The following is a 114,204-nucleotide window of genomic DNA, read 5'->3' as shown; positions in this document are numbered from 1 at the left end:
GCGGCGCCGGGCGGAACTTCGGATCGCCGGTGCCCTCGAACAGCACGCGCGTGATCTCCAGGCAGGTGTCGAGGCCGATGAAGTCGGCGAGGGTCAGCGGTCCCATCGGATGGTTGAGGCCGAGCTGGCAGGCGAGATCGATGTCGGGAATGGTCGCAACACCCTCGCCCAGCGCGAAGCAGGCTTCGTTGAGCATCGGCATCAACACGCGGTTGACGATGAAGCCTGGCGCGTCATTGGCGCGGACCACCTTCTTGCCCAATGCCTTCGCATAATCCTCGACCAGCTTCACCGTCTCGTCCGACGTGGCGAGGCCACGGATCAGCTCGATCAGGCCCATCACCGGGACGGGATTGAAGAAATGCACCCCGACGAAGCGCTTCGGATCGGGCGAGGCCTGGGCAAGGCGGGTGATCGGGATCGACGATGTGTTCGAGGCGAGCACTGCCTGATGGCCGAGCACCTTGCCGACCTCGGCGAAGATCGAGCGCTTGATCTCCTCGCGCTCGGTCGCTGCTTCGATGACGAGGCCGCAGGACGACATGCCGTGCACGCCGTCTATCGGCTCGATTCGCGCGAGCGCCTGATCGCGGGCGGCCGCCTCGATCTTCTCCTTGGCCACCAGCCGGTCGAGTGCCTTGGCGATGCCCGCCTTGCCCGCTTCGGCGCGTTCCTTCGACACGTCCGTGAGCAGGACATGGAAGCCCGCCTGGGCCGAAACCTGTGCGATGCCCGCACCCATCTGCCCCGCCCCGATCACGCCTATGGTCTGCATCTCTGTCTCTTTCGAATAACGATGTTGCGCTGCTCCTATCGATTCACGCGCCGCGCCGCTAGGATGGCGGCATGATCGGATCGCTCCTCCTGTTCGCCGCGGCCGAAGCCGCAGTACCTCGTCCGGCCCTCGGGCCAATCAAGACCTTCGGTGACTGGGTCGTCGCGTGCGACAATGTCCAGGTCTGCGAGATGACGTCGCTGATCGCCGAGAATGACGCGGGCGACGGCGGCGATTCGGGTGCCTCTTTCTCGGTCGCGCGCGCGGCAGGGCCGGATGGCGGATTCTTCTTCGAGCTATCGTCCAACGGCGGAATCGACGGGCCGGTATCGGTACGGATCGACGGCAAAAGGATCGCCGACGGCACGGTCGAGAAGGACGGGATGACGCTGTCCGGTGACGCTGCCGACCGAATCGTCGCAGCGATGGCCAATGGCAGGAGGCTGACCCTGAACAAGAAGGCGGGCAAGGAAGTTGCGCACGCCTCGCTGTCGGGGTCTTCCGCCGCACTGCGTTTCATCGATGCGGGGCAGCATCGCGTGGGAACGGTGACGGCTGCGATCGCCAGGGGCAAGAAACCGGCCAGCGCCGTGCCGGCTTCGCCGCCCCTGCCTGAGGTCCGCTCCATCGCGCCTTCGGGCGTGCCTGCACGAATCAGCCCGGCGCTCCGCAACGCGATGGTCGCCGCCTCGGCCTGTGAGACGGAAGATGTGAACACCAAGGATCCGCTGACCGGCTATGCGCTCGGCGATGGCAAGACGCTGGTGCTGCTGCCCTGCGGGGCGGGCGCTTATAATTTCTCCAGCGTGCCGTTCGTCGTGGCGGGCGGGAAACCGGTCATCGCCCGCTTCGATTCGCCGGGCGGTTTCTCGGAAGGCGATGGACCACCTACCCTGGTCAATGCCGATTGGGACGCGAAGACAGGCAAGCTCGGCAGTTTCGCCAAGGGTCGGGGGCTCGGCGACTGCGGCTCTGCCGAAACCTATGTGTGGGACGGCTCGATGTTCCGTCTGGTCGAGGCGACCCAGATGGGCGAATGCCGCGGATCGGTGAACTGGCTGACTATCTGGCGTGCGACGCCGGTACACTAATTCCCCTCCCGCAAGCGGGGGAGGAGTAGTTACGGCGCGAAGCGTGCCGGCTGGGCCTCCGCCAGGATCACGGCGAACAATCCTTCCGCGTCGGTCCACTCAGCGATCGGCGTCCAGCCACCGGCACGAAGCAGGATTCGGCCGTCGCGCTGGCCATATTTATGGCTGTTCTCGGTATGGATCGTCTCGCCCGCCGCCATGGTGAAGGGACGACCCTCGATGGTGAAGGCTATATCCTGCGTCGCCTCGAGATGCATCTCGATCCGGGCCCGGTCGTCGTTCCAGATCGCGCGGTGGCGGAAAATGTGCGGCGGGATCGTGCCGTCGAGCTCGCGGTTGATCCGCTCGATCAGGTTCATGTTGAACGCCGCCGTCACCCCCTGGGCATCGTCATAGGCGGAGACCAGGACCTTCTCGTCCTTGATCCGGTCCATGCCGATCAGCAGCATCGATCCGGTGCCGAGCGACGCTTTCATCGCGCGGAGCAGATCGACCGAGCTGTGCGGAATCATGTTGCCGATGGTCGAGCCGGGGAAAAAGCCCAGCTTGGGCAGGTCGGCGACCGCGGCCGGCAACGCGATCGGGCGGAGGAAATCGGCCTCGACCGGCAGCACCGGCAGGCCCGGAAAGGCGTCGGCAAGCCCGGCCGAGGACTCGCGCAGGAAATCGCCCGAAATGTCGATCGGCACATAGGCGGCGGGGTTCACACTGCGCAGCAGGATCGGCGTCTTGGTCGAGGAGCCCGAGCCGAATTCGACCACGGCCCGGCCTTCGCCGGCGATCGCCGCGACCTCGGGGCAGGCGCGGCGAAGGATTTCCGTCTCGGTGCGCGTCGGATAATATTCGGGCAGCTCGGTGATCGCCTCGAACAATTCCGAACCGCGCCGGTCATAGAACCAGCGCGCCGGGATGGCGCGGGGACGCGTCTCGAAACCGCGCAGCACATCGGCGCGGAAGGCGGGGTCGGCGAGGGTGACGTCGCCATCCTCGATTTCGGGTTTGAGCATGTCAGAGATCCTTGGCCAGGCGCACGCCGGTGAACTGCCAGCGCTGGTGCGGATAGAAGAAGTTGCGATAGCTCGGGCGGGCATGGCCGCGCGGCGTGGCGCAGGAGCCACCGCGCAGGACGAACTGCCCGCTCATGAACTTGCCATTATATTCGCCGACCGCGCCCTCGGCCGGTTTGAAGCCGGGATAGGGGCGATAAGCGCTGCCGGTCCACTGCCAGACATCGCCGAAAAAGGCCGGGCCTGCCGCAGCAGGGCGCGGCTCGACCGGGCCGGCGGTGTCGAGCTGGTTGCCGCTGGCCGGGTCGAACGCGGCCGCGGCCGCTTCCCATTCGAACTCGGTCGGCAGGCGGGCGCCCGCCCAACTCGCATAGGCATCGGCCTCGTAGAAGCTGACATGCGTGACGGGCGCGGCCGGGTCGATCGGGCGGCGGCCATCGAGGCCAAGCCGTGTCCACGCATCCTGCTGCCGTTCCCAGTAAAGCGGCGCGGCGATGCCCTGGCCCTTCACCCACGCCCAGCCGTCCGACAGCCAGTGCCGCGGGTCGGCATAGCCGCCATCGGCGATGAACGCGGCCCATTCGCCATTGGTGACGGTGCGGTCGGCAATGGCGTGCGGCGTTAGCAGGGTCTCGTGTCGCGGCCCTTCGCAATCGAACGCGAAGCCACGCCCGTCATGGCCGACCGTGACGATGCCACCCCCGTTCTCGATCCAGCCGACCGGGCCGGGCATGGCGACAGGCACTTTGCGCGCCGCCGGCCAGATCGCCGGTTCGAGCGGGTTCTGCGACATCAGGTGAAGCATGTCGGTGACGAGCAGCTCTTGATGCTGCTCCTCATGATGGCAGCCGAGGAGGACCAGCTCGATCGCGTCATCGGGCAGGTCGGGGAGCGCCGTGACGATCGCTGCATCCACATGGGTTCGGTATGCCAGCACCTCGGACAGGCTCGGCCGGGTGATCATGCCGCGGCGCGCGCGGCTATGGCGTTGCCCTTCGGCTTCGTAATAGCTGTTGAACAGGAAGGGAAAACGATCGTCGTGCAGCGTATAGCCCGCCACGAAATCGCGCAGGATGAAGGTTTCAAGGAACCAGGTGGTGTGGGCCAGATGCCATTTGGCGGGGGAGGCATCCTCCATCGACTGGACCGTGGCATCGGCATCGGAAAGAGGGGCGACCAGTGCCACGGTGAGCGCGCGGACAGCTGCGAAGCGCGCCGCCAGCATGTCCGTTCCGGGCCGGAGATCCGAGTTTGTTCGCATTCTGTTCCCTTTTTCCAGAACGCGTCGGCCAAAGTCAAGCCTGGCTACGGCCCTGTCTGGTCGCGGGACGCGCCCGGAATCCACAGAACGTCGCCACCCGCGTCTTTGTTCACCCGCCTCGCCGCGACGAAGAGGTAATCAGACAGGCGATTGAGATAGGAAAGCGCGAGCGGATTCAAAGGGACGATCTGCGCGGCGGCGACGGCGGTACGTTCGGCGCGCCGGGTAATGGCGCGGGCGAGGTGGAGCGCCGCGGCACCGGTGGCCCCCGCCGGCAGGATGAAACTGGTCAGCGGCGCAAGATCCGCGTTCATCGCATCGATCTCGTCCTCCAATCGGGCCACCTGTGCGGCGACGATCCGCAGCGTCATTTCCGATGGCGCGAAATCCTCGCCCGGCGTGGCCAGATCGGCACCAAGATCGAACAGGTCGTTCTGGATGCGCGTGAGCGCATCTGCATATCGGCCAGACCCTAGCGCACCGATCGCCACGCCGATGGCGCTGTTCGCCTCGTCGACATCGCCGATCGCCGCCATGCGCGGATCATTCTTGGCGACGCGCGATCCATCGACCAGCCCGGTGGTGCCGTTGTCGCCCGTGCGCGTGTAGATCTTGTTGAGCTTGACCATGGCCGGCCGACCGGACGGTCAGGTCTTGCTGGCGAGGAACAGGATCAGCACGACGATCACGATCGCGATCGCCTGGAAGAAGATGCGGTACTGCATCATCTTGTTCGACTTGAGCGCCGACGCGCTCGGCCCACTGCCTTCACCCTTCACCTCGTTGCTGGCGTTGAGCAGGAAGACCGCGAGGCCACGGATCAACATGGCGACGGTCGCGAGCATCGCCGCGATCAGCAGGATGAAGAGGAAGGTGCTCATCGGACGTATCTAGGCCTCGGACATCCGAAAGCCAATGGGCAGGCGTCCGGCGCGCAGGTCGTCGGCAAGGGCCCGCCCGTCGATGCCGGCGGCCCGCATTGCCTCGAGCGTCGGTGCCTCGTTGCGCTTGGCGAGTCGCTCGCCGCTGTCGTCCGCCAGCAGGGCATGGTGGCGATAGGCGGGCGTTGGCAGGCCGAGCAGCGCCTGGAGCAGCCGGTGCACATGGGTGGCGGCGAACAGGTCGCGGCCGCGCACCACATGGGTGACCCCTTGCGCCGCGTCATCGATGGTGACGGCGAGATGATAGCTGGCCGGTGCGTCCTTGCGGGCGAGGATGATGTCGCCGTGCATCTCGGGAATCGCGACGACGTCGCCTGCGATCTCGTCATGCCAGATCAGGCGCCCGTCATGACGGAACTGATCCGGCATCTCCTCCGCAGCCGGAGAGAGCAGATCGAGCGCGCGGGCAAGATCCAGCCGCCATGCATGCTGCTCGCCCGCCTGACGCCGCGCGCGAACATCCTCGGCGAGGTGGCGGCAGGTGCCGGGATAGACCGGCCCGGCATCGCCATGCGGGGCGGACAGGCTCGCGGCGATTTCGGCGCGAGTACAGAAACAGGGATAGAGCAGCCCCAGGCCTTTCAGCCGATCGATCGCCGCGCCGTAAAGATCGAGCCGTTCCGACTGGCGCAGCACCGGCCCGTCCCATTCGAGGCCCAGCCAGGCGAGATCGCGCTCGATGGCGTCGATATAGCCGGGCCGGCTGCGGGTGCCGTCGATATCTTCGATGCGCAGCAGGAAGCGCCCACCTGCCCCTTTTGCGCGGTCGTGCGAAAGGATTGCCGACCATGCGTGGCCGATATGCAACAGCCCGGTAGGGCTGGGCGCGAATCGGGCGGTAACGGAAGTCACCTTCTCATCGAAACCGGCTCTTGACCGCGAGTCGCGGGCTGTGCTGTCATCATGGCGTCATCCTAGTCGGCGATTGCCGCGCAGGAAGCAAAAGGGGGGCGTTCGCGTGTACCATCCCGATCTGATCCGACATCCGGACAGCTGCCCGGCATTGGTGTTGAACGCCGATTATACGCCGCTCAGCTATTACCCTCTCAGTGTGTGGCCGTGGCAGACCGCGATCAAGGCGGTATTTCTCGACAGGGTCGATATCGTCGCCGAATATGAGCGGGAGGTGCGCAGCCCGAACCACAAGGTTAAGCTGCCCTCGGTCATCGCGCTGAAATCCTATGTCCGGCCGAGCGCCTTTCCGGCCTTCACCCGGTTCAACCTGTTCCTGCGCGACAAGTTCGAATGCCAATATTGCGGGTCGGGCCATGACCTGACGTTCGACCATGTCGTGCCGCGCGCGCAGGGCGGGCGCACGACCTGGGAGAATGTCGTCACCGCCTGCGCACCCTGCAATTTGAAGAAGGGTGGGCGCACCCCGAAACAGGCGGGCATGCCGCTGCACATCGGCGCGATCCGGCCGACCAACTGGCACCTGCAGGAACATGGCCGGCGCTTCCCGCCCAATTATCTGCACGAGACCTGGCACGACTGGCTCTATTGGGACGTCGAACTGGAGGCTTGAGGTGGTCTTGCCCAAGCTGCCGTTTGCCTGAACGTCATGCCGGACTTGTTCCGGCATCCATGGTTCCACAAGCGCTGCCGTTGCGTTTGCGGAAGCGGGGACCCCGGAACAAGTCCAGGGTGACGGGGTATGCCCAAGTCCGGGGTGACGGGGTATGCCGATGTTTTGGACCCCTGCCTCCTCTCCGGTTGACCCGGGCTCTGCCGCAATGCAGCATCGCATCATGGCCGATCTTCCTTCCATCGCGAACAACCCCGACATCCGCTTCCTGGGCAAGCTGCTCGGCGACGTGATCCGCTCCTATGGCGGGGAAACGCTGTTCAGGCGCACCGAATATATTCGCGCCGCCTCGGTCGACCGGCATCGCGGCGTTGCCGGCAAGGATTCGGTCGATCTCGGGCTCGACCAGCTGAGCCTGGACGAGACGCTCGATTTCGTGCGCGGCTTCATGCTGTTCTCGATGCTCGCCAACCTTGCCGAGGACCGGCAGGGCGTTGCGTCCGAAAAGGGCGCTGATGTCGAATCTGCGCTGAAGCGGCTGGCGGACGAAGGCATCGATCATGATGCGGTGATGGCGCTGCTCGATCATGCGCTCATCGCCCCGGTCCTGACCGCGCATCCGACCGAGGTGCGGCGCAAGAGCATGATCGACCATCGCAACCGCATCTCCGAACTGATGACGCTCAAGGATGCCGGGCTGGCCGAAACACCGGAGGGTGACGCGGTGGAGGAGGCGATCCTGCGCCAGATCGCGCTGCTGTGGCAGACCCGGGTGCTGCGCAAGGAGCGGCTGTTCGTCGCCGACGAGGTGGAGACGGCGCTCAGCTATCTGCGCGACATATTCCTGCCGGCGCTGCCGGCACTCTATCAGCGCTGGGACCGGGCCCTGGGCGCCCGCGCGCCGAGCTTCCTGCGGCCGGGGAGCTGGATCGGCGGGGACCGCGACGGGAACCCCTTCGTTACCGCCGAATCGCTGAAGATCGCGCTGGCCAAGGCCTGCGAGGCGGTGCTCGGCCATTATCTCGACGCGGTGAACGCGTTGGGGGCCGAGCTGTCGATCTCGACCGGCATCACCCAGGCCGACGACGGCGTACAGGCGCTCGCCGAGGCGAGTGGCGACACTGCGCCGAGCCGGGCCGACGAGCCTTATCGTCGCGCGTTGTCGGGCATCTACGCCCGGTTGGCGGCGACTCATCTGGCGCTGACCGGCAAGCCTGCACCGCGTCCGGGCCCGCTTCACGGTGAGCCCTATGCCGATCCGCAAAGCTTCCGCGCCGATCTGGTCACCATTGCCCGCGCCCTGCGCGGCGGCGGCGGGGCGCTGTCCTCCGGCGGCGCGCTCGGGCGGCTGATTCGCGCGGTCGAAACCTTCGGTTTCCATCTCGCCACGCTCGACCTGCGCCAGAACAGCGCCGTGCTGGAACGCGTGGTGGCGGAACTGCTCGAGGTTGCCGGTGTCGAGGGCGATTATCTCGCGCTCGACGAGTCGCAGCGCGTATCGCTGCTCCGGCACGAACTCTCCAACGCCCGGCCGCTGTCGAGCCCCTTCGCGACCTATTCGGACGAGACGGCGTCGGAGCTGGCGATCGTCCGCGCCGCGGCCGACGCTCATGCCAAATATGGTCCGGCCTGCATCACCCAGCATATCGTTTCGATGGCGCAGTCGGTGTCCGACCTGCTCGAGGTGAATGTGATGCTGAAAGAGGTCGGGCTGTACCGGCCAGGCGAGACGCCGAGCGCCGCGATCATGGCGGTGCCGCTGTTCGAGACGATCGGCGATCTGGAGGCGGCGCCGGGCATCATGACCGAATGGTTCGCCCTGCCCGAGGCTGGGGCGATCACCCGCGCGCGCGGATTCCAGGAAGTGATGATCGGCTATTCGGATTCGAACAAGGACGGGGGTTATATCACCTCGACCTGGTCGCTCTCCAAGGCGTCGACCGCGCTGAAGCCCGTGTTCGACAAGGCAGGCGTGGGGATGCAGCTGTTCCACGGTCGCGGCGGCGCGGTCGGGCGTGGCGGCGGCTCGGCCTTCGCGGCGATTCGCGCGCAGCCGACCGGCACGGTGCAGGGCCGAATCCGCATCACCGAACAGGGCGAAGTGATCGCCGGTAAATACGGCACGCGCGAGAGCGCGATGACCAATCTGGAGGCGATGGCGTCCGCCACGCTGCTCGCCAGCCTCGAACCGGATGCGCTCTCGCCCGCTGAGGCGGCGCGGTTCGGGGCGGCGATGGATGCGCTCTCCGGGAGTGCGTTCAAGGCCTATCGCGATCTCGTTTACGGTACCGAAGGTTTCCGTACCTTCTTCCGCCAGATGACGCCGATCGCCGAAATCTCCGGCCTGAAGATCGGATCGCGCCCGGCAAGCCGCACCAAGTCGGACCGGATCGAGGATCTGCGCGCCATCCCTTGGGTGTTCAGCTGGGCGCAGGCGCGCGTCATGCTGCCGGGCTGGTACGGCGTCGGCCAGGCGATCGCCGGATTCGAGGACAAGGGGCTGCTCGCGGAGATGGCGCAGGGCTGGCCCTTCTTCGCGGCGACGCTCGACAATATGGAGCAGGTGATCGCCAAGTCCGACATGGACATCGCCGAACGCTATGCGGCGCTGGTCGAGGATCGGGCGCTGGCGGATACGGTGTTCGGCGCGATCCGTAGTGGCTGGCAGCAGACGCATGACGGATTGCTGGAGATCACCGGCCAGTCGCGCCTGCTGCAGAAGCATCCGGCGCTGGACGCGTCGATCCGGCTGCGCCTGCCCTATATCGAGCCGCTCAACCTGTTGCAGATCGAGCTGATGAAACGCCACCGCGCGGGCGAGACGGACGAGCGGATCGGTGAGGGTATCCTGCTGTCGATCAACGCGATCGCGACGGCGCTGCGGAATTCGGGCTGATCAATTCCTCCCCGAGCTTGCTCGGGGAGGGGGACCGCCCGCTTCTTCAGCGGGTGGTGGAGGGGCTTGGAGCGCGGAACGTCTGCCCCGCGCTCAAGCCCCTCCACCAGCTTCGCTGGTCCCCCTCTCCGTTACGGGGAGGAATTAAGAAAGAAAAGGCGCCGCCAGCTCGGGTCTCACCCTGAGCAATCTGCCCGTCGCCCGATCAAGCAGAGCCCAGGTCGACACTGCCTCAACCTTCACCTTGCCGTCGGCGCCGGTGAACCGCACATGCCGGTCGAACCGCGCACCCCTTGGCGGTTCCGGAACCCAGGTCTCGCCCGTCACCGTCTCGCCCGGGCCGACATTGCCGCGATAATCGATCTCATGTCGGGTCACGACCCAGATATAGGCGTCCTGCTGTTCCGCGGTCGCGATCGCCGCCCAATGCGCGACCGCGATGTCCTGAATCCACTTCACCCACACCGCATTGTTGACGTGGCCGAGTTCGTCGATGTCGGCGTCGGTCGCGGTCCTGGGGAGGGTGAAGGCCATTACCCCTCCACGCCCATCTGCCACAGCACGAACGCATGCTCCTCCGCCGCTTCGCGCAAACTCTCGAACCGCCCGGACTTGCCGCCATGGCCGGCACCCATATTGGTCTTGAGCAGCAACAGATTGTCGTCGGTCTTGGTCGCGCGAAGCTTCGCGGCCCATTTGGCCGGCTCCCAATAGGTCACGCGCGGATCGTTGAGACCGCCCGAGATGAACATCGGCGGATAGGCGTGCGCCGCGACCTGGTCATAGGGCGAATAGGATCGGATCAGCTCGAACGCTGCCTTGTCGTCGATCGGATTGCCCCATTCGGGCCATTCGCCCGGCGTCAGCGGTAGCGATTCGTCGAGCATGGTGTTGAGCACATCGACAAATGGCACGTCCGCGATCACCGCACCCCACAGCTCGGGATCGGAATTGACCACCGCGCCCATCAGCTCGCCCCCGGCCGACCGGCCGGCAATCGCGATCTTGCCGGCACTGGTCCAGCCCTGAGCGATCAGCCCCTTCGCCACATCGACGAAATCGTTGAAGGTGTTTTCCCGCTTCTCCAGCTTGCCGTCGAGATACCATTGCTGGCCGAGATCGTCCCCGCCGCGGATATGCGCGATGGCATAAGCGAAGCCGCGATCGAGCAGGCTCAGCCGCCCGGTCGAGAAGCCCGGCGGGATGGCGTAGCCATAGGCGCCATAGGCGTAGAGGAAGAGCGGCGCTGAACCGTCTTTCGGGAAATCCTTGGGATAGACGATCGACACCGGCACCTCGGTGCCGTCGCGGGCAGTGATCTTCAGTCGCTCGGTGCGATATTTCTCCGCGTCATAGCCCGACGGGATTTCCTGCACCTTGAGCGTCGTCAGCGTGCCGGTGGCGACGTCGTAATCATATTCGGTGCCGGGCGTGACCATGGATTCATAGCCGACGCGCAGCACGTCCATCGCATATTCGGGATTGTTGCCGAGACCCGCATCATAGCTCGCTTCGGGAAAGACGATACGCTGCGGCGCGATCGACGAATCGTAGCGGTGGATCTCGATCTGATCGAGCCCGTCCTCGCGTCCGTCGACGATGAAGAAGTCGCGGAAACAATCGACCCCGGTCATGTAGAAATGCTTCGACGGGCCGATCAGCTCTTTCCACTCACCCGGAGCGTCGATCGACGCGGTGCAGAGGCGGAAGTTCGGATCCACGTCGTTGGTGTGGATGAACAGCGTGCCGTCATGCTCGTCGACATCATACTCGCGGCCGACCTTCCGGGGCGAGACGCAGATCGGCGTGGCGAGGACATTGTCGGCCGGGAGGAGATACACCTCGCTCGTCACATGATCGCCGCTGGCGATGACGATCCACTTGCGCGAGCTGGTCTCGCTGACGCCGACCCGGAACCCTTCGTCGGCTTCCTTGAACAGCTCGATATCGTCGGCGATCGGCGTGCCGAGCTTGTGCAGGCGCGCATTGTCGGTGCGCCACTGCTCGTTCGCCAGGCCGTAGAGGAAGCTGCTGTCGTCGGCGGTCCACACGATCTCGGAGAGCATGCCCGGGATCACGTCGGGCAGATGCTCGCCGGTCTCCAGATCCTTGACCCGAACCTCGAACCGCTCCGATCCATTGTCGTCGATCGCATAAGCGAGCAGCTTTGCATTGTTGCTGATCGAGAATGCGCCGAGGCGGAAATATTCCTTGCCCTCGGCCAGCGCCGGCTCGTCGAGAATCAGCTCGTCGGGGCCGCCCGCGACCGGCTTGCGCCACCATTTGCGATACTGCCCGCCGGTCTCGAACGCCGTCCAGTAGAACCAGTCGCCGTCCTTCTGCGGGACCGAGCTGTCGTCTTCCTTGATGCGGCCCTTCATCTCTTCATAGAGCCGGTCGGTCAGCGGCTTGTGCGGTGCCATCACCGCCTCGAAATAGGCGTTCTCCGCTTCGAGATAGGCAAGCACGTCCTTGTCGGTCACCTCGGGGTAACCCGGGTCCTTGATCCAGGCATAGGGGTCTTCGATCGTGATGCCGTGCGTGGTGAAGCTGTGCGGGCGCTGCTCGGCGACGGGGGGTGTGGGCGTATCGGTCAAGTCAAACTCCGTTCGGGCTGAGCTTGTCGAAGCCCTGCACTTTCTTCTAACCGTCTAAAGAGGAAGAACAGCCCTTCGACAAGCTCGGGGCGAACGGAGATCGTTCCAATGTCCACCTATCAGGACCGCCTCGCCGCATTACGCGACCAGCTCAAGCGCGACCGGCTCGACGGATTCGTCGTGCCGCTGACCGACGAGCATATGAGCGAATATGTCGGCGCCTATGCGCAGCGTCTGGCCTGGCTGACCGGCTTCCAGGGATCGGCCGGGAGCGCGGTGGTACTGCCGGAGGAAGCGGCGATCTTCACCGACGGGCGCTACACCTTGCAGGTGCGCGAGCAGGTCGATGGCGCGAACTGGGAGTATGTCTCGGTGCCTGCCACCAGCATCGCGACGTGGCTCGGCGCGCATGCCGCGGCGGGCGCGCGTGTCGGTTATGATCCGTGGCTGCACACGCGCGGCTGGGTCGAGGAAGCGCGCAAGGCGCTGGCTGAGCGCGGAGCCGAGCTGGTGGAGGTCGACACCAACCCGATCGACGCCGTGTGGCCCGACCGGCCCCAGCCTTCGGACGCCAGGCTGGCGGTGCAGGATGACGACCGCGCCGGCAAATCCTCGGCGGAGAAACGCGCGGCGATCGCCGACTGGCTGGCCGAGCGCAAGGCCGATGCAGTGGTGCTCTCGGCGCTCGATTCGATCGCCTGGGCCCTGAACGTGCGCGGGCAGGACGTGGCGCACACGCCGGTCGCGCTGGCCTATGTGATCGTCGATGCGGACGGCACCGCCGACCTGTTCGTTGCGCCGGAAAAGATGGGCGACGAGGTGCACCAGCATCTCGGCAACGCAGTGCGCGTCCGGGATCGCTACGAGTTCGCCGACGCGCTCGGTGCCTATGCCGGCAAGCGTGTCGCCGCCGATCCGGAACGCGCGGTGTCGGCGATCTTCTCCCGGCTCGAGGCGGGCGGCGCGACGGTACTGAGCTTCCGCGATCCCGTGGTGCTGGCCAAGGCGATGAAGAACCCGGTCGAGATCGCCGGACACCGTGCCGCCTCGGTGCGCGATGGCGCGGCCTTGGCGCGGTTCCTGAAATGGGTCGAGGAGGAAGCGCCGAAGGGCGGGCAGACCGAACTCTCCTGCGTCGCGAAGCTGCAGGCGTTCCGCGAGGCGACAGGCGTGCTGCGCGATACGTCGTTCGACACGATATCGGCGACTGGCGCGCATGGCGCGAGCCCGCACTACCACTCGACTCCCGAATCGAACGCGCCGCTCGAGCCGGGGCAGCTCTATCTGGTCGATTCGGGCGGCCAATATGCCGACGGCACGACCGACGTGACCCGCGTCCTCCCCATCGGCGCGCCGACGGAGGAGATGCGCGACCGCTTCACCCGCGTGCTCAAGGGACATATCGGCCTCGCCACCGCGATCTTCCCGCAGGGCACCAATGGCGGGCAGCTCGATTCGTTCGCGCGTCGGCCGCTCTGGGAGGCGGGCCTCGATTTCGCGCATGGCACCGGCCACGGCGTCGGCGCCTATCTGGCGGTGCATGAAGGGCCGCAGCGAATCGCCAAGCCCAATTATCCGGGCGGCGGCCCGTCCGAGCCGCTGCGCGCCGGCATGATCATCTCGAACGAGCCTGGCTATTACAAGGCCGGAGAATACGGCATCCGAATCGAGAATCTGATTCTGGTCGAGGAACGAATCATCCCAGGCGGCGACGAGCCGATGCTGGGATTCGAAACGCTGACCTTCTGCCCGATCGAGCGCTCGCTGATCGTCGCCGATCTGCTGACGCTGGCCGAACGCGATTGGCTGAACGCCTATCACGCCCGGGTATTGGCGATTCTCGGACCGGAGATGACGGGCGACGAGCTGGAATGGCTGACGGCCAAGTGCGCGCCTATCGGCTAGAATCGTCGATACCGGGGCCTGGGTCCTGGGCGGGCGGCGAATCGCTCGCCCGTGCCTGGGCCTTTCGTTTCCGCAGATTCTCGCGCAACGCGGCGGCAAGGCGCGCCGCTTTCTTGTCCTTATCGGCCATGCCGCCTTATCCTGTGCCAGCTCTGCCTTGACAATCCCGCCGCCCTCGTCTCTTAGGCGCGCTCCGCCGATGGCCGTGAGGCTCCCGGACCGGTAATGCTGCCGTAGCTCAGTGGTAGAGCGCATCCTTGGTAAGGCTGAGGTCGTGAGTTCAATCCTCACCGGCAGCACCATTTTCCCGATACGATCGTGACCTCCCCCTAAAGGGGCCCTCGCCGATTCTGCCCGGAATCTCCGGGGTAACGCTGTGCGGGCCGTCCGAATAATCCGGCACTGCATGGTGGTGTTTCGCCATGATGGTCGCCCGACCCTGGTCGAACTAAACGCCTTCACCGCGATCACGCGCCATGACAGCTTCCGCGTCGCCGCCGACGACCTCGGCGTTTCTCCCTGGTTCGCCCGGTCAAGCAGGTCGCCCCCTGACATCCGACAGGGCATACCCGCCATTGTTGCGAGCGAATCGCAAATAAGATAACGGCAAGGAACGGGTTCTGCGCGGTCGGCGTGAAGGTCCGGTTCGAAGGATCGACAATGACCGACACCCTGGCCGCGCCACGCTCGAAACGGCTGAAAGCCGCGACCGGCGATACGCATGAGCGGCTCGATTCGCGGATCATGGCCGCCGCGCCGTTCGCCAGCCGCACCAGTTACGGCCGGTTCCTCGCCGTCCAATATGCGTTCCATCGCGAGCTGACGCCACTGTACCAGGATCCGGCGCTGGCGGCGCTGCTGCCCGACCTGGCAGACCGTGACCGCATCGGAAAGATCGGTGACGATTTGTCCGACCTCGATCTGGCGCCGCCTCCGGTCGATGCACCGTCCCGCTTCGTATTGGGTTCGATCGACCGGTCGACCGCCCTGGGCTGGCTCTACGTCGCCGAAGGATCGAACCTTGGCGCCGCCTTTCTCTACAAGGCGGCCGCCGCTCTGGGGCTGGACGGCGATTTCGGCGCACGGCACCTTGCCGGGCATCCGGACGGACGCGCGCGGCACTGGCGTGACTTCACCGGGGCGCTCGACGGGCTCGATCTAGGGGCCGAAGAGGAACGGCGTGTGGTCGAGGGCGGCCGGAACGCCTTCATCCGCGTGCATGAACTGGTGGACAGACATTTTGAGTGAGCAGGATCCCCCGCGGCAGCGTTCCCGCGCCCTGCGCGTCGGCTGGCTGTTGCTCGGGTTTCTGTTCGTCGGACTGGGCATCATCGGCGCGCTGCTGCCGTTGATGCCGACCACCATCTTCCTGATCCTGGCGGCCGGCTGTTTCGCGCGCTCCTCGCCGCGGCTCGAGGCGAAGCTGCTCGATCATCCGCGCTTCGGACCGAGCCTGCGCGCCTGGCGCGCGGAACGGGCGATTCCCAGGCGCGGCAAGATCGCTGCCTGTGCTGGCATGGCCTTGGGGCTCGCTCTCTTCGTGATCGGCGTTCATCCGGGGCTTGTGGTGCTGGCGCTGGTCTCGGTCGCGCTGATGCTCTGCGCGACATGGATCGCGACGCGTCCGTCGCCTCGGCAATGCCCCTGAGCCACTTCTGAGGGACGATATCCGATGCGATGATCTCCACCGATTATTTCGTGCTGCTGGAGGTGGATGGCGCCTGGAAGATCGAGAACAAGATCTATTACGGGCAGGCAAGGAACGCCAAAAGCTGCGCAGGCCCCCTCCATCGCCTGCCAGAGAAAGGTGCGGGCTGGCCTAGTCAGGCTTTCGGACGGGCAATCGCTCGACGTGGAACCAGTCGGCATCGATCCAGCCTCGTGCCGAACCCGGCGCAGCGCGCGTGAAGCTGAACAGCGCGGGCCGCGACCCCTTCCACCAGGAAAAGCGGGCGAGGGGGATCGCATCGCCCATCGGGATGAACGCCTTGCCGTTCAGGCTGTAGCTGTAGCGAACGGTCTGCTCGATCCCGACCTCGGCGCGGAGTTCGATCGCCTGTGCCGTGACGCTCGGGCCGGGCGTCTCGTCGCCTTCGGAGGCGAACGTCACGCGTGCCGCACCCTTGTCTCGCACCACCCCGATCCAGCTTGGGCGCACGCCGAACAGGGCAAGGCCGGCGCGCTGTCCGTCCTTCATGCCGGTGATGTCGATCCGCGTCGTGAACCGGCTCGGGCCTTGGAGAATCTGGGTCAGTGTGTTGCGCGCGGTGACGAGATGCTCGGCCGGCCCGGCGGTCAGCCGTAGAAAACCAGGGCGTTCGGTCAGGCTCCACGCGGTATTGTCCGGATTATGGTTCCACTCCCATTGCAGGCCGAGCTTCGCGCTCGCGAATTCGTCCGAATCCTGCAACCGGTCTTTGGTAGACGGGCTGCCTGTATCGGGCATGGCATGGGTCGCGACCGGTTGCCCGCTGGTCTTGCCGGGGATCGGGTCGCCCATCACCGGCCAGTCGTCGACCCATTTCACCGGCTCGAGATGCACGATGCGTCCGAAGGCACCGGTCGAGTTGAAATGCGCGAACCAGCCCTGGCCCGACGGCGTCTCGACCCAGCCACCCTGGTGCGGGCCCTCGAGCTTCGTGCTGCCCTGTTCGAGCACGACCCGCCATTCATACGGGCCCCGGATGTTGCGCGCACGCAGCGCGACCTGCGCGCCTTTCTCCACCCCGCCAAACGGCGCGAAGATGTAGTAATATCCGTTCCTTTTGTAGAATTTGGGGCCTTCGAGGATCGGCAGGTTGACCTTGTCCTCGACGATCACCGTGCCGGCATCGAGCACGCGGGTCCCGTCGGGGCTCATCTTGTGGAGGATCAGCGGCCCCGCGCCGTGGCGTGAATGGACCAGCCAGGCCTGGCCGTCGTCATCCCAGAAGGGGCAGGGGTCCTCCAGCATCGGCTGGTCGATCACCTTGACCGGCTTTGCCCATGGCCCTTCCGCGCGCGTCGCGGTGGACATGAAGATGCCCTCGTCCGGCGTCGCCCAATAGACGTAGAATTTTTCGTTGTGGTGCCTGATCGACGGCGCCCATACGCCGCCGGCATAGCGCGTGCCGCCGATCGGCTTGGAGATCTTGTCGGTCAGCGTATGCGGGCCGGGCATGTCGTATTCGGGCGCGAAATCGAGCTTCGGCAGGACATGCCCGATGATCGTCCAGTGGACGAGGTCGCGCGACTTCAGGATCGGAATGCCGGGCGAGAAGTGGAAGCTGGACGCCACGAGATAATAGTCGCGGCCCACCCGGATCATGTCCGGGTCGGAATAATCGGCGAACAGGATCGGGTTGCTGTAGGTCGCCTTTTCGGGCGCCGCCGCACCGGCCAGCGGTGCGATCAGGCCGAATGCGGCGAGGGAAAGCAACACAGCCTTCATAGCGCGACGCTGTTGCCATAGCCGATGACGATGGTGGCGAGCACCAGCAGCCCCACGCCGCTCCAGACTGTGGCGCGCACCCGTGGTGCTGCATCCTTCCACTCGCGGAAGGCAAAGCCCCAGAGCGTGCCGAAGATGATGATCGACGCCATGTGCAAGGTCCAGGACGAGAAGCCGAAGCGCCCCATCTGGCTCTCGCCCATGGTGTAGAAGAAGAACTGGAAATACCAGGCCGTACCCGCGACCGCGCAGAGCAGGAAATTGGCAAGCAGGGGCGCACCGACCGCCTCGCCGCCGCCGACCCATTGGCCTGCGCTGCGGTTCTTCACGATCAGATACGCGCACCACAGGGCGTTGGTGATCAGGCCGCCGAACATCACCAGACACAGGATCGGCAGGCCGGTCCAGAGCGGTCCGGTGCCGGCGGCCGCCGACAGCGCCTTGATCGGCTCGCCCGCGGCAAGGCCGAAGGCGAAGCAGGAGGACATGATGCCGGAAAAGACCGCGACCGCGATGCCCTTGCGGAAATCGAATTCGGCGACGGCAGCGGCCTTTTGCTCAGGCGAAAGAGCGGCATCCTTGCGCGCGCCGGCCATGGCGACGACGATGATACCCGCCATGGTGATGACCAGGCCGAGCAGGATGATGTTGCCGCTCGGCGTGTCGAGCAGCTTCGCGGCGAAATCGCCCTGGAACAGCGGCGGGATCAGGGTGCCGAACACCGTGCACAGCCCCAGCACCACCGCCATGCCGAGCGAAAGCCCGAGATAGCGCATGGTCAGGCCATAGGTCAGGCCGCCGAATCCCCAGAGCATGCCGAAGACGATCGGCCAGACGATCACCGGCGTGGGCGCCGCGCCGAGCACGCCGAGCAGGTCGTTGGTCTGGATCGAGGCGAAGAACCAGGGCGCGAGCAGCCAGGAGAAGATGCCGCCGGTCAGCCAGTAAATCTCCCACGACCAGCGCTTCACGGATCGATAGGGAACGTAGAAGCTGGCGGAGGACAGCCCGCCCAGCCAGTGGAAGAAGACGCCGAGCAGCGGATTCGCGTTCATGTGTTTCTCCCGGTGGCCTGGCTGGCCAACTTGTAGGTCGTCACGCCGGATTTGTTCCGGCGTCCATTCCGCGGCGAGGCGCAGCGCATCTTTGGAGAGAGCAGCGCCCGCACCTCGATGGACCCCGAAACAAGTCCGGGGTGACGCAGATGGGTGCGTGGGGGGAACCCGGCTCTAAACATCCAGCCCGAGCCGATAAATCCGGTTGGCGTTCCGCGCGAACAGCGCCCGCTGCTCGTCCTCGCTGAAATCGGCGACAGCCTCGGCCAGCGCCCCAAGCGTCGTATCGAAATCGGCAAACAGCCGGTCGGTCGGGAAATTGCTCGCGATCATCGCCCGGTCGGTGCCGAAGATATCGATCGCCTCGCGCACCCGGTCGCGCACCGCGCCCGCCGTGAACGGCCGATAGACAAAACCAAGACCGGAGATCTTGATCGATACATGCGGCAGCGCCGCGACCGTCTTCATCGCCGCGCGCCAGCTTTCGTCACCATCGACGCCCATGCCGCCATGGTTGATGATCACCGGCGTGTCGGGATGCCGCTCGATCAGCCGGGCAAGACCGGCGAATTGGTCGGGATAGGCCTGCAGGTCGAACGACAGGCCATATTTCGCCAGCATCCCGAACCCCCGCGCCCAGGCCGCGTCCCCAGTCACGTCCCGCGGCGTATAGGTGCGGTTCGGGTCGCTGTGCCAGTTCACGATTTGGCGAATGCCACGCACATTGCGCCGTCGGGCGTGGTCCGCCAGCAGCGCCTCGACGCTCGGGTCGTCTAAGGCCGCGTTGGCGACGATACCGTTCGGCATGCCGCGCATATCCGCCATGTCCTGAAGCCAGTCGGTCTCGGCGAGCGGATGGGCCGCGCCCGCATCGAGATGGACCATGCCGACGACATTCCAGTGCGCCGCCTCGGCCAGGTAATCGTCGAGCAGCTGGTCGCATGCGATGTCCTGCGTATTGCCGTTCGGCCCGCTATCGCCGAACGGCGGCGACAGCCAGGCATAGCGGTCCCGGGACAGGTCCCAGAGATGCACATGCGGATCGATGAACGGCAGGTCGCGCAAGTTTCTCTCCCGGTTCCGCCCCGGCCCTTGCCGGTGGCGGATGCTCAAAAGCCGTCGGTCAGAAGGTGGTCCGCCCACCCGAGGTGTCGAAGGTCGATGCGGTGGTGAAGCTGCATTCCTCGGACGCCATGAAGCAGACCATCGCCGCGGTCTCCTTCACGTCGCCGAGCCGGCCCATCGGGATCTTCGACAGCATATACTCGACCTGGCTCTTCGGGAGCTGTTCGAGGATCGGGCTGTCGAAGGTCGCCGGCGTCACCGCATTGGCGATCACGCCGCGCGTCGCCAGTTCCTTGCCCAGCGACTTGGTCAGGCCGATCACCCCCGCCTTGGACGCGGAATAGGCCGAGGCGTTGGGATTGCCTTCCTTGCCCGCGACCGAGGCCACGTTGACGATCCGGCCATAACCGTTCGCCACCATGTGCGGCACGACCGCCCGGCAGCAATAGAACAGGCCGTTCAGGTTCACGCCGATCACGCTCAGCCAGCTGTCGATCGGATAGGCATCGACCGGGGCGGTCGCCCCGGTGATGCCCGCCGAGTTAACCAATATGTCGATATGGCCGAGCAGCGCGACGCTTTCCTCGGTCGCCCGCACCACCGCGTCATTGTCGGCCACGTTGAAGGCGATGGCGGCAACCGCGCCGACATCCTCCTTCGCCTCATTCGCCCAATCCGCCTGCAGGTCCCACAGCACCACGCGCCCGCCCTCGGCGACGATCCGGCGCGCGACCTCGCGGCCCAGCCCCGATGCGCCGCCGGTGACGATCGCTGTGCGTCCTTCGAATCGACCCGAGTAGAGTGTCACGCAGCCGCTCCGTTCGGGTTCCAGGCCACCACGTCCTGGCGCTGCTGCCCCAGCTTCTCGATGCCGAGCTCGATCACATCGCCCGCCTTCAGGAACCAGGGATCGGGCTTCTGCCCCATGCCGACGCCCTTGGGCGTGCCGGTGGTGATGATGTCGCCCGGCTCGAGCGTCATGAACTCGCTGACATAGGAGACGAGCCTGGCCACGCCGAAGATCATCGTGCTGCTGCTGCCGTCCTGGACGCGCTTGCCGTTGACCTCCAGCCACATGCCGAGATTCTGCACGTCGCCGACTTCGTCCTTCGTCACCAGCCAGGGGCCGACCGGACCGAAGGTGTCGCAGCCCTTGCCCTTGTCCCAGGTGCCGCCGCGCTCCAGCTGATAGGCGCGCTCCGACACGTCGTTGATCGTGCAATAGCCGGCGACATGGTCGAGCGCCTCGTCCTCGGTGACATAGGAGGCGCGCGCGCCGATCACGACGCCCAGCTCGACTTCCCAGTCGGTCTTTTCGGAACCGCGCGGGATCATCACCGGATCGTTCGGCCCCTGCAGGCAGGAGATCGCCTTGGTGAAGAAGATCGGCTCGGCCGGCTCGGGCAGGTTGGATTCGGCGGCATGTTCGGCGAAGTTCAGGCCGATCGCGATGAATTTCCGCGTGCCGGCGACGGGCGTGCCGTAGCGCGGCGATCCCTCGACCAGCGGCAGCGACGCCGGGTCGATCGCAGCGAGCTTCTCCAGACCGGCGGGCGAGATCTCGACGCCGCCGAGATCGGCGACATGGCTAGAAAGGTCGCGAATATTCCCGTCGCTATCGATCAGACCGGGCTTTTCCTGGCCGACGGGGCCGTAACGCAGCAATTTCATGGGGAGGATTCCTCAGTGAGTATAAGGGCGGTGGAGCGGGATATCGCGATTGAGCTCGACACCAAAGCCTGGCTTGTCGAGCGCGGACGCACGCATCCGCCCTTTTTCGGGGATCGGTTCGCCTAGCAGCTGCGGCGCGAACATCGGCACCACCTCGGTCGGGCCGGGGTGCATCATCAGGAATTCGGCGAACGGGCTGTTATGCCGGGTGATGACGAAGTGGTAGGAATAGACCGACGATCCGTGCGGCACGACCATCTTGCCTGCCGCATCGGCCAGCGCGGAGATCTTGAGCAACTCGGTCACGCCGCCGCACCAGCCGACATCGGGCTGGATGATGTCGCAGCAATCCATCTCCAGCAGCATGCGGAAACCCCAGCGGGTCGCTTCATGCTCGCCGGTGGTGACCAGCATGCCCTTCGGCACGTTGCGCTTCAGCTCTGCATAGCCCCAATAATCATCGGGGCTGATCGCCTCCTCGATCCATTTCAGGCCATGCTCATGGGCACGGATGGCGAGGCGGGTCGCGTAATTGACGTCGAGCGCCATCCAGCAATCGAGCATCAGCCAGAAATCCGGCCCGCATTTCGCACGCATGTCGGCAAGCGCAGCGATGTTCTTGTCCAGCCCCTCGTCACCCTCGGCCGGGCCGTGGTGCAATGGCAGCTTGCCGCCGATGAACCCCATCTCCTTCGCCAGGTCGGGCCGGGCGCCGGTTGCGTAGAATTGCAGCTCGTCGCGCACCGCGCCGCCGAGCAGGTGATAGACCGGCTCCTGCCGCAACTTGCCGAGCAGATCCCACAAGGCGAGATCGACGCCGGAGATGGCGTTCACCACCAGCCCCTTGCGGCCATAATATTGGGTCGAGAAGTACATCTGGTCCCAGATCTTCTCATAGTCGGTCGGGTTGCGACCCTCGAGGAAGCGCGCGAGATGCTTCTCGACGATGAAGGCCGCCGGCTCGCCGCCGGTGGTCACGGCAAAGCCGATCGTGCCGTCGTCAGCCTCGATCTCGACCACCAAAGTGCCGAGCACGTTGATGCCGAAGCTGCGCCGCGACTGGCGATATTCGGGGTAGCGGCTCATCGGGGTCGCGATGTGATCGTCGATCCAATGGCCGTCGCTCTGGTCGTGATAATCGGCGCCGCCGCCGCGCAGCACGAAGGCGCGGACATGCCTGATGCGGGGCAGGGTCATGCGCGCACCGCCGGCACACCGGGACGGACAGACATAGCTATAGGCACGGCATACCAGCATTTGGTACGCAACCGTGCCGCCTTTGGCGGATCAGATTGCACGCGTTCCGCATCCCTCTTTTCGCGTTTTACCGCTTGATAAGTTCCAGAATATGGGAAAGAATATTATTAGATGAGAAACGCTCCGTCAAATGCTGATTTGGCCGAAAAGGCATCGGACCCGGCCGGCGACGCAAAATCCCAGCCGGGTAGCCAGACGCTGCTCCGTGGCCTGGACGTGATCGATGCGGTGATCGACGGGCCGATCACGCTCGCCGATCTCGCGGCGAAGCTCGGCCTGACCCGTTCGACCACGCACCGGCTGGCGACGGCGCTGATCGATCGGCGCTACCTCACCTTCGTGCCACGGCTGGGCTATCATTTCGGCCCCAAGCTGCTCGAACTCGGCTTCCATGCGCAGCAGCAGACCGATCTGGTGCAGGTCGCCCGGCCGCATCTCGAGGATCTCGCCGCCGCGACCGAGGATACCGTCCATCTCGGCGTGCTCGATAGCGAACGCGCGCTGTATCTGGACAAGATCCCCGGCCGCCGCCGGGTCGAGATCAGCAGCCGCGTCGGCGATCGTCAGCCTTTGACCTCGACCGGCCTGGGCAAGGCGCTGCTGCTGGACGACGACGTACGCCACTGGCGCAAGCTGTTCGACGAGGATCAGGCCGCCGGCTCGCCCGCCGCCGACTATGCGGTCTGGGAGCAGCGCATGCGCGATTATGTCGCGGTCGGCCGCGCCTTCGATCTCGAAGAGAATGAGGATCTGATCCGCTGCGTGTCCGCACCGATCCGCGGCGTCAGCGGGCAGATCGTCGCGGCGATCAGCGTGTCGAGTGCCGCGCAATATATGGCTGACGACCGGATGCAGGCACTGTCGGACGATGTCCGGGCGACGGCGATGGCGGTGAGCAGGGATCTCGGCTGGTCCGAAGGCGCCGTTCGCCGCACCCCGCCGCGGTCGCGTCGATAAGGAGGTTTCGTGCTACTTAAAGGCAAGACAATGCTCGTCACCGGGGCATCGGCCGGCATCGGCCGCGCTGCGGCGATCGGCGCAGCGCGACACGGCGCCGACGTGGCGATTAACTATCTGCACGACGATGAAGGTGCCGCGAGCTGCGTCGCCGAGATCGAGGCGCTCGGCCGTCGCGCCTTCGCGCTTCACGGCGACGTCGCCGATCCCGGGACGGCGAAGGCCTTTGTCGATGGCGCGGTGGCCGCGCTCGGCAAGGTCGACATCTTCGTCAACAATGCCGGCATCTGCCCGTTCCACGCCTTTCTCGACATGCCGGTCGAGACCTTCGAGCGGACCATGAAGGTCAATCTCCACGGCGCCTATTTCATGGTCCAGGCCGCGGCGAACCAGATGGTCGCGCAGGGCCATGGCGGGGCGATCGTCGCCGTCTCGTCGATCTCGGCGCTGGTCGGGGGCGAGTATCAGACCCATTACACGCCGACCAAGGCGGGGGTTCATTCGCTGATGCAGTCGGCCGCCATCGCGCTCGGCCGTCACGGCATCCGATGCAATTCGGTGCTGCCCGGCACGATCCTCACCGACATCAACAAGGACGATCTCGCCGATCCCGCCAAGCGCGCCTATATGGAAGGGCGTATCCCGCTGGGCCGGCTCGGCCAGCCCGACGATCTAGCCGGGCCGATCATCTTCCTCGCTTCCGATCTCGCGACCTATGTGACCGGGGCGGCGCTGCTGGTCGACGGCGGCGCGTTCGTGAACCTGCAATAAGGCCTTACCCATGACGTTGTCGCTGTTCCGCATCGATCCCGAAGACAGTGTCGCGACGGCGCTCCACGATCTGCGCGCCGGCACCGTCGCGACCATCGGCGATCGCGACCTTACCTTGAACCAGGCGATCGGGCGTGGCCACAAGGTGGCGGTGCGGGAAATCCACACTGGCGATCCGGTGCTGAAATTCGGTTTCCCGATCGGCGTCGCCACGGCGGAGATCGCGCCGGGCGAGCATGTCCACACCCATAATGTCTCGACCGCGCTGGCGACGAGCGGCGACTATGTCTGGCGTCCGCATGTCCATGAGGCGGAGACGATCGTGCCGGCCACCGGCTTTGCCGGCTATCGCCGCGCCGATGGCCGGGTCGGTACCCGCAACGAGATCTGGATCATTCCCACGGTCGGCTGTGTCGGGCGCACCGCGCAGAAGATCGCCGAGATTGCCGGCCGCCGCCATGCCGATCGCGTCGATGGCGTGCTGGCGCTGGCGCATCCGTTCGGCTGCTCGCAGCTCGGCGGCGATCTCGATGGCACGCGCTCGATCCTGGCAGCGCTTGCCGCGCACCCCAATGCCGGCGGCGTGCTGCTGGTCGGGCTCGGCTGCGAATCCAATCAGCTGAGTCAGTTGCTCGCCGAGATCGACCCTTCGCTGCACGGCAAGATCCGCAACGTGGCCGCCCAGTTCGCCGGCGACGAGATCGAGGAGGGCGTCGCGCTGGTCGACGAGCTTGTCGAGCAGGCGGCGCAGGTCGAGCGGACCCAGGTGCCGCTCTCGGATCTGGTGCTTGGCGTGAAGTGCGGCGGATCGGACGGCTTTTCCGGCCTGACCGCCAACCCGTTGGTCGGCCGCATGAGCGATGCGGTGACGCGCGCCGGCGGCACCGCGATCCTGACCGAAATCCCCGAGATCTTCGGCGCCGAGCAGCTGCTGATGGACCGCGCGGCCGATGAGCAGGTGTTCGACGGCATCGGCGGGCTGGTCAACGACTTCAAACGCTATTTCACCGAACATGGTGAGCCGGTCTCGGAGAACCCGTCGCCCGGCAACATCGCCGGTGGCATCACTACGCTCGAAGAGAAGTCGCTCGGCGCGGTGCAGAAGGCGGGGCATGCGACCGTCACCGACGTGCGCCATTATGGCGAGCAGGTGCGCCGTACCGGCCTGACCCTGCTCGAAGCGCCCGGCAACGATGCTGTCTCCTCCACCGCGCTGACCGCGGCGGGGGCGACGATCATCCTGTTCACCACCGGCCGCGGCACGCCGCTCGGCTTCCCTGCCCCGACGATCAAGATCGCATCGAACACCCCGCTGGCCGAGCGCAAGCCGAACTGGATCGATTTCGACGCTGGCCAGGTGCTCGAAAAGGGCATGGACGACGCAGCCGATGCGCTGCTCGACACGATCCGCGCCATCGCCTCGGGCAAGCAGACCGCGTCGGAGCGTAACGGCGAGCGCGAGATCGCGATCTGGAAGCGGGGCGTTACCTTGTGAGATTGCTGCGCGTCGCGGTCGCCCTGTTGCTGGCCGCCGGGACTGCCGCCGCCGCGCAGCCGATCGACCGGCTTGCCCTGGTCAGGCGCCACGACGTGACGCTGACCAAGGTCGATCCCCATGCCCCGCTGATGCTCGGCAATGGCAGTATCGGCTTTACCGCCGACATCACCGGGCTGCAGACCTTTCCGGAGCAATATTCAAAGATCGCGCCGTTGCTTACCATGGCGCAATGGGCCTGGCACAGCTTCCCCAACCCGCATGGCTATACCGAAGCGAACGGGCTGGTGCAGGTGCCCGTGCCCGGCGGCGGCACGCAGCCCTATTCCTACATGCGCGATTTCGACTCGCTGAAGACCAACCCGTCGCTGGTGTGGCTACGCGAGAATCCGCACCGCTTCTCGCTCGGCCGGGTCGCGCTGGCGCTGAAGGGCAGGGACGGCAAGCCTGCCCGGTTCGAGGCACTGTCGGCGACGAAACAGCATCTCGATCTCTGGACCGGCACGCTCGCCAGCAGCTTCCGTTTCGACGGTCAGCCGGTGACGGTGACGACCCGGGTCCATCCCGACCGCGACATGCTGATGGTCGAGATTCGCTCGCCGCTGGTCGCGAGCGGCCGGATCGGCGTGGACGTCGCCTATCCGGGCATCTCGAAGAATCTCAATCCCGACCCGTCCGACTATGGCGATGCCGCAATCCGGCAGACCATTGTGCTCGCGCGCAGCCCCGGCTCGCTGCTGCTGAGCAACCGGATCGACGACACGGTCTATTATTCGGCGATTGCCGCCACCCGTGCGACCGTCACCCGGGCAAGCCCGCACACCGCCCATGTCGCCGCACGGAAGGGCGACCGGCTGGTGGTGTTCGTCAGCTTCGACCGCACCCGCAAGCCTGCGCCACGTACCGACTATGCCGCCGCGACCGCCGCCGTCTCGACGCACTGGCGCGATTACTGGTCGAAGGGCGGCATGATCGACTTCACCGGCAGCACCGATCCGCGCGCCCCGGAACTCGAACGGCGCATCGTGCTGTCGCAATATCTGGCGGCGATCAACCAGGCGGGCGACGTGCCGCCGCAGGAGGAAGGGCTGTTCTCCAACAGCTGGAACGGCAAGTTCCACCTCGAAATGCATCCCTGGCATGCCGGGCATTTCGCGCTCTGGGGCCGCCCGGCGCTGCTCGAAAAATCCATGGCCTGGTATGTCGACCGCCTGCCCCGGGCGAAGGCCGAGGCGGCACGTCACGGCGTTCAGGGCGCCTGGTGGAGCAAGATGTCGGGGCCGGAAGGACGCAACAGCCCAAGCCCGATCAACCCCTTCATCATGTGGCAGCAGCCGCACCCGATCTACATGGCCGAGTTGCTGTATCGCGCGCATCCCGACGCGACGACCCTGGCGCGCTACGGCGAGGTGGTCGATCAGACGGCACGTCTGCTCGCCACCTGGCCGCGCTGGGACGAGGCGGGCAAGCGCTATGTGCTCGGCCCGCCGATCGTCCCCGTGCAGGAAAATCACGATCCGATGACGACGGTGAACCCGGCCTATGAGGTCGAATATTTTCGCTGGGGGCTGAAGACGGCACAGGCCTGGCGCGAGCGGCGCGGGCTGAAGCGCGAGGCGAGCTGGGACAGGGTGATCGACCTGCTCGGCCCGGTGCCGCAGCGTGACGGCCTCTATCTGCCGGTCGAGACCGAACCCGATTTCTGGAAGACCGTGTCGTCGCCCGAATGCCGGCGCAATGCAGTGGCGCATGCGTGCCTCAACCGCGACCACCCGTCCTTCCTGATGGCCTATGGCGTGATCGGCGGCGACCGTGTCGACCGCGAGACGATGCGCCGCACGCTCCGCGCGGTCGAGGCCGACTGGGACCTTCGCCAGACCTGGGGCTGGGACTATCCGATGATCGCGATGACCGCGGCTCGGCTCGGCGAGCCCGAGAAGGCCATCGACTGGCTGTTCCGTGATACCGCCAACAATCGCTGGGGCGTGAGTGGTATGACGCCGCGTGCCGGCTTCGATCCGGCGGTGGAAAGTGGCCTCGACGGGCCAGGCTATACCCGCGTGGCCGAGACCTATTTCCCGTCCAATGGCGGCCTGTTGCTGGCCACTGCGATAATGGCCGCCGGTTGGGACGGTTCGAGCGGCACGGCCCCCGGATTCCCCAAAAAGGGCTGGACTGTAAGGGCCGAAGGAATCCGCCCGCTTCCCTGAACGCCCGTCGCCCTGCTCATGGCATTGGGCTGTGTCCTGCGGGACACGCAATCCCATCTTCTGAACGCGCGTCCCACAGGATAGCGAATCATGATTGACGCTCCACTTCTCATTCTGTAATATGCAATCCCACAATATGAGAAATTACGACGCTCATAAATGGTAGCGCTACCTCCAGGGCAGGCCTCGGAGGTCGAAACACAGCAGCACGTCGTCGCGGATCGAACGGACGAACAAGACCGGTAATCGGCGAGCGACAGGACCGCGCAGGCGGCCCGCAACAACGGAGCGCCTCCCGTGGGGGAGGCCGCAAGAGGGGATGAACCTATGAAAGACGCCCAGATCATCAGTAGCCGCGCGCGCTTCCTGTGCGGATCGGCGCTCGTCGCCGCCGGCCTGAGCCTCGCCTCGGTCGCGTCGGCCCAGACCGCGGCGCCGATCGCCGACCAGGCAGCGCCGGCCCAGGCCGATGACACTGCGGATGCGCCGGAAATCGTCGTCACCGGATCGCGCATCAAGCGCGCGGAGTTCGACGCCTCGACCCCGGTCAGCGTCATCAATGCCGAGGACGTGAAGCTCGCCGGCACGGTCAATATCGAGAAGCTGCTGAGCGATTCGCCGCAGTTCGTCGGCTCGCAAAATGGCGGCGCGACCGACAATACGGCGCCCGGCGGCGTCGCCAACGTCAACCTTCGCGGCTTCGGCCCGACGCGCAACCTGGTGCTGGTCAATGGCCGCCGCTTCGCGATCTATGGCCCGGACCAGATCACCGATCTCAACACCATCCCGACCTCGCTGATCGCGCGGACCGAAGTGGTGACCGGGGGCTCTTCCGCCGTGTACGGCTCGGACGCGATCACCGGTGTGGTCAACTTCGTCATGCGCGACGATTTCGAAGGGCTGGAGGCAAAGGCCCAGCTCAATTATGCGGCGCCCACCGGCACGCCGACCTATAATTTCGACGTCACGCTCGGCGGCAATTTCGCCGATGGCCGCGGCAACCTCGTCGTCTCGGGCAATTATCTGCGCCGCCAGGCGATCACCCGCGGCGAGCGTGGCGATTTCGCCTATGATTCGCTGTCGGACGGCTGCGTCGTCGCGGGCAGCGGCAACGCCAATCGCGCCGGCACCCCGCTCGCCGTTCCGGCCGGCCAGACCTGCACCTCGGCCGGCGGCCAGCTCGGCTTCATCGCCGGTGGCAGCGGCGACATCCCCAATGGCCGCTTCTCCGGCATCCCGGCATTCGGCGGCACCAACGCGGCGCTGAATTCGGCCTATACCGCGGCCGGTCTCGGCGCGCTTGGCTCACGTGGCTTCACCTTCAACCAAGGCGGCACCGCCGCTCGTCCCGCGCTCACCCCGCAGGACGATTTCAACCTCGGTCCCGACAATTACCTGATCGTCCCGCAGGAGCGCTGGATGATCAACAGCTTCGGCCATTACGACTTCAACGACAACATCACCGGCTATATGGAGCTTCATTACTCCAACAACCTGGTGAGCGCCCAGCTCGCGCCGAGCAATGTCGGCGTGCCGACGCTGTTCAACGTCAACAATCCTTATCTCACGCCGCAGTTGCAGGAGGTGTTCCGCCAGCTCGACCTCGCCGAGGTCGGCACTACGACGGTGACCAGCGGCTCGGCGACGCGGACCACCACGCCCGGCGACGGCCTGGCCGTGATTACCGCGGGCCGGCGTTATCTCGAGCTCGGCCAGCGCCGCTCCGACTCCCGCCGCAACACTTTCCGTGGCGCCTGGGGTTTGCGTGGCAATCTGGGCAGCCTGTCGGACAGCTTCCTGACCGACCTGTCCTATGACGTCTATTACTCCTACGCTCGCACCGAGGAGACGACGAAGCTCAGCAACGCCATCTCGCGCAGCCGCCTGCAGGCGTCCCTGCTCTCGGTCGGCGGTGCGGCACCCGTCTGCAACATCTTCGGCCAGAACATCACCGCCGCCTGCGCGCAGGCGATCTCGATCGGCGCGACCAACTCGACCAATGCTCAGCTTCAGGTCGCGTCGGCCAACATCACCGGCAACCTGTTCTCGCTGCCGGCCGGCCCGATCGGCTTCTCGACCGGTGTCGAATGGCGTGAATCGAGCGCGACGTTCAGCCCGGATACCTTCCTGTCCTCGGGCGACGTGGTCGGCTTCAACGCCGGCCTGCCGACCAGCGGCAAGGTCTCTGCCAAGGAGGTCTTCGGCGAAGTCCGCGTGCCGCTGATCCACAACACGCCGTTCATCGATAATCTGACCGCCAATGCCGCGTTCCGCTATTCCGATTACAGCCTGAACGGCATCGGCGGCGTGTGGACCTATCTTGGCGGGCTCGACTGGCGCGTGAACAAGGACATCGCCTTCCGCGGCCAGTATCAGCGCGCGATCCGTGCGCCGAACGTCAACGAGCTGTTCGGCGGCAACAGCCGCACCGTCCAGACCGCGACCGATCCGTGCTCCAACCGGGCACCGGCCGCGCAGCAGACGGACGCGGTCCGTGCGGTCTGCATCGCCAATGGCGTACCGGCTGGTGCCGTGTTCACCGCGGCGGTTCAGCCTGAGCCGATCATCCCGGTCGATTCCGGCGGCAACCCGAATCTGGGTGCGGAAAAGTCGGATACCTTCACCGCCGGCGTGGTGCTCACGCCCAGCGTCGTGAAGGGGCTCTACATCAGCGTCGACTATTTCAACATCAAGCTGGACGGCGCGATCTCGCAGCTTGGCGGCGGTCTCGCGAACACGTTGAACCTCTGCTACAATATCCTGCAGGACGCGAGCAGCGCCTATTGCCAGGCGATCAAGCGCAATCCGAATTCGGGCGCGATCCAGGATCCGTACGTTGCCCAGATTCGCAATGCGAACACCGGCTCGTTGCAGACCTCGGGTATCGATTTCGCCGCGCGCTATCATCTTAATGCCGGCTTCGGCTTCCCGGGCCTGGCCGAGACGAGCTCGTTCGACTTCAGCACCAACTATACCTGGCTGAACGATTTCACCTCGACCCCGGTCGCCGCCTTCCCGAACATCAAGAACCATTGCGATGGTTCGTTCGGCACGGTCTGCGGCCAGCCGCTCCCGACCTGGCGCGGTACGTCGCGCGTGACCTGGAACCTGGACAAGCTCAGCCTCAGCGTGCGGCATCGTTATATCGGCTCGGTGACCACCGACCGCTATCTCGTGCCGCTGCGGTCCGGTGCCGCCAACGCGCCTGCGCTCAACAGCTTCGCCTATCCGAAGCTCGGCGCGCAGAATTATTTCGACCTCTCGTTCAACCTGGACGTGATGAAGAAGGTGAGCTTCTACGGCGGCGCGAACAACGTGTTCGGCAAGCAGCCCCCGGTCTCGACCCAGGGCCCCGGCGCGAATACCTTCGCCGCGACCTATGACGTGATCGGCACCGAGCTGTTCATCGGCGCCACCGTGAAGTTCTAAGTCACAAAGGGGCGGCCGTTCCGGCGGCTGCCCCTCGTTACGATTTCAGGGGGCTCCCGATGACGCTCGATCGCCGTTCGATACTCTTGGGCGGCTCGGTCGCCCTGACCGCGGCGGCGGGCGCCAGCCCCGCGCTCGCCGCCGACCGTGAGGGCGCGCCGCCCATCCCCGGCGCAGGCGGCTGGGTCGATGTCCGCCAGTTCGGCGCAAAGGGCGACGGCTCGACGATCGATTCGATCGCGGTCAACAAGGCGATCGATTTTGCCGCGGCACGCGGCGGCGGCACGGTGTTTTTCCCGGCCGGCACCTATGCCTGCTACACCATCCGCCTGAAGAGCAGCATCAGGCTCCACCTCGATCACGGCGCGACCATTCTCGCCGCCCCCGCGCCGACCAGCGGCAGTGGCGGCTACGACCATGCCGAGCCGATCGGCGATCACGGCGCCTATCAGGATTTCGGCCATGGCCATTGGCGCAACAGCCTGATCTGGGGCGAGGGTCTTCACGACATCGCCATCACCGGATCCGGGCTGATCTGGGGCAAGGGCCTCGGCCGCGGCGACGGCAAGGACAATTATCTCAGCGACCCGAATGGCCCCGGCACGGGCAACAAGGCGATCGCGCTGAAATTGTGCCGCAACGTGCTGCTGCGCGATTTCCAGGTGCTCGAAGGCGGCTGGTTCGCGCTGCTCGCGACCGGCGTCGACAACATGACGATCGACAATCTGCTGGTCGACACCAACCGCGACGGCTTCGACATCGATTGCTGCCGGGGCGTGCGCGTCACCAACTGCACGATCAACTCGCCCTGGGACGATGCGATCTGCCCGAAGAGTAGCTTCGCGCTCGGCTATCGCCGCGATACCGAGGATCTGATGATCGCCAATTGCCTGGTCACCGGCAATTATGTGATCGGATCGGTGCTAGATGGCAGCTGGAAGAAGATGCCGGCCTCCTTCGCCACCACGGTTCATGGCCGGATCAAGTTCGGCACCGAATCGAATGGCGGCTTCAAGAAGATCACCATCACCAATTGCGTGTTCGACGACAGCCAGGGCCTTGCGCTGGAGACGGTCGACGGCGCCAATTTCGAGGATGTGACGGTCACCAACGTGACGATGCGCGGCAGCTTCAGCTCGCCGATCTTCATGCGGCTCGGCCGCCGCATGCGCGGGCCCAAGGGCACGCCGATCGGCACGCTCAAGCGGGTGACGATCACCAACATGGTCAGCTCGGGCGCGGGCTGGCTGCCCTCGATCCTCGCCGGCATCCCCGGCCATCCGATCGAGGATGTGAAGATCAGCGATGTCTTCCTCCACCAGATCGGCGGCGCGCCGGAAAAGATGGCCGGCCTCCGCCCGCCGCTCAACGAGCTCGCCTATCCCGAGCCGAACATGTTCGGCGACGTGCCCGCGACCGGCTTCTTCATCCGCGACGTGCGTAATATCGAGATGAGCAACATCGAGATCGCGGTCGAGAAACCCGATCCGCGCGCCGCCTTCTATCTCAACGATGTCGAAGAAGCAGATTTCTTTCGGCTGCGGGTGCCCAAGGCAGAGAGCTTCGTGCTCGACCGGGTCACCAATTTCCGCAGCTTCGGCAGTCGCTGGCTGAAGGACCGGGTGGTCGACGGCCTGGTGTCCGATCGGTTCTGAGAGCTTGCGGGTGCGGCGCCATACCCCTTGATGGCGCCGCACCCGTTCACCCAGTGGTTCAGGCGGCAACCGCCTCACGGTAGCGCGGGGCTACGTCGCGGTTGGAAAGCTTGCCGTCCATCGCCCGGCGCGCCGCTTCATAGGCAATCCACTGGCCTTCGTCGGCGAGCGGCGGGATGGTGATCGTCTCGCCGCGGTCGAAACCGAGCAGCGATGCATCGACCAGGTCGCCGGCTTCCATCACCCATTCAGGCGGGAAGCTGTCGACATCCTTGCCCGACCGCTCCCAGATCTCGGTGCGAGTCGCGCCGGGCAGCACTGCCTGGATCCGCACGCCCTGCGGTTCGAGCTGGCCGGCCAGCGACTTGCTGAGGTTCAGCACAAAGGCCTTGGAGCCGCTATAGACGCCGTCGAACATCTCGGGCGCGAGCGCCAGGACCGATGCGATGGTGACGATTGCGCCTGCCTTGCGGGCAGCGAACGCCTTGCCGGCTGCACCGGCGAGCAAGGTCGGGGCGGTGATGTTGAGGGCGATCAGCCGCTCGATCTCGCCGACATCGCTGTCGAGCAGACCACCGGTGAGCGACATGCCGGCGTTGTTGACCAGCAGGGTGATCGACGTGTCGGAGGCAAGGCGCGCCTCGACCTTGGCGAGGTCGGCACGGTTGGTGAGGTCGGCGGGAAGCACGTCGATCCTGCGGCCGGTCTCGCCCTGCAGTTTCGCGGAGAGCACTTCCATGCGGCCTGCGTCGCGCGCCACGAGGATCAGGTCATAGCCACGGCGGGCGAGGCGGTCGGCATAGACTGCGCCGAGGCCGGTCGATGCGCCGGTGATGAGGGCAGTGCCCAGAGTCGAATTCGTCATGGTGTGTCTCCTTGCTCAGCCGGCGCCTGCAAGATGCGATGCCGGGTGACTTGCATAATGATAGGAATGTCACTATCATTGTGCAATGGACAACGAAAAATATTCCAACGGACCCTGTCCGATCGGCCGTGGCCTTACGCATGTCGGCGATTCGTGGAGCATGCTGATCCTGCGTGACGCGGGCGGCGGGGCGACACGGTTCGACCAGTTTCAGAAAAATCTGGGCATCGCGCCGAACATCCTGACGCGCAGGCTCGCTGCATTGACTGAGTCGGGTCTGCTCGAACGGCACCGCTACAGCGAGCATCCACCGCGCGACGAATATCTGCTGACGGCGGCAGGGCGCGATTTCCTGCCAGTGCTGTTCGCCTTCGGTGCCTGGGGCGCCCGGCATTTCGGCGACGCCCCCGTCTCTCGCCTGATCGAGGTCGGCAGCGGCGCGTCGGTCGACGCCGTCGTGGTCGACCGCGCCACCGGCAGGCCATTGTCGGATCTCGACCTGCGCGTGGTCCAGCCCGGCGCCTGACGGCAAGGCTGGTCAGGCCCGGCCCGATCGGCCATCACTCGGGTGATGGCGATCGAAGCGCTCATTGCCCGCTACGGCCTGGCCGCAATCTTCCTCGGTGCCGGCATCGAGGGCGAGACCTCGGTCGTCGCCGGCGGCGTGCTGGCACACCGGCATCTCCTGCCCCTATGGGGAGTCTGGCTCGCCGCTGCGTCGGGCTCGTTCGTCGCCGATCAGCTGTTCTTCGCTGCGGGCCGCTATTTCCGCGATCACCCCCGCGTCCGGCGCATGTCGGCCCGGCCAGCCTTCGCCAAGGCGCTGGTCACGCTGGAACGGCATCCGGTGCTGTTCGTGATGGGGTTCCGCTTCCTCTACGGCCTGCGCACCGTCAGCCCCATGGCAATCGGCACCTCGCATATCCACACGCGCACCTTCTTTCTGCTCAATGCGCTGGCCGCCGCCATCTGGGCCGCTTTGTTCACCGGCATCGGTTATGGTTTTGGCGGCGGCATCGAGCGGCTGTTCGGCGGTGTGCTGTCCGCCGACAAGCTCATCCCGATCCTGATCGTCGGCGTACTGCTGCTGATCGCCTTGGGCCAGATCGTGCGCTGGTCGCACCATCGTTATGCCGACCGGTGCGAACGGGCGGCGCGGCGGACTAGCTGATCAGCATTCCCGCCAGCGCGGCGCTCATCAGGTTGGCGAGGCTGCCTGCGATCAGCGCGCGGATGCCAAGCTTCGCGATCATCGGCCGCTGGTTGGGGGCAAGACTGCCCGTTACCGCCATCTGGATCGCGATCGACGAGAAATTGGCGAAGCCGCACAGCGCGAAGGTGATGACCGCGATGGTCCGCGGGCTCAGCGCGCCCTGCTGCGCGCCGAGCGAGATATAGGCGACGAATTCGTTGAGCACGATCTTCTGCCCGAACAGGCCGCCGGCGATCTGCGCCTCGTCCCATGGCACGTTGAGCAGGTACATGACCGGCGCGAAGACATAGCCGAGCAGCCCCTGGAAACTGAGCGTCGGATAACCGAACCAGCTGCCGATCCCGCCAAGGATGCCGTTGGCCAGCGCGACCAGCGCGACGAACGCAAGCACCATCGCGCCGACCGCGACCGCCAGCTTCACGCCGGTCTGCGCACCCTGCGCCGCCGCCATGATGATGTTGGCCGGCTTCTCCTCGTCATGGCTCGCTTCGGCGATATGGATCACCTCGGCCTCGGGATCGTCGCCGAGCGGAAGCTGGTCGAACGGCGCCTCCTTCACGTCGGGCATCATGATCTTGGCCATCAGGATGCCGCCCGGCGCCGCCATGAAGCTCGCCGCAAGCAGATATTCGATGCGGATGCCCATCGAGGCATAGGCGGCCAGGATAGTGCCGGCGACGCCGGCCATGCCGCTGGTCATCACGGTGAACAGCTGGGCCGGGGTCAGGCTGGCGAGATACGGGCGGATGACCAGCGGGGATTCGCTCTGGCCGACGAAGATGTTCGCCGCGGCGCAGAGCGATTCGACCTTGGACACGCCGATCACCCATTCGATCGCGCCGCCGATCCAGCGCACCACGAACTGCATGACGCCGAGATAATAGAGGATCGAAACGAGGCTGGCGAAGAAGATGATGACCGGCAGTGCGGCGATCGCGAAGCTGTTGCCGCCGATCGCCGGCGTGGCGAGCGTGCCGAACAGGAAGGTGACACCCGCCTTGGCATAGCCGAGCAGGTTGGCGACGCCGCCGGACATGAATTGCAGGGCATGCACACCCGCCGGCACTTTGAGCACCAGGATGGCGATGCCGGCCTGGAGAAGGAACGCCGCCCCCACGACACGAAGACGGATTCCGCGGCGGTTGCTCGACAGCACGAAGGCGATACCGAGAATGACCGCAATGCCTGCAAGGCCGATGAGGAAGTGATTCATTAAGGGCGCCCCGCCTGCGAAATATCGACGCGGCCTACGGACCGCACGGGAAACCACCATACAGGGCGGAAGCGATTGGGCTAGTGTCGGTTTGACGTGCGCGTAAAAGGCGGTAGCGTCCCCGTGATGACTCAGCCCTCTCCCGCGATCCCGCGTTCCCTCTTCGTCTATTCGATCTTTTATGGCGGCATGGTCTGCATCGCGGGCGTGCTCGGGGTGAAGCAGGTCAAGCTCGGCCCGCTCGCGGTCGAGGCCGGTATCTTCGGTTTCCTGCTGCTCGTGGTGATGGGCAGCGCGGTGACCGAGCTTCACGGGCGCAAGGTCGGCGACATGCTGGTCCGCTTCGGCTTCGTGCCGCTGATCGTCTCGGCGACGCTGATCCAGCTGGTGCTCGCGCTGCCGACCGACCCGGGCATGTATCCGCCCGCGATCGAGGCGTTCCCAATCGTGGTGGGCCAGAGCGCGCGGATGATGATCGCCGGGCTGATCTCCTATGGCATCTCGCAGACGCTTAACATCTTCATCTTCTCGCGCCTGCGCCAGGGCACCGGCAAGCTGCTCTGGCTGCGCGGCATGATCGCCAGCATCGTCTCGCAGATCGTCGATACGGTGCTGTTTATCTCGATCTCCTTCTATGGAGAACGCCCGATCCTCGGCCTGATGGGCGGCCAGATGCTGGCGAAGGTCGTGCTGTCGATCGTGCTGGTGCCGTTCCTCATCACCTTCTTCGTCTGGCTGGGCCGCAGACTCGACGCGCGGGTATAATCGGCGAAGCCGGCTAGGGGTGGGCTCGGTCGAACGGCTGGTTCGAGTCTAGACGATCATTCCAACCGGTCATCTCCCTGGCCGGAAAGGACTAGGTCAAGCCCAGTCGCTGTGCGGCGCCGTTGAGCCGTTTGTCACGGGTCCACAGGGTGGCGACGCTCAGCCTGGCGGAGGCGAGCAGATGCGCGTCGACATATCCGATGCCGATTCCCGCCAGCATATGCCGGTCGATGAAATCCAGCATTTCGCCTTCAGCGGCGACGATTGCCTGGGGCAGACCCTGTAGCGCGCTCAGCACCGTTTCGCGCTGGCGTAGGCTGCCAAGGGCAAGCTCGCCGATCACGAAGGGATGGGAGAGGACCTGTCCGGCAGTGAGCAGGCGGACAAGCGTCGGATCGCTGATGCGCAGGTGATCGACCCAGATCGAACTGTCGACCAGGATCACGCGAGGTCGCTTCGCCGTCGGGAGGGGGGCGAGAGGTCGGGTTCGCTGCCACCGAGCCGGGCGAGGCGCAGGGCGCTCTCCCGTTCGATCAGCGCTTTCAACGCTTCGCGGACCAGCAGGGACTTCTCCTTGAGGCCGGTAAAGGCCTGCGCCTTGGCCACGAGGTCGTCGTCGAGGGCGAGAGTGGTACGCATTGCAGCTTCCTTTATCGGCACGAGATATAGCATCGAATGATGTCGATTTCCATGCCATCTATACTCCCACTTCCATAGGGGAGGGGATGCACGGCGAAGCAGGCGAAGAGAGGGCTCGGTCGGAACGGTTGGTTGCGAATCCAGACCCGTCCCAACCGAGCCTCTCCCCCCATATGAGAGAGGGGTAGAAGCTTTCACCACGCTGAGGTTCCGGTTATGGGGCGCGCATGACCGATCACTCTCCCGATCCCGCCCTGCTCGCCAAGGCCGAAACGCTCGTCGAGGCGCTGCCCTATATGCAGCGTTATGCCGGTGCGACCTTTGTCGTGAAATATGGCGGCCACGCCATGGGTGATCCCGAGGCGGCACGCGATTTCGCCGAGGATGTGGTGCTGATGAAGGCGGTCGGCATAAACCCGGTCGTCGTGCACGGCGGCGGCCCGCAGATCGGCGCGATGCTGAAGCGGCTTGGGGTCGAATCGCGTTTCGTCGACGGCCTGCGCGTAACGGATGCCGAAACGGCGCGGATCGCCGAGATGGTCCTGGCCGGATCGATCAACAAGGAAATCGTCGGCTGGATCGGGCAGGCCGGCGGCCGTGCCGTCGGCATCTCGGGCAAGGATGGCGGCTTCGTCACCGCCGAGAAGGTCGGCCGCAACACGCCCGACCCGCTGCAGGGTATCGAGCGTCATGTCGATCTCGGCTTTGTCGGGGAGCCGGTTGGGGTCGACCGACGGATCATCGACACGCTGTCCGAGGCTGGCATCATCCCGGTCGTGGCACCGATCGCCCAGGGCGTCGACGGCCAGACCTATAATATCAACGCCGATACCATGGCCGGCGCGATCGCCTCGGCGCTGGGCGCGCACCGCCTGTTCATGCTGACCGACGTGGTCGGCGTGCTCGACAAGCAGGGCGAGTTGATGACCGATCTGAACCCCGCCGCGATCGCCGAACTGCGCGCTGACGGCACGATCAGCGGCGGCATGATCCCCAAGCTGGAGACCTGCGTCGCCGCGGTCGAGGGCGGGGTGGATGCGGCTGTCATCCTTGACGGCCGGGTGCCGCATGCCATGCTGCTGGAAATCTTCACCCGGCGCGGTGCGGGAACGCTCGTCCGGCGCTGACGGGTCTGTTCGAAACGGATGCGTTTCGCTAGGCTTGATTTCCATTCGACCCGGAGAATCCCCCTTGGCCTTTTTTGTGGTCCTGCTTCAAATCGTTCAGGTGCTTCTCAGCGTCGCGACTTGGATCATCCTGATCCAGGCGATCCTGTCGTGGCTGATCGCCTTCAACGTGATCAACACCTATAACGACACGGTCCGTACGGTCTGGGAGGCGCTCAAGAAGATCACCGAGCCCTTCTATCGTCCGATCAGGCGAATCCTGCCCGATTTCGGCGCGCTCGACCTGTCGCCGCTGGTCGTGCTGCTGATCCTCTATATCCTGTCGAACATCATTGTCCCGGCAATCGCGGTTCAGCTTCAGGGCCCGGTTACGATCTGATCCATGCCCGCCTGGGCGCTCAGGCCGGACGGGATCGCGCTCGCGGTTCGTGTCACGCCAAGGGCGTCCCGCGACATATTGGCGGCCGGAACTGCCGATCATTTTGCCGCCCGGCTTGCCGCCCCACCGGTCGACGGAGCGGCCAACGAAGCACTGATCGCCCTTGTTGCCAAGACGTTCGGCGTGCCGAAGCGCGCGGTGGCGCTGGTCGCGGGCGATAGCGCGCGGCTCAAGCGGCTGCAGATATCGGGTGACGGCACACTGCTGGCGAAAATCGCCGCCAGCCTTTATGAGGCGGCGCCATGAGCGCTGACATCATCGACGGAAAAGCCTTTGCCCTGGCCCTGCGCGGCCGCATCGCCGAACAGGTGACGGCGTTCATCGCCGCTGCCGGCCGCCCGCCCGGGCTGGCCGTGGTGCTCGTCGGCGACGATCCCGCCTCGGCCGTCTATGTCCGGTCCAAGGGCAAGGCGGTGCAGGCGGCGGGTATGACCGGCTTCGAATATCGTCTGCCCGCGGACGTGCCGCAGGACGAGCTGGTCGCGCTGGTCGATCGACTCAATGCCGATGTGAATGTCGACGGCATCCTCGTGCAGCTTCCCCTGCCGGCGCATATCGACGAGCGGGTCGTCATCACCCGGATCGATCCCGACAAGGACGTCGACGGCTTTCATCCGGTCAATGCCGGCCGGCTCGCGACCGGGCTCGACGGCTTCGTGCCCTGCACGCCGCTGGGCTGCGTGATGCTGCTCAAGGACCGGCTCGGCGATCTCGCCGGCCTCGACGCGGTGGTCATCGGCCGCTCCAACATCGTCGGCAAGCCGATGGCGCAGCTTCTCATCAAGGAAAGCTGCACCGTCACCGTCGCGCATTCGAAGACGAAGGACCTGTCGAGTGTGGTGCGCCGCGCCGACATCGTCGTGGCGGCGGTGGGGCGGCCCGAGATGATCCGCGGCGAATGGATCAAGCCTGGCGCGACCGTGATCGACGTCGGCATCAACCGCACCCAGGACGGGCTGGTCGGCGACGTCGACTTCGCCGGCGCAGCCAGCGTCGCCGGTGCGATCACCCCGGTGCCCGGTGGTGTCGGCCCGATGACCATCGCGGTACTGCTGCGCAACACCCTGGTCTCCGCGCATCGCCGCGCGAACGTCCCGTACGACAAGGACGCGCTTTGATCTTTTTGCTCCTCGCTGCGGCCATGCCGCAAACGGCCGCCGATGCCGAGCGCGCCTTTGCCGGCGCTGCCCGGGCCGAGGGGCAATGGACCGCGTTCCGGCGCTACGCGATCGAGGATTCGGTGATGTTCGCGCGCCAGCCGGTGAAGACACAGGCATTCCTCAAGGACCCGCCGGCCGGGTTGATGTGGTGGGCGGCGGACAGCTATATGAGGAAGCCGGTTATGGCCGACCGGATCGCCGCGCAATGACCGCGTCGAGCCTGATCGCCCTCTACGTTTCGTCGCTCATCACCTTCTTCGTGGTGATCGATCCTCCAGGCTGCGCGCCAATCTATGCTGGCCTCACCAAGGGCGCCTCGCCCGCGCATCGCCGATCGATGGCGGTCCGCTCGGTGCTGGTCGCCTCGGCGATCCTGTTCGTCTTCGCGCTGTTCGGCGAGGATCTGCTCCGTGCCCTCGGCATCAGCCTGGCGAGCTTCCGCATCGCCGGCGGAATCATGCTGTTCCTGATCGCGCTGGAGATGGTGTTCGAGAAACGCACTCAGCGGCGCGAGGACCGCGCGGCCAAGGTAGCCGAGACGCCCGAGGTCGAGGATGTCTCGATTTTCCCCATGGCCATGCCGATGATCGCCGGCCCGGGCTCGATCGCCTCGGTCATGCTGCTGATGAGCCGCAACGACGGGCTCGAACGCTCGCTCGTCGTGCTCGGTGCGCTGGCGACGATCCTCGCCCTGACCCTGCTTGCCCTGCTCGCGGCCGGCCCGATCATGCGGGTGCTCGGCGTGAAGATCGAGGCGGTGATCACCCGCCTGCTCGGCGTCCTGCTCGCCGCGCTCGCAGTCCAGTTCGTGATCGACGGGGTCCGGATCAGCCTGCTGTAAGCCTCGGCCGAACTAGATCCCTTACGTCACCCCGGACGAGTGCCGGGGTCCATGGTTCCGCATACGCAACGGCGGCGGCGCTTGCGGGAAGATGCCGAAAATGGGGCCCTTACTCCGGCTGAGCCGTCTCATCCGCGTAATGGATCTTCCACAACCGCAGCGGCGATTTCTTCGGCAACGCTACCGGCTCCAGCCAGTCCGGCACCTTGTTGTGCGCAAGCTCGTCATAGAAGCCGCCCGGCGCCCGCGCGCGATAGATCGTCGATTCCGCCATGTTCGGGCACACCAGCAGCAAGGTCGCGCCGTGCCGCTTCGCGATCGCGCGGAAATTCTCAGGCGTTCCCTTGAAGGCGTGCTGAACGTCGAGAATCGCATCGCCGTTACGATGATAGGGCCCGGCAACCGCGCTGTGATGCGTGATGGTGATCAGCCGCGGTCCGAGATCGACAAAGGTGAAGACCGTCTGCGCCGGCAGCTTGTCGAGCGGGGCGAGCGCCGGGATGGTCGGGCACCGGCCGCTGGCATTGTTGACGATCTGCACGCGCTTGCTCGGCTCGTCGATCTTCAGATATTTGATCGCGATGCCGGAGAACAGGCCGGACACCGCCATGAAGGCGACCACGGTGCCGAGCACGCGCACGAACACCGATTTGTGGTTCAGGCACCAGGGCAGGATGATCCAGCCGAGTGCGGTCGCGCCGGGTACTGCGAGCAGCTGGGCTGCCGGCCCGGCGCGCGCCTGCCACAACAGCATGGCGGCGGCGAAGGTGCAGAACAGCAGTACCGCCATCCAGCCATTGGCTCTCGGCGTGCCGCGGACGCGCCAGGTCGCGATACACGCGCCGATGATGCCGATCACCGGCAGCGCGACGATGGGGAAGGCGGTGCGGAAGGCGTGTTTGTAGATCGGCCGTGCCTCGCGGACATTGTCGAGCCAGTTGCGTGCCAGCTCGGGCGAGACCTGTTCGGGCCGGCCGAGGCATTGCGGGAATACCAGCGCGAAGCCGGCGACGATCGCCGCACCCGCCACCACCGCCAGCGTGAGGCGAAGCCAGCGCTGTTCCGGATTGACCCGGCCGAGCACGAACAGGAAGGCGCCGGCCGCGACCATCACGCTCAGCCAGACCGGGGTCAGCGCGTCGCAGCGCAGCACTTCGTTCGCATAGGAGCCGAACAGCGCATAGCCGAGCGCACTGCCGCCGCCGAGCGACAGGGCATAGACGGTCATGCGCGGCGCATCGTCCCGGTCCCAGACCCAGCGCAACGCGATGATCGCGCCGGCCATGGCGGCATAGGGCAGCAGCTCCAGCCCGATGGTCAGCGATACCGCGCTGGCGATGCCGACGATCGCGCCGCCGCGCGGGCCCTTCGAGTCGCACAGGCCGGCCACCGTCAGGCTCAGCATCGCGAGCTGCCAGCCATGATGGTCGATCCGGTCGGGCATGAACATCAGGATGGTCGAGGTGCAGCCGGCAATCAGGAAGACGAGTGCGAGCGGCCAGGAAAGCCCACCCACCAGCCGCCGCACGGTGGCGGCGATGCCGATCATCGCAATGCTCAGCGGCAGCATCGGCGCGATGCCGCAGGCAAGCCGTTCGGCCTGCGCCATGCCGACGAACGGTTTGAGCAGCAGGATCAGCCCGGCGATCGGCAGGTCGACGATCCGGCTCCAGTGAATGTCGAACCCGCCCGGCGGGTTCATCCGGTACTGGCGCAGATCGTACCAGCCCTGCCCGTTCAGCAGCGCGCGGACCTGCATCAGCCGCATATTGTCGTCGGTATCGCCGAGCGAGAGCCAGTGGATCGCGTTCCACCTGTCGACCAGCAGCCAGATGACCACGCCGAGCCAGGCGATCAGGGTGAGCCGCAGCCAATATCTGTCCAGCTCGCGGACAAGCGGATGGTCGGCGGTGTTTTTCAAAAGGCTTCCCTCGGTCACGTTCGCGCTCTAGTGCGGCGCGCGTAAAGGGCAAGGTGCGCGTGACGGCGATTATCAGACAGATCGAAACATGGCGGTCGAGCGGCGTAGTCGGTCAGCTGATCCGTTTCGTCATCACCGGCGGGCTCGTGACGGTGCTCTATGCGGCCATCTATTGGCCGCTTGCGACCTATGTGATGAATCCCAATCTTGCGGTTGTCGTCGCGTTCCTGATCGCGACCTGGGCGGGCCGCTATGCCCATGGCGCGATCAGCTTTCGTGGCCATGGCCAGCGGAGCAAGCGTACCGCGCGCCGCTTCTTCATTGTCCAGCTGCTTGGTTTCTTCATGCAGCAGATGTTTACCTGGGTACTGGTGACCGGCCCCTTTTTCCACGGCCCGACATGGTGGCCGCTGGTTCCGGCCGTGTTCGTCACGCCGCTCGTCACCTTCTGGCTCAACCGCGCCTGGACCTTTGCCTGATATGGACCTGACGCATGGATAGGATTGTCTACGATCGGATGGCGGCACATGATTCCACCCATTGGTGGTATCGTGCGCGGCGCGACATCCTCGCCGATTATCTGGTGCGGGAGGGCAATCTGCCCGCCAACGCCCGTATCCTGGAGATCGGGTGTGGCACCGGCCACAATCTCCCGATGCTCGCGGCCTTCGGCACGGTCGAGGCGATCGAGATCGATCCCGCCGCGCGCGAAATCGCCAGCGCACGCCTCGGACGGGAGGTCGGCGCCGCACCTCTGCCCGCGCTGACCGGCGTCGGGCGCGGCGCCTATGATCTTATCGCTGTGCTCGACGTGGTCGAACATATCGAGGACGATGTGGCCGCGCTGAAGGCGATGGCCGATTGCCTGAAGCCCGGCGGCAAAATCCTCATCACCGTCCCCGCCCATCAATGGATGTGGAGCGCACACGACACGGTGAACCATCACCATCGCCGCTATTCCAAGGCCGGACTGGTCAAGGCGATCCGCGCGGCGGGGCTCGAGCCGAACAAGCTCGGCTATTTCAATTCCCTGCTCTTCCCGCTCGCCGCCGCCTCGCGGCTGGTCGGCCGGCTGACCGGCAAGGACGACAGCGACGATTCCCCGCCGCCAAAGGTCGTCAATGCGTTGTTCKAAACGATCTTCCGGCTGGAACGCCACCTGGTCGGCCGCGTGCCGCTGACGCCCGGCGTCTCGATCATCACGCTGGCAACGCCGGCAAAATAGGCCGGCACGATCGTTCTTCGATCGTCACCCCGGACCTGTTCCGGGGTCCACCGTGGTGCCGCGTACCGACGCGCGCGGCTCCTGCGGGACGGTGGATGCCGGAACCAGTCCGGCATGACGGCGGCGATTGTTGTAACCTAACCGCGCCGGCGGGCCTCACTCGCCCTTCGGTGCGCCTTCCGCCGGGATCGGCGTGATCGACATCCCTTCGACGAAATCGGGTCGCGCGGTTGGCGCAGCCATCTCGGCTTGATATCCAAGCGTAGCCTTGCCCTGCACCGGCCCGGCGATATCCGCGACCAGATACAGCGGCCGCCGCTTCGACTCGACATAGAGCCGTCCGAGATACTCCCCGATCATCCCGAGCACGAACATCTGCACCGCGCCCAGCAGCACCACCACCAGCATGGTCGAGGTCCAGCCCTGCACCGCGCTGCCGGTGAAGAATCCGATCGCGATATAGACGAACAGCAGCAGCGACGCGCCGGTCAGCGCCAGGCCGACATGGCTGGCGAAGCGCAGGGGCGCGGTCGAGAATCCGGTCACCGCATCGAGCGCGAACCGCACCATCTTGCCCAGCGGATATTTGGTTTCCCCCGCAAGCCGTTCTGCCCGGTCGTAGACGAACGGCACCTGGCGAAAGCCGATCCACGCGACCATGCCCCGGATGAAGCGCGCCTGTTCGGGCAGCGACAGGAAGGCCTCCAGCGCGCGCCGGCTCATCAGCCGGAAATCGCCGGTGTCGAGTGGGATCGGCGTATCGGTGATGCGGTCGAGCATGCGATAGAAGATAGCCGCCGTCGCCTTTTTGAAGATGCTCTCGCCCTCGCGCTTGCGGCGCACGGCATAGACGACATCGGCCTGCTGCTCGGCCATCGTCTTGCGCATGTCGCCCAGCAGCTCGGGCGGATCCTGCAGGTCGGCGTCGATGATCAGGATCTGCTCGCCCGCGCAGAGGTCGAGCCCGGCGGTCAATGCGAGCTGATGGCCATGGTTGCGCGACAGGTTGATCGCCACGAGATGCGGATCGGCGGCCGACAGCCGCTGCATCACCAGCCAGCTGTCGTCGCGCGATCCGTCGTTGACGAACAATATCTCGAAATCCTCGCCCACCGCTGCCCGCGCCGCTGCGGCAACGCGCGCGTGGAGAGTCTCGAGACAGGCTGCCTCGTTGTAGCAGGGAACGACGATGGAAAGGGCGGGGCGGTGCATGGGCGGGCGGTTTAGCGGCAAGTCGGGCGCCCGTCATCGGAAGATTGCGCTGGATCGACCGGCACCTTCCCCCCGCCTCGCCGGATGCCGAGGCTGTTGACCGACGCTACCGACGGGTTAAGAAACCGCCCGGGCCACAAAGGTCGGGCGACAGGGGACGGGTATGAGCATGAATATATCCCGTCGAGGCATGTTCTTCCTGGCCCTGGTGCCGACGCTGCTGTCCCGCGCGCGTGCCGCCGATCTCGCCCCGACTGCCTCCCGCATATATCCCGGCCCCGACGGAAAACTGGTCTATGTCCCGGATGAGCGGGGCGATGTGATCCATGATGCCTCGCATGCTGGTTATGGCGGCGGCGGCGTCGCGATTCCGACCGTCGCGGTGAAGGAAACGATCTGGCCCGTCGCCGGCGACAATAGCGCGCACATCCAGGCGGCGATCGACAAGGTCTCGGCCCTTCCGCTCGACGCCAACGGCTTCCGCGGCGCCGTGGTGCTCCGGGCCGGGGATTACAGGATGGCCCAGCCGATCACCATTCGGGCGAGCGGCGTCGTGCTGCGCGGCGAAGGCATGGGGGATACCGGCACCATCCTGATCGGGACGGGCACCGGCCGGCCCGCCGCGCCGGCATCGCCTGCCGTCCCGGCACCCGGCGGTGGTCGCGGAGGCCCCCCGCCACGGCCGACCCTCGTACAGATCGCGGGCGCCTCGGCGCCGACCTTGATCGAAGCCTCGAAGCGCGCGGTCGCCGACGATCGGGTGCCGGTGGGCGCGCGCCGTCTCCGCCTGGCCTCGGCGAAAGGCTTCAGGCGCGGCGACACGGTCGTGGTGCGGCGTATCGGCAACCAGGCGTGGATCGACGCCGTCGGGATGAACAGCGACACCCCCGGGGGACGCTGGAAGCCCTTCGATATCGAATGGGACCGGGTGATCGTCGATGTGCAAGGCGATACCATTACGATCGATGCACCGATCACCTGCGCGATCGAGCGGCAATGGGGCGGCGGCGAAGTCCTGAAATACGACGATGCCGGCCGCATCTCCAACGTCGGAGTCGAGAATCTCCGCGGTGTTTCCGAATATAATCCGGAGGTCCGCACACGCAACTACGGCAACATGGACCGGCAGGACTATGTCGCCGAGGAATATTATTCCGACGAAAATCACTATTATAATTTCATCATGTTCGACAATGTCAGGAACGGCTGGGTGCGCAACGCCACCGCCCTGCACTTCGTCTACAGCATGGTCGGTACCGCGCGCTGGTCGAAATGGATCACCATCCAGGATTGCGTGTCGAAGGAGCCGATATCGCAACGGGCGGGCGCCCGCCGCTTCGTGTTCGCCCTGCGCGGCCAGCTGGCGCTCGTCCAGCGGTGCCAGTCCGACAAGGGGCGCCACTCCTTCATGACCGGGCAACCGAGCTCGAGCGGGAACGTGTTCCTCGATTGCCAGGCAACCAGCCCCTATTCGTCGAGCGAGCCGCATGAACAATGGGCGACCGGCAATCTCTACGACAATATCAGGGCGCCGCTCACCGCCCGGTTCTGGAAGAACATCAATATCGGCTGGGCAGGCGCCAATACCGTGTTCTGGAACTGCGAGGGCGATTTCCTCGTGCAGAAGCCGCCGACGGCGCAGAATTACACCTTCGGCCATCTCGGCGTGAACGGGGTGATCTTCAACACCCCGCTTCAGGACACCACGAAGGAAAACGGGCACATCGAGTCGCTCGACCGCCACGTGACGCCGCGAAGCCTGTACCTCACGCAGCTCCGGGAGCGGCTCGGCGAAGCCGCCGTCCGCAACATCGCCCTGTCGGACCAGCTGGCCTGACGAGCGGCACGCGCCAGCCGCCGCCGCTGCAAGCATCGCGGGGACCTGCCGGGCGTCAGTCGCGCGATATGGACAGGGCCCGCCAGAAGTGGAGCGTAGGTGGCAAGCCTGCGAGACACGAATTCGGTGAAGATCTGCCCACGCTTTGTCTTGCGCGTATCCCCCCTGGGTGAGAAGCCAGCGGTGGGCCTTACGTCATCGTCGATCACGCCGCTGCCGCCGGGTCGGGCACGAGCGACACGCAGGCGCTCCACCGGATCGCGAATTCGGTTCGACCGTTCATGGTCCGCATTGGCGGGCATTCGGGTCCGCAATCCTGGAGCCTTCCCACAGGCCAAACCCGCCATCATCTCCACCAAGCCCTTGTATTTCCCCCAAGCCCAAGGCAGCCCTGCGCCGATGCAGACCGAGACTGACCTGGAAACCATGCTCCTCGGCCCGGTCCTCGCCGATCGCGCCTGTGGCGATTGCGTGGCGTGCTGCACGGTCCTGACGGTGGATAGCCCCGATTTCAAGAAGCCGGCGGGGACGCCCTGCACGCACCTCACATCGCGCGGGTGCGGCATCCATGCGGTGCGCCCCACTATCTGTCGGACATGGTTCTGCGCCTGGCGACGGGTCGCGGACATGCCCGACGACGCGCGGCCGGACCGGTCCGGCCTTCTCGTGTCGCTCAATTTCGAGCGCGCGCCGCGCAACTGCTTCGAAGGCGTCTCGATCAACGTCCGCATGCTCGCCGGCAGCGACGCGATCGGGAATGGCATGGCGGCAACCGTGCTCGACAGCCTGTGCGACCAGCTGGTCCCCGTCTGGTTCACCGACGGGTCGAACAAGATGTTGATGCACCCCGATGACGAGGTCGCCGGCCTTGTCCTCTCTGGAGAAGCCGCACCCGCCCATCTGCAGGACGAAGTGGCCGCATGGCGCGAACGCTACGGCGTCTTCACGGCAAACGGCCAGGCGGATCGATAGTCCCGTTGTCGGTGTGGCTGCCGTAGGACGGAGAGCCACGCAGAATATCCGGGCAACATCATCGCCGCCGGCCCCGCGCCCTCCAGTGTTCGAGTGCTTCTCCCGCAATGGCGGCGGCATGGCTGGTGCCCGCCGCACGCCGCCCGCGAACCGGTCATCTGATCAAGAGCCCGCGGCGCCGCAGCGCGTCAGATCCGCTCCACCATGTTCACCGCATCGGCCGCGCGCAGCGCCGCGATCAGGCGCGTCAGGTGATGCAGGTCGTGCACCTCCACATCGATCGTGTTTGTGTGGAATCCGGTGTCGCGGTTGTCGAGCCGCATGTTGACGATATTGGCCTTTTGCGCACCGATGATCGTCGCGATCACGCCAAGCGCGCCGGGCTCGTTCTTCACCTCGACGGAGATGCGCGCGGTGGCGCCATCGGTCTTGTCGCCCCAGGCGATGTCGACCCAGTCGGCATCGTCGCTTTCGGCCAGGCGCGGGCAGTTGATCACATGGACCTCGATCCCTTCGTTCGGCCGGCGCAGGCCGACGATCCGGTCGCCCGGCACCGGATGGCAGCATTCGGCCAGGTCGAAGGCGACGCCCGGGGTCAGCCCCTTGATCGAGATGGCGCTTGTCTGGATCGGCGCCTTGCGCGCGGTGGCGGTGCCGCCCGATCCGGGCATCAGCGCCTCCATCACCTCGGCATCGGTGATACGCCGGCGCGCGATGGCTTCCATCAGGCTCGCCTCGTCGGCCAGCTTCAGCCGCTTCAGCGCCGCCTTGATCGCATCGCCGCCCAGCGGGGCGGGCAGATGCAGCACGATCTCGTCATAGATTTTCCGCCCGAGCGCCTGGGTCTCTTCGCGCTCCTTGTGGCGCAGGTGACGGCGGATCGCTGCGCGCGCCTTGCCGGTGATGGCGAAGCTCAGCCAGTTGGCCTGCGGCTCCTGCGCCTTGGATCGCAGGATCTGCACCTGGTCGCCATTCTCGATGCTCGTCTTCAGCGGCACGACGCGGCCGTTGATCTTCGCGCCCACCGCCTGGTCGCCCAGGTCGGTATGCACGGCATAGGCGAAGTCGATCGGCGTCGCGCCCTTGGGCAACTGGTGCAGTTCGCCCTTGGGGGTGAAGGCGAAGATCCGGTCCTGATACATCGCCATGCGCGTATGCTCGAGCAGCTCTTCCGGGCTCTCGGCATTGTCGAGGATCTCGACCAGGTCGCGGATCCAGCTCACCTGGGTTTCGGGGCGGACCTTGTCCTGCTTGTACGCCCAGTGCGCGGCAAGGCCCAGTTCGGCCTCCTCGTGCATCTCCTCGGTGCGGATCTGCACCTCGACCCGGGTGTTGTCGGCATGGATCACGCTGGTGTGGAGCGACCGGTATCCGTTGCGCTTGGGCGTCGAGATATAATCCTTGAACCGCCCCGGCACCATCGGCCAGCGCCGGTGGATCACTCCCAGCGCCTGGTAGCAGGCCTCCTCGGTCGGCACGATCGCACGGAACGCCATGATGTCGGACAGCTGCTCGAAGCTGATGTGCCGCTCGGCCATCTTCTTCCAGATCGAATAGGGATGCTTCTCACGGCCGGAAATTTCGGCCTCGATGCCGTGGCGCGACAGCAGCAGCTTCAGTCCCGATCCGATCTTGGCGATCCGGTCCCCGCCGCCCTCCTTCAGCTGGAGCAGGCGCTTGTTGATCGAATCATAGGCCTCGGGCTCGAGCTCCTTGAAGGCGAGCGTCTGCATCTCCTTCATGAACTCGTACATGCCGATCCGCTCGGCGAGCGGGGCATAGATATCCATCGTCTCGCGCGCGATGCGGCGGCGCTTCTCGGGCTTGGGGATGTAATGCAGCGTCCGCATATTGTGCAGCCGGTCCGCCAGCTTGACCAGCAGCACGCGGATATCGTCCGACATGGCGAGCAGGAATTTGCGCAGATTCTCCGCGGCGCGCTCATTCTCGGTCTGCGCTTCGATCTTGGACAGCTTGGTCACGCCATCGACCAGCCGCGCGACGGCGGGGCCGAACAGCTTCTCGATCTCCTCGATCGTCGCGACGGTGTCTTCCACCGTATCGTGCAGAATCGCGGTGGCGATCGTCTCGTCGTCGAGATGAAGCTCGGTCAGGATGCCGGCCACCTCGATCGGGTGACTGAAATAGGGGTCGCCGGAGGCCCGTTTCTGGGTGCCATGGGCATTGACCGAAAAGACATAGGCGCGGTTCAGCAGCGCCTCGTCGGCTTGCGGGTCGTAATCGAGGACCCGGTCTACAAGTTCATATTGGCGCAGCACGCCTTAAGATGGGGCCGCGAACTGCTGCTTTGCAACAAACTTCTCAACAAAACGGCGCCGGCTCGCTCCCCCGCAGGATATACTGGACGGGAGGCCGGTAGGGGGATCGGGCAGGCGCCCCGATCCAGGAAGTTTGATAAGAAACTGGCCGCGGCAATATGATTGCCGCGGCCAAGGGGATATCATTTCGCGCGCGCGTTGCACTTGGCGAGTGTGTCGGCGTCGAACGCCGTGCCGCCTGCGGTGAATTCGGTCAGGGCGCCGGCGCGCTGCACGATCATCTGGCACACAATGTTGTCGCGGGCGCTGGTCTTGTTGGCGGTGAAGGCCGTGTCACGCCACTTCCACAGCACGTTGCTGGTGATGAAGCTGGTCTTGGTGGGCTGCGCCGTCGGCGTGGCGGTGTAATAGCCGCCCGGGCCCTGTGCGCCGGCCGCGGCGGGGGAGAGCATCGTCACGGAGCCGACAAGGGCAGCGACAGCCAGGGGAAGAAAGCGGGTCATTGTTTGTCCTCCTTGAAAACACGTGAATTCAGTTGCGAATGGCCACCTAGTGCATTAGGTCTTAAGTTGCAACTGAAAACTTATATGGCATTTCCATGACGGGCGATTTGCGATACGCTCCCGTCGTTCGAGAGGACTGAGATGGGCGGTAAAATCCGTGAACTACTGAGTGAATGCAGCCTGCCCGCCGCGCTCGAGGCGATGGGCGAGCGGTGGAGCTTCATGATCCTGCGGGCCGCCTTCAACGGTCTTTATCATTTCGAGGAGTTCCAGTCGGAACTCGGCATCGCGCGCAACATCCTGGCCAACCGGCTCGCCCGGCTGGTCGAGCACGGCATCCTGACCCGCGAGGCAATGCCCGAGGACCGGCGCAAGATCGAATACCGCCTGACCGAGAAGGGCGCGGCGCTCCTGCCGACGATGATCGCGCTACGCCAATGGGGCGAGCGTTGGGAGACGGGGATGCCCGCCACCCCGGTGCTGGTCGACGCGCGCGACAAGCGCCCGATCGGGCCGATCGAGGTTCGCGCCTGGGACGGACGCGTGCTGACCAAGCATGACCTGCTCTGGGCACTGGCCGAGGACGTCGTGCACGAACCCGAGATGCGCGCCGCGGAATAGCCTGGGACATGCCTGGCGAGGTGGTGCAACACCCACCCGTTCGCCCTGAGCCTGTCGAAGGGTTGTTCTTCTAGCCTTGGAAAGAAGAACAGGGCTTCGACAAGGTCAGCCCGAATGGGGGAGGGGTTGATCCCTATTCAGTCGGCAGCGTTTCGAGAAACGCGCGGATCGGTGAATCGATCGGCACTGGCTTCCCGGTCGGCAGGTGGACGTTGACGATCACCATGTCGATCACGGTGTGCAACTCCCCGGTCGCCGCGTGGCACAGCTCGAAGCGCTGGGTCATGCTCGAATTGCCGATCCGCTCGATCCGCACATAGGCATGGAGCGTATCGCCGAACACAAAGGGTTTCAGATAGTCGATCTCGGTGCGGCGGACATGGAACTCCGTCTCGGTCCAGGTCGGGCCGAGCGCCGCGCCGATGCCGGTCCAGTTCCAGAATTCGGTCGCCGCGACATCGGCATATTCGAGATAGCGGGAATTGAAGACCACCTTCTGCCCGTCGATCTCGGCATAGCGGACCTTGAGACTGGTGGAGAAGGCGAAGCCGGGACGGGTCATGCCGCGGCGATGGCCTGCGCCGCCGCCGCCGTCAATGCGCGCTCAGGCCGCGAACTCGATCCGGTTGCGTCCGCCGGCCTTGGCGGCATAGAGCGCCGTGTCGGCGGCGCGGAACGCCTCGTCCATGCTGGTGCCCACGCTCAGCCCCCCGATTCCCATGCTGGCGGTGATGCGCAGCGCTGGCTCTACGCCCGGCACCGGCCGTTCCGCGAGTGTCCGGCACAGCCGCTCGCACACCACGCCCGCCTCGGTGACCGACAACCCGGCAAGCAGGATGGCGAACTCCTCGCCGCCGATCCGTCCCACCGCATCGCCTGGCCGGAGATTCTCACGTAACAGGTCGGCCAGCATCAGCAGGGCGGCGTCGCCGGCGGCATGGCCGTGCGTATCGTTGACCTTCTTGAAATGGTCGAGGTCGAGCAGCGCCAGGGTCGATGGCCGGTCGGGGCGCAACTGGTGCAGCGTGTCCTTCACCTGCCGGCGAAAGGCGCCGCGGTTGAGCAGGCCGGTCAGTGGATCGGTATTGGCGGCGCGCAGCAACTCGTCCTCGCGCATCTTTCGCCCGTCGAGATCGCGGATCACGCTGAACACCGCGGTGATCCGGCCGGATGTGTCGCGGACCGATCGCATGTTGGATTCGAACCAAGCGACGTCGCCCGTCGCCTTGGTCGCGCGATATTCGACCGTGAACACCCGCTCGGGCGCGCCGAGCGCCTCGACATGCACCGCGCTGACCTTCTCGCGGTCCTCCGGATGGACCAGGATCGCCGCGTTCAGCCCGATGATATCAGCCGGCTCGAAATAGCCGAGCTCGCGCACCGCAGGCGAGATGAAGCGGATCGTGCCGTCAGGCTCCAGCGTCATCATGATGTCGGTCGCGTTCTCCGCCATCAGCCGGTAGCGGGTCTCGTTCTCGCGCAGCTCTGCCAGCAGCCGGTCGCGCTGCACCAGCGTGGCGGCAACCGGCAGCACCGTCACGAACAGCACCACCATGTAGAACTGGAAGAACTGAAGCCGCCCGGCCTGGTCGACATGCATCAGCGCCATCGGCCCATGACCGTTGGTTGTCAGGATGCCGCCGATCACCGCGACGATCAGGATGCCGGCCGCGGCGCCGAATCGCTGGAACGTGAAGGTGCCGACCAGCAGCGGCACGATCGGCAGGAACAGCAGCGGCAGGCCGTTCTGGTAAAAGACCAGGAAGGTGACGGCGATCAGCAGCGCGACCGCCCCAACCGCCTTCAGGCTGCCGCCCCGTGCGTGGAACAGGGGCCAGTCCACGTCCCGGCGCGTCATCTGCATCGTCAGCGGAGCCGCGATGATGTTGCCGATGCCGTGCCCGACGATCCAGTCGAACAGCGCCGGCAGGAAGCCGATCGGCAGCAGCAAGCTCGCCATCCAGGCGCCGAACAGCCCACTGGTCGTCGGCGCGAGAATCCCCGCCGCCAGCACGAACCGCGCGATCGAACGGGAATCGTCGAGCTGGCTCCGGTCGACGCCCCAGCGCCTGAGAAGCAAAGCGGCCAGCGCGCCCTCGCCGACATTGACCAGGGCGAAAGGTGGTGCCGCGCCCGGGATCGGGGAGAAGCACAGGGACGCGCTCCAGGTCCCGATGATCGCGGCGGTAAGGATCGGCGCCCAGCGTCGCATCGGCGTGATGCACAGCACTGCGATCAGTGGGGCATTGGCCAGCCACAACAGCGCGATCCCGCCGCTGAGGCGCGTGAGCAGGATCGCGCCCGATGCAAGGGCGTAATAGCTCAGCCCGATCCCGATGATGGCAGCCGGCGAAGGCGCGGTGGAGGAGGCGCGACCCATCCCCCGGCAGTAGGATCAAAGCCTTAAGCGCTGGTTAGGGAATCGCGCCGCCTTCACTCGACTGGTCGCGTGTCGCCGGATCGTCGGTGCGGTGTCCCCACCGCACCAGCGACCAGGCACGCTCATGGAAATAGAAGAGCGTGATCTTGGTGAACACTTCGGTCCCCGCGATCGCTCCCGCCATCTTCGCGCTGCCGCTGAAGATCAGGCTCAGCACGAAGGTGTCGATACTGCCGACGGTGCGCCAGGACACCGCCTTGACGAAGGATCGCGGGTGGCTTTCGACACCACGAAGCAGGAACATGCGGGGTCAGCCGGTGCGGGCCGGCGTGTTCACACCCATGCTCTGCAGATAGCGCTTCACGTTACGCGCCGCCTGGCGCAGCCGCTGCTCGTTCTCGACCATGGCGATACGCACATAGCCTTCGCCATTCTCGCCATAGCCGACACCCGGCGCGACCGCGACCTTGGCATGGGTGAGCAACTGCTTGGAGAATTCCAGGCTGCCGAGATGCGCGAGCGCCGGCGGCAGCGGCGCCCAGGCGAACATCGATGCGCGGGGTGCCGGAATGTCCCAGCCTGCACGGCCGAAGCTTTCGATCAGCACGTCGCGGCGGCGCTGATAGAGCTGGCGGTTCTGCTCGACAATGTCCTGCGGCCCGTTGATCGCGGCGACTGCGGCTGCCTGGATCGGGGTGAACGCGCCATAATCGAGATAGGATTTCACCCGCGTCAGCGCCGAGATGAGCTGCTGGTTGCCGACCGCGAAGCCGATCCGCCAGCCAGCCATCGAATAGGTCTTGCTGAGCGAGGTGAACTCGACCGCGACGTCCTTGGCGCCCGGCACCTGCAGGATCGAAGGCGTCGGGTTGCCGTCATAATAAAGCTCGGAATAAGCGAGATCGGACAGCACCCAGAGCTTGTGCTCCTTCGCGAACGCGACGACGCGCTCGTAAAAGGCCAGGTCGACCACCTCGGCCGTGGGGTTCGACGGATAGCCCATGACGAGCACGCTCGGCCGCGGCACGGTGAAGGCCATGGCGCGCTCGAGCGCCTCGAAATAATGCTCGTCGGGCGTGGTCGGCACACTCCGGATCGTGGCACCTGCGATGATGAAGCCGAAGGTGTGGATCGGATAGCTCGGGTTCGGCGCGAGCACGACGTCACCCGGGGCGGTGATGGCCTGGGCAAGGTTGGCGAGGCCTTCCTTGGAGCCGAGCGTCACCACCACTTCGCTGTCGGGATTGAGCTCGACGCCGAAACGGCGCTTGTAATATCCTGCCTGCGCCTTGCGCAGACCGGCAATGCCCTTGGACGCGGAATAGCCGTGCGCGTCGGGCTTGCGCGCCACTTCGCACAATTTGTCGATGACATGCGGCGGCGGCGGCAGGTCCGGATTGCCCATGCCCAGGTCGATGATGTCCTCGCCCGCCGCACGCGCTTCCGCTCGCATCGCGTTCACTTCGGCGATGACATAGGGCGGCAGGCGTTTGATGCGGTAAAAATCGTCGGACATGGCTTCTTCCGGTTGGAGGAAATCAACCATTAGTTGATTCTGGCGCGCTCGGGAATGACGGAGATGCTTTGGTGCGCTAGGGGGTTTCCTATTCCGTCCAGGAGGATCCCATGGCCGAATCCGACGCTCCAGAAATGCCGATTCCCAGCCTTGAGGAACTCCAGCACTGGACCTGGGTGATGGGTCGCGCGCAGCAGATGATGCTCGAAAGCGGCCTCTCCACCACGGCTGCCGAGCAGCGCGATCTCGGCCTGCCGGTGATCCCCGGCCTCAACGATCCGGCGACGATCCAGCGCGCCGAGGCGTTCTGGACCGACAGCCTGAACCTCTGGCAGCGCTTCCTCGACCCCAAGGCACCGGCGGCCGACGACGGCAGGCACGCTCGCGACAAGCGCTTCGCCGCCCCGCAATGGCGGGAGAACCCGCTGTTCGACTGGATCCGCCAGAGCTATTTCCTGATCTCGGACCATATGCTCGCCAATATCGACGCGATGGCGGGCGTGGACGACCGGCAGAAGGAACAGCTCCGCTTCGCCGCCAAGGGTTTCCTCGAAGCGATGAGCCCGAGCAATTTTCCCGCGACCAACCCGGTGGTGCTGGAAAAGACGATCGAGACGGGCGGCGAGAACCTGCTGAAGGGCCTGCAGAACATGCTGGCCGATATCGCCAAGGGCCAGCTCACCCACACCGATCCCAACGCCTTCGAGCTTGGCCGCAACCTCGCGACCACGCCGGGCAAGGTGGTGAAGCGCACGCCGCTTTACGAGCTGATTCAATATACGCCGACGACCGATAAGGTCCTTGCCGTGCCGCTGGTGATCTTCCCGCCCTGGATCAACCGTTTCTACATCCTCGACCTCACGCCGGAGAAGAGCTTCATCCGCTGGGCGGTCGACCAGGGCATCACCGTCTTCATGGTCTCGTGGAAATCGGCCGACGCCGGCATGGCCGATGTGGTGTGGGACGATTATGTCGAGGCGCAGATCGATGCGATCGATACGGTCCGCGAGGGGCTGGAGGTCGATTCGGTTCACACCATCGGCTATTGCGTTGCCGGCACCACGCTCGCCGCGACGCTGGCGGTGATGGCAGCGCGCGGCGTGGCCGACAGGGTGAAGAGCGCGACCTTCTTCACCGCGCAGGTCGATTTCGCCCGTGCCGGCGAACTGCTCAACTTCGTCGATGACGAGCAGTTGAAGACGATCGCCACTCTCTCGCCCGAAGGGTTCCTCGACGGCCGCTATCTCGCGCTGACGTTCAATCTGCTGCGCGGCCGCGATCTGATCTGGAACTACGTCACCAACAATTATCTGCTCGGCCAGGATTATGCGCCGTTCGACCTGCTCCACTGGAATGGCGACACCACCAACCTCCCGGCCAAATGGCACATGAGCTATCTGACCGATCTCTATCGGGACAATCTGCTGGTGAAGCCGGGCATGCTCTCCGTCGGCGGCACGCCGATCGACCTGACCAGGGTCAAGACACCCTCCTATATCCAGGCCGGCCGCGAGGATCATATCGCCCCGGCCGAGAGCGTGTGGAACATCACCCATATCTTCACTGGCCCCGTGAAGTTCGTGCTGGCCGGCTCGGGCCATATCGCCGGCGTGGTGAACCCGCCGGCGCTCGGCAAATATCAGTATTGGCTCAATCCGGAACCGGCCGGGACGCTCGCGGAGTTCGTCGCGGGCGCGACCGAGACCAAGGGCAGCTGGTGGCCCGACTGGATCGGCTGGCTGCGCGACCAGGACGATTCCACCGTGCCTGCCAAGGGCGCACGTACCCCGGGCAAGGGCTCGCTCAAGGCAATCGAGGACGCTCCAGGAAGCTATGTGAGAACACGCTAAATTGCTCCGAAAGAGCTATTTATTTCCACCATTACGGTTATGTTGCGATGCAACAAAATCCCTTGCAGAACGTGCCCGCACGACTATATTGCAGTGCAGCAAGTAATGTGAGGAGGCCGTATGGCCAGCAAGGGTCCCAAGCCCGGAACACCGGTCAAGGCAGCGGCAACGCCGAAGCCCGAGGCTGCAGTTCCCAAGGCCGCAGCAGCTGTGCCCGCCAAGGCAGTCGCGGCTCCAAAGACCGTGGCGAAAACCGCCACCAAGCCAGTCGCCGCTCCGGTTGCCCCCAAGGCAGTCGTGGCGCCGGCCCCCGTCGCGGCAAAGCCGGTTCCGCCGGTCGCCGCGAAAGTCGAGCTTCCCGCGCCCGTCGCCCCGGTGCCCGTCGCCATGGTCGAACAGGTGATTGAAAAGGCAGCCGACACCGCAGTGAAGACCACCGAACCAATCGTTGAAGCAATCAAGCCGGCCATCGTCGAAGCGCCGGTCGCCCTCATCCAGAAGGAAGTGAAGACCATGGAAGCCAATCTGAAGAATGCCGCCGAAAAGGCGCAGACCCTGTTCGCCGAAGCCAATGAGCGCGCCAAGGCCGCCGTCGAGAAGGGCACCAAGCTGTTCGAGGAAGCCAATGAATTCTCGAAGGGCAACATCGAAGCCATCGTCGAGTCCGGCAAKATCGCAGCCAAGGGCTTCGAATCGTTCGGCCAGGACGCTGCCGAGTACAGCCGTAAGCAGTTCGAAGGCGCGACCGCCGCGCTGAAGAGCCTGTCGACCGTCAAGTCGCCGACCGACTTCTTCAAGCTGCACAGCGATTATGTGCGCTCGTCGTTCGACTCGATCGTCGCGCAGACCTCCAAGAACACCGAAGCGATGATGAAGCTCGCCGGCGAGGTCGCACAGCCGATCTCCAACCGCGTCGCGCTCGCCGCCGAGAAGGTGAAGATCGCCGCGTAATTTCGCGAACGATCGTCGAGAAAAGGAAAGGGCGGTCCTCAGGGGCCGCCCTTTTCGTTTATCTGGACCACATTCAGGGTTGATCGCGCACTACCCCTTGCCCTTGGGCTGCGGCTTGCCATATTTTCGCTTCTCATGATCGATCAGCTAATCCCCACGGCAATGGCCGAACGCCGCGACGGCGAAGGTGGTGATGACGATGGCACCGGCCTCGGCATCGCGACCCGCACCCGCGCGCGCACCAAGCAGCCGACGCCGTACCGGGTGCTGCTGCTCAACGACGATTACACGCCGATGGAATTCGTCGTGCTGGTGCTCCAGCGTTTCTTCCGCATGGATATGGAGGCGGCGACGCGCGTGATGCTCCACGTCCATCAAAAGGGCGTCGGTGTGTGCGGCGTGTTCAGCTACGAAGTGGCGGAAACCAAGGTCGCCCAGGTGATCGAGTTCGCCCGGCAGAACCAGCACCCCCTGCAATGCACGCTGGAAAAGGCGTGATCCTTTAATCCTCCCCGGTCCGGGGAGGGGGACCGCCCGCCTTCTTCAGGCGGGTGGTGGAGGGGGGCTCCCCAGGCGTACCGTCTGTGGAAGCCCGCTCCACCAGCTCCGCTGTTTCCCCTCTCCGCGCCCGGAGAAACAAAAACTCACCGCGCAGCCGGCAGCCACCCCAGGTCCAGCCCGGCATAACGATCCACGAAATTCGCGGCCCGCTGCAAAGCGCGCTCGTCGGTCAGCGTTACCCGGCCACCTTCGCGGGCGATGATGCCTTCCTCTTCCAGCTGCCGCAGCATGCGATTGACATGGACCGCGGTCAGCCCGGTCGCGTCCCCGATCTCCTCCTGGGTCAGGCCGAGCGTGAAGGTTGCGTTGGTCGCCTTGTCGAGCATGCGCATGCGATTGCGCATTTCGAGCAGGATGCCGGCGACACGAGCCTTGGCCGATGTGCGGCCCAGCGCCGCCAGCCGGTCGGTCAGCGCCGCGCGTTCGATCTGGTTGTAGACCATGATCAGCGCGGCGAGGCGCGGATGGTCGCCGATCAGCTTGCTCACCGCGGTGCGCTCGAACGGGCAGACGACCGCATCGGTCAGCGCGGTGATCGTCTCCGGCGCCTCGCTGTAAACCAGAGAGGATACTCCCATCATGTCGCCGGGGAACAGGAATCGCAGAATCTGGCGGCTGCCGTCATCGAGCAGCACTGAACTCATCATCGTGCCGCTACGCAGGATGAACACCTCGCTGCACCGGTCGTTCTCGCGTTGCAGGGTGGCGCCACGACGCAGATGGCGCTCGCGTTCCTCAAGCTGTTCGAGGGCGCGGTGCTCGCCAGTCGTCAGCGCGACCATGTCGCTCAATCTTTCAGCGAAGCAACTACCCGGCACGAACACGTCCCCCCAACCCCGGTAAGCCAGAGCATCGCAGGAGAATCAGTGCATTAAAGTCGATCAAGCGTTGTAACCATGGCGTCAACAACTTGTGCTTCTCGAAGGGGCCACTTGCGCGGGGACGCGCAGACGATAGAAGCCGCCAATGGACCGTATCCTCATCCGCGGCGGCAACCGTCTTTCGGGCCGTCTCCCCATCTCGGGCGCCAAGAACGCCGCGCTCACCCTCATGCCCTGCGCGCTCCTCACCGAGGAGCCGGTGACGCTGAGGAACCTGCCGCGCCTGGCCGATGTGGACAGCTTCGGGCACCTGCTTAACCAGCTCGGTTGCTCGACCCAGATCGAGGGCGCACGGCCCGAGGATTTCGGCCGGGTGATGACGATCCGGGCCGGCAAGCTGACCGCGACCGAGGCGCCTTACGATATCGTGCGTAAGATGCGCGCGTCGATCCTGGTGCTCGGCCCGCTGATCGGCCGCGCCGGCGAGGCGACGGTGTCCCTGCCCGGCGGCTGCGCCATCGGCAACCGGCCGATCGACCTTCATCTCAAGGCGATGGAAGCGCTCGGCGCGGAAATCGAACTCGCCGCGGGCTATGTGAAGGCGACAGCGCCGGGCGGACGCCTGCCCGGTGGTCGTGTTACCTTCCCGATCGTGTCGGTCGGCGCGACCGAGAATGCGGTGATGGCGGCGGTGACTGCCAGGGGTGGCTCGGTCATCGAAAATGCGGCGCGCGAACCGGAAATCGTCGATCTCTGCAATATGCTCGTCGCGATGGGCGCGTCGATTTCGGGCATCGGTACCGAGACGCTGGAGATCGAGGGACGCGACCGGTTGCACGGCGCGACCTATGCCGTGATGCCGGACCGGATCGAGGCGGGCAGCTATGCCTGTGCCGCCGCGATCACCGGGGGTGCGCTCGAACTGGTCGGCGTGGCGATGGACGATATGCGCGCGACCGTCGCGGCGCTGGTCGAAGCAGGCGTCACGGTCGAGGAACGCGGCAACAGTCTGTTCGTCGAGGCGACCGGCCGGCTCGGCCCGCTGACCCTGTCGACCGCGCCTTTCCCGGGCTTCGCCACCGACATGCAGGCGCAGTTCATGGCCATGCTTGCCCTGGCTGACGGCGCCAGCGTGCTGACCGAGACGATCTTCGAGAATCGCTACATGCACGTGCCCGAACTCGCGCGCATGGGCGCCGACATCCAGGTGCGCGGCCGCACCGCCGTGGTACGCGGCGTCGACAAGCTGGTTGGTGCGCCGGTGATGGCGACCGACCTGCGCGCCTCGATGAGCCTGATCCTCGCCGGCCTCGCCGCCGAGGGCGAAACCCAGGTCCAGCGCGTCTATCACCTCGATCGCGGTTACGAGCGGTTGGAGGAGAAACTGAGCGCGGTGGGTGCGGATATCGAACGCGTCAGCGATGGCTGAGGCCGGCGACTAGGATTCGCGGCCACTGTCCGTTGGTCGAACAAGGTCGGCATGAACTATTCTACGGGGTTGTCTTGGCCCACCAGCCCTCGGCTCGCGGTGTCCACCAGGCCGCGGCAGCCACGATGCGCTCGCCGTAATCGGGCCAGTCGGGGCAGACCAACGGCAGGCCGGTATCCTCGATCAGCCGGTTGATCCCACCTCGATCCAGCGACGTCGGTATGCCGCCATGCGCGCGGCAGGCCAGCCGCCACAGTTCCATTTCCTGTCCCCAGAAATAGAAGCTTGCCGCCTCGATATTGTCCTGCATGCGGTGAACATCGGCCCATTTCTGGGGCTCGACGAACTTGGCCCAGATATCGGCCTGCACGCTGTCCACCGGGGCGTCGGGGCGCCATTCGAGCGCATCGGCCTGCACGACGCGGATCTTCGCCCGCGCCTCTGCTGGCAACTGGCTGAAAATGCCCAGCCCATCGATCAGGGCGATCACGTCGGGATCGCGCTCGACCACGGTAACGCGCTCGACGGCCGGCTTGAGCGCGACGTTGGCCGCGCACCAGCCCATGCCGAGCCCCAGCACCACCGTGTGGCCCCGCGCGGCGGCGATGCCGATCTCCTGGCTCTCGACCTCCATCGGCACGATCGACATCCAGCTTGCCTGGCCGTCCTCGACAGGTCCTCTCAGGATGACGGTGCCCGCCATGCCATACATATCACCCCAATAGCCGCGCGCCGCCGGCATTGCGATGATCCGTATCGACCAGGGGCCCCAGCTGCCCTGGGCATAATGCGGGAACCACAGGTCGCTCGTGAATTCGCCGAACAGGGAGCGCGGGTCGATGCCCTGGCTGCCTGAAATCATCTGCGTCCCTCCCGTGTCCATGCCGGACGCTGACCAGCTTTTCGGCGAAGTTCAAGGGCGGTGGCCCCATGCCAAATCTTCCTCGCCAGCGACGGGCCACCTGCTATCGTGATGGTTCGGCCGGCCATGTGGGGATGACGTTTGACCGAACGCAAGATTCAGATCGTGATCGTCGGCGGGGGGGCGGGCGGGCTCGAGCTCGCGCGCAGGCTCGGCGCGAAATATGGCCGCAAACACCACGACATCATCCTGGTCGAACGCAACCGCACCCATATCTGGAAACCGCTGCTGCACGAGGTCGCGGCTGGATCGCTCGACGCGAATCTCGACGAGGTCGGCTATCGCAGCCATTGCTATCGGTGGGGCTATCGCTTCTTCCTCGGCACGCTGGAGAGCGTCGACAGGGACAAGCGCGAGGTGTGGGTTGCGCCCCTGCTCGACGAGGATGGCAGCGAGCTGATCGGCCGCCATGCGATCCGCTACGACTATCTCGTGCTCGCGGTCGGCTCGGTCACCAATGATTTCGGCACACCGGGCGTTCGCGAGAATTGCATGGTGCTCGACGACCGCGCCCAGGCCGACCGGTTCCGCAACCGCCTGCTCAATCACTGCCTGAGGGTGTCGCGCGCGATGAGCGTCGATCCGTCGTCGGACGAGCATGTCCGCATCGCCGTGGTGGGCGGCGGCGCGACCGGGGTCGAGCTGACCGCCGAGCTGTTCAATTCGGCCGCGGCGCTGCGCTTTTACGGGCTCGAGACCTTCGACGAGAAACGACTTGAGGTGACGCTGATCGAGGCCGGCCCGCGCATCCTGCCCGCGCTCCCGGAAAAACTGGCCGCCGCGGCACAGGGCGAGCTCGAGACGCTCGGCGTGCGCGTGCTGACCAACACGCGGGTCACCAAAGTGACCACCGACGCGATCGTCACCGCGGAGGGCGAACATATCGTCGGCGAATTGCGCGTCTGGGCCGCAGGCGTGAAGGGGGCTGCGACGCTCGACCATATCGGCGGGCTGGAGACCAATCCCAATAACCAGCTGTTGGTGAAGCCGACGCTGCAGACCACGTTGGATGACCGGATCTTCGCCCTTGGCGATTGCTGTTCCTGCCTCGACCCCACGACGGGCCGCCCGGTGCCGCCCCGCGCCCAGGCCGCCCACCAGATGGCGACCACCATCTTCCACAATCTCGTGCGGCTGATGAACGACCGGCCGCTCAAGCCATTCGTCTATCACGACCATGGCTCGCTGGTGTCGATCAGCCGCTTCTCCACGGTCGGCAGCCTGATGGGCAACCTCGTCGGCGGGCGCATGGCGATCGAAGGGCGGCTCGCGCGCTTCGTCTATGTGTCGCTCTACCGCATGCACCTGATCGCGATCCATGGTTGGCTGCGCGGTATCGGGCTGATCGTGATCGGCCGGGTCAATACGATCATCCGGCCGAGGCTGAAGCTGCACTGACTCGTTGGAAGCGCGCGCTATCCCCCACCCCTACCGTCACGCCGGAACAAGTCCGGCATGACGGAATAAGGTGGCTAAATCGAATCCAGCGCCTGCCGGAAGTCGGCGATCAGATCGTCCGCATCCTCCACCCCGATCGAGATGCGCACCAGATTGTCGGTAATCCCCAGCGCCTGCTTCCGCGCATCGGGCACCGAGAGATGCGTCATCGCCGCCGGATGGCTCGCCAGCGTCTCGGTCCCGCCCAGGCTGACCGCCAGCTTGGCGATCTTCAGCGCGTCGAGGAACGCGAAGGCCTCTTTCTCGCCGCCCTTCACGATCAGCGAGAAGGTCGATCCGGCGCCGGTGCAATGGCGGCGATAGATATCGGCCTGGCGCTCCATGCCCGGCGTGCTCTCCAGGAAACCGAGATAGCCGACGCGTTCCACCTTGGGGTGGCTGCGCAGGAATTCGCACACCTTCACCGCATTCTCGCCGGCGCGGCTCATGCGCAGCTCGAGCGTCTCAAGGCTGCGCATCAGCATCCAGGCAGTGTGCGGGTCGCAGATCGTGCCGATTGTGTTGCGCATCAGGCGGATGGTGTTGATGTGCTCCTTCGATCCGAGCACGCCGCCCGCGACGAGGTCGCTGTGCCCGCCGGCATATTTGGTCAGCGAATAGACGACGATGTCGGCGCCATGCTCCAGCGGCTTGAGCCAGAGCGGGCCGAGGAAAGTATTGTCGATCGCGATCGGCGGCTTTTCCGCTGCGTTTTTGAAGATCGCGTCGCGGCTGGCGGCGACTGCCTGGATATCGACTAGCGCATTGGTCGGATTGGCCGGGCTTTCGAGATAGATCAGCGCAACACGGCCGCTTGCGGCCTTGCTCAGCACCGCATCGATCTCCTCGCGGGTCGCGCCCGCCGGGAAGTCGAGCCAGTGAACCCCGAAGCGGCCAAGGATGCGCGCGATCAGCGTCTCGGTCGCGGCGTAGAGCGGGCCCGAATGGACGATCGTGTCGCCCGGCCTGACCATCGACAGGAACAGGGTGGCGATCGCCGACATGCCCGAGGAAAAGGCGAGCGCATCCTCGGCGTCTTCCCAGATGCCCAGCCGGTCTTCGAGGATTTCCTGGTTCGGGCCGTTGAAGCGCGAATAGACCAGGCCCTCGGCACCGCCCGGGCGTTTGCCGGTCACGCCCTCGAAATGGCGCTTGCCTGCCGCCGCATTGGGAAAGACGAAGGTCGAGGTGAGGAAGATCGGCGGCTTCAGCGACCCTTCCGACAGCATCGGATCATAGCCATGGCCCATCATCAGGGTTGACGGCTTCAGCTTGCGGTCGCCGATCTTCTCGACTGACGGCTTGGGCTTGGTGCGCGGCGCGACGCCGGTCAGATCGGCTTCGTCTTCGTTCTTGATCGCCATGATGATATCCCGTCGAGAGGCTGTTGCGGGCGTTCTACCGCGCGATAGTCGCATTTGATACCGGTTTGAGCGGGAACGCGATCCCGCTCGTTCCCATGACGTAACCAGCCTCGTTCAGGGTCGTTCCGTGCCGGCACCTCTAAAAGGGGGCAGCGCCGGTTTGAATCGAATGGCGGTGGTTGCAGCCATGGCTGTCGGGAATGTCATGAGGGTCGATGACATTCCAGTTGAGGTGAACCTGTCCAAAGATCATTACATAACAACAAGATAGAGAGGAACTGAAAAGGCCGGTGCCCGTCACCCCCCGGATTCACGCGCTATCGCGCGGCGAGGGTTGCGACAATCAGGGGGAAGGGCGGGCCTTTCCCGAACAGGCGCTGCAGGATAGAGCCGCAGGATGGCGGTTCGCGACGCACTCCAGAACATCGACCGGAGATCCCTGCTGATCGGCGGCGGCGTCGGGCTGGGACTGTTCGTCGCTTGGGGGGTATGGCCACGCGACTATGCGCCCAATCTGACCGCGGCGACGGGTGAGACGATCTTCGATGCCTGGCTGAAGATCGGCGTCGACGGGCATGTCGCCGTCGCCGTGCCGCAGGCCGAACATGGCCAGGGCGTCTATACCACCTTGCCGCAGATCCTCGCCGACGAGCTTGGCGCCGACTGGCGGACCGTGGCGGTGGAGCCTGCGCCGCTCAACCCGCTCTATGCCAATCCCATGGCCGCCGACGTGCTGTTCGAAGGCGTGTTCGACACGCTGCCGGCACCGCTCCGGTCGGGGCATGCATCGCGCACCGCGCTGGTGCTGACGGGCGGATCGACGTCGATCCGCGCCTTCGAGGCCGACCTGCGCAGCGCGGGGGCAGCGGCGCGGGTGCTGCTGTGCAAGGCAGCGGCGGAACGCTGGAAGGTCGACTGGCAGGCCTGCGGTACCGCCGGCGGCTTCGTCATCCATGGCAGCGACAGGCTGCGGTTCGGCGAGCTGGCGGCGGAGGCGGTTGGCGGATCGCTGCCCAACCCGCTGCCGCTGCGCAGCGGCGACTCCAATCGCCTGCTCGGCCAGTCGCTGCCCCGGCTCGATGTGCCGTCCAAGGTCGACGGATCGGCCAATTTCGCCGGCGATGTCCGCCTGCCGGACATGGTGTTCGCGGCGATTCGCCAGGGGCCGGTTGGCGATTCGAAGCTGATCAGCGTCGATCGCGCCGCTGCCGACCGGATTCGAGGGGTGCTGTCGGTCGCGACCAACGATCAATGGGTCGCGGCGATCGGCAACAACTGGTGGGCGGCGAATCAGGCGCTGGCGGCGATGCGCCCCCGCTTCGAGACGCGCGGCGCCATCATCAGTTCGAGCAGCATCGACGAGGCATTGACCGCCGCGCTCGACGGCCCGGGCGAGCGCATGGCGGCGGAGGGCGATCTGTCGGCCGCGTTCAAGGGAGCGCGGCTGGTCACCGCCGAATATCGTGCCGGCCTCGCAGTCCACGCCGCGCTGGAGACGATGACCGCCACCGCGCATTATTCGGGCGGACGGCTGCAACTATGGCTGCCGACCCAGGCGCCTGGCCTTGCCCGCGCCGCGGCTGCGGCCGTGCTCGGCATCGCCGAGGATAATGTCGTCGTCCATCCGATGCTGATCGGGGGCTCCTTCGGCGCCAATCTCGAACATCTCGCGGCCGAGCAGGCTGCGATCCTGGCGGAAAAGCTCAAGCGTCCGGTCCAGCTCGTCTGGTCGCGCAGCGAGGACATGATGCACGACCGTTATCGCCCGCCCGCCGCGGCGCGGATGTCGGCACGGCTCGGTCCCAATGGACAGATCCTCGGCTGGCTCGCCAAGATCGCAGCGCCGACGACGGGCCGGGAACTGGCCGGGCGGCTGATGGGCACCGACAAGGCGGCACGCGCCGCGCTCACCCTGCCGGGGGTAGGCGATGCCTATGCGGTTGCGGGGGCCAAGCCCTTCTACCGCATGCCGGCTTATGCGATCGACCATCATCCGGCCGAGATCGGCGTGCCGACCGGCCATTGGCGATCCGGCGCGCACAGCTACACGAGCTTCTTCACCGAATGTTTCCTCGACGAGCTGGCGCATGTCGCGGGGACCGAGCCGCTCTCGTTCCGGATCGGCATGCTCGGCGGCGATGCCCGGCTGGCGCGGTGCCTGTCGACCGCCGCGTCGCTCGGTGGCTGGGAGGGCGGTATCCAGGGCAGCGGCCAGGGCATTGCCTGTCACAGCTTTCGCGGCAGCCATATCGCGGTGCTGGCAGAGGCGCATATCGACGAAGGCCAGCGCCCGGTGGTCGACCGGATCGTCGCGGCGGTCGATTGCGGCCGTCAGGTCAATCCCGACGTGGTGCGCCAGCAGATCGAGGGCGGGCTCATCTTCGGCATGGCGGCGGCCCTCGGGGCCTCCACTAGCTTCACCGAGAATGTGGCGGACGCGCGCACCTTCGGCGATATCGATCTGCCGCGCCTGGCCGATACGCCCGACATCACCATCGAGATGATCCGCAGCGAGGCTGACCCCGGCGGCGTGGGCGAACTGGGCGTGCCGCCGATCGCGCCGGCCATTGCCAATGCGCTCCAGGCCTCTACTGGCTTCCGTATGCGCACCCTTCCCCTGGCGCCCGGCGAGTCATGACGCTTCCGGCGGGCCATCCGGCCATCCCGTCGCCCAAGGTGGGCGTCCTGCTGATCAATCTCGGCACGCCCGACGCGCCCGATGCCGGGGCAGTGAAACGCTATCTTGGCGAGTTCCTGTCCGACCGGCGGGTGGTGGAGATATCGCCGCTCCTGTGGCAACCGATATTGCGCGGGATCATCTTGAATACGCGGCCGAAAAAGTCGGCGCATGCCTATGGCCAGGTCTGGCGGGAGGACGGGTCCCCGCTCGCTGCGATCACACGGGCTCAGGCGGTGGCGCTGCAGGGCGCCTTCGGGCCAGGCGTGATGGTCGACTGGGCGATGCGCTACGGCAATCCGGCGATCGGCGCCAAGCTCGCGGCGATGAAGGCGGCGGGATGCGAGCGGATTCTGCTCGCGCCGCTCTACCCGCAATATTGCGCAGCAACGACCGCGACCGCCAATGACAAGGCGTTCGAGACGCTGGCCGGCATGCGCTGGCAACCGGCGATTCGCACCCTGCCGCCCTATCATGACGACCCCGCTTATATCGCGGCGCTGAAGGTTTCGGTCGAGGCGTCGCTGGCCGCGCTGGATTTCGAGCCCCAGGCGATCGTCGCCAGCTTCCACGGCATGCCGCAGCGGACGCTGGAACTGGGCGACCCCTATCATTGTCATTGCCAGAAGACGGGGCGGCTGCTCGGCGAGGCGCTTGGGCGTGAACTGATCGTCGCTTTCCAGTCGCGGTTCGGCCGGGCGAAATGGCTCGAACCGGCGACCGACAGGACGCTTGAGGCATTGCCCGGCAGGGGCGTGGCCAGGGTGGCGATCGTTTCGCCGGGCTTCTCCGCCGACTGTCTCGAGACGCTCGAGGAACTGAACATCCGCGGGCGGGAAAGTTTTCTGGCCGCGGGCGGAACCCATTTCGCCTATCTGCCCTGCCTCAACGACAGCCCGACGGGCATGGAAATGTTGCGCACATTGCTGCAACGGGAGCTTGAAGGCTGGAACCTGCCCGCCTAGCCTGACCCCCGGCACCGAACCCCAGGGAGAGTATTTATGGCACGCGTCGCGATCGTTACCGGCGGAACACGCGGAATCGGCGAGGCGATCAGCCTGGCACTCCAGGATATGGGGATGACCGTCGCGGCGAACTATGCCGGCAATGACGAGCGCGCCCGTGAGTTCACCGAGCGGACCGGCATCGCCGCGTATAAATGGGACGTGGGCGATTACGATGCCTGCCAGGAAGGCTGCGCGAAGGTCGCCGAGGAGCTTGGCCCGGTCGACATCGTCGTCAACAATGCGGGCATCACCCGTGACGGCACGATCCTGAAGATGACCTATCAGATGTGGAAGGAGGTCATGGACACCAATCTCGGCGGTTGCTTCAACATGGCCAAGGCGGTGTTCCCCGGCATGCGCGAGCGCAAATGGGGGCGGATCGTCAATATCGGTTCGATCAACGGCCAGGCCGGCCAGTACGGCCAGGTCAATTATGCTGCCGCGAAATCGGGCATCCATGGCTTCACCAAGGCACTGGCGCAGGAAGGCGCGCGGGCCGGCGTGACGGTCAATGCGATCGCGCCGGGCTATATCGACACCGACATGGTCGCGGCGGTGCCGGCCGACGTGCTGGAGAAGATCGTGGCCAAGATCCCGGTCGGACGGCTCGGCCAGGCACACGAAATCGCCCGCGGCGTCGCGTTCCTGTGCTCGGAAGAGGGCGGGTTCGTGACCGGATCGACGCTGTCGATCAATGGCGGGCAGCATATGTACTGACGGGCGCAGGCGGGACTGCGTCCTGCCGGTGCGCAGCAAGCCGCGCAGCGCCCAGCACGGCCGGCGGGTGGGCCTCGCCCAACCCGGCCGACGGCGGCTTTGCCGCCGGCGCTTTCCCGGAAGAGAAGATTCTTCCCACAACGGATGAGGGCCGGCACCTCGCGGTACCGGCCCTCGCCCTCGTTACACCACGCGAGGGATCTGGTTAGCGGCGGCAGTAGCGCGGATCGTCGGAGCGATCGATCGCGCGACCGGCCAGGGCGCCAGCGCCCGCGCCGAGCACGGTGCCGAGCAGGCGGTCGCCGCGCCCGGCGATGCCGTTGCCGAGCAAGCCGCCGGCGATCGCGCCGACCACCGTGCCGGTGTCGTTGTTGCAGCGGGCACGATAGCCACGGTCGTAACCGCGATAGGCCCGGCGATTGTCATAGCCGCGATAGCCGCGGTCATCGCGATAGCCACGGTCGTAGCCACCATCATAGCGGTCGCCGCGATACTCGCGGTCGTAACGCTGCGCGGCGGCAGGCGTCGCGGGGATCAATGCGGTGGCGCTCATGGCGACCGCCGCAGCGGCGAAAGAAAATTTCTTGAACATGGCGAGCCTCCTCTGGATGCCTTGTCGTTGAACCCTTTATGGCCGAGTCGGTTTGAGCTGGTCCTGAATGGAGTCGTTAGCCGCCGTTCATGATGCGATGGCTGTTGCACAAGCGGGCGGGGTCGATCAGGGCGCTGGCTATGCGCATCCTCCAGTCAGTCCTGCTGCTGCTCTTCCTGACGCCGCCCTGGATGGGGGAGAAGCGCCTGGCGCTGCTGGGACGGGAGCCTGTGTTCGAGGCCAGGCGAATCGCGCTCGACCCGGCGAATCCGGCACTGAACAAGGTCGGGCAACTGACCTGGCTCGGCGGTGTCGAGCTCAGGAGCCCCGATCTGGCCTTTGGCGGATTCTCCGCGATGGCCGTCATGGGCGACCGGTTCACCCTGCTCAGCGATGGCGGCAATATCGTGCGTTTCCGGATGGATTCGCAATGGGCGCTGAGCGCGCGCAGTTTTGCCGAACTGCCCGCCGGCCCGGGCACCGGCTGGCTGAAGCAGGACCGCGACAGCGAATCGCTGACCGCCGACCCGAAGACCGGGAGGCTCTGGGTCGGGTTCGAGCGGGCAAATGCGATCTGGCGTTTCGCCCCGGGCTTCGGTCGCGCCGAGGCGCACGCCGCACCGTCTGCCATGGCCAAATGGCCGACCAATACCGGCGCCGAAGCGATGGCGCGCCTGCCGGACGGCGGATTCGTGGTGATCGGGGAGCGGGAGCCTTGGCCTGGGCGCAAGGGCAGGGCGGCGATTCGATTCTCGGGCGATCCGGCCGAGCAGCCGAACAAGGGATTCCGCTTCAGCTATATTCCACCCGATCATTATGATCCGAGTGACATGGCGGTGCTGCCCGATGGCAGGCTGTTGGTGCTCAACCGTCGATTCGCGGTGCCGTTCGATTTTTCGGCCAAGCTGACGCTGATCGATCCCGCGGCGATTCGGCCGGGTGCGGTCGTGCGGGGGCGCGAGATCGCGACTCTGGCCAAACCGCTGGTCCACGACAATTTCGAAGGGGTGGCGATAACGCGTGAAGGCGCGGCGACGATCGTGTGGATCGTGTCCGACGACAATCAGCTGTTCCTGCAGCGCAGCCTGTTGCTGAAGTTCAGGCTCGAGCCAGACGCGCGCCCCGATTCGGGGGCGAAACGGCGTTGAAACGCAACCAGCCCGCTTCCCCGGAGGGAAGCAGGCCGGTGTCTTTCGACGTAAGCCGAAAAGGTTAGGCGGCCACCGCGACGGCGCCGAGCTTCTTGCGGACGTCGCGCTTCAGGCGGCGTGCACGAAGCGACAGCTTGTCGTCCGAGGTCTTGACGAGCCAGTTGTCGAGGCCGCCGACATGTTCGACCGAACGCAGGCCGTGCGTCGAAACGCGCAGCTTGACGCTGGTGCCCAGCGCTTCCGACATCAGCGTGACGTTCTGCAGATTCGGCAGAAAGGTACGCTTGGTCTTGTTGTTGGCGTGGGAGACGTTGTTTCCCACCAGCCGGCCCTTGCCGGTCAGCTCGCAAATGCGCGACATGAGTCGTGTTCCTGAGTTTCGGCCAGACCGAGCTGGCTGGTCCCGTAAAGGCGGCGCGGATAGCCGTAACGGGACAGTGCGTCAACCGATTCAGCCTTATTCCATGCAACCTAGTGGCTCGCCGTAGGTTAATTACGGTAACGATTCGATTACCTCGATTGGAGAATGCCCATGCGCGCACTGCTAGCCCTGGTTGGAATCGCCGCTGTCGTCGTCGCCATAATGGTGGCGCTCGGCCTGTTGAGCTTCAAGGCGACCCCCGGCTCATTACCGACGGTCAGTGTGAATGGCGGTAGCGCGCCCTCGGTCGATGCCAATATGGCGACCGTGAGCGTCGGCACCGTCAACAAGACGATCGATGTGCCGACCGTCACCACCACCGAAAAGACCATCACCGTGCCGACGGTGAGCATGTCGAAGCCGGGGGAACCCACCGGCAACACCGCGCAGTAAAACCGCACAGTAGACGTCGCAGCACGCCGCCCGGGCTGGCCCGGGCGGCGATGCTCGGGCAAGAGTGGCGGATGTTCCCCATTCCAGCCCCGATGCGTGCCGCGCTAGATGCTGCCGCCCAGGCCGCAGCGGCGGGAGAAGTGCCTGTCGGTGCGGTCGTGGTGCTCGACGGGAAGATTCTGGCGGTCGCCGCCAATGCGCCGCGCGCCCTTCACGATCCGACCGCCCATGCCGAGATGCTGGCGATTCGCGCCGCAGCCGAATCGATCGGTGGCGACCGGCTGTCCGATTGCGATCTGTGGGTGACGCTCGAACCTTGCGCGATGTGCGCCGGGGCCATCGCCCATGCCCGAATCGCCCGGCTCTATTACGGGGCGAGCGACCCCAAGGGCGGCGCGGTCGAGCATGGCCCACGGCTGTTCGCGCAGCCGACGGTGCATCACCGGCCGGAGGTGTATCCGGGAATTGGTGAAGGGGAGGCGGGGGCGCTGCTCAGGGATTTTTTCGCGGCGAGACGGTGACGATTGCGCCGATAATCACCGTCACCGTTGGCACACGTACTTTAACTCGCTCCCCGGCGAAGAGTACCGGGTCGGATCGTCCCCCGGACGATCCTTGAACATGCGGGGCATGTTCAACCCGGAACTGGGCCCAGTTGGGGGACGCTGGTAACCTGGCGCACCGCTTCACAACGACAGCCTTCCCAACTGGGCCCCGGCCTTCGCCGGGGAACAGGTACATGTCGGAAGGGTATAATTACCGAACCAGCCCGGCATGACGGTTAGGGACTGGGCGGTTCTCGCACGTCCCACTCCTGCCGAACTTACCGAATGTCGCTTTCCGGGATCGGCACGATCTTGATCTCCACCCGGCGATTCGCCGCGCGGCCCTGTTCGGTATCGTTCGAGGCGATTGGCTGCATCTCGCCAAAACCGCGAATGCCGATTCGCGCCGAGCGTACGCCGCGCGATTCGAGATAATCGGCGACCGAGCCGGCACGGCGTTCCGACAGGTCCTGGTTATACGCGTCGCTGCCGGTCGAATCGGTATGGCCGTAGATATCGACATAGGTCCGGTCGTACTGGCCGAGCACCTGTCCGACCTGGTCGAGCGTGCGGCGGAACTGCGGTTCGACCGCGGCGCTGTTATAGGCGAAGTTGATGCCCGACGGGATGTTCAGGATCAGGTCGTCGCCCTGGCGGATGACCTGGACGTCGGTGCCCGCGGTGCGCGCGCGCATCTCGCGTTCCTGCTTGTCCATATAGGCGCCGATACCCGCACCCGCGATGCCGCCGATGCCGGCACCGATGATCTTTTCGGTACGGTCGTTTCGCCCGCCGACGATGTCCCCGAGCAGATAGCCGCCCAAAGCGCCGCCGATGCCGCCGATCGCTGCCTTGGACACGCGACGCTCTCCGGTGACGGGATCGGTGGTGCAGGCGCTGGTCGTGACCAGCGCCGCAAGGGCTCCGACGGCGACCAGCCTGTTCGACAGTTTCATGACCTGATCTCCCCTTTCGCGGCGCGCCGGCACGCCGCCCAACCCCTGTTCAACACGCCTCGCCGCCGGCTTGTTCCGCCTGCGATTCGAACTTTGCGCAGCAGAGGCGGTTGTGCAGGCGCTAGAAACCGGTCAAAGACTTGACGCGCGCCATGGCACCGCTTCCCCCCTTCCCCTGGATCGACGTCGCGATCATCTTCGCGCTGATCGTGCTGAACGGCGTTTTCGCCATGTCGGAGCTGGCGATCGTCTCGTCGCGCAAGGCACGGCTGGAGGCGATGGCACGGGCGAAGAAGCGCGGCGCCAGCACCGCGCTGACGCTGGCGGCCGACCCCGGCAAGTTCCTGTCGACCACCCAGATCGGCATCACGCTGATCGGCATTCTGGCCGGCGCCTATTCGGGCGCCAGCCTGGGCGGGCCGGTCGCGGCGCGGCTGACGTTTCTCGGCCTGTCGGATCAGGTTGCGCAGACGATCGGCTTCGGCATCGTCATCGCCATCACCACCTATGCGTCGCTCGTCATCGGGGAACTGGTGCCGAAGCAGATCGCGCTGCGCGCGCCCGAACCGATCGCTGCGATGATGGCCGGCCCGCTGCTCGCGCTCGCCTGGGGCACCGCTCCCGTCGTCTGGCTGCTCGATTCGTCGAGCGGCGCGCTGTTCCGCCTGATGGGGCTGAAGCGCGAGACCGAGGATCATGTGACGGCGGAGGAGCTTCACCTGATCGTCGCCGAGGCGAGCAAGTCCGGCGTGATCGAGGAGCATGAGCGCTCGATCATCTCGGGTGTGGTGCGCCTGGCCGACCGGCCGGTGCGTGAGGTGATGACGCCACGCACCGATGTCGAGTGGATCGATGCCACGCTGGACGATGCCGGCATCCGCGCTGCCCTGATGGCGGCTTCGCACAGCCGCCTGCCCGTCGCCGACGGATCGGTCGATTCGGTGATCGGGGTGGTCCAGGCCCGCGACATCGCCGTGGCATTGTTCAGGGGCGAGCCGCTCGACCTCAAGGTGCTGATGCGCCAGGCGCCGGTGGTGATCGACCAGATCGACGCGATGGATGCGCTCGATGCGCTGCGCCAGGCCGAGGTGCCGATGGCGCTGATCCATGACGAATATGGTCATTTCGAAGGCATCGTGACTCCGGCCGACCTGCTCGCGGCGATCGCGGGAGAGTTCGCGTCGGATGCGGACCCGGACGACGCGCCCTCGGTGGTCGAGCGAGAGGACGGATCGCTGCTGGTCGCCGGCCAGATGGCCGCCGATGCGCTGGCCGAACGGCTCGGCATCGATCTGCCCGAGGACCGCGACTATGCGACGGTCGCCGGGCTTGCGCTCGCGGTGTTCCGCCACCTGCCGGGCGAAGGCGAGAGCTTTGTCGAGCAGGGCTGGAAGTTCGAGGTGGTCGATCTCGACGGGCGACGGATCGACAAGCTGCTGGTGAGCGAGGCCAGGAAGAAGCGCTAGAATGGAGCGTGCCTTTGTCGCGAACGTCTCACGACGCGGCCGAAGGTCCGTTACATAGTCCACTGACACGGTGTGGCGGCTCGCCTGGCGTTTGATCCAGCCGGACGGAAGCGCACAATTCCGTCATGCCGGACTTGTTCCGGCATCCATGCTTCCACAGGCGCAACGCTTGAGGAGCGATGAGCCCCGGACCAAGTCCGGAGCGACGATCCACATCAGACGATCCGGACTCTAACCCAGCTTGCCGAACTCGGACTCATATGCCGCCCGGTCCCCGGCGGCGAGCAGGCGGGCCTGTTCGATCCAGCGGTCACGCGCCAGCCGGCCGCGGAAATTGCCGAGCCGGGCGTCGAGATCCTGCGCCTGATCCGGCGTCAGCGCGGCGATCTGGTCGATGCGGGTGATGCCGAGTTCCGCCAGGGTGGCCACCAGCTTCGGGCCGAGGCCCTTGAGCTGGGTCAGCTCCGGTGCGGCCGGGGCAGTGATAGGGGCTGGGGCAGGAGCAGGGGCTGGTACCGGTGCGGGTGCAGCGACCGGTGCGGGCTCGGCAAGGGGCTCGGGGGCCGGTTCGGCTTCGGGCTCGGCCATTTCGGCGGCGATCGATGCCGGCGTGGCATCGAAGGCAGCGGCAGCGACGATCGGCTCGTCGGCAAGTGGCGGCGGGCTCGGCGCGACCGGTGGCGCGATGGTCGATCCAGGGGTGCCCTGCTCGGCCGCGGCGCGGTTAGAGGAAACGATCCGGTCGGCCTCGCTGCGCTGGCGGCGGAGCTTGATACCCCAAAGGATGCCGGCGATCACGACGACCGCGAGCAGCGCGATCAGGATGAGGGGGGCAGTCGTTTCCATGCTCTGGCTCCGTGGGTTGCCGGCCCTCCCTATCGCAGGATGGGCCGACAACGCCACCGGCTCGTCAGTCGGCAGTGCCTTTCCTGTCGGCGAGGCGGGTCACGCTGGCGAATTCCCGTCGCCAAGGGCACTGCCACTACCGCCGTTGGTGACGCGTCCGGCGCGGGTATCCCACGAAATCAGCGGGTTCGGGCAATCTCGCGCCAGCCGATGTCGCGACGGCAGAAGCCGGTGGGAAAATCGATCGCGTCGACGGCGCGATAGGCCGCGGCCTGGGCGGTGGCGACATCGGCACCGGTTGCGGTCACGGCGAGCACGCGTCCGCCGGCGGCAACGAGCGTGCCGTCCTCCATTCGCGTGCCCGCCTGGAAGACGCGCGCGCCTAGTGCCTCGGCGGCGTCGATCCCGGCGATGGCGCCGCCCATCTCCGGCGTGCCGGGATATCCCTTTGCCGCCATCACCACCGTCAGCGCGGTATCGGGCGAGAAGCGCAGGGGCGCGCGATCGGCGAGCCTGCCCTCGGCGGTATCGAGCAGCAATTCGAACAGGTCGTCCTCGAGCCGGCTCATCAGCACCTGGCATTCGGGGTCGCCGAAGCGGGCATTATATTCGATCAGCTTCGGGCCGTCCGCGGTGAGCATCAGCCCGGCGAAGAGCACGCCGGAGAAGGGCATGCCCGCCGCCTTCATCGCCGCCACGGTCGGCAGCACGATCTCGTCGATCGCGCGGCGTTCGAGCTCGGGCGTGAGGACGAGCGCCGGGCTATAGGCGCCCATGCCGCCGGTATTGGGCCCGACATCGCCGTCGCCGACGCGCTTGTGGTCCTGGGCCGAGCCGAAGGTCAGGATCGCTTCGCCATCGGTGAGCACGAACAGGCTGGCTTCCTCGCCGTCGAGGAATTGCTCGATCACGGCCTCTGCGCCACGCACCGCGAACAGGTCGTCGAGGGCAGTTTCGGCTTCTTCCTTAGTCGTCGCCACCGTCACGCCCTTGCCCGCCGCGAGGCCGTCCGCCTTCACCACGACCGGCAGGCCGAAGTCGCCGAGTGCCGCCTGCGCCCCGTCGCGCGAGGTGACGCGCGCATAGCCGGCGGTCGGAATGCCGGCGCGGGCGCACAGGTCCTTGGTGAAACCCTTCGATCCTTCGAGCTGGGCAGCCGCCTTGTTCGGCCCGAACACCGGGATGCCCATCATCCGGATATTGTCGCCGAGCCCGTCGACCAGTGGCGCTTCCGGCCCGATCACGACCAGGCCGATCGAATGGCGATGGCAGAAATCGATGACGGCGCGGTGATCCGTGGGGTCGAGCTGGGCCAGCTCGGCATGTTCGGCGATCCCCGGATTTCCGGGCGCCGCATAGAGCTTGCCGAGGCGCGGCGATTGCGCCAGTCGCCACGCGAGCGCATGTTCACGGCCACCGGAGCCGATCAGCAGGACATTCATGACCGACCCCTATTACGACGGTATTCAAGATGACAGGACGGGCCGGCTCGTAGCCGAGCAGACGCCGGGCGACAACGCCGCACCGCTCGGCGTGGGCGAACTGGCGCTTAAGCTCAAGCGTGTCGTCGAGGGCGAGTTCGGCCATGTCCGGCTGCGCGGCGAGATTTCCGGCTATAAGCGCGTCGCATCTGGCCATGCCTATCTGAGCCTGAAAGACGACAGCGCGGTGATCGACGGCGTGATCTGGAAGGGGCAGGTTGCGCTGATTCCGTTCCAGCCGCAGGACGGGATCGAGGTGATCGCGACCGGCAAGGTCACCACCTATCCGGGTCGGTCCAAATACCAGATCGTGATCGAGCGCATGGAGCTGGCGGGCGAGGGGCAGCTGATGGCGCTGCTCGAAAAGCTCAAGGCCGGCCTGGCCGCAGAGGGGCTGTTCGACAACGCCCGCAAGAAGAACCTGCCCTTTCTGCCGCAGGTGATCGGCGTCATCACCTCGCCCACCGGCGCGGTGATCCGCGATATCCTGCACCGGCTGGAGGATCGCTGTCCGACCCATGTGGTCGTCTGGCCGGTCAAGGTTCAGGGCGATGGCGCGGCGGGCGAAGTCGCCGCGGCGCTCCGCGGATTCGATGCGATCCAGCCGGGCGGGCCGGTGCCACGGCCCGATCTTGTCATCGTCGCGCGCGGCGGCGGCTCGATCGAGGATCTCTGGGCGTTCAACGAGGAAGTGGTGGTGCGCGCCATCGCCGCCTGCTCGATCCCGGTCATCTCGGCGGTCGGGCATGAGACAGACACGACCCTGGCCGATTTTGCCGCCGATCTCCGCGCGCCGACGCCGACCGCCGCGGCGGAGATGGCGGTGCCGGTGCTCGCCGATCTGCGCCTGACCCTGGCGGCGATGGGGCAGCGGACCGAGCGGTGCGTGCGGCGCTATCACGAACGCGGCCGCGAGCATCTCGATGCGCTGGTCAGGGTGATCCCGAAACGCGACGCCCTGCTCGGCCCGCAGCGCCAGCGCGCCGACGATCTCGGGGCGCGGCTGGATCGCGGGCTCGAACGGCGGGTGACCCTGGCGCGGGGCGTGTTGGACCGCTCGGCCGGCGCGCTCCGCCTCTCCGTGTTGGAACGCCGGCTGGACGACGCCCGCACCCGGCTCGACCGGACCTGGCGGCTCGCCGAATCGCTCAATCCCGACAAATTGCTGGAGCGCGGCTATGTGCGCGTGTCGGCCCGGTCTTCGGGTGCGGTCGTCACCACCGCCGCGGCGGCGCGCACGGCGGGCGCCGTCACGCTCCACTTCCGGGACGGGCCAGTCGATGCGCGGGTTGAGCGCGCGGGCGGCAAGGCATATGACAAGTCCGGCCCGGAACAGCCGAGCCTCTTGTGAGAAATACGATGTTGATGTCGAACAGCGATCGCCCGGCGCGGCTCCACTATATGGCCAATGGCTTCCGCGTGCTCGCGACAGGCGACCATGTCGTCTGCGCGGTCTCGGGCGAGCGGGTCGCGCTTGAGGATCTGCGCTACTGGAGCGTCGCGCGGCAGGAAGCCTATGCGTCGCCGCAATTCGCCATGCAGGCGATGGCCCCGCAATGAGGCGAGGCCGGCGCTGGGTGGCGGGGGTCACCACGCTGATGATCGCCGGAAGCTGTACGACCCCGTCGATATCGCGGCAGACGGTCCAGCCGGTCCGGCCGAGCCAGCGCATGGCGCCGCCGACCGCCCAGCCGCAGCGTCCGCCCGTTCGGGCGAGCTTCAGCTATTCGGGTAGCATGATCCAGGGCGGCCTGGTGATCGGCATCGCGCCGGCGGGCACCAGCATGCTGTCCTTCGACGGCGCCGCGATTCCGGTCGCGCCCGACGGGCGTTTCCTGATCGCGTTCGACCGCGATGCGAAGCCGACCGCGACCCTGGTCGCCACCCTGGGCGACGGGCGAGAGGTGCGCGACACGCTGACGGTCGCGCCGCGCGCCTGGAATATCTCGAAGCTCGACAGCGTACCCAAATATCCGGTGCCGCAGCCCGAGTTCGAGAAACTGCGGCCGGCCGAACTCGAGCAGATCAACGCCGCGCGCCGGATCGTGACCGATGCCGATGGCTGGCGCGAGCCGTTCATGTGGCCGGTGCTCGGCCGCATCTCGACCCTGTTCGGCTCGCAGCGAATCTACAAGAATGGCGAGGCAGGCAGCTATCATTCCGGTCTCGACATCGCCCGCCCGACTGGCACGACTGTGCTCGCGCCGGCTGACGGCGTCGTTATCCTGGCGGCCGATCATCCCTTCACGCTCGAAGGCAATCTGCTGATGATCGACCATGGCATGGGGCTGAACACCGCCTTCCTGCATCTGTCGAAGATCACCGTCCGGCTTGGCGAGCGGGTGCGGCGCGGGCAGCCCGTCGGGCTGGTTGGAATGACCGGACGAGCCTCGGGACCGCACCTTCACTGGGGCATGAAATGGCGCGATTCCCGCATCGATCCATTGCTCGTCGCCGGGCCGATGCCGGTCGCTCAATGACGATTTTCACCTTCGCAAGCGCAACATCGTAACCTTCGATACCGCCCATTTGCTACCGAAACGCGTCGTTTCTGTGTCTTTTGGGATACAGATCGGACGAAAGCAGCGCAGCGAAGATGAATGCCACCTTTACAGGATGTCACTCTAGCCGTCATCAAGTTGTCATTGTCGCCGGGGCCGTATTGCGTGCGGCCGATGGCGACTAGGCAACCGCCTTGCCGGACCGCGAAAATGCGGCCGGGGGGGTCGAGCGAGGGAAAATTTCGTGATTCATACCAGCCTTTTTGCGCAGCGATTGCGCTTGCTTGCCACCGTGGCGCCGATGTCGCTCGCACTCGTTGCGTCGCCGGCGTTCGCGCAGGCGACCGCGCCCACGACGGATGCGAACACCACCGCAGCCGAGGAAGAGACCGATACCGTCGTCGTGACGGGGTCGCGCATTCGTCAGCCGAACACCGATTCGCCCGTTCCGATCACCACCGTCACCGGTGCTCAGATCTTCCAGACCGGCCGTATCTCCGTCGGCGACGTGCTTAACCAGCTGCCGCAGCTTAGGTCGTCGCTGGGCTCGCAGAACTCCACGTCCGGTCTGGGCACGCGCGGCCTGAACTTCCTCGACCTCCGCGGGCTTGGTCGCCAACGTACCCTCGTGCTGATCAACGGCCGCCGTCAGGTTACCGCCGACATCATCAACAACGGGAACGCGGTCGACATCAACACGCTGCCGACCGACCTGATCGATCGCGTCGACATCGTGACGGGCGGTAATTCGTCGATCTACGGTTCCGACGCTGTCGCGGGCGTGGTGAACTTCATCGTCAAGGACAATTACGAGGGCCTGGCGCTTCACGCACAGGCCGGCGTCAGCAAATATGGCGACGCTGGCAACCAGTATATCTCACTGGTTGCAGGCACCAACTTCGCCGAGGGCCGCGGTAACATCGCGATCAACGCCGAATTTGCGCATCAGCAGGACTATTACGCCTCGGGTCGCCCGAACCTTCGCCAGAACGACGGTTTCGTCATCGTGGATACGGACACCGCTTCGCCGTCGGATAGTGTGATTGACCGAGCCTTTTACCGCGATATTCGCAGCACGACGATCTCGCTCGGCGGTCAGCTGGGCTTCCGTTATAGTAATGCTGCTGCTCCTTGCGGCAAGGATGCCGTCGGTTCGGCCTTCACATGTTCTTATCTCTTCCAGCCGAACGGCGACCTCGTCAGCCAGACCGGATCGCGCGTTGGCCTTGGTCCCAACGGTAACTTCATCGGCGGCAACGGGTCGAGCAGCCGCGAGGACAAGCTGATGGTGCTCTCGCCGGATCTGAAGCGCTATGTCTTCAATGCGGTCGGTCACTTCGAGATTTCGCCTGCCTTCGTGCCCTTCTTCGAAGCGAAGTACGTGCGGACGGAAGCTTTCGGTTCGCAGAGCGGTCCGTTCTTCTCGCAGGGGCAGACGATCGGCGATGCAGCGTCCATCACGGGCTTCACCGACCGTTCGTATTCGAACAGCGGTACTTCGAATGTGAATCGCGAAGGCATTCGCCTCGACAATCCGTACCTCTCGACTGCTGCGCGCGCCACGATCACGCAGCAACTCACGGCGGCGATCAACTCCGGGGTAAACCCCAATACCGGCACGCTTTATCTGCCCGCCAATCCTACGGCAGCGCAGATTGCCGCTGCGCCCGTCAATCAGGCAGCGGCGCTGGCGCAGGTGGCCGCCGGCACGTTCCGCTTCTCGAGCCGTCGCAACTGGGTCGATCTCGGCAACCGTGACGAACAGATCAAGCGCGATACGTTCCGTGTGGTGGCTGGTCTCCGCGGTGACTTCAACACCGACTGGAACTACGAAATCTCGGCCAATTATGGCGAGCACAAAGAAAACAACGTCATTACCGGAAACGTGAACGTACAACGGTTTGCGCTGGCTCTCGATACCACCAGGAATGCGCAGGGGCAGATCGTCTGCCGCTCGCAGGTGAACGCGGCTTATGCCGGTGAAGATGTTGCCGGGAATCCTGCCCAGCTCGCTAAAGACGTTGCCGCCTGCGTTCCGCTCAACCCGTTCGGTCAGGGGGGCGTCAGCGATGCCGCCAAGGCCTATCTGGTCACGCCAACGACCGCGACCGGCAAGGCGACTCAGTTCGTCGCAAGCGGCTTCGTGTCTGGTAACCTCGGTCAGCTTTTCCAGCTGCCCGGCGGTCCCGTTGGCTTCTCGATCGGCGGTGAGTATCGCCGGGAGACGCTTCGCTACGATCTGGACGAGCTGACCCAGCAGGGTTACGCGTTCTACAATGCGATCCCGACTTTCAAGGCGCCCGCCTTCGAAGTGAAGGAAGCATTCGGAGAAATCTCGATCCCGCTGGTCAAGGACGTCTTCCTGCTGAAGGAGCTGACGCTCAGCGGCTCAGCGCGCGTTGCAGACTATAAGGGCAGCGTCGGCACCGTGTACGCTTATAGCGGCGACGTGACGTGGCGGCCGATCAACGATCTCCTGCTGCGTGGCTCCTATTCCCGCTCGGTGCGGTCGCCCTATCTCGGCGATCTCTATTCGGCTCCCGGCCAGAACTTCACGCCGGCGCCGAACGATCCCTGCTCCGCTCGGAACATCGGTACCGGGTCGGCGACCCGCGCGGCAAATTGCGCGGCTGCAGGTATTCCCACGAGCTATGACTATGTCTTCACCTCGTCGCTCGAAATTCTGAGCGGGGGCAATCCGAATCTGAAGGCGGAAAAGTCCACCTCCTGGACTCTGGGTGGTGTCTATCAGCCTAGCTTCATCCGCGGGTTGACCATGTCGGTGGATTATTACGACATCACGGTCGATGACGTGATCGATTCGCCGCTGGTCCAGGATGCGCTGAACGCTTGTTACGATGCGCCGTCGCTGGACAATCAGTTCTGCGCCCTGTTCAAGCGCGACGATGCTGCCGGAAGTGTCTCTGGAACGGCATATCGCATCCTTACGGGTTCCTACATCGATAGCCCGCAAAACTACGCCAAGCGGAAGGCGCGCGGTATCGACACCAACATCAGCTACAATCGCGACTTCGGTTTCGTGAAGGCTGGTATCAATGCCGTGTGGAGCCACGTTATCCAGCGTGACAACTACACCGATCCTTCGCGCCCGAATTTCAAGAACGTGCTGACCGACGAGCTGAGCTATCCTTCGGACGGTTTCAACATCGAAACCAATCTCAAGTTCGGCAAATTCACCATCGGGCACACGCTTCGCTGGCTGGACGGCATGTATCTGAACACTTGGGAAGACTATAACGGCGTCAACGGCCTTCCGCCCCAGAACCCGGACTATGCGCCTATCGTCAAGTATCCGTCGGTCACCTATAACGACGTCCGTGCGAGCTATGACGTGACCGAGAAGTTCAACTTCTACGGCGGCGTTACGAACGTTGGGGACGTCAAGCCACCTTATGGCCTGACCGGTATCGGTGCGGGGTCGGGCGTTTATGACAACCGTGGCCGCTTCTTCTACATGGGCGCGACCGCCAAGTTCTGATCGATCGACCTTCGATCGTTCTGTACTGAATGAGGGGCCGGGGGATTATCCTCCGGCCCTTTTTTTGTCGTCCAATCCGGCTAGGAAGACATGATGTCGGGAAACGCGGTCACGGACGCGAACAATCTTGTCGCATCGGGAGCGGTCGCGGACGGGGTGGCGCTGCTCACCCGGGCCGCCGACGCGGGCGATGTCGATGCGCTGATGCAACTGGCGGTATGGCATCTTACGGGAGGCCCCGTCCCGCGTGACCTCGGCAGGGCGCGTGCCCTGCTGCGGCGAGCCGTAGCCATTGGGCATGTCGATGCGGCGCTGATGGAAGTGGCGCTCACCGCTAATGGCAGTGGCGGTGCGCCGGACTGGGTGGCTGCACGGGGCCTGTTGCGCACTGCGGCTGCGAACGATCCCGTGGCGGCGGCTCAGTTGACGCTGCTGGGCGCGATGGCGATCGATGGGCAAGGCGATCCGCTCGCCCTGCCCGAGCCCGAGGTGCTTGCCGATGGGGGCAGGGTCCTGCGCTATCCGCAGTTGTTCACTCCGGCAGAGTGCGCTCATGTGGCAACCGCCGCAGCGGACATTCTCGAACCGTCGCGCGTGGTGGATCCGCGTACCGGTCTTCGTATTCTGCATCCGATACGGACTGCGGACGAAGCAGTGCTGGGCCCGACCCGGGAAGACCTGGTGGTGCAGGCGCTCAATAAGCGGATCGCCACTGCCAGTGGCACGAACCCGGACCAGGGCGAATCTCTGACGGTTTTGCGGTATCGCCCGGGGCAACAGTTCCGATTGCATTCCGATATCCTGACAAACACCCGGAATCAGCGCATCGCGACGATGCTTGTCTATCTCAATGCGGGGTTTGAGGGCGGACGCACCACGTTCCCGGCGCATCGGCTGGAGATTGCGCCCCGGCCGGGCGATGCGATTATGTTCAGGAACGTCGATGCTGAGGGAGCGCCCGATCCCTCGAACCGGCACAGCGGAGAACCGGTGATCCGCGGTACGAAATGGCTGGCAACCCGCTGGATACGGGCCCGCCCTTTCTCGCCCTGGGATGGTCCGGAAGCCTGACGCCAGTCAGCTCGGCGTGATGAGTCGATCCAGAAACGGGGCCTTTGTCGGCAGGCGTGGTATTCCCCGGGGAATACGCTGCCCGTCACTACATCACGCGCTTCACCCTAACGCCTGGGGCTCCTCCCACGCGCATCATGAAGCTGCCCAGGCTCGCACGTCGTACGACAACATCCAGTCCAGGCTTGGGTTCGCGAATGAACGGTTTCGTGTCGATCTGTCGCCACATCGACCCGTCGGCCAATCCGACGATCCACCCGTCGGTTCCTTCTCGTGCGGAAGTGATTCTGGATTCGATCTGCCCAACATCTTCACCGTCGTTTCCGGCGAATAGCTTGAAGCTCGGCAATGTCAGTCCGAACAAGGAGCGTTTCGCGCCGCGTATTTGTTCCTTGTCGATGATCACGACGTTCTTCGCTGCTTCCGCGTCAGCGAGAGCTGCCACTTCGCGATCGTAACATGCGAGACGGGCGGCGGTGTCGGTTATCGCGCGACAATCGATCAGATGCTGAAATACCGGTGCGCGCGCAGGCGCGGGCTCGTCCCGCGCGATGGCCGGATGCACCGCCAATAAAGCGGTCAGGAATGCGATTGCGAACTTGATGCTTTTCATCATGGTTACAGTTTCATCATTGTTGCAGCGGCGCAACAGTAAAAGGCAATTTTCACAACCGCCGCACAAGCCGTTTACAGCGCAAGTCCCCACAGGCACTGACCAATACATCGTCGGGAGTGGGCTCTGGGTCTCTCCACGACATCAATCCGCGCAATCATCGTGCGGCAAGAAAGGAAACGGGGAAGTGAGCAAACTAGCAAAGATATCGATGCTCAAGGCTGGCGCAGCGCCAATCGTTATTGGGCTCGCGCTGCTGTCGGCCCAGGCCAACGCTCAGACCGCCGATGCGGCGCAAGCGAGCACGCTGCCTGCCGATCAGCCCGCCGCGGCTCCAGGCGGCGACATCGTCGTCACCGGATCTCGCATCCCGCAGATCAACCTTGAATCGGTTAGCCCGATCACTGTCGTGACAGCGCAAGACATCAAGCTTCAGGGGACGACGAGAGTCGAGGACCTGATGAACTCGCTCCCGTCGGTGTTCGCCAGCCAGAATTCGACCAGGGCCAATGGTGCCGACGGCACCGCCACGGTCGACCTTCGCGGCCTCGGCACGACGCGTACGCTCTCTCTCGTCAACGGCCGTCGTCTTCTGCCGGGCGATCCGAGCCCGACCAGCGGCTCGGCCGCCGACATCAACATCATTCCTGCCTCAGTCCTGAAGCGCGTCGAAGTGCTGACCGGCGGTGCGTCGTCGACCTATGGCGCTGACGCCGTCGCCGGCGTCGTCAACTTCATCATCGACACCGACTTTACCGGCATCAAGCTGGACGGCCAGTACAGCCTTTTCCAGCACGACAATCGCGACAAGTTCCTGACGCCGCTGCTTGATGCGCGCGCGGGCGCGGGGCTCCCGGGCTACGGCTATCCCAAGGGCAGCGTCGCCGACGGCGGCGCCGTTGACGCGACGCTGACGATCGGTTCGGGCTTCGACGACAATCGTGGCCATGCCGTCGCCTATTTCGGCTATCGCAAGGTCAACGCGATCACCCAGGCAAATCGCGACTACAGCGCCTGCGTGCTTCAGAACACACGTGCCGGTGGTGTGCAGTGCGGCGGCTCCGCGACGTCTGACAACGGCAACGTCTTCCTGTTCAACAACGCGGTCACCGTCGGTACCTCGACGGCCTTTACCTTCCGGCCGGGCGGCGGCTTCGCCAACGGCACGTCGCTCTACAACTTCGCGCCGACCAACTATTATCAGCGCCCTGACGAGCGTTACACCGCCGGCCTGTTCGCGAACTACGAGATCAACGATTCGATCAAGCCGTATCTTGAGTTCATGTTCATGGACGATCGCACCGTGGCGCAGATCGCGCCGTCAGGCGATTTCGGCAACACGCTGACCCTGAACTGCGACAACCCGCTGATGTCTCCGACGCAGCGCGCCGTGGTCTGCTCCCCGGAGAACCTCATCAACGGCTATCTCGGCAACTTCCCGACCGCCCAGGGAGCGCCGTATAATCCCAATCCGAACGCGCCCCCGATCAACTTCGTCGACTCGCAGGGCCGGGTCTACAATCAGGGCTTCTTCCAGCTGCTGCGCCGCAACGTCGAGGGTGGTCCTCGCCAGTCCGATCTGCAGCACACCAACTTCCGCGCGGTGATCGGTACCAAGGGTACGCTGGGCAGCGCCTGGTCCTATGACACCTATTATCAATATGGCCGCTCGAACTATTCGCAGGTTTATTCGAACGAGTTCTCTGTCGCGCGGCTCAACCGGGCGCTGAACGTCGTCACCGACAACCGCGCGGGCGCCTCGACCTTCGGCCAGCCGGTCTGTCGCTCGGTCGTCGACGGCAGCGATCCCAACTGCGTGCCCTACAATGTCTTCGGCGGTGCGGGCGCGGCGAGCCCGGCGTCGGTTGCTTATCTCTCGGCAACCGGCTTCCAGAAGGGGCAGACCTCGGAGCAGATTGCCAGCGCTTCGCTTACCGGCGCACTGGGCCAGTATGGTATCAAGAGCCCCTGGGCCGAAGACGGCGTGGCGATCAACCTCGGCGTCGAATGGCGCAAGGAATCGCTCGAACTGCAGACCGACAATGCCTTCCAGACGGGCGACCTGACGGGCCAGGGTGGCGCGACGCTGCCGCTGTCGGGCAATTTCAGGGTGTTGGAGTTCTTCGGCGAGACCCAGGTTCCGATCGTCCATGACGGCTTCATCAAGGATCTGTCGCTGAACGCCGGCTATCGCCGCTCGTCCTACAAGACGAGCGCAGACAAGAGCTATGACACCGACACCTGGAAGGTCGGGCTCGAATTCGCACCGATCCGCGATATCCGTTTCCGCGGCACCTATAACCGCGCGGCGCGCGCGCCCAATATCCAGGAACTGTTCGCGACGCCGACCGTCGGCCTCGTCGGCAGCAGCGATCCCTGCGCCAAGCAGATCACGGGCACCGATTATGGCTGTATCGCACAAGGCTTCGCCGTCGGCACCGGAACGGCGAGCAACCCGGCCGGCCAGTATAACGGCCTGATCGGGGGCAATCCCAACCTGAGGCCGGAAATCGCGACCACCAAGACGATCGGTGTCGTGATTCAGCCGAGCTTCCTGAAGCGCTTCTCGCTGACGGTCGATTACTTTGACATCAAGATCAAGGACACGATCAGCGCGACCAGCCAGGACGCGGTTCTCAAGGATTGTGTCGCCAATGCGACGGCGACGTTCACGCCGATTTCGTGCGGGCTCGTCCATCGCGACGCGGCGCGGTCGCTGTGGTTGACGCCTGGTGGTTACGTCAACGACATCCCGAGCAATATCGGGAGCACCCGGACCAAGGGTATCGAAGTCAGCTCTGCCTTCGCGCAGAGTCTCGGCAGCATCGGTAACCTCAACCTGAGCATGACGGGCACCTATCTCGACAGCTATCGGACCGACAATGGCATCACGCAGCCCTATGACTGCGCCGGCTATTATGGTCCGACCTGCAGCGCTGGCGGCACGACGAACAGCGGCGCCCCGCTTCCGAAATGGCGTCACAAGGCGCGTGCGACCTTGCAGACTCCGATGGGGATCGGCTTCTCGCTCCAGTGGCGTTACATCGGCCCGGTGAAGGCCGAGACGCTCCAGAAGAACAACCAGTCGCTCAATGGCGCGTTCAACTTTGATCCGGGTCTTCGCGTCAAGGCGTACAATTATTTCGACCTGGCGGCGTCGTTCAGCGTTGGTGACAATTACAACTTCCGCCTGGGTATGAACAACGTCTTCGACAAGCAGCCGCCGTACATGACGTCGGGCAATGGCGGTCGTGACGGGTCGAACCTGTGTCCGTCGGGACCCTGCAGCGGCAACACCTATCCCGGCACCTATGATGCGCTGGGCCGCTATCTCTATGCAGCGGTATCTCTGACCTTCTGATCCTTTGATTTAAGGATCGTTCATTCTGGGGCGGCGGTCTTCGGATCCGCCGCCCCTTTTTTTATACCGGCGGTGCTTCGGGATTGCATTGGCGGGGCGGGGCGGTCCAGACTGATATGGTGGCAAGTGTTCCCATGCTAGATTCCGACACGGCCGAGACCCTCCGGCAGGCAATCGACGCCGCCCGGACAGGCGATGTCCCGCGCGCGCGGTCGCTTGCCGAGGCAGCCTTGTTGCGGGGGGGCGATCTGGTTGCCCTCAATGCCTTTCTCGGCATGCTGCGGAGCCGCGCGGGGGATGCGGCGGGGGCGATCACACATCTGCGGGTGGCGCATCGCCATCGGCCGGGCGACGCCACCATCGCGTGCAATCTCATCGCGGCATTGATCGAAACGGGCGACCAGGCAGGTGCCCTCGACATCGCCGGCCGCGATCTCGCTTTCGCCGATCCGTCGCTGCGCGTGGCCCGCTATCGGGGTTTCCTCGCCCAGTCGCTCGAGCAATTCGAGGCGTCGGTCGAGGCCTATGATCATGTCGTGGCGCTCTCGCCGAACGATTTCGAGAGCTGGAACAATCTCGGCAACGCCCGTTCGGGGCTGGAGGACTATCCCGGCGCGGTCGCGGCGTTGAAACGCGCCGTCGAGCTCGATCCGCGTGCGGCACCGACCCGGCTCAACCTTGCCCTTGCACTCCGCTCGGCCGGAGAAGCGGCGGAGGCGGAAGCAGTCCTGCGCAGGGCTGCCGAGGATTTCCCGCAGGATGATCGCGCGCTGAACGAACTCTACCTCCAGCTGAGGCTGGACGGACGATATGACGATGCGCTCCCGGTCATCGAAGAGGCGGTTTCGCGCAATCCGGAGAATGGCGACCTGCAGCTGAAGCTCGGCGTCGAATGCGGGCTGGCGCGTCGGACCGAGGATGCACTGCGCGCCTTCAGCAAGGCTATCGCGCTCGATCCGACGCTGGTGGACGCCTATCTGGGCCTCGCGATCCAGTATGAGCATACCAACCGCGAGGAGGGGTTTGCGCCGCTGATCGCGTTGGCGACGGAGAACGGGATTGGCGAGGGGCCGCTGGCGTTCCTGCGCGCGCTTGAGCATCGTCGGGCGCAACGGTTCGAGGAGGCGCTTGCCTGTCTCGCGCTGGTTCCGCCGGATATCGAGCCCGAGCGTACGGTGCATCTCCGCGCGATGCTTCTCGATCGCCTCGGCCGGAGCGACGAGGCCTTCGATGCCTTCCAGCAATTCACCCAGCTTCTGCAGGAGGGGCCGACCGATCCCGTACGCCGCGGGGCCGAACTGCGCGACGAATTGCGCGGGGAGCTTGACGTGCTCGCGCCGGGCTGGCCCGCTACCTGGTCGACGGCGCGGCCGATTGCCGATGATCCCGATCCGGTGTTCCTGGTGGGGTTCCCCCGATCTGGGACGACGCTGCTCGATACGATCCTGATGGGCCACCCCGGAACGGTAGTGACTGAGGAACAGCCGCCCTTGAATCTGGTCGACAAGGCGATCGGCGGTCTAGCTGCGATCCCCACGCTCGACGAGGCGGCGATCGCCCGCGCGCGGGCGCATTATTATGAGGAGATGGCGAAGGTCGGCACGGTCCCGAATGGCCGGCTGCTCATCGATAAATCGCCGCTGTTCCTCTACAAGGTGCCGTTGATCCAGCGCCTGTTCCCGAAGGCGCGTTTCATCCTGGCCCTGCGCCATCCCTGCGATGTGCTGCTCAGTTGCTTCATGAGCAGTTTCCAGCTCAACAACGCGATGGCCAATTTCCTGCGCCTGGAGGACGCGGCCGATTTCTACGATCTGGTATTCAGGCATTGGGAACGGTCGCGTGAATTATTCCCGGTACAGATGCATACGATCGTCTACGAACGACTGGTCGACAATGTCGAGGCGGAAGTTCGTCCCCTTTTCGATTTCCTGGGTCTCGACTGGCATGAGGATGTGCTGGACCACCGTCGCACGGCGCTGTCCCGGGGCCTGATCACCACCGCGAGCTACTCGCAGGTCATCGAGCCGATCTACAAGCGCGCATCAGGTCGCTGGGAGCGGTACCGGCAACATCTGGAGCCGATCCTGCCGACGCTCGAACCCTGGGTCGCGAAGTTCGGTTATTCGCTTTGACGGCGGATGTGGGATCACTGCTCGCGGAAGCGGATCGCGCTTCGGCGTCGCAGGATTTCACGCGGGCGCAGGCGCTGCTTCGGGATGCGGCGGGGATTAAGCCGCAGGATCTTTCCATCCTCCTGAAACTCGCGGGGGTGAGCCGGGCTGCGGGCCAGCCGCGCGTGGCGCTCGACGCGGTGCACCGCGCGCTCGCCATCTCCCCGCTGGACTTCACCGCGCTGCTGATGCGGGCGACGCTGCTGGATCGCCTGGGTGACGAGACAGCGGGAGAGGCGTGGGGCCACGCGCTTGCCCAGAGACCGCAGGCCGCGCCGCCGCCGCAGATCGCGGTGGTGCTCGAACAGGGCGAGCGCCGATATGCCGAATGGCTCGATCTGCGGGAAGCCAGGCTGAAGGCTGGCATGGCGCCGGTGGAGCAGCGCGCCGACGAAGAGGAGCGTGCGCGTATTGCGCGCTTCCGGAACAATGCATTGCGCCGGACGCGCCCTTATCATAGCGAGCCCACCCACTTTCACTTTCCGGGCCTGGTGGAGCGGGAGTTCCATCCGCGGCGCCATTTCGACTGGCTCGATACGCTTGAGGCGGCGACCGACATAATCCAGGAGGAATTCGAGACGGTGATGGGGGCCGAGCGAGCCGAGCTCGTCCCCTATATCCAATATGCCGACCATCTCCCGCTTCGCCAGTGGCAGCCGCTTAACCACAATGCCGACTGGACGGCGATTCATCTGTGGCAGAACGGACGGCAAATCGAGGCCAATGCCCGCTATTGCCCCCGCACGCTCGATCTCCTTTCCCGGCTCCCGCAGCCGGCGATCCCCGGGGCTTCTCCCAACGCGATGTTTTCCCTGCTCGCACCCGACACCGTCATTCCCCCGCATGTCGGCGTCAGCAACGGCCGGCTCGTATGCCATCTCCCGCTGGTGGTTCCCCAAGGCTGCTGGTTCCGGGTCGGCGCTGAAACGCGTTTCTGGCGGCGGGGAGAAGCCTTTGTGTTCGACGATACGATCGAGCATGAGGCAGCGAATCCGAGCGACCAGCTTCGCGTGGTGCTCATCTTCGATATCTGGCATCCGGATCTGACCGCGATCGAGCGCGAGGCGGTCGCGGCGCTCATCGCGGCAGACGGTGCCGCGGCAAGCGGCCTGTGACCTTTTCGTCCCGGCTCGCTGCGGCTCGGCTGGGACAGGCAGACGCGAGCAGCCTCGCCGAACTGGCGGAACTCGCGCTCGGGGAGGGTGAGGAAGAACAGGCCCTTCCCCTGCTCACTCGCGCGGCGGCGCAAGGGGCCAATGCGCAATTGTGGCAATGGACCGGACTGCTCCAGCGGGCGCTTGACGAGCATGCGGCCGCAGCACGATCCTTCGCGCAGGCCGCACGCCTGGCGCCGGCCGTGGTGAGCATTGCCCATGGCCGTGCCCATGTGGCCCTTGAAGCCGGTCTGGACGCAGTTGCGCTGTTCGAGCAGGCGCGTCGCCTCGCGCCGGCGAACGGGGACATTCTGCTCGGGTTGGCCGCCGCGCGCCTGGCGACGGGCCATGGGGAACAGGCGGCGGCCGAACTCCAGGCGATTCTGGATCAAGAGCCGAGGTGGATTCACGGTCACCTGCAATTGGGCCAGATTCAATCGATGCTCGGGCGGCCCGAAAGGGCGACTGCTTCTCTTGATCAGGCGCTCGAGCGCTTCCCGGGCGAAAGAGCGCTGTGGCAGGGCCTGTTCGATCTTCATCTGCGCAGCGAGAATTATGCCGGCCTGCGAGAGGCGCTGCAGCGAGCCGGGAAAGCGGGGCATGGGCAGGACGCCCGGACCGAATATGAGGCGATCGCGGCCGCGGAACTGGGGGAAGACGATACCGCCACGGTTCTTTTCGACAGCGTCCCCGTCTCCGCCCGGCCGCGCCTTGCGGTCTGGCGGGTCCGCCATCTGCTGAGAAGCGGCAAGGCAGCGGATGCCGCCACGCTCATCGATCGCGAACTGGCAACGGATCGTGCCGCGGCCATGTGGCCCTATGCCGCGGCCGCCTGGCGGCTGACGGGCGATCCTCGCAGCGCCTGGCTGGAGGATTCGCCGGACCTCGTCGCGGTGGTGGATCTCGGCCCGGCGTTGCCTGCTCTGGAAAGGCTGGCTGATCGTCTGCGCTCGCTCCACATGGCGAAAGGGCAATATCTGGATCAGTCGGTTCGCGGCGGCACTCAAACCGACGGCCCGCTTCTCAGCCGCATCGACCCGGAGATCCGCGCCATGCGCACGGCGATCGAGCAAGCCGTCGCGCACTACGTCGCCCAGCTCCCGCCGCCGGATGCCAGGCACCCGCTCCTTGGCGCACGGCGTGACCGTCGAATCCGCTTCACCGGCAGTTGGTCGATTCGGCTCCGTGGCGGCGGATTCCATGTCAACCATGTTCATCCACAGGGCTGGATCAGCTCGGCGCTGTATATCGCGCTTCCGTCGCGCCGGCCGGACGAGCACGCGCAGGCAGGCTGGCTGGCATTGGGCGAACCCCAGGCAGCGCTGAAGCTGGATCTGGCCCCCAGTCGGCTGATCGAGCCGGGGGCAGGAAGGCTCGTGCTCTTTCCTTCATGGATGTGGCACGGGACCCTGCCCTTTGCCGACGGGGAGAGGCTGACTGTCGCGTTCGACGTTGCGCCGCCACGCTGACCCTTCCGACCGTCGTGCAGAAATATATGGCCATTCTGGACGGTCTGCGGCAGTTTCCAGGCCTGATCAACGTCCCGAAAGAATCGCTTATGAATCCCGCCTTCCGAGTTGCCTTGCTGGCGGCGGTCGCCGGCCTCATGCCGGCGCCGCTGGCTGCAGAACAGAAGAACGATGCAGGCACGGCGTCGAAGAAGCGCGATCCGAACCAGATGGTCTGCGAGAACCAGGAGGTTCTGGGTAGCCGGCTGGCGGTCAAGAAGATCTGCATGACGCGAAGCCAATGGGCGGAGCAGCGCCGCACCGACCGGGAGATGGTCCAACAGTCGCAGGTCAGCGGCTGCGGGCGGAAGGTAGGTTGCTGATCCGCGCGTCGGCTTCCGGGGGCGAAGCGCGATACAGGCGAACCCGATAATGGTGCTGGGGCATGACTCGGCTGGAACGGGTCATGCCCCCGATTTTCTTCTGACGCCGCAGTGGGGCAAGGCGGCTCCTGGCGTCTGTTTCAGCAAGGCTGAAATGCTGGCACCGATTCAGCGACACTGAAAATGACTCTAGCCGACGTCAAGCTCCAGCTTGCCGTCGCCCTCATCGACCTTCACCGTCGACCCGTCCTTCACGTCGCCGCGCAGGATCAGGTCCGCGAGCGGATCCTGCAGGTAACGCTGCACCGCCCGCTTCAGTGGCCGCGCGCCATAGACCGGATCATACCCGACCCGGCCGAGCCAGGCGCGGGCGCCATCGGTCAGGTCGAGCGTGACCTTGCGGTCGGCCAGCAGCTTCTGCACCCGTGCCACCTGGATATCGACGATCGGCGCCATCTCGCTCTGCCCGAGCCGGTGGAACAGGATGATCTCGTCCAGCCGGTTGAGGAATTCGGGGCGGAAATGCCCGCGCACGATCTCCATAACCTGCGGTTCGACCGAGGATACATCGGCGCCATCGGCCAGGCTCGACAGATACTGGCTGCCCAGGTTCGAGGTCAGGATGATCAGCGTGTTGGAGAAATCGACCGTGCGGCCCTGGCCATCGGTCAGGCGCCCGTCGTCGAGCACCTGCAGCAGCACGTTGAACACGTCGCCATGCGCCTTCTCGACCTCGTCGAACAGCACGACCTGATAGGGACGTCGCCGCACCGCCTCGGTCAGCACGCCGCCTTCCTCATAACCGACATAGCCCGGAGGGGCGCCGATCAGCCGCGCGACCGCGTGCTTCTCCATGAACTCGCTCATGTCGATACGCACCATCGCCGCCGGATCGTCGAATAGGAACGCGGCGAGCGCCTTGGTCAGCTCGGTCTTGCCGACACCGGTCGGGCCAAGGAACAGGAAGGAACCGAGTGGTCGGTTCGGCTCCTGCAGTCCGGCGCGCGCGCGGCGTACCGCCGTCGAGACGGCGCGCACGGCCTGGCTCTGGCCGATCACGCGCTTGCCCAGCGCTTCCTCCATGCCGAGCAGCTTGGCGCGTTCGCCTTCGAGCATCCGGTCGACCGGGATGCCGGTCCAGCGGCTGACGACCGCGGCGATATCGTCGGCGGTCACTTCCTCACGCAGCATCGCGCCCTTGGTGGTCGCCTGCGCCTCGTCGAGCTGGCGGGTCAGTTGCGGGATGGTGCCGTAGGAAAGCTCGCCGGCCTTGGCGAGATCGCCCGCGCGCTGTGCCTGTTCTAGTTCTAGCCGCGCGGCGTCGAGCTGCTCCTTGAGCTTCGCTTCAGCGTTGATCTTGTCCTTCTCGCCCTGCCAGCGCGTAGTCAGCTCGGCCGACTGCTGTTCGAGATTGGCAAGCTCGCTTTCAAGATTGATCAGCCGGTCGCGTGAGGCGGCATCGCTTTCCTTCTTCAGCGCCTCCCGCTCGATCTTGAGCTGGATGATCCGCCGGTCGAGATTCTCGATCTCCTCCGGTTTGGATTCGACCTCCATGCGGATCCGGCTGGCGGCCTCGTCCATCAGGTCGATCGCCTTGTCGGGCAGGAAGCGGTCGGTGATGTAGCGGTTGGAGAGGGTCGAGGCAGCGACGATCGCCGCATCGGTGATGCGCACGCCGTGGTGCAGCTCATATTTCTCCTTCAGCCCGCGCAGGATCGAGATGGTGTCCTCGACCGTCGGCTCGCCAACGAAAACGGGCTGGAAGCGCCGCTGGAGCGCTGCGTCCTTCTCGACATATTTGCGATACTCGTCGAGCGTGGTCGCGCCGACGCAGTGCAGTTCGCCGCGGGCGAGCGCGGGCTTGATCATGTTGGAGGCGTCCATCGCGCCATCGGTCTTGCCGGCGCCGATCAACGTGTGCATCTCGTCGATGAACAGGATGATGTCGCCTTCGCCGGCGCGCACCTCGTCGAGCACACCCTTCAGCCGTTCCTCGAACTCGCCGCGATATTTGGCGCCCGCGATCATGCTGCCGATGTCCAGCGACATCAGCTTCCGGTCCTTCAGCGTATCGGGCACATCACCATTGGCGATGCGCAGCGCGAGGCCTTCCGCGATGGCGGTCTTGCCGACGCCGGGCTCGCCGATCAGCACCGGATTGTTCTTGGTGCGCCGGGCAAGGATCTGGATGGTGCGGCGGATTTCCTCGTCGCGGCCGATCACCGGGTCGAGCTTGCCGTCGCGCGCTGCCTGGGTGAGGTCGCGCGCGAATTTCTTCAGCGCGTCGAACCGGTCCTCGGCGCCGGCACTGTCGGCGGTGCGGCCCGCGCGGACCTTCTCGATCGCCGCGTTGAGGGCATCGGCCTTCACGCCTGCCGTGGTGAGCGCCTTGCCGGCGGTCGTCGTGGTGGACAGCGCGAGGGCGAGCAGCAGCCGCTCGACCGTGACGAAGCTGTCGCCCGCCTTGGTCGCGACCTGCTCCGCCTGGTCGAGGATGCGCACCGCGTCATTGTCGAGGCCGGGCGTCTGCTGCGCGCCACCGCCCGAGACGGCGGGGATTTTTGCCAGTGCAGCGTCATTCTCGGCCACCGCCCGCCTGGCGTCGCCGCCCGCAGCCGTGATGAGCCCGGCCGCCATGCCCTGCTCGTCTTCGAGCAGCGCCTTCAGGATATGGTCGGGCGAGATGCGCTGATGGCTCATCCGGATCGCGACGGTCTGCGCCGATTGGAGAAAGCCCTTTGCGCGGTCGGTGAATTTTTCCAGGTTCATGATAGTCCCTCCAGGTCCAGCGATATGGTGTTGTATATTTACAACACAAGTCTCTCGGCCGGACTTTTACGCCGTGGCTGCACCGTCACAGGTAGGTGTCACGGACCTGTCTCGCCAGTCACGCGGTAACGACTTGTTCTTCGCATAATTGTGCAACGCACAACGCCTACGCGGCAGGCGACGCCGGGAGGGGCGTCGCAAATTCACGCCCAAGGGGACAATCGACATGCGTCATCTTAACGCCTGGTTGCTGGCGGGCACTGCCCTCTGCACGCCGTTCGCCGCGACCGCCGCCGTCACTGACGAGAAGCCCGCCGCTGTCGCCGACGACACGGCGACGACGAATGCCCCCGCCGATCCCGTCACCGCGGACGAAGCGCCCGCCGCCGACATCATCGTCGTCGGCCGCGGCGAGACCCGCCAGGTTCAGCGCATCGGCCAGGTCGATATCGAACGCCTCGCCGCCGGCACCAGCCCGCTCAAGGCGATCGAGAAGTTGCCCAGCGTCAACTTCGCCGCTGCCGACGCTTTCGGCGCCTATGAATGGTCGCAGCGCGTCTCGATCCGCAGCTTCAACCAGAACCAGATCGGCTTCACGCTCGACGGTATTCCGCTCGGCGACGGCAGCTATGGCAACACCAACGGCCTGCACATCAGCCGCGCGATCTCGTCGGAGAATATCGGCCAGACCATCGTGTCGCAGGGCGCCGGATCGATCGGGACGCAGGCGACCAACAATCTCGGTGGCACGATCGAGTTCGTCTCGAGCGATCCCAAATCCACCTTCGGCATGACGCTGAACGGCACCTATGGCAGCGAGAATACGGTGCGCGCCTTCGGCCGGCTCGACACGGGCGTGCTCGGCGAAAACGGGCCGAGCGCCTATGTCTCCTATGGCTTCCTCGACACGGACAAGTGGAAGGGCTTCGGCTCGCAGCGCCAGCATCAGGTCAATGCGAAGTTCGTCGCGCCGATCAACGACATCCGCCTCGTCGGCACCTTCGATTTCTCGGACCGCCGCGAGAACGACTATCAGGATCTGTCGCTCGACATGATCCGTCGCCTCGGTCTCAACAACGACAATATCTCGAACAATTATCCGCTCGCCGTCGTGATCGCCGATACGCTTGCCTATAACACGGCGCATCCGACCGCGCCGATCGCCTATCCCGCGCCGTATTCCACCGCCGACGACGTGTATTTCAACGCGGCCGGCCTGCGCGTCGACTATCTCGCCTCGCTCGGCATCGAGACGGCGAAGGACGCACCGATCCACGGCCTGCTCAAGGCCTATTATCATTCGAACCACGGCCAGGGCCTCTGGTACACGCCCTACGCGCCTACCCCGGGCGGCGCCCCGCTGTCCGTGCGCACCACCGAATATGACATTCGCCGCAAGGGCGTGTTCGGTTCTATCGGCGGCAAGCTTGGCTTCAACGACATCACCGTCGGCGGCTGGTACGAAAAGAATGATTTCCGCCAGGCACGGCGCTTCTACGATCTGACCAGCCGCAACGTGCCGACGCGCGACTCGCTCGAATTCCAGAGCGATCCCTTCTTCACCCAGTGGGATTTCAAATATCAAACCGAGACGCTGCAATATTATGTGCAGGACAAAATCGCGCTCGGCGACCTGACGCTCGATTTCGGGTGGAAGGGTTTCGACGTGCGTAACTCGGCGGCGCCGATCTTCTCGGGCGGCCTTGCCGCCGGCAAGATCAAGGTGACCGACTGGTTCCAGCCGCATGCCGGCCTGAACTACAAGCTGAACGACAATGCCGAGTTGTTCGGCGATTTCACCCAGGTGAAGCGCGCTTTCGTCTCGTCCGCGACGACTGGTCCGTTCGCGACCACCCAGCCCGGCTTCAATGCACTGCTCACCACCTCAAAGCTGAAGCCGGAGGAATCGGATACCTATGAAGTGGGCTCCCGCTTCAAGAACCGCTGGTTCAACGGTCTTATCGCCGCCTATTATATCGATTTCCGCAACCGCCTGCTCGGTGTGACGACCGGGGCCGGCATCGTCGGCAATCCGGTGATCCTGCAGAATGTCGGCGCAGTCCGCGCCTTTGGTTTCGAGGCGGCGGGCGAGGCGAAGCTCGGTTACGGCTTCGGCATCTTCGCGTCGTACAGCTACAACGACTCGACCTACCGCGACAATGTCAGCGCGACCGTGCTGACCAAGGGCAAGACCACCGTCGACAGCCCGAAGCACCTCGCCAAGGGTGAGATTACCTATGACAAGGGCATGTTCTTCGGCCGCCTCGGTGCGAATTACATGAGCCGCCGCTACTTCACCTACACCAATGACCAGTCGGTGCCGGAACAGGTGATCTTCGACGCGACCCTCGGCGCCCGCGTGACCCTGCCCGGCGAGCGCAAAGTCGAGGTGCAACTCAACGCCACCAACCTGTTCGACAAGAAATATGTCGCGACCATCGGGTCGAACGGCTTCGGCAACAGCGGCGACAACCAGACCCTGCTCGCGGGCGCGCCGCAGCAGTTCTTCGTGACGCTGAAGACCGGCTTCTGATGAACTAATCGAATCGCCGCCGTTCCCCGCTTCGGGCAGGAACGGCGGCGATCACGCTCGCCGGGAGCCTCCGGCACCGCTACACCCACTGCAAAATAGAGCAGGTGAGGGTGGATGCGGCGATTTTTGGTGCGGGGCGCGGCCGGATTGGCCGTCTTGTTGATCGCCATCGCAATCGGCCTTGCCGTGTGGGAGCCGCTGACGGCGACTGCCCCGGCACCCCCGCCAGCCCATGCCTATGACGTGAAGATCGCGCGCGACACGTTCGGCGTGCCGCATATCTTCGGCAAGACCGATCCCGATGTGGCGTACGGCATCGCCTATGCCCATGCCGAGGATGATTTCTCGACCTTGCAGGAAGTGCTCGCCATGACGCGCGGGCGGCTCGGCGCGATGACGGGTGGGGACGGGGCGAAGACCGATTACGTCCTCTATCTGCTCGGCGCGCGCGATACGGTGGCGCGTGATTACATGACGCAGCCGGCGGATGTCAGGGCGCTGCTCGACGGCTATGCCTCGGGCCTGAATCGTTACGCGGAGAAGCATCCGGGCGAGGTACGGCTCGCGAAGCTCTTCCCGGTTGATGGGCAGGACATCGCGACGGGCTTCGTGCTGCGCTCGCCCTTCTTTTTCGGCCTGGATTCGGTGCTCGGCGCGCTGGCCGGCGACACGCCGCTGCCGACCGAGAGCGCGGGGCCGGTGCCGGATGCGCCGGACATCACGCCGATCGGCCCGAACGGCAACGAGAACGGTTCCAACGCCTTTGTCGTCGCGCCGAAGCGGTCGGCCGACGGCTTTACCCGGCTCGTCTCCAACTCGCACCAACCCTGGCGCGGCGGCGTCGCCTGGTATGAGCTGGTGGTGCATTCGCAGACCGGCTGGAACTTCGCCGGCGCGACCTTCCCGGGTGCGCCCTATCCACTGGTTGGGCACAACCAGACGCTCGGTTGGACCAACACGGTCAACCGGCCCGACCTGATCGATATCTACAAGCTGGTCCTCAACCCTGCAGGCGATGCCTATCGCTTCGACGGGAAATGGCGGCCGCTCGAAAAGGCCCGGGTCTGGCTTCATGTGAAGCTCTGGGGGCCGTTCGTGCTGCCGGTGCCGAAGACGGTGCTGCGTGCCGTCCAGGGGCCGGTCGTGGAGAACGCCAAGGGCGCCTTTGCGCTGCGCTATGGTGGCGCCGACCAGTTGAAGATGGTCGAGGAATATTACCGCCTCAACCGCGCCCGCGACTTTGCCGAATGGCAGAAAGCGCTGGCGATCCAGGGCGTGCCGGCGACCAATTTCCTTTACGGCGATGCGGCCGGGAACATCGCCTATTTCTACAATGCGAGCTTCCTCAACCGGAAGCCGGGCTATGATTATGCGAAGGTCCTGCCGGGCGATACCTCGCGCGACTTTGCCGCCGGTACGGTGCCCTGGGCGCAGGTGCCACGTAATGTGAACCCGGCTTCCGGTTTCCTGATCAACGCCAACAACACACCCTTCCAGTCAGCGGGGACGGGCTCCGAAATGAAGCCGGCCGATTATTCGCGGCTGCTCGGCATCGAGACCGATACGACCAATCGCGCGACGCGCGCGCTTGAGCTGATGGGGGCGACGCCGTCCATCTCGGATGCGGACCTTCACCGCATCAAGTTCGATACCGGCGTCAGCCGGGGCGGCTGGGCGGCGAAATGGTTCGCGGACATCGCGGCGGTCGATCCCAGGGGCGACGCGTCGCTGATCGATGCCAAGGCACTGCTGGCGAAATGGGACTGGAATTACGACGGCAAGGGTCCGGCCGACGCGCTCGCCGCGCTGCTGCTGCGCGCCGGCAACAAATGGCATTATCAGCGCCGCCCGGAAGCCGATCCGCGCGAGGAACTGGGCATAGCTGCTGCATATCTGACGAAGCATTTCGGCCGGCTCGATCCGCCGCTCGGCACCGTGCTGCGGGTACGCCAGGGCAAGGTCGACCTGCCGATGGACGGCGGCCCCGATGTGCTGCGCGCAGCCGCCCTGTGGGACGAGGCGCCCGATGGCAGGCTGGCGGTAAAGCATGGCGACAGCTTCATCATGTTCATCGCCTGGGACCGGCAGGGCAAGGTCAGCTCGCAGTCGATCCAGCCTTTCGGTGCTGCCACCACCCGGCCCGATTCGCCTCATTATGCCGATCAGGCACCCCTGTTCGTCAGGCACCAGCTGAAGCCCGTGTGGTTCGACCCGGCGCAGCTCAAGAGCCATGTCGAGCGTGTCTATCGGCCCTGATCGGCCCGATTGCGCGTCGCAATCGCCGCGTTATACCTGCGTAATATAATTGCTTTTCGAGGACGCATCTTCATGAACATCAAATTGTTCGCGCTTGCGGGCGTGGCGCTCGGCGCTCTCGCGACTCCCGCGCTGGCGACGCCACCCCAGGCAGCTGCCAAGCCCGCCACGATCAAGCCGGCCCCCGTCTCCGTCCTCGTGAAGAGCGTGGACATTCCCTATCAGGAATTCACCCTCGCCAACGGCCTGCGCGTGATCGTCCATACCGATCGCAAGGCACCGATCGTCGCTCTGTCGGTCTGGTACAATGTCGGGTCGAAGTTCGAGCCGGCCGGCAAGACCGGCTTCGCGCATCTGTTCGAGCATCTGATGTTTAACGGCAGCGAGAATGCGCCGGGCGACTATTTCGGGCCGATGAAGGAAGTCGGCGCGACCGACCTGAACGGCACGACCTGGTTCGACCGCACCAATTATTACGAGACGGTGCCAACGCCTGCGCTCGAGCGCGCGCTGTTCCTAGAAAGCGACCGTATGGGCTATCTCACCGGCGCGGTGACGCAAGGCGTGCTCGACGAGCAGCGCGGCGTCGTTCAGAACGAGAAGCGCCAGGGCGACACCCAGCCTTTCGGCCTGGTCGAATATAGTCAGCTCGCCGCGCTCTTCCCGGAGGGCCATCCCTATCGCCACTCGACGATCGGCTCGATGGCCGATCTCGACGCGGCCAGCCTCGCCACGGTGAAGGACTGGTTCCACGACCATTATGCGCCGAACAACGCGATCCTGTCGCTCGCGGGTGATATCGACGTCGCAACGGCGAAACCGTTGGTCGAGAAATATTTCGGGGCGATCAAGCGCGGACCCGAGAGCGTGGTGCCCAAGGCCGACGTCCCGACCCTCGCCGTCGCCAAGGCCGAGGTGATGAAGGATCGCGTCTCGACCACCCGCATCTACCGCATGTGGGCGGTGCCGGGCGTCAACGACCAGGATTCGGTCCTGCTCGACGTGACGGCCGGCGTGCTCGGCGGCCTGTCCAGCTCGCGGCTCGACAATGCGCTGGTGCGCAAGGAGAAGATCGCGGTCCGTGTCTCGGCCAGCAACCAGACCTTCGCCCAGGTCGGCCTGTTCGAGGTCTATGCCGACGTGAAGCAGGGCGTCGATCCCAAGCTGGTCGCGAAGCGGCTCGATGAGATCGTGGCCGATCTGATCGCCAAGGGCCCGACCGCTGACGAGGTGCAGCGCGTTGCAACCGGCAGCGTGACCGGCACGATCCAGGGCCTTGAATCGGTCGGCGGCGGCAACGGCAAGGCGGCCCAGCTTGCGCAGGGCGCGCTCTATTCGAACGATCCGGCCTTCTACAAGAAACAGCTCGCGACGATGGCGGGTGCCACCCCGGCGCTGGTCAAGGCGACCACCGCCAAGTGGCTGACCCGCCCGGTCTATGCGCTGACGGTCGAACCCGGCGCGCGTGAAGCCTATACCGAAGCGGCGGCGGTTGAGCCCAAGCCCTCCACCGACGCACCGATCAAGGGCACGCGCGGCGAAATGCCGGCCGTGGCCAACATCTCCGACATCGATTTCCCGCCGGCAGTGCACACCAAGCTCAAGAACGGCATCGAGCTGATCTACGCGCAGCGCGGCGCCGTGCCGATCACCCAGGCGGTGATCAGCTTCGACGCCGGCGTCGCCGCCGATCCTGCGGCCAAGCTCGGCACGCAGCAGCTGACCCTCGGCATGATGGACGAGGGCACGACGTCGCTCGATTCGATCGGCATCGCCGAGGCGAAGGAGCGGCTCGGCGCCTCGATCGGCTCCGGCGCCAGCGCCGACCGCACCAGCCTGACCCTGGCGGCGCCAAGCCCGAACCTGCTGCCGGCGCTCGATCTGTTCGCCGATATCGTGCGCAACCCGGCCTTTGCGCCGGCCGAGGTCGATCGGGTCAAGAACCAGCAGCTCGCCCAGATCCAGGCCGAGCTGACCAGCCCGGGCGGTCTCGCCACGCGCGTGATGCCGCGGCTCGTCTATGGGGCGGCCTCGCCCTATGCCAAGTCGTTCGGCAGCGGCGATCCCAAGGCGGTGGCGGCCCTGACCCGCGACGATCTGATCGCGTTCCAGCATGCCTGGATCAGGCCCGACAAGGCGCGCATCTTCGTCGTCAGCGATCGTCCACTGGCCGAGGTTAAGGCAGCGCTCGATGCCGAATTCGGCGACTGGACACCGACCGGACCGGCGGGCGTGAAGGACTTTTCCGCGCCCTCGACCCCGTCCACGCCGAAGATCGTGCTGATCGACCGGCCGGATTCGCCCCAGTCGCTGATCTACGCCGCGACGCCCACCAGCCTGAAGGGCACCGACGAGTTCGTGCCGCTGCTGGCCGCCAACGACACGCTCGGCGGTGGTTTCCTGTCGCGGATCAACATGGACCTGCGCGAGGACAAGCACTGGTCCTACGGTGCGGGCGGCGGTTTCCAGCGCGCCGAGTTCGCTGCGCCCTATGTCATCCAGGCCCCTGTCCAGGCCGACAAGACCGGCGCCTCGATCGCCGCGCTGCGCGCCGATGTCGGGGACTTCCTGACGACCAAGGGCATTACCCCGCTCGAATTCGACCGGACGATCACCGGCACGATTCGCTCGCTGCCGGGCAATTTCGAAACGGCGGGCGCCGTGCTGTCCGGCCTTCAGTCGAACAGCCTCTACAAGCGGCCCGACGATTATTATGCGAAACTTCCCCAGGCCTATCGCGGCCTGAAGGTCGCGCAGCTTGACGCTGCGGCACGCGCGGTAATCGATCCGTCGAAGCTGATCTGGGTCGTGGTGGGTGACGCGAAGACGGTTCGACCTCAGCTTGACAGCCTCGGGCTGCCGGTTGAGGTGGTGCCCGCGGCGTCCGTCGCGGACGTGCGCTAGGATTCAGGATCAGGAGAGACGATATGGCTGCAATCGACGGCACCTGGGATGCAACGGTCAAGTCGCCGCTCGGCGACCAGAAGATGACGCTGACGGTGAAGACCGATGGCGGCACCTTCACCGGCACCAATAGCGGGGCGATGGGCTCGACCGACATCAATGGCACCGTGGATGGCGAGACCATCCACTGGACGATGAACATCACCGTGCCGATGCCGATGTCGCTGGATTGCACCGCAACCGCGGACGGCGACACGCTGGCCGGTTCGGTTGGCGCCGGCGCCTTTGGCAGCTTCCCGCTGACGGGTTCGCGCGCGGGCTGATCGCTCAAGCGTCGTGAGATGAAGAGGCCCGCTTCCCGCAAGGGAGGCGGGCTTTTTCTTGGTCGTCCTCCGGAGAGGATCAGGCGCGGCCAAGCCTCGTCACATGGCCCATCTTGCGGCCGGGGCGTACGGTCTTGCCGTACAGGTGCAGATGCGCGCCCGGCTCGGCGAGGATCTCGGGCCAGCGATTGGCAGCATCGCCGATCAGGTTTTCCATCTCGACGCGCGGGGCCGTCAGGCCGGTGTCGCCGAGGGGTAGGCCGCAGATGGCGCGGATGTGGTTTTCGAACTGCGAGGTGACCGCGCCCTCGATCGTCCAGTGGCCCGAATTATGGACGCGGGGGGCCATTTCGTTGAACACGGGACCATGCTCGGTCGCGAAAAATTCCAGTGTTAAAACACCGACATAGCCAAGCGTGTCGGCAACCCGGCCCGCCAGCGCCGCGGCCTCTGTCCAGTGCCGCGCGATCTCGGCGGGGGCGGGGAGGGAGGAGCGGTCGAGGATGCCGTCGACATGCTGGTTCCAGGGCGGCGGATAGCTGACCATCGCGCCGTCCATGCCGCGGGCCAGGATGATCGAGAATTCGTGGCTGAAGGTGACGAAGCCTTCGAGGATCGCGGGCCGCCCGCCGATCTCGGCCCAGGCGCTTTCCGCGTCGTCGGCGGTGCGCAGGCGGACCTGGCCCTTGCCATCATAGCCGAGCCGCAGCGTCTTTAGAATCGCGGGCGCGCCGATCTCGGCCAGTGCCTGTTTCAGCTCGTCGAGCGTGGTGACCTTGCGCCATGGCGCGGTCCGCCCGCCGAGCCCGTCAACGAAGCTCTTCTCGGCCGCGCGGTCCTGCGCGACTTCGAGGGCGGTTGGGGCGGGATGCACCGGCAGCTTCGTTTCGAGATAGCGGATCGGCTCGATCGCGACATTCTCGAATTCATAGGTGACGACATCGGCCGAGGCGGCGAGCTCGTCGAGCACGATGCGGCTGTGATAATCGGCGCGGGTGAAGCTGGACGCGGTCTGCGCCGCGACGCTCTCGGCGTCGGGCGCGAGGACCTGGGTGCGATAGCCGAGCTGCGCCGCGGCGACCGCAAGCATCCGGCCAAGCTGGCCGCCGCCGAGGATGCCGATCGTCGATCCCGGCGGTAATGGTTTCGCTGTGTCGCTCATTCGGGATCGGTCACGACGCTGTCGGTTTGCGCCGCGCGCCACTTCTTCAGCCGCTCGGCGAGCAGGGCGTCGCTGGTGGCGAGGATCGCCGCGGCGAGCAGCCCGGCATTCTTCGCGCCGGCCTTGCCGATGGCGAGCGTGCCCACGGGAATGCCGCCCGGCATCTGGACGATCGAGAGCAGGCTATCCATGCCCTTCATCGCCTTGGATTCAACGGGAACGCCGAGCACCGGCAGGTGAGTCAGCGCGGCCGCCATGCCGGGAAGATGCGCGGCACCACCGGCGCCGGCGATGATCACCTTCAGGCCGCGAAGCTCCGCCTGCGCGGCGTAATCATACAGGCGCTGCGGGGTGCGGTGCGCGGACACGACCTTGGTCTCATGCGGCACGCCGAGCGCGGCGAGCGCGTCCGCGGCATGGCGCATCGTCTCCCAATCGGAGTTGCTGCCCATGATGATGCCGACAAGGGGATGATCCGACATGAGGTACCCCGGTAAAAGGAGCGGCTTCCTAACCATGGCGGCCCGCAAGGGCAACCATGGCTAACGGGCCGCCGCCACCAGTTTTTCTTTCCCCCCTTGCAGGAAAGGGGAAGATCTCGTCACCGCTCGCTCAGATAATAGCGGTCGGTCGCGTTCAGTGCATCGTCCAGTTCGTAGACGATCGGCTGGCCGGTCGGGATTTCCAGGCTGGTGATCTCGTCGTCCGGGATGTTCGACAGATGCTTGACCAGCGCGCGCAGCGAATTGCCGTGCGCCGAGATCAGCACGCGCTGGCCGGCCTTGAGCGCCGGGGCGATGCGGCCGTCCCAATAGGGCAGCACACGGGCGATCGTGTCCTTCAGGCTCTCGGTCGAGGGGATGGCGATGCCGGCATAGCGGCGGTCCTTCGACAGGTCGAATGCGCTGCCGGCCTCGAGCGGCGGGGGCGGGATGTCGAAGCTGCGGCGCCAGATATGCACCTGCGCGTCGCCATGCTTGGCGGCGGTCTCGGCCTTGTCGAGCCCGGTGAGGCCGCCATAGTGCCGCTCGTTCAGGTGCCAGTCCTTCTCGACCGGGAGCCATAGCCGGCCCATTTCCTCCAGCGCGAGGTTGAGCGTCTTGATCGCGCGGGTCTGGAGCGAGGTGAAGGTCTGGTCGAAATCCAGGCCCTTCTCCGCCATCAGCCGGCCAGCGGCCCGGGCTTCCTCCGCGCCCTTCTCGGTCACGTCGACGTCCCACCAGCCGGTGAAGCGGTTTTCGAGGTTCCAGGCTGACTGGCCGTGGCGGATCAGGACGAGGGTGGGCATGGTTTCTCCCGAAGCATCGATGACGCGCCCGTCTCTAGCGATTGATGCCCGCGAGGCAACTTGTCGCGTGTGTGCGCGTCGTGGCATCTGGCCCGAGAAGGAGAATCCCATGGCGATCGTACGGCAGACACTCGTGTATAACGGGCCGGGCGGGCCGTTCGAAGGCGTGATCGCCTATGAGGACGAGATCACCACCCTCAGGCCGGGCGTGCTCGTCGTGCCGAACATCCGCGGGCAGAAGGAATCGGATACTCTCAAGGCCGAGGCGCTGGCCAGCCTCGGTTATGTCGGCTTTGCCTGCGACGTGTTCGGCCAGGGCAAGCGTACCACGCCCGACTCCCCCGACATCGGCGTCTATATGAACGCGCTGAACGCCGACCGCGTGATGCTGCGCGACCGGCTTCAGGCCTCGCTCGATGCGCTGAAGGGATTCGACCGGGTCGATCCGGCCAGGACGGCGGCGATCGGCTTCTGCTTCGGGGGCAAATGCGTGCTCGATATCGCGCGGGCCGGGCTCGACACCCTTGGCGTGGTCAGCTTCCACGGCGTGTACGACCGGCCCGATCATGCCAACACCGTGCCGATCGCACCGAAAGTGCTGGTGTGCCATGGCTGGGAAGATCCGCTCTGCCCGCCCGACGCGATGGTCGCGCTCGGCAAGGAGCTGACCGAGGGCGGGGCCGACTGGCAGATCCACGCTTATGGCAATGCCGGCCACGCCTTCACCGATCTTTCGGCCAAGGGCTCGACCCGGCCCGGCGTCGCCTATGAGGAGCGCGCCGACCGGCGGAGCTGGGAGGCGATGAAGGATTTTCTGGCGGAGCTGTTCTAGGGGGCAAGATCTGACGCTTGGTGCCCGTCGACCGGGTGTCGGCGCTAATCGTCGCCTTTGACAAAAGCCGACATCGCCGGCTCGGCCGTTCTGCGTTCAGGGACTCGTCGGGATAGCAGTCATTCACCCGGTGGTGAGTTTGCATTTCGCTTTCAACCTACATTTGGGAACGGCGGGCGTAGGTTTAGGGTTGCGCGAGCGACTCCACCATGCGCGCCGCCGTGCAGGCATGAGACGCAAGCTCAAGCTTCATAATCTCACGCCGTTCATACGCGGGGCTCACTATGAAACTGACCCGCACCCGTGAATCCTCTCGGACTTGGCCTCCGGCCGTCGAGACTAGATGAAAGGCTGGCCGGACCTCTCCCGCGCCATAGCTGAATACGAGGCCATGTACGCTCCACTCTTCGTCGCCCGCTGTCGTCTTTGTCCCATACGGAATGCCGGGACGAAAGTAATCCAAGCAGCCTTCTACTGTTTCCATTTCACCCCGCTCTACTGCGCTTCTTATGGCAGCGGTGTCCCGGACATCCGTGACGATTATGCATGTGCAGACGGTAATCCAGAAGGCTGCGAAGATCGGGAGGGAACGGCGCCAACGCGATCGATGGCGGACTGCCAACCACGCTAAAACCGCAAGGAGGACGCCAGCGGCGACAAATATTCCAATGAACCAATAGGCTGAATGGATCAGGCCGGTTTGCGACGTTAGATCGAAAACAGTCTGAAAATCTGCACGCATGGTGTAGGCCTAGGCATCAATACGAACGTCCGCAATTCTGATTTGGCCGATGCGGCGGGGTCGGCAAAGGCTGGGCCGTTTTGAGCAAGTCCTTTTTCGGCCGCGAAGTCTTCAAAGCAGTCACTGCGATCGGCTATCTCCATCAACGCGCCATACCAGGAGAATGCCAAATCCCCTTAGCGGGATTCGCATGACTGATCTGGAAGGGAATACCGCGCGTCCTGAATGAAGTGACGATCCGTGAGGGCGGCCATGAACGTCAAAAGGACGCAAGAGTGGAATCGGATAGTGGCGCCATTCCCGGATGCAGACGGATTGCGGCTGAAAGTGTCTTTACAGAGCCGTCATGGAAATAGGGAGCCGTGAGCTCAACGTTGCGCAGGCTTGGAGTCCTGAACCGGCCAACGTCCGCAGCCGCGAGGGTGATTTCGCCGAGACCCGAATCGCCTGAAGGCGGCGGCAACAGCTTTCGAAACCTACCGTCGCTGAACAACGGTCCCGAATGGCAGGAACTGCAACTCCGTCGAAACTCGGCCGCGCCAATGGCGGCCCTCGGTGACAGCGCCGACCGATCGCCGCGTCTCCAAGCGTCATAGGGACTATTGAACGAAATGAGTGTTCGCTCGAAGGCCGCCAGGGCCTTTGCGACATGAGCGAAGTCGATCGCCCCGTCGCCCGGAAACGCACGCGCAAACATCGCACGGTAGCAACCGTCCCTGGCCAGCTGACGAGCGATCTCCGGCTCCTGTCCGGCCATGCCCATCTCGACCGGCGTCTTGCCCGTGACCGGCACCGCCGCCTGCGCTTCGAGCGTGGTGAGGCGCGGGTCGCCCCAGGTTAGCGTCGTCATCCACGCAACATTGGCGAGCCCGGGCACGTTGCGCCGGCCCGCATCGCCATGCACGCCGCCATGAGTCGCGTTGCCATCGGCAAAGGCGCGGTGCTGCTCATGGCAGGTCGCGCAAGACATGGTGCCGTCGATCGACAGGTCGGCGTCGTAGAAGAGGCGCCTGCCAAGCTCGATCTTGTCGGCCGACATCGGATTGTCGGATGGCACGCGGGGAGCATGGATGCCGGCCGGTAGCGTCCATTGCCAAGGCGCCGCGGCTGCGGAAAGAATAAGCGCCGCCGTCGCGATGATCAGGCGGCGCAGCATCGATCCTAGTTCAGCTTCGCGATCAGCACCGGGAGCGTCGCCGTACCATTGCCCGCGATCTGCAGCACATAGGCGCCAGGCTGCAGCGCAAAATCGACCATCTTGCGGATGCCCGAGCAATTCGGGCCATGGCCGTGCGCAACCGATTCGAGCGAGGTTTTGTTCGCCACGACGTCGATCCAGGCGCCCGAACCGATCGCCACACGATAGGTGCCGGCGCTGTCGACCGTGAACGTCAACATCCCGCCATGGCTCACCGATCCGCCCGGATGCGACGGGCGGAGGACATAGCTCACGGCCGGCGTGCTCGCGAGCGCAAGATCGACGGCGACGCCGGGTGCCAGCACGGCGCTGCCGAGCGAAGCTTCGTCGAGCGCGGCGGTCAGCGCTTTTCGGTCGGCCCAGCTTGCCATGGTCGCCGGGACAGGTTCGGCATCCCTCGGGCAGACCGGCGCGGCCGCGCTGGCCATTGGCGCATCCTGTCCGGCGGCGGGCATGGCCGCCATCGCGGCCAGTAGAAAAACGAGCGTTTTCGTCATCCGATCGATCCAATCCGAAAGTGCTATATTCAGCTATATACACTATGCTGTATCGCACCATATACAGCCGTTGAACCGCAAACAATCGCCGCGGCAAAAGGGATTTTCGATGCGCGCTTTGCTTCTCGCCACCACAGCAGCGATGCTGTTTCCAGCAGCTGCATTTGCCCAAAGTGAGGCCTCGCCCGCCGCCCACCAAAGCGCGCAGGCCGACGATGACGGGACCTTCGGCCTCGGCCAGATCGTCGTCACCGGCACGCGCCCGAAGGGCCTTTCGATCGGTGCCGACACGCTGGGCCAGGAAGCGATCTACACGTTCAATCGCACCAGCCTGGATGAGGCGGCGACGCTGATCCCCGGTGTCACCTCCGGCAACAGCGGCGGCTCGCGCAACGAGCGGCTGATCTTCGTGCGCGGATTCAACCGTTTCCAGGTGCCGCTGACGGTCGACGGCATCCGCGTCTATCTGCCCGCCGACAACCGTCTGGACTATGGCCGCTTCCTCACCCCCGACGTCGCCGAGATCCAGGTCGCCAAGGGCTATGTCTCGGTCCTCAACGGGCCGGACGGCATGGGCGGCGCGGTGAATCTCGTGACGCGCAAACCGATCAAAGCGCYGGAGATCGAAGCGCGAGGCACGCTGAACCTGGGCCATGACGCGGAATATGCCGGGTACAACGCATTCGGGCTGGTCGGCACGAAGCACGACCAATGGTATGCGCAGGCAAGCTATGCCCGCTCCTTCCAGGATCATTGGGACCTGGCGAACGGATACAAGCCGACATCGGTCGAGGATGGTGGCCATCGCGGCCTCTCGCGTACCGAGGACTGGCGGCTGAACGCGAAGATCGGCTTCACCCCGAACGACACCGACGAATATTCATTGAGCTATACGCGGCAGGAAGGCGCGAAGCTGGCGCCGCTGCACATCACCGATCCGGTCGCGGGGCAGCGTTACTGGACCTGGCCGGCCTGGAACCTCGACAGCATCTATTTCCTTTCGACGACGCGGCTGGGCGAGGTCGCGACGCTGAAGACGCGCCTCTATCGCAACACCTTCTACAACCTGCTCCGCTCGTTCAGCACGGCCGCCGAGAACACGCAGGTCACGCCAAAGGCCTTCAACAGCCCCTATCACGACAAGGCGATCGGCGGATCGGCCGAGCTGGCGCTCGATATTTCCGCAGCCGATCGCTTCACCTTCGCCGCGCAATATCGTCGCGACGAGCATAACGAATCCCAGCAGAGCTTCTCCCCGACCACGCTGCCGAACGGAACGACCGAGCCGAACCAGCGCGACGTCGAGGACACCTTCAGCCTTGCCGCGGAGAACCGGCTGACCCTAGCGCCCGGCCTGGTCTTCACCGCCGGCCTGGGGTTCGACTGGCGGAACCTCAGCATCGCCGAGGAATATGGCGCGCCACTCGGCACCAATCCGAACACCACGCCGAGCAGGCTCTATTCCTATCCGCTGAAGAACAGCGAGGCGTGGAGCGCCCAGGGCCAGATCGCCTGGCAGGCCGACGAAGCGACCAGCCTCCATGCGAGCATCTCGTCCCGCGCGCGCTTCCCGACCATCTTCGAACGGTTCAGCCAGCGGTTCGGCACGTCGATCCCCAACCCCGACCTGCTGCCCGAACGCGCCACCAATTACGAGATCGGCGGCGCCCATGTCTTCGGCCCGCTCCGTGCCGAGGGCGCGCTGTTCTACAGCCATGTAGAGGACGCGATCGTCTCCTATCCGACGCTCGCCTATAGCTGCACCGGGAGCGTGACGCCGCCGGCAACCGGCGCCTGCCCGCAAGTCAGCCTGGTGCAGAGCCGAAACCTGGGAAGCGGCAATTATTATGGCGGCGAGATTTCGCTCTCCGCGCAGCTAAGCCCCGCAATCTCGATCGGCGGCAACTACACCTACACGCACCGCAAACTGCGCGATCCCTCGAATGCCGCGTTCCGGCCGACCGACGTGCCGACGCACAAGGCGTTCCTGTACGCCGATGTGGCCCCCATTTCCCGCCTGCACATCGTGCCGACCCTGGAGATCGCATCCGACCGCTGGACGGTGACCGACATCGCCCCGATCGTCTTTTATCGCACCGGTTCCTATGTGAATGGCGGGCTGCGTGCGGATGTGACGGTCCTCGACAATGTCACGGTCGGTGTCGGCGTGCGGAACCTGTTCGACGACAATTATATCCTGGTCGACGGCTTCCCCGAGCCGGGCCGCAGCTTCTTTGCGAGCATCCGGGCCAAATACTGACGTCCGGCCCACCGCTACGATCCTTGCAGCGCCACGCTATATATGATGGTATATAGCTCTATCCGACAGCGAGAAGGCGGACGGACGTCGCATGGCGCGCAAGATCAGGATCGACATGACCGGCCTGCGGTATGGCCGCCTGATCGGAATCGAGTTTTCCCACCGGGCGGGCAGCCATGCGCATTGGCGCTTCCTGTGCGACTGCGGCAACGAGACGACCGTCGACGGCACCGCGGTCCGCGCCGGCAAGACCGCAAGCTGCGGGTGCCTGCACCGTGAGATCTGCGCAGAGCGGCTGACGACTCATGGCCGGCGCGCAAAGAAGCGGCACGACCCGACCTATCGCGCCTGGCAGGAGATCAACACCTTCTGCACCAACCGGGAGTCGTCGCGCTACCGCGACTTCGGCGCCCGCGGTATTCGCGTCTGTCCGGCCTGGAGCAAGGATTTCCAGGCGTTCCTTGCCGATCTGGGCGAGCGTCCGGCTGGCCGGATCCTTGTTCTGATCGACCCGCGCCAGGATTTCGCGCCCGGCAATTGCCGCTGGGCACTTGTACGCAGTCGATCGCGCCGGGCGCGCGATGGCGCGAAACGCCGGCTGGAAGAAATAGGTGCCACGCCCGCCTGGGCTGTTTCGCCGGAGCGCATCGCGATGATATAGGCGGGTCTCCAGGGAGACCGTCATGAAGATCAGCGCACGCAACCAGATCGCCGGGACGATCATCGAGATCAGGCCCGGCGCAGTGAACGGCACGGTCAAAGTGGACATCGGCGGCGGGAATGTAGTGACATCGAGCATCACCGAGGAAGCGATCGCCGACCTGCAACTCGCGATCGGCGACCGGGTGACCGTGATCGTCAAGGCAAGCGACGTGCTGATCGGCAAATAGATGCAGGTCGGCCCGCTTAAGCTGAAAGCGCAGCTCTATTGTGGCGACGAATTGGCCATGGGACCGGGCAAGGCTGATCTCCTAGAGGCAATCCTGCGCGAGGGCTCGATCTCGGCAGCCGGGCGGGCGCTCGGGATGAGCTATCGCCGGTCCTGGTTGCTAGTCGACGAGATGAACCGCTGTTGGGCGGAGCGACTGGTCGACGCCAAAGGTGGCGGAGGTGCCGACAAGGGGGCGCGGCTGACCGACACGGGACGTGAGGTGCTTGCGGCATATCGCGCGCTGGAGGGCAGGCTGGAACGCGCAGCCGACGGCCTGGGGATCTTGGAAACCCTACTTCGCAAGTCACCGCGCGTTCACTAAAACACTCGAATAAACTTCAGCCGGCCCGTGGCGTATGATGATCGGGACCATGCGACGATGAACGCCCGCGTTCGGAAATAGTCCAATGACCTCCGGACGCCGGCAATTAGATCAGCATAGCTGCCGATCGGGAATCATCACCGAAACTCTGAGGCTGGCCCGGAAACGGTCACTCGTTCATGTTAATTCCGACGTTGGTCGTCTTCACCAAAATGAAATCACCTCAGCTGGAACACTAAGCTTTGCGCGCGAACCAAATCACGTGCCGCGGCCCTTTTCCGTTGCTGCGCGCGCGTACCGCCACCTCTTCGACATCGAAACCGGCATCGCGGAGCCGGCGCTTGAATGCCGCATCCTCGCCTGCCGACCACACCGCCAATATCCCGCCCGGCGCGAGCGCCTGCCATGCCGCGGCCAAGCCGCGGGTCGAATAGAGCCGGTTATTAGCCGCCCGAACCAATCCATCAGGTCCATTATCGACATCGAGCAATATGGCGTCATAGCTACCGCGCGCGTGCTCGATCAGATTTGCAACATCGTCCTCCACGAGCGCGACTCGACCGTCGTCCAGGCATCCCGCCGTCAGCGCCGCCATGGGCCCGCGCGCCCAGACGATGATTTTGGGGATCAGCTCTGCGACGGTGATCTGCGCGGCCGCTCCAACCCGCGCCAGCGCCG

General features: G+C 65.3%; 99 protein-coding genes and 1 tRNA gene (2 of these 100 running past the window's edge). 58 read left to right on the top strand and 42 right to left on the bottom strand.

Going from position 1 to position 114,204, the window contains the following annotated elements:
- Positions 1–814, bottom strand: partial view of a 3-hydroxybutyryl-CoA dehydrogenase gene (locus AC1DT7_RS00755; protein WP_478034231.1) — the 5' portion only. Its footprint begins 95 nt before the window's first position; 814 of the gene's 909 nt are visible here — the first part of the coding sequence; its start codon is at positions 812–814; the stop codon falls past the left edge of the window.
- Positions 815–846: 32 nt separating this feature from the next.
- On the opposite strand from AC1DT7_RS00755, the gene AC1DT7_RS00750 reads away from it, so the two are divergent.
- Complete coding sequence (locus AC1DT7_RS00750; RefSeq protein WP_478033548.1) at positions 847–1,866, top strand: DUF1176 domain-containing protein; 1,020 nt, start codon at positions 847–849, stop codon at positions 1,864–1,866.
- Between the two features lie 29 nt (positions 1,867–1,895).
- Here AC1DT7_RS00750 and egtD read toward each other — a convergent pair whose 3' ends face one another.
- Genes egtD through gluQRS form a run of 5 tightly spaced genes read right to left on the bottom strand, consistent with a single transcriptional unit; the run spans position 1,896 to position 5,927 of the window.
- Entirely contained in the window at positions 1,896–2,873 is a 978-nt protein-coding gene (egtD, locus tag AC1DT7_RS00745) for an L-histidine N(alpha)-methyltransferase (RefSeq protein ID WP_478033547.1), read from the bottom strand.
- Position 2,874: 1 nt separating this feature from the next.
- Complete coding sequence (gene egtB, locus AC1DT7_RS00740; protein WP_478033546.1) at positions 2,875–4,134, bottom strand: ergothioneine biosynthesis protein EgtB; 1,260 nt, start codon at positions 4,132–4,134, stop codon at positions 2,875–2,877.
- A 44-nt stretch (positions 4,135–4,178) separates the two neighbouring features.
- Positions 4,179–4,763, bottom strand: coding sequence for a cob(I)yrinic acid a,c-diamide adenosyltransferase (locus tag AC1DT7_RS00735; RefSeq protein ID WP_478033544.1), 585 nt, complete (start codon positions 4,761–4,763; stop codon positions 4,179–4,181).
- An 18-nt stretch (positions 4,764–4,781) separates the two neighbouring features.
- Complete coding sequence (locus AC1DT7_RS00730; RefSeq protein WP_478033543.1) at positions 4,782–5,015, bottom strand: twin transmembrane helix small protein; 234 nt, start codon at positions 5,013–5,015, stop codon at positions 4,782–4,784.
- Positions 5,016–5,024: 9 nt separating this feature from the next.
- On the bottom strand, positions 5,025–5,927 hold the full coding sequence (gene gluQRS, locus AC1DT7_RS00725; protein ID WP_478033542.1) for a tRNA glutamyl-Q(34) synthetase GluQRS: 903 nt from the start codon (positions 5,925–5,927) through the stop codon (positions 5,025–5,027).
- A 106-nt stretch (positions 5,928–6,033) separates the two neighbouring features.
- On the opposite strand from gluQRS, the gene AC1DT7_RS00720 reads away from it, so the two are divergent.
- Positions 6,034–6,600: an HNH endonuclease gene (locus AC1DT7_RS00720; RefSeq protein WP_478033541.1), complete on the top strand. Its 567-nt coding sequence runs from the start codon at positions 6,034–6,036 to the stop codon at positions 6,598–6,600.
- A 223-nt stretch (positions 6,601–6,823) separates the two neighbouring features.
- On the top strand, positions 6,824–9,496 hold the full coding sequence (gene ppc, locus AC1DT7_RS00715) for a phosphoenolpyruvate carboxylase (RefSeq protein ID WP_478034229.1): 2,673 nt from the start codon (positions 6,824–6,826) through the stop codon (positions 9,494–9,496).
- Positions 9,497–9,640: 144 nt separating this feature from the next.
- On the opposite strand, the gene AC1DT7_RS00710 is transcribed toward ppc, so the two are convergent.
- Both AC1DT7_RS00710 and AC1DT7_RS00705 read right to left on the bottom strand, forming a co-directional pair.
- Positions 9,641–10,030 carry an acyl-CoA thioesterase gene (locus tag AC1DT7_RS00710; RefSeq protein ID WP_478033539.1) on the bottom strand — a complete coding sequence of 130 codons (390 nt, stop codon included), beginning with the start codon at positions 10,028–10,030 and terminating at the stop codon, positions 9,641–9,643.
- A complete protein-coding gene (locus tag AC1DT7_RS00705) occupies positions 10,030–12,093 on the bottom strand; it encodes a S9 family peptidase (protein WP_478033538.1) in 2,064 nt (687 codons plus the stop codon). The genes AC1DT7_RS00710 and AC1DT7_RS00705 overlap by 1 nt, the downstream gene beginning before the upstream one ends.
- A 108-nt stretch (positions 12,094–12,201) precedes the next feature.
- On the opposite strand from AC1DT7_RS00705, the gene AC1DT7_RS00700 reads away from it, so the two are divergent.
- From AC1DT7_RS00700 to AC1DT7_RS00685, 4 genes are all read left to right on the top strand, one after another.
- Positions 12,202–13,998 carry an aminopeptidase P family protein gene (locus AC1DT7_RS00700; protein ID WP_478033537.1) on the top strand — a complete coding sequence of 599 codons (1,797 nt, stop codon included), beginning with the start codon at positions 12,202–12,204 and terminating at the stop codon, positions 13,996–13,998.
- Between the two features lie 227 nt (positions 13,999–14,225).
- Positions 14,226–14,300: transfer RNA gene (locus AC1DT7_RS00695), tRNA-Thr, on the top strand.
- A 358-nt stretch (positions 14,301–14,658) separates the two neighbouring features.
- On the top strand, positions 14,659–15,246 hold the full coding sequence (locus AC1DT7_RS00690) for a biliverdin-producing heme oxygenase (RefSeq protein ID WP_478033536.1): 588 nt from the start codon (positions 14,659–14,661) through the stop codon (positions 15,244–15,246).
- Positions 15,218–15,646: a YbaN family protein gene (locus AC1DT7_RS00685; RefSeq protein ID WP_478033534.1), complete on the top strand. Its 429-nt coding sequence runs from the start codon at positions 15,218–15,220 to the stop codon at positions 15,644–15,646. The genes AC1DT7_RS00690 and AC1DT7_RS00685 overlap by 29 nt, the downstream gene beginning before the upstream one ends.
- Before the next feature lie 171 nt (positions 15,647–15,817).
- Here AC1DT7_RS00685 and AC1DT7_RS00680 read toward each other — a convergent pair whose 3' ends face one another.
- From AC1DT7_RS00680 to rhmD, 6 genes are all read right to left on the bottom strand, one after another.
- A complete protein-coding gene (locus tag AC1DT7_RS00680; protein ID WP_478033532.1) occupies positions 15,818–17,428 on the bottom strand; it encodes a glycoside hydrolase family 43 protein in 1,611 nt (536 codons plus the stop codon).
- Complete coding sequence (rhaT, locus tag AC1DT7_RS00675; RefSeq protein ID WP_478033531.1) at positions 17,425–18,483, bottom strand: L-rhamnose/proton symporter RhaT; 1,059 nt, start codon at positions 18,481–18,483, stop codon at positions 17,425–17,427. The genes AC1DT7_RS00680 and rhaT overlap by 4 nt, the downstream gene beginning before the upstream one ends.
- Before the next feature lie 174 nt (positions 18,484–18,657).
- A complete protein-coding gene (locus AC1DT7_RS00670) occupies positions 18,658–19,548 on the bottom strand; it encodes an amidohydrolase family protein (protein ID WP_478033530.1) in 891 nt (296 codons plus the stop codon).
- Between the two features lie 58 nt (positions 19,549–19,606).
- Positions 19,607–20,356, bottom strand: coding sequence for an SDR family NAD(P)-dependent oxidoreductase (locus AC1DT7_RS00665; protein WP_478033529.1), 750 nt, complete (start codon positions 20,354–20,356; stop codon positions 19,607–19,609).
- Positions 20,353–21,219, bottom strand: a complete 867-nt coding sequence (locus tag AC1DT7_RS00660; RefSeq protein ID WP_478033528.1) for a fumarylacetoacetate hydrolase family protein — start codon at positions 21,217–21,219, stop codon at positions 20,353–20,355. Before AC1DT7_RS00660 ends, AC1DT7_RS00665 begins: the two co-directional genes overlap by 4 nt.
- A gap of 12 nt (positions 21,220–21,231) precedes the next feature.
- Positions 21,232–22,416, bottom strand: a complete 1,185-nt coding sequence (rhmD, locus tag AC1DT7_RS00655) for an L-rhamnonate dehydratase (protein WP_478033527.1) — start codon at positions 22,414–22,416, stop codon at positions 21,232–21,234.
- Between the two features lie 171 nt (positions 22,417–22,587).
- Between rhmD and AC1DT7_RS00650 the strand changes: the two genes are divergently transcribed.
- From AC1DT7_RS00650 to AC1DT7_RS00625, 6 genes are all read left to right on the top strand, one after another.
- Positions 22,588–23,433, top strand: a complete 846-nt coding sequence (locus AC1DT7_RS00650) for an IclR family transcriptional regulator (protein ID WP_478033526.1) — start codon at positions 22,588–22,590, stop codon at positions 23,431–23,433.
- Positions 23,434–23,442: 9 nt separating this feature from the next.
- Entirely contained in the window at positions 23,443–24,204 is a 762-nt protein-coding gene (locus tag AC1DT7_RS00645) for an SDR family NAD(P)-dependent oxidoreductase (RefSeq protein ID WP_478033525.1), read from the top strand.
- A 10-nt stretch (positions 24,205–24,214) separates the two neighbouring features.
- Positions 24,215–25,699, top strand: a complete 1,485-nt coding sequence (locus AC1DT7_RS00640; protein WP_478033524.1) for a UxaA family hydrolase — start codon at positions 24,215–24,217, stop codon at positions 25,697–25,699.
- A complete protein-coding gene (locus AC1DT7_RS00635; RefSeq protein ID WP_478033522.1) occupies positions 25,696–27,909 on the top strand; it encodes a hypothetical protein in 2,214 nt (737 codons plus the stop codon). Before AC1DT7_RS00640 ends, AC1DT7_RS00635 begins: the two co-directional genes overlap by 4 nt.
- Positions 27,910–28,236: 327 nt before the next feature.
- A complete protein-coding gene (locus tag AC1DT7_RS00630) occupies positions 28,237–31,338 on the top strand; it encodes a TonB-dependent receptor domain-containing protein (protein ID WP_478033521.1) in 3,102 nt (1,033 codons plus the stop codon).
- Positions 31,339–31,397: 59 nt separating this feature from the next.
- Positions 31,398–32,993, top strand: a complete 1,596-nt coding sequence (locus tag AC1DT7_RS00625) for a rhamnogalacturonidase (protein WP_478033520.1) — start codon at positions 31,398–31,400, stop codon at positions 32,991–32,993.
- Between the two features lie 58 nt (positions 32,994–33,051).
- On the opposite strand, the gene AC1DT7_RS00620 is transcribed toward AC1DT7_RS00625, so the two are convergent.
- Positions 33,052–33,858, bottom strand: coding sequence for an SDR family NAD(P)-dependent oxidoreductase (locus tag AC1DT7_RS00620; RefSeq protein ID WP_478033518.1), 807 nt, complete (start codon positions 33,856–33,858; stop codon positions 33,052–33,054).
- A gap of 85 nt (positions 33,859–33,943) precedes the next feature.
- Here AC1DT7_RS00620 and AC1DT7_RS00615 point away from each other — a divergent pair, with 85 nt between their 5' ends.
- Complete coding sequence (locus tag AC1DT7_RS00615; RefSeq protein WP_478033517.1) at positions 33,944–34,384, top strand: winged helix-turn-helix transcriptional regulator; 441 nt, start codon at positions 33,944–33,946, stop codon at positions 34,382–34,384.
- Positions 34,385–34,429: 45 nt separating this feature from the next.
- On the top strand, positions 34,430–35,029 hold the full coding sequence (locus AC1DT7_RS00610; RefSeq protein WP_478033516.1) for a DedA family protein: 600 nt from the start codon (positions 34,430–34,432) through the stop codon (positions 35,027–35,029).
- Here AC1DT7_RS00610 and AC1DT7_RS00605 read toward each other — a convergent pair.
- The gene (locus AC1DT7_RS00605; RefSeq protein ID WP_478033514.1) at positions 35,022–36,284 is read right to left on the bottom strand and encodes a NupC/NupG family nucleoside CNT transporter; all 1,263 of its coding nucleotides are present in this window, start codon (positions 36,282–36,284) and stop codon (positions 35,022–35,024) included. The genes AC1DT7_RS00610 and AC1DT7_RS00605 overlap by 8 nt on opposite strands.
- A 126-nt stretch (positions 36,285–36,410) precedes the next feature.
- Here AC1DT7_RS00605 and AC1DT7_RS00600 point away from each other — a divergent pair, with 126 nt between their 5' ends.
- On the top strand, positions 36,411–37,049 hold the full coding sequence (locus tag AC1DT7_RS00600; protein WP_478033513.1) for a queuosine precursor transporter: 639 nt from the start codon (positions 36,411–36,413) through the stop codon (positions 37,047–37,049).
- A gap of 91 nt (positions 37,050–37,140) precedes the next feature.
- Here the strand turns inward: AC1DT7_RS00600 and AC1DT7_RS00595 are convergent, their stop codons facing one another.
- Together AC1DT7_RS00595 and AC1DT7_RS00590 are read right to left on the bottom strand one after the other, a co-directional pair.
- Entirely contained in the window at positions 37,141–37,494 is a 354-nt protein-coding gene (locus AC1DT7_RS00595) for a type II toxin-antitoxin system VapC family toxin (RefSeq protein WP_478033511.1), read from the bottom strand.
- Positions 37,491–37,688 (bottom strand): type II toxin-antitoxin system VapB family antitoxin, encoded by a 198-nt coding sequence (locus AC1DT7_RS00590; RefSeq protein ID WP_478033510.1) that lies wholly within the window; start codon positions 37,686–37,688, stop codon positions 37,491–37,493. Before AC1DT7_RS00590 ends, AC1DT7_RS00595 begins: the two co-directional genes overlap by 4 nt.
- Before the next feature lie 227 nt (positions 37,689–37,915).
- Here AC1DT7_RS00590 and argB point away from each other — a divergent pair, with 227 nt between their 5' ends.
- The 6 genes from argB (at position 37,916) to AC1DT7_RS00560 (ending at position 41,255) form a co-directional block, all read left to right on the top strand.
- The gene (gene argB, locus AC1DT7_RS00585; RefSeq protein ID WP_478033509.1) at positions 37,916–38,815 is read left to right on the top strand and encodes an acetylglutamate kinase; all 900 of its coding nucleotides are present in this window, start codon (positions 37,916–37,918) and stop codon (positions 38,813–38,815) included.
- Between the two features lie 64 nt (positions 38,816–38,879).
- The gene (locus AC1DT7_RS00580; protein WP_478033508.1) at positions 38,880–39,194 is read left to right on the top strand and encodes a YggT family protein; all 315 of its coding nucleotides are present in this window, start codon (positions 38,880–38,882) and stop codon (positions 39,192–39,194) included.
- Positions 39,195–39,197: 3 nt separating this feature from the next.
- Positions 39,198–39,500 (top strand): DUF167 domain-containing protein, encoded by a 303-nt coding sequence (locus AC1DT7_RS00575; protein ID WP_478033507.1) that lies wholly within the window; start codon positions 39,198–39,200, stop codon positions 39,498–39,500.
- Positions 39,497–40,372 (top strand): bifunctional methylenetetrahydrofolate dehydrogenase/methenyltetrahydrofolate cyclohydrolase FolD, encoded by an 876-nt coding sequence (folD, locus tag AC1DT7_RS00570; protein WP_478033505.1) that lies wholly within the window; start codon positions 39,497–39,499, stop codon positions 40,370–40,372. Before AC1DT7_RS00575 ends, folD begins: the two co-directional genes overlap by 4 nt.
- Entirely contained in the window at positions 40,369–40,623 is a 255-nt protein-coding gene (locus AC1DT7_RS00565) for a hypothetical protein (protein ID WP_478033504.1), read from the top strand. Before folD ends, AC1DT7_RS00565 begins: the two co-directional genes overlap by 4 nt.
- A gap of 11 nt (positions 40,624–40,634) precedes the next feature.
- Positions 40,635–41,255, top strand: coding sequence for a MarC family protein (locus AC1DT7_RS00560; RefSeq protein ID WP_478034228.1), 621 nt, complete (start codon positions 40,635–40,637; stop codon positions 41,253–41,255).
- A gap of 109 nt (positions 41,256–41,364) precedes the next feature.
- Here the strand turns inward: AC1DT7_RS00560 and AC1DT7_RS00555 are convergent, their stop codons facing one another.
- Positions 41,365–43,176: an AcrB/AcrD/AcrF family protein gene (locus AC1DT7_RS00555; protein WP_478033502.1), complete on the bottom strand. Its 1,812-nt coding sequence runs from the start codon at positions 43,174–43,176 to the stop codon at positions 41,365–41,367.
- 59 nt (positions 43,177–43,235) lie between these two features.
- Here AC1DT7_RS00555 and AC1DT7_RS00550 point away from each other — a divergent pair, with 59 nt between their 5' ends.
- On the top strand, positions 43,236–43,655 hold the full coding sequence (locus AC1DT7_RS00550) for a GtrA family protein (RefSeq protein ID WP_478033501.1): 420 nt from the start codon (positions 43,236–43,238) through the stop codon (positions 43,653–43,655).
- Positions 43,656–43,669: 14 nt separating this feature from the next.
- Positions 43,670–44,401: a class I SAM-dependent methyltransferase gene (locus AC1DT7_RS00545; protein WP_478033500.1), complete on the top strand. Its 732-nt coding sequence runs from the start codon at positions 43,670–43,672 to the stop codon at positions 44,399–44,401.
- Positions 44,402–44,557: 156 nt separating this feature from the next.
- On the opposite strand, the gene AC1DT7_RS00540 is transcribed toward AC1DT7_RS00545, so the two are convergent.
- Positions 44,558–45,613 (bottom strand): glycosyltransferase family 2 protein, encoded by a 1,056-nt coding sequence (locus tag AC1DT7_RS00540; protein WP_478033499.1) that lies wholly within the window; start codon positions 45,611–45,613, stop codon positions 44,558–44,560.
- A gap of 169 nt (positions 45,614–45,782) precedes the next feature.
- Between AC1DT7_RS00540 and AC1DT7_RS00535 the strand changes: the two genes are divergently transcribed.
- Together AC1DT7_RS00535 and AC1DT7_RS00530 are read left to right on the top strand one after the other, a co-directional pair.
- Positions 45,783–47,450, top strand: a complete 1,668-nt coding sequence (locus AC1DT7_RS00535) for a hypothetical protein (protein ID WP_478033498.1) — start codon at positions 45,783–45,785, stop codon at positions 47,448–47,450.
- Between the two features lie 399 nt (positions 47,451–47,849).
- On the top strand, positions 47,850–48,422 hold the full coding sequence (locus AC1DT7_RS00530) for a YkgJ family cysteine cluster protein (protein WP_478033496.1): 573 nt from the start codon (positions 47,850–47,852) through the stop codon (positions 48,420–48,422).
- A 188-nt stretch (positions 48,423–48,610) separates the two neighbouring features.
- Here the strand turns inward: AC1DT7_RS00530 and AC1DT7_RS00525 are convergent, their stop codons facing one another.
- Together AC1DT7_RS00525 and AC1DT7_RS00520 are read right to left on the bottom strand one after the other, a co-directional pair.
- Positions 48,611–50,701 (bottom strand): RelA/SpoT family protein, encoded by a 2,091-nt coding sequence (locus AC1DT7_RS00525; RefSeq protein WP_478033495.1) that lies wholly within the window; start codon positions 50,699–50,701, stop codon positions 48,611–48,613.
- 182 nt (positions 50,702–50,883) lie between these two features.
- Positions 50,884–51,204 carry a CC_3452 family protein gene (locus tag AC1DT7_RS00520; protein WP_478033494.1) on the bottom strand — a complete coding sequence of 107 codons (321 nt, stop codon included), beginning with the start codon at positions 51,202–51,204 and terminating at the stop codon, positions 50,884–50,886.
- 141 nt (positions 51,205–51,345) lie between these two features.
- Between AC1DT7_RS00520 and AC1DT7_RS00515 the strand changes: the two genes are divergently transcribed.
- Positions 51,346–51,825: a winged helix-turn-helix transcriptional regulator gene (locus AC1DT7_RS00515; protein ID WP_478033493.1), complete on the top strand. Its 480-nt coding sequence runs from the start codon at positions 51,346–51,348 to the stop codon at positions 51,823–51,825.
- 133 nt (positions 51,826–51,958) lie between these two features.
- Here AC1DT7_RS00515 and AC1DT7_RS00510 read toward each other — a convergent pair whose 3' ends face one another.
- Genes AC1DT7_RS00510 through AC1DT7_RS00495 form a run of 4 tightly spaced genes read right to left on the bottom strand, consistent with a single transcriptional unit; the run spans position 51,959 to position 55,721 of the window.
- Entirely contained in the window at positions 51,959–52,387 is a 429-nt protein-coding gene (locus AC1DT7_RS00510; protein ID WP_478033492.1) for an acyl-CoA thioesterase, read from the bottom strand.
- A gap of 42 nt (positions 52,388–52,429) precedes the next feature.
- On the bottom strand, positions 52,430–54,205 hold the full coding sequence (locus tag AC1DT7_RS00505; protein WP_478033491.1) for a sensor domain-containing diguanylate cyclase: 1,776 nt from the start codon (positions 54,203–54,205) through the stop codon (positions 52,430–52,432).
- A gap of 34 nt (positions 54,206–54,239) precedes the next feature.
- Positions 54,240–54,509 (bottom strand): DUF2061 domain-containing protein, encoded by a 270-nt coding sequence (locus tag AC1DT7_RS00500; RefSeq protein ID WP_478033490.1) that lies wholly within the window; start codon positions 54,507–54,509, stop codon positions 54,240–54,242.
- A gap of 6 nt (positions 54,510–54,515) precedes the next feature.
- Positions 54,516–55,721, bottom strand: a complete 1,206-nt coding sequence (locus AC1DT7_RS00495) for an LL-diaminopimelate aminotransferase (protein ID WP_478033489.1) — start codon at positions 55,719–55,721, stop codon at positions 54,516–54,518.
- Positions 55,722–55,831: 110 nt separating this feature from the next.
- On the opposite strand from AC1DT7_RS00495, the gene AC1DT7_RS00490 reads away from it, so the two are divergent.
- The 3 genes from AC1DT7_RS00490 (at position 55,832) to clpS (ending at position 59,020) form a co-directional block, all read left to right on the top strand.
- The gene (locus tag AC1DT7_RS00490) at positions 55,832–57,571 is read left to right on the top strand and encodes a PHA/PHB synthase family protein (RefSeq protein WP_478033488.1); all 1,740 of its coding nucleotides are present in this window, start codon (positions 55,832–55,834) and stop codon (positions 57,569–57,571) included.
- 120 nt (positions 57,572–57,691) lie between these two features.
- On the top strand, positions 57,692–58,522 hold the full coding sequence (locus AC1DT7_RS00485) for a phasin family protein (protein WP_478033487.1): 831 nt from the start codon (positions 57,692–57,694) through the stop codon (positions 58,520–58,522).
- 162 nt (positions 58,523–58,684) lie between these two features.
- Positions 58,685–59,020, top strand: a complete 336-nt coding sequence (gene clpS / locus AC1DT7_RS00480; RefSeq protein WP_478034227.1) for an ATP-dependent Clp protease adapter ClpS — start codon at positions 58,685–58,687, stop codon at positions 59,018–59,020.
- A gap of 146 nt (positions 59,021–59,166) precedes the next feature.
- Here clpS and AC1DT7_RS00475 read toward each other — a convergent pair whose 3' ends face one another.
- Positions 59,167–59,865 carry a Crp/Fnr family transcriptional regulator gene (locus AC1DT7_RS00475; protein ID WP_478033485.1) on the bottom strand — a complete coding sequence of 233 codons (699 nt, stop codon included), beginning with the start codon at positions 59,863–59,865 and terminating at the stop codon, positions 59,167–59,169.
- Between the two features lie 184 nt (positions 59,866–60,049).
- Here AC1DT7_RS00475 and murA point away from each other — a divergent pair, with 184 nt between their 5' ends.
- Entirely contained in the window at positions 60,050–61,333 is a 1,284-nt protein-coding gene (gene murA, locus AC1DT7_RS00470) for a UDP-N-acetylglucosamine 1-carboxyvinyltransferase (RefSeq protein WP_478033483.1), read from the top strand.
- A gap of 61 nt (positions 61,334–61,394) precedes the next feature.
- Here murA and AC1DT7_RS00465 read toward each other — a convergent pair whose 3' ends face one another.
- On the bottom strand, positions 61,395–62,195 hold the full coding sequence (locus tag AC1DT7_RS00465; protein ID WP_478033481.1) for a hypothetical protein: 801 nt from the start codon (positions 62,193–62,195) through the stop codon (positions 61,395–61,397).
- 141 nt (positions 62,196–62,336) lie between these two features.
- Between AC1DT7_RS00465 and AC1DT7_RS00460 the strand changes: the two genes are divergently transcribed.
- Positions 62,337–63,653, top strand: a complete 1,317-nt coding sequence (locus AC1DT7_RS00460; RefSeq protein ID WP_478033480.1) for an NAD(P)/FAD-dependent oxidoreductase — start codon at positions 62,337–62,339, stop codon at positions 63,651–63,653.
- 74 nt (positions 63,654–63,727) lie between these two features.
- On the opposite strand, the gene AC1DT7_RS00455 is transcribed toward AC1DT7_RS00460, so the two are convergent.
- The gene (locus tag AC1DT7_RS00455) at positions 63,728–65,056 is read right to left on the bottom strand and encodes a cystathionine gamma-synthase family protein (RefSeq protein WP_478033478.1); all 1,329 of its coding nucleotides are present in this window, start codon (positions 65,054–65,056) and stop codon (positions 63,728–63,730) included.
- Positions 65,057–65,453: 397 nt separating this feature from the next.
- Here AC1DT7_RS00455 and AC1DT7_RS00450 point away from each other — a divergent pair, with 397 nt between their 5' ends.
- From AC1DT7_RS00450 to phbB, 3 genes are read left to right on the top strand one after another with little or no spacing between them, the layout of a single operon-like run.
- On the top strand, positions 65,454–67,694 hold the full coding sequence (locus AC1DT7_RS00450) for a xanthine dehydrogenase family protein molybdopterin-binding subunit (RefSeq protein WP_478033477.1): 2,241 nt from the start codon (positions 65,454–65,456) through the stop codon (positions 67,692–67,694).
- Positions 67,691–68,698, top strand: a complete 1,008-nt coding sequence (gene hemH / locus AC1DT7_RS00445; protein WP_478033476.1) for a ferrochelatase — start codon at positions 67,691–67,693, stop codon at positions 68,696–68,698. The genes AC1DT7_RS00450 and hemH overlap by 4 nt, the downstream gene beginning before the upstream one ends.
- Positions 68,699–68,734: 36 nt before the next feature.
- Entirely contained in the window at positions 68,735–69,457 is a 723-nt protein-coding gene (gene phbB / locus AC1DT7_RS00440) for an acetoacetyl-CoA reductase (protein ID WP_478033475.1), read from the top strand.
- A 205-nt stretch (positions 69,458–69,662) separates the two neighbouring features.
- Here phbB and AC1DT7_RS00435 read toward each other — a convergent pair whose 3' ends face one another.
- Positions 69,663–70,049, bottom strand: a complete 387-nt coding sequence (locus tag AC1DT7_RS00435; RefSeq protein ID WP_478033473.1) for a glycine zipper 2TM domain-containing protein — start codon at positions 70,047–70,049, stop codon at positions 69,663–69,665.
- A 140-nt stretch (positions 70,050–70,189) separates the two neighbouring features.
- On the opposite strand from AC1DT7_RS00435, the gene AC1DT7_RS00430 reads away from it, so the two are divergent.
- Positions 70,190–71,197 carry an esterase-like activity of phytase family protein gene (locus tag AC1DT7_RS00430; RefSeq protein WP_478033471.1) on the top strand — a complete coding sequence of 336 codons (1,008 nt, stop codon included), beginning with the start codon at positions 70,190–70,192 and terminating at the stop codon, positions 71,195–71,197.
- 64 nt (positions 71,198–71,261) lie between these two features.
- Here the strand turns inward: AC1DT7_RS00430 and rpmB are convergent, their stop codons facing one another.
- Positions 71,262–71,561 (bottom strand): 50S ribosomal protein L28, encoded by a 300-nt coding sequence (gene rpmB / locus AC1DT7_RS00425; RefSeq protein ID WP_478033469.1) that lies wholly within the window; start codon positions 71,559–71,561, stop codon positions 71,262–71,264.
- A 171-nt stretch (positions 71,562–71,732) separates the two neighbouring features.
- On the opposite strand from rpmB, the gene AC1DT7_RS00420 reads away from it, so the two are divergent.
- The gene (locus AC1DT7_RS00420) at positions 71,733–72,014 is read left to right on the top strand and encodes a hypothetical protein (protein ID WP_478033468.1); all 282 of its coding nucleotides are present in this window, start codon (positions 71,733–71,735) and stop codon (positions 72,012–72,014) included.
- 92 nt (positions 72,015–72,106) lie between these two features.
- On the top strand, positions 72,107–72,535 hold the full coding sequence (locus AC1DT7_RS00415; RefSeq protein ID WP_478034226.1) for a nucleoside deaminase: 429 nt from the start codon (positions 72,107–72,109) through the stop codon (positions 72,533–72,535).
- 302 nt (positions 72,536–72,837) lie between these two features.
- On the opposite strand, the gene AC1DT7_RS00410 is transcribed toward AC1DT7_RS00415, so the two are convergent.
- The gene (locus AC1DT7_RS00410) at positions 72,838–73,515 is read right to left on the bottom strand and encodes a YiaD family glycine zipper/OmpA-like lipoprotein (RefSeq protein ID WP_478033466.1); all 678 of its coding nucleotides are present in this window, start codon (positions 73,513–73,515) and stop codon (positions 72,838–72,840) included.
- Positions 73,516–73,667: 152 nt separating this feature from the next.
- Here AC1DT7_RS00410 and AC1DT7_RS00405 point away from each other — a divergent pair, with 152 nt between their 5' ends.
- The gene (locus AC1DT7_RS00405; RefSeq protein ID WP_478033465.1) at positions 73,668–74,981 is read left to right on the top strand and encodes a hemolysin family protein; all 1,314 of its coding nucleotides are present in this window, start codon (positions 73,668–73,670) and stop codon (positions 74,979–74,981) included.
- 231 nt (positions 74,982–75,212) lie between these two features.
- On the opposite strand, the gene AC1DT7_RS00400 is transcribed toward AC1DT7_RS00405, so the two are convergent.
- Complete coding sequence (locus tag AC1DT7_RS00400) at positions 75,213–75,827, bottom strand: helix-hairpin-helix domain-containing protein (protein WP_478033464.1); 615 nt, start codon at positions 75,825–75,827, stop codon at positions 75,213–75,215.
- A gap of 179 nt (positions 75,828–76,006) precedes the next feature.
- The gene (purD, locus tag AC1DT7_RS00395) at positions 76,007–77,269 is read right to left on the bottom strand and encodes a phosphoribosylamine--glycine ligase (RefSeq protein ID WP_478033463.1); all 1,263 of its coding nucleotides are present in this window, start codon (positions 77,267–77,269) and stop codon (positions 76,007–76,009) included.
- On the opposite strand from purD, the gene xseA reads away from it, so the two are divergent.
- From xseA to AC1DT7_RS00370, 5 genes are all read left to right on the top strand, one after another.
- On the top strand, positions 77,268–78,659 hold the full coding sequence (gene xseA / locus AC1DT7_RS00390) for an exodeoxyribonuclease VII large subunit (RefSeq protein WP_478033462.1): 1,392 nt from the start codon (positions 77,268–77,270) through the stop codon (positions 78,657–78,659). The two genes, purD and xseA, sit on opposite strands and share 2 nt — an antisense overlap.
- 8 nt (positions 78,660–78,667) lie before the next feature.
- A complete protein-coding gene (locus tag AC1DT7_RS00385; protein WP_478033460.1) occupies positions 78,668–78,868 on the top strand; it encodes a DUF2093 domain-containing protein in 201 nt (66 codons plus the stop codon).
- Positions 78,865–79,788 (top strand): M23 family metallopeptidase, encoded by a 924-nt coding sequence (locus AC1DT7_RS00380; protein WP_478033458.1) that lies wholly within the window; start codon positions 78,865–78,867, stop codon positions 79,786–79,788. The genes AC1DT7_RS00385 and AC1DT7_RS00380 overlap by 4 nt, the downstream gene beginning before the upstream one ends.
- Positions 79,789–80,053: 265 nt before the next feature.
- Positions 80,054–83,308, top strand: a complete 3,255-nt coding sequence (locus AC1DT7_RS00375) for a TonB-dependent receptor domain-containing protein (RefSeq protein ID WP_478033456.1) — start codon at positions 80,054–80,056, stop codon at positions 83,306–83,308.
- 90 nt (positions 83,309–83,398) lie between these two features.
- Positions 83,399–84,379 carry a 2OG-Fe(II) oxygenase gene (locus tag AC1DT7_RS00370; RefSeq protein WP_478033454.1) on the top strand — a complete coding sequence of 327 codons (981 nt, stop codon included), beginning with the start codon at positions 83,399–83,401 and terminating at the stop codon, positions 84,377–84,379.
- A gap of 88 nt (positions 84,380–84,467) precedes the next feature.
- On the opposite strand, the gene AC1DT7_RS00365 is transcribed toward AC1DT7_RS00370, so the two are convergent.
- On the bottom strand, positions 84,468–84,995 hold the full coding sequence (locus AC1DT7_RS00365) for a hypothetical protein (protein ID WP_478033453.1): 528 nt from the start codon (positions 84,993–84,995) through the stop codon (positions 84,468–84,470).
- A 184-nt stretch (positions 84,996–85,179) separates the two neighbouring features.
- On the opposite strand from AC1DT7_RS00365, the gene AC1DT7_RS00360 reads away from it, so the two are divergent.
- From AC1DT7_RS00360 to AC1DT7_RS00340, 5 genes are all read left to right on the top strand, one after another.
- Positions 85,180–88,353, top strand: a complete 3,174-nt coding sequence (locus AC1DT7_RS00360) for a TonB-dependent receptor domain-containing protein (RefSeq protein ID WP_478033452.1) — start codon at positions 85,180–85,182, stop codon at positions 88,351–88,353.
- 134 nt (positions 88,354–88,487) lie between these two features.
- On the top strand, positions 88,488–90,485 hold the full coding sequence (locus AC1DT7_RS00355) for a tetratricopeptide repeat-containing sulfotransferase family protein (protein WP_478033451.1): 1,998 nt from the start codon (positions 88,488–88,490) through the stop codon (positions 90,483–90,485).
- 8 nt (positions 90,486–90,493) lie between these two features.
- The gene (locus tag AC1DT7_RS00350) at positions 90,494–91,639 is read left to right on the top strand and encodes an aspartyl/asparaginyl beta-hydroxylase domain-containing protein (protein WP_478033450.1); all 1,146 of its coding nucleotides are present in this window, start codon (positions 90,494–90,496) and stop codon (positions 91,637–91,639) included.
- A complete protein-coding gene (locus AC1DT7_RS00345) occupies positions 91,636–93,147 on the top strand; it encodes a 2OG-Fe(II) oxygenase family protein (RefSeq protein WP_478033448.1) in 1,512 nt (503 codons plus the stop codon). The genes AC1DT7_RS00350 and AC1DT7_RS00345 overlap by 4 nt, the downstream gene beginning before the upstream one ends.
- A 26-nt stretch (positions 93,148–93,173) precedes the next feature.
- Positions 93,174–93,509: a hypothetical protein gene (locus AC1DT7_RS00340; protein WP_478033447.1), complete on the top strand. Its 336-nt coding sequence runs from the start codon at positions 93,174–93,176 to the stop codon at positions 93,507–93,509.
- A 189-nt stretch (positions 93,510–93,698) separates the two neighbouring features.
- On the opposite strand, the gene clpB is transcribed toward AC1DT7_RS00340, so the two are convergent.
- Complete coding sequence (gene clpB, locus AC1DT7_RS00335; RefSeq protein WP_478033445.1) at positions 93,699–96,278, bottom strand: ATP-dependent chaperone ClpB; 2,580 nt, start codon at positions 96,276–96,278, stop codon at positions 93,699–93,701.
- 226 nt (positions 96,279–96,504) lie between these two features.
- On the opposite strand from clpB, the gene AC1DT7_RS00330 reads away from it, so the two are divergent.
- The 4 genes from AC1DT7_RS00330 (at position 96,505) to AC1DT7_RS00315 (ending at position 104,294) form a co-directional block, all read left to right on the top strand.
- Entirely contained in the window at positions 96,505–98,811 is a 2,307-nt protein-coding gene (locus AC1DT7_RS00330) for a TonB-dependent receptor (RefSeq protein ID WP_478033443.1), read from the top strand.
- A 114-nt stretch (positions 98,812–98,925) separates the two neighbouring features.
- Positions 98,926–101,067: a penicillin acylase family protein gene (locus AC1DT7_RS00325; RefSeq protein WP_478033441.1), complete on the top strand. Its 2,142-nt coding sequence runs from the start codon at positions 98,926–98,928 to the stop codon at positions 101,065–101,067.
- A 72-nt stretch (positions 101,068–101,139) separates the two neighbouring features.
- Positions 101,140–103,971, top strand: a complete 2,832-nt coding sequence (locus tag AC1DT7_RS00320) for a M16 family metallopeptidase (protein ID WP_478033439.1) — start codon at positions 101,140–101,142, stop codon at positions 103,969–103,971.
- Positions 103,972–103,994: 23 nt separating this feature from the next.
- A complete protein-coding gene (locus tag AC1DT7_RS00315) occupies positions 103,995–104,294 on the top strand; it encodes a hypothetical protein (RefSeq protein ID WP_478033438.1) in 300 nt (99 codons plus the stop codon).
- Between the two features lie 79 nt (positions 104,295–104,373).
- Here the strand turns inward: AC1DT7_RS00315 and AC1DT7_RS00310 are convergent, their stop codons facing one another.
- From AC1DT7_RS00310 to gpmA, 3 genes are all read right to left on the bottom strand, one after another.
- Positions 104,374–105,456, bottom strand: coding sequence for a 5-(carboxyamino)imidazole ribonucleotide synthase (locus AC1DT7_RS00310; protein ID WP_478033436.1), 1,083 nt, complete (start codon positions 105,454–105,456; stop codon positions 104,374–104,376).
- Entirely contained in the window at positions 105,453–105,938 is a 486-nt protein-coding gene (purE, locus tag AC1DT7_RS00305; RefSeq protein ID WP_478033435.1) for a 5-(carboxyamino)imidazole ribonucleotide mutase, read from the bottom strand. The genes AC1DT7_RS00310 and purE overlap by 4 nt, the downstream gene beginning before the upstream one ends.
- Before the next feature lie 119 nt (positions 105,939–106,057).
- Positions 106,058–106,744 (bottom strand): 2,3-diphosphoglycerate-dependent phosphoglycerate mutase, encoded by a 687-nt coding sequence (gene gpmA / locus AC1DT7_RS00300; protein WP_478033434.1) that lies wholly within the window; start codon positions 106,742–106,744, stop codon positions 106,058–106,060.
- Positions 106,745–106,853: 109 nt separating this feature from the next.
- Between gpmA and AC1DT7_RS00295 the strand changes: the two genes are divergently transcribed.
- Positions 106,854–107,576, top strand: a complete 723-nt coding sequence (locus tag AC1DT7_RS00295; RefSeq protein WP_478033432.1) for a dienelactone hydrolase family protein — start codon at positions 106,854–106,856, stop codon at positions 107,574–107,576.
- A 1,001-nt stretch (positions 107,577–108,577) separates the two neighbouring features.
- On the opposite strand, the gene AC1DT7_RS00290 is transcribed toward AC1DT7_RS00295, so the two are convergent.
- Both AC1DT7_RS00290 and AC1DT7_RS00285 read right to left on the bottom strand, forming a co-directional pair.
- Entirely contained in the window at positions 108,578–109,474 is an 897-nt protein-coding gene (locus AC1DT7_RS00290) for a cytochrome-c peroxidase (protein ID WP_478033431.1), read from the bottom strand.
- 5 nt (positions 109,475–109,479) lie between these two features.
- Complete coding sequence (locus AC1DT7_RS00285; RefSeq protein WP_478033430.1) at positions 109,480–110,013, bottom strand: homogentisate 1,2-dioxygenase; 534 nt, start codon at positions 110,011–110,013, stop codon at positions 109,480–109,482.
- Between the two features lie 109 nt (positions 110,014–110,122).
- Between AC1DT7_RS00285 and AC1DT7_RS00280 the strand changes: the two genes are divergently transcribed.
- The 4 genes from AC1DT7_RS00280 to AC1DT7_RS00265 all read left to right on the top strand — a co-directional run bounded on the left by AC1DT7_RS00280 (position 110,123) and on the right by AC1DT7_RS00265 (position 113,526).
- Complete coding sequence (locus tag AC1DT7_RS00280; RefSeq protein WP_478033429.1) at positions 110,123–112,273, top strand: TonB-dependent receptor plug domain-containing protein; 2,151 nt, start codon at positions 110,123–110,125, stop codon at positions 112,271–112,273.
- Positions 112,274–112,364: 91 nt separating this feature from the next.
- The gene (locus AC1DT7_RS00275; protein WP_478033428.1) at positions 112,365–112,934 is read left to right on the top strand and encodes a hypothetical protein; all 570 of its coding nucleotides are present in this window, start codon (positions 112,365–112,367) and stop codon (positions 112,932–112,934) included.
- A 22-nt stretch (positions 112,935–112,956) separates the two neighbouring features.
- Positions 112,957–113,163, top strand: a complete 207-nt coding sequence (locus tag AC1DT7_RS00270) for a TOBE domain-containing protein (protein ID WP_478033427.1) — start codon at positions 112,957–112,959, stop codon at positions 113,161–113,163.
- Positions 113,164–113,526: a winged helix-turn-helix domain-containing protein gene (locus AC1DT7_RS00265; protein ID WP_478033426.1), complete on the top strand. Its 363-nt coding sequence runs from the start codon at positions 113,164–113,166 to the stop codon at positions 113,524–113,526. It begins immediately after the preceding gene.
- A 235-nt stretch (positions 113,527–113,761) separates the two neighbouring features.
- Here AC1DT7_RS00265 and AC1DT7_RS00260 read toward each other — a convergent pair whose 3' ends face one another.
- A protein-coding gene (locus AC1DT7_RS00260; protein ID WP_478033425.1) for a spermidine synthase crosses the window boundary here: on the bottom strand, positions 113,762–114,204 show its 3' portion. Its footprint extends 226 nt past the window's final position; 443 of the gene's 669 nt are visible here — the last part of the coding sequence; the start codon falls outside the window, past its right edge — the gene reads right to left on this strand; it ends in the stop codon at positions 113,762–113,764.

This window comes from Sphingomonas sp. P3_C6 (assembly GCF_056402595.1).
This window is presented reverse-complemented; position numbering and strand designations above follow the sequence as displayed.

Excerpts from the sequence above, each read along its gene's own strand:
- AC1DT7_RS00750 (WP_478033548.1), top strand. The coding sequence starts at position 847 with ATGATCGGATCGCTCCTCCTGTTCGCCGCGGCCGAAGCCGCAGTACCT.
- egtD (WP_478033547.1), bottom strand. The coding sequence starts at position 2,873 with ATGCTCAAACCCGAAATCGAGGATGGCGACGTCACCCTCGCCGACCCC.
- egtB (WP_478033546.1), bottom strand. The coding sequence starts at position 4,134 with ATGCGAACAAACTCGGATCTCCGGCCCGGAACGGACATGCTGGCGGCG.
- AC1DT7_RS00735 (WP_478033544.1), bottom strand. The coding sequence starts at position 4,763 with ATGGTCAAGCTCAACAAGATCTACACGCGCACGGGCGACAACGGCACC.
- AC1DT7_RS00730 (WP_478033543.1), bottom strand. The coding sequence starts at position 5,015 with ATGAGCACCTTCCTCTTCATCCTGCTGATCGCGGCGATGCTCGCGACC.
- ppc (WP_478034229.1), top strand. The coding sequence starts at position 6,824 with ATGGCCGATCTTCCTTCCATCGCGAACAACCCCGACATCCGCTTCCTG.
- AC1DT7_RS00710 (WP_478033539.1), bottom strand. The coding sequence starts at position 10,030 with ATGGCCTTCACCCTCCCCAGGACCGCGACCGACGCCGACATCGACGAA.
- AC1DT7_RS00700 (WP_478033537.1), top strand. The coding sequence starts at position 12,202 with ATGTCCACCTATCAGGACCGCCTCGCCGCATTACGCGACCAGCTCAAG.
- AC1DT7_RS00690 (WP_478033536.1), top strand. The coding sequence starts at position 14,659 with ATGACCGACACCCTGGCCGCGCCACGCTCGAAACGGCTGAAAGCCGCG.
- AC1DT7_RS00685 (WP_478033534.1), top strand. The coding sequence starts at position 15,218 with ATGAACTGGTGGACAGACATTTTGAGTGAGCAGGATCCCCCGCGGCAG.
- AC1DT7_RS00680 (WP_478033532.1), bottom strand. The coding sequence starts at position 17,428 with ATGAAGGCTGTGTTGCTTTCCCTCGCCGCATTCGGCCTGATCGCACCG.
- rhaT (WP_478033531.1), bottom strand. The coding sequence starts at position 18,483 with ATGAACGCGAATCCGCTGCTCGGCGTCTTCTTCCACTGGCTGGGCGGG.
- AC1DT7_RS00660 (WP_478033528.1), bottom strand. The coding sequence starts at position 21,219 with ATGAAATTGCTGCGTTACGGCCCCGTCGGCCAGGAAAAGCCCGGTCTG.
- rhmD (WP_478033527.1), bottom strand. The coding sequence starts at position 22,416 with ATGACCCTGCCCCGCATCAGGCATGTCCGCGCCTTCGTGCTGCGCGGC.
- AC1DT7_RS00650 (WP_478033526.1), top strand. The coding sequence starts at position 22,588 with ATGAGAAACGCTCCGTCAAATGCTGATTTGGCCGAAAAGGCATCGGAC.
- AC1DT7_RS00640 (WP_478033524.1), top strand. The coding sequence starts at position 24,215 with ATGACGTTGTCGCTGTTCCGCATCGATCCCGAAGACAGTGTCGCGACG.
- AC1DT7_RS00630 (WP_478033521.1), top strand. The coding sequence starts at position 28,237 with ATGAAAGACGCCCAGATCATCAGTAGCCGCGCGCGCTTCCTGTGCGGA.
- AC1DT7_RS00625 (WP_478033520.1), top strand. The coding sequence starts at position 31,398 with ATGACGCTCGATCGCCGTTCGATACTCTTGGGCGGCTCGGTCGCCCTG.
- AC1DT7_RS00620 (WP_478033518.1), bottom strand. The coding sequence starts at position 33,858 with ATGACGAATTCGACTCTGGGCACTGCCCTCATCACCGGCGCATCGACC.
- AC1DT7_RS00615 (WP_478033517.1), top strand. The coding sequence starts at position 33,944 with ATGGACAACGAAAAATATTCCAACGGACCCTGTCCGATCGGCCGTGGC.
- AC1DT7_RS00610 (WP_478033516.1), top strand. The coding sequence starts at position 34,430 with ATGGCGATCGAAGCGCTCATTGCCCGCTACGGCCTGGCCGCAATCTTC.
- AC1DT7_RS00605 (WP_478033514.1), bottom strand. The coding sequence starts at position 36,284 with ATGAATCACTTCCTCATCGGCCTTGCAGGCATTGCGGTCATTCTCGGT.
- AC1DT7_RS00600 (WP_478033513.1), top strand. The coding sequence starts at position 36,411 with ATGACTCAGCCCTCTCCCGCGATCCCGCGTTCCCTCTTCGTCTATTCG.
- AC1DT7_RS00590 (WP_478033510.1), bottom strand. The coding sequence starts at position 37,688 with ATGCGTACCACTCTCGCCCTCGACGACGACCTCGTGGCCAAGGCGCAG.
- argB (WP_478033509.1), top strand. The coding sequence starts at position 37,916 with ATGACCGATCACTCTCCCGATCCCGCCCTGCTCGCCAAGGCCGAAACG.
- AC1DT7_RS00575 (WP_478033507.1), top strand. The coding sequence starts at position 39,198 with ATGCCCGCCTGGGCGCTCAGGCCGGACGGGATCGCGCTCGCGGTTCGT.
- folD (WP_478033505.1), top strand. The coding sequence starts at position 39,497 with ATGAGCGCTGACATCATCGACGGAAAAGCCTTTGCCCTGGCCCTGCGC.
- AC1DT7_RS00540 (WP_478033499.1), bottom strand. The coding sequence starts at position 45,613 with ATGCACCGCCCCGCCCTTTCCATCGTCGTTCCCTGCTACAACGAGGCA.
- AC1DT7_RS00535 (WP_478033498.1), top strand. The coding sequence starts at position 45,783 with ATGAATATATCCCGTCGAGGCATGTTCTTCCTGGCCCTGGTGCCGACG.
- AC1DT7_RS00530 (WP_478033496.1), top strand. The coding sequence starts at position 47,850 with ATGCAGACCGAGACTGACCTGGAAACCATGCTCCTCGGCCCGGTCCTC.
- AC1DT7_RS00520 (WP_478033494.1), bottom strand. The coding sequence starts at position 51,204 with ATGACCCGCTTTCTTCCCCTGGCTGTCGCTGCCCTTGTCGGCTCCGTG.
- AC1DT7_RS00515 (WP_478033493.1), top strand. The coding sequence starts at position 51,346 with ATGGGCGGTAAAATCCGTGAACTACTGAGTGAATGCAGCCTGCCCGCC.
- AC1DT7_RS00510 (WP_478033492.1), bottom strand. The coding sequence starts at position 52,387 with ATGACCCGTCCCGGCTTCGCCTTCTCCACCAGTCTCAAGGTCCGCTAT.
- AC1DT7_RS00505 (WP_478033491.1), bottom strand. The coding sequence starts at position 54,205 with ATGGGTCGCGCCTCCTCCACCGCGCCTTCGCCGGCTGCCATCATCGGG.
- AC1DT7_RS00500 (WP_478033490.1), bottom strand. The coding sequence starts at position 54,509 with ATGTTCCTGCTTCGTGGTGTCGAAAGCCACCCGCGATCCTTCGTCAAG.
- AC1DT7_RS00495 (WP_478033489.1), bottom strand. The coding sequence starts at position 55,721 with ATGTCCGACGATTTTTACCGCATCAAACGCCTGCCGCCCTATGTCATC.
- AC1DT7_RS00490 (WP_478033488.1), top strand. The coding sequence starts at position 55,832 with ATGGCCGAATCCGACGCTCCAGAAATGCCGATTCCCAGCCTTGAGGAA.
- clpS (WP_478034227.1), top strand. The coding sequence starts at position 58,685 with ATGGCCGAACGCCGCGACGGCGAAGGTGGTGATGACGATGGCACCGGC.
- AC1DT7_RS00475 (WP_478033485.1), bottom strand. The coding sequence starts at position 59,865 with ATGGTCGCGCTGACGACTGGCGAGCACCGCGCCCTCGAACAGCTTGAG.
- murA (WP_478033483.1), top strand. The coding sequence starts at position 60,050 with ATGGACCGTATCCTCATCCGCGGCGGCAACCGTCTTTCGGGCCGTCTC.
- AC1DT7_RS00465 (WP_478033481.1), bottom strand. The coding sequence starts at position 62,195 with ATGATTTCAGGCAGCCAGGGCATCGACCCGCGCTCCCTGTTCGGCGAA.
- AC1DT7_RS00455 (WP_478033478.1), bottom strand. The coding sequence starts at position 65,056 with ATGGCGATCAAGAACGAAGACGAAGCCGATCTGACCGGCGTCGCGCCG.
- AC1DT7_RS00450 (WP_478033477.1), top strand. The coding sequence starts at position 65,454 with ATGGCGGTTCGCGACGCACTCCAGAACATCGACCGGAGATCCCTGCTG.
- hemH (WP_478033476.1), top strand. The coding sequence starts at position 67,691 with ATGACGCTTCCGGCGGGCCATCCGGCCATCCCGTCGCCCAAGGTGGGC.
- phbB (WP_478033475.1), top strand. The coding sequence starts at position 68,735 with ATGGCACGCGTCGCGATCGTTACCGGCGGAACACGCGGAATCGGCGAG.
- AC1DT7_RS00435 (WP_478033473.1), bottom strand. The coding sequence starts at position 70,049 with ATGTTCAAGAAATTTTCTTTCGCCGCTGCGGCGGTCGCCATGAGCGCC.
- AC1DT7_RS00430 (WP_478033471.1), top strand. The coding sequence starts at position 70,190 with ATGCGCATCCTCCAGTCAGTCCTGCTGCTGCTCTTCCTGACGCCGCCC.
- rpmB (WP_478033469.1), bottom strand. The coding sequence starts at position 71,561 with ATGTCGCGCATTTGCGAGCTGACCGGCAAGGGCCGGCTGGTGGGAAAC.
- AC1DT7_RS00420 (WP_478033468.1), top strand. The coding sequence starts at position 71,733 with ATGCGCGCACTGCTAGCCCTGGTTGGAATCGCCGCTGTCGTCGTCGCC.
- AC1DT7_RS00415 (WP_478034226.1), top strand. The coding sequence starts at position 72,107 with ATGCGTGCCGCGCTAGATGCTGCCGCCCAGGCCGCAGCGGCGGGAGAA.
- AC1DT7_RS00410 (WP_478033466.1), bottom strand. The coding sequence starts at position 73,515 with ATGAAACTGTCGAACAGGCTGGTCGCCGTCGGAGCCCTTGCGGCGCTG.
- AC1DT7_RS00405 (WP_478033465.1), top strand. The coding sequence starts at position 73,668 with ATGGCACCGCTTCCCCCCTTCCCCTGGATCGACGTCGCGATCATCTTC.
- AC1DT7_RS00400 (WP_478033464.1), bottom strand. The coding sequence starts at position 75,827 with ATGGAAACGACTGCCCCCCTCATCCTGATCGCGCTGCTCGCGGTCGTC.
- xseA (WP_478033462.1), top strand. The coding sequence starts at position 77,268 with ATGACCGACCCCTATTACGACGGTATTCAAGATGACAGGACGGGCCGG.
- purD (WP_478033463.1), bottom strand. The coding sequence starts at position 77,269 with ATGAATGTCCTGCTGATCGGCTCCGGTGGCCGTGAACATGCGCTCGCG.
- AC1DT7_RS00385 (WP_478033460.1), top strand. The coding sequence starts at position 78,668 with ATGTTGATGTCGAACAGCGATCGCCCGGCGCGGCTCCACTATATGGCC.
- AC1DT7_RS00380 (WP_478033458.1), top strand. The coding sequence starts at position 78,865 with ATGAGGCGAGGCCGGCGCTGGGTGGCGGGGGTCACCACGCTGATGATC.
- AC1DT7_RS00370 (WP_478033454.1), top strand. The coding sequence starts at position 83,399 with ATGATGTCGGGAAACGCGGTCACGGACGCGAACAATCTTGTCGCATCG.
- AC1DT7_RS00365 (WP_478033453.1), bottom strand. The coding sequence starts at position 84,995 with ATGATGAAAAGCATCAAGTTCGCAATCGCATTCCTGACCGCTTTATTG.
- AC1DT7_RS00355 (WP_478033451.1), top strand. The coding sequence starts at position 88,488 with ATGCTAGATTCCGACACGGCCGAGACCCTCCGGCAGGCAATCGACGCC.
- AC1DT7_RS00340 (WP_478033447.1), top strand. The coding sequence starts at position 93,174 with ATGGCCATTCTGGACGGTCTGCGGCAGTTTCCAGGCCTGATCAACGTC.
- clpB (WP_478033445.1), bottom strand. The coding sequence starts at position 96,278 with ATGAACCTGGAAAAATTCACCGACCGCGCAAAGGGCTTTCTCCAATCG.
- AC1DT7_RS00330 (WP_478033443.1), top strand. The coding sequence starts at position 96,505 with ATGCGTCATCTTAACGCCTGGTTGCTGGCGGGCACTGCCCTCTGCACG.
- AC1DT7_RS00325 (WP_478033441.1), top strand. The coding sequence starts at position 98,926 with ATGCGGCGATTTTTGGTGCGGGGCGCGGCCGGATTGGCCGTCTTGTTG.
- AC1DT7_RS00320 (WP_478033439.1), top strand. The coding sequence starts at position 101,140 with ATGAACATCAAATTGTTCGCGCTTGCGGGCGTGGCGCTCGGCGCTCTC.
- AC1DT7_RS00315 (WP_478033438.1), top strand. The coding sequence starts at position 103,995 with ATGGCTGCAATCGACGGCACCTGGGATGCAACGGTCAAGTCGCCGCTC.
- AC1DT7_RS00310 (WP_478033436.1), bottom strand. The coding sequence starts at position 105,456 with ATGAGCGACACAGCGAAACCATTACCGCCGGGATCGACGATCGGCATC.
- purE (WP_478033435.1), bottom strand. The coding sequence starts at position 105,938 with ATGTCGGATCATCCCCTTGTCGGCATCATCATGGGCAGCAACTCCGAT.
- gpmA (WP_478033434.1), bottom strand. The coding sequence starts at position 106,744 with ATGCCCACCCTCGTCCTGATCCGCCACGGCCAGTCAGCCTGGAACCTC.
- AC1DT7_RS00295 (WP_478033432.1), top strand. The coding sequence starts at position 106,854 with ATGGCGATCGTACGGCAGACACTCGTGTATAACGGGCCGGGCGGGCCG.
- AC1DT7_RS00290 (WP_478033431.1), bottom strand. The coding sequence starts at position 109,474 with ATGCTGCGCCGCCTGATCATCGCGACGGCGGCGCTTATTCTTTCCGCA.
- AC1DT7_RS00285 (WP_478033430.1), bottom strand. The coding sequence starts at position 110,013 with ATGACGAAAACGCTCGTTTTTCTACTGGCCGCGATGGCGGCCATGCCC.
- AC1DT7_RS00275 (WP_478033428.1), top strand. The coding sequence starts at position 112,365 with ATGGCGCGCAAGATCAGGATCGACATGACCGGCCTGCGGTATGGCCGC.
- AC1DT7_RS00270 (WP_478033427.1), top strand. The coding sequence starts at position 112,957 with ATGAAGATCAGCGCACGCAACCAGATCGCCGGGACGATCATCGAGATC.
- AC1DT7_RS00265 (WP_478033426.1), top strand. The coding sequence starts at position 113,164 with ATGCAGGTCGGCCCGCTTAAGCTGAAAGCGCAGCTCTATTGTGGCGAC.